The organism is Sporolactobacillus sp. Y61 (genome assembly GCF_040529185.1).
GTDB lineage: Bacteria > Bacillota > Bacilli > Bacillales > Sporolactobacillaceae > Sporolactobacillus.
Window position 1 is genome coordinate 1,211,100 of sequence record NZ_CP159510.1, and the last position, 115,343, is coordinate 1,326,442.

At 44.0% G+C, this 115,343-nt stretch carries 91 protein-coding genes, 18 pseudogenes and 1 riboswitch (2 of these 110 cut by a window edge); of the genes and pseudogenes, 64 read left to right on the plus strand and 45 right to left on the minus strand.

Annotated features, from left to right (window positions below):
• On the minus strand, nt 1–172 hold the beginning of the coding sequence (locus ABNN70_RS05915; RefSeq protein WP_353949081.1) for an extracellular solute-binding protein. Its footprint begins 1,196 nt before the window's first position; only the first 172 of its 1,368 coding nucleotides appear in the window; its start codon is at nt 170–172; the stop codon falls past the left edge of the window.
• Nucleotides 173–375: 203 nt separating this feature from the next.
• Here ABNN70_RS05915 and ABNN70_RS05920 point away from each other — a divergent pair, with 203 nt between their 5' ends.
• The 11 genes from ABNN70_RS05920 (at nt 376) to ABNN70_RS05970 (ending at nt 11,196) form a co-directional block, all read left to right on the plus strand.
• Nucleotides 376–1,500: a GntR family transcriptional regulator gene (locus ABNN70_RS05920; RefSeq protein WP_353949082.1), complete on the plus strand. Its 1,125-nt coding sequence runs from the start codon at nt 376–378 to the stop codon at nt 1,498–1,500.
• Between the two features lie 1,278 nt (nt 1,501–2,778).
• Nucleotides 2,779–3,306, plus strand: coding sequence for a hypothetical protein (locus tag ABNN70_RS05925; protein ID WP_353949083.1), 528 nt, complete (start codon nt 2,779–2,781; stop codon nt 3,304–3,306).
• A gap of 104 nt (nt 3,307–3,410) precedes the next feature.
• Nucleotides 3,411–3,592: riboswitch (cobalamin riboswitch) on the plus strand.
• Nucleotides 3,593–3,777: 185 nt separating this feature from the next.
• Nucleotides 3,778–4,737, plus strand: coding sequence for an ABC transporter substrate-binding protein (locus ABNN70_RS05930; RefSeq protein ID WP_353949084.1), 960 nt, complete (start codon nt 3,778–3,780; stop codon nt 4,735–4,737).
• Nucleotides 4,703–5,758: an iron ABC transporter permease gene (locus tag ABNN70_RS05935; protein WP_353949085.1), complete on the plus strand. Its 1,056-nt coding sequence runs from the start codon at nt 4,703–4,705 to the stop codon at nt 5,756–5,758. Before ABNN70_RS05930 ends, ABNN70_RS05935 begins: the two co-directional genes overlap by 35 nt.
• 3 nt (nt 5,759–5,761) lie before the next feature.
• Complete coding sequence (locus ABNN70_RS05940) at nt 5,762–7,195, plus strand: ATP-binding cassette domain-containing protein (RefSeq protein ID WP_353949086.1); 1,434 nt, start codon at nt 5,762–5,764, stop codon at nt 7,193–7,195.
• Nucleotides 7,192–7,776, plus strand: coding sequence for a bifunctional adenosylcobinamide kinase/adenosylcobinamide-phosphate guanylyltransferase (locus ABNN70_RS05945; protein WP_353949087.1), 585 nt, complete (start codon nt 7,192–7,194; stop codon nt 7,774–7,776). The genes ABNN70_RS05940 and ABNN70_RS05945 overlap by 4 nt, the downstream gene beginning before the upstream one ends.
• A 173-nt stretch (nt 7,777–7,949) precedes the next feature.
• A complete protein-coding gene (gene cobS, locus ABNN70_RS05950) occupies nt 7,950–8,741 on the plus strand; it encodes an adenosylcobinamide-GDP ribazoletransferase (RefSeq protein ID WP_353949088.1) in 792 nt (263 codons plus the stop codon).
• Entirely contained in the window at nt 8,699–9,322 is a 624-nt protein-coding gene (locus ABNN70_RS05955) for a histidine phosphatase family protein (protein WP_353949089.1), read from the plus strand. Before cobS ends, ABNN70_RS05955 begins: the two co-directional genes overlap by 43 nt.
• Nucleotides 9,274–9,714 carry a bifunctional adenosylcobinamide kinase/adenosylcobinamide-phosphate guanylyltransferase gene (locus ABNN70_RS05960; protein ID WP_353949090.1) on the plus strand — a complete coding sequence of 147 codons (441 nt, stop codon included), beginning with the start codon at nt 9,274–9,276 and terminating at the stop codon, nt 9,712–9,714. Before ABNN70_RS05955 ends, ABNN70_RS05960 begins: the two co-directional genes overlap by 49 nt.
• Before the next feature lie 277 nt (nt 9,715–9,991).
• The gene (locus ABNN70_RS05965) at nt 9,992–10,486 is read left to right on the plus strand and encodes an ECF transporter S component (RefSeq protein ID WP_353949091.1); all 495 of its coding nucleotides are present in this window, start codon (nt 9,992–9,994) and stop codon (nt 10,484–10,486) included.
• A 74-nt stretch (nt 10,487–10,560) separates the two neighbouring features.
• Entirely contained in the window at nt 10,561–11,196 is a 636-nt protein-coding gene (locus ABNN70_RS05970) for an ATP-binding protein (protein WP_353949092.1), read from the plus strand.
• Nucleotides 11,197–11,223: 27 nt separating this feature from the next.
• Here the strand turns inward: ABNN70_RS05970 and ABNN70_RS05975 are convergent, their stop codons facing one another.
• Nucleotides 11,224–11,454, minus strand: coding sequence for a hypothetical protein (locus tag ABNN70_RS05975; RefSeq protein WP_353949093.1), 231 nt, complete (start codon nt 11,452–11,454; stop codon nt 11,224–11,226).
• Nucleotides 11,455–11,821: 367 nt separating this feature from the next.
• On the opposite strand from ABNN70_RS05975, the pseudogene ABNN70_RS05980 reads away from it, so the two are divergent.
• Nucleotides 11,822–12,214 (plus strand): annotated as a pseudogene (locus ABNN70_RS05980) (MgtC/SapB family protein); the annotation flags it as partial.
• A gap of 320 nt (nt 12,215–12,534) precedes the next feature.
• On the opposite strand, the gene ABNN70_RS05985 reads toward ABNN70_RS05980, so the two are convergent.
• Entirely contained in the window at nt 12,535–12,801 is a 267-nt protein-coding gene (locus ABNN70_RS05985) for a hypothetical protein (protein WP_353949391.1), read from the minus strand.
• A gap of 408 nt (nt 12,802–13,209) precedes the next feature.
• Complete coding sequence (locus ABNN70_RS05990) at nt 13,210–13,404, minus strand: hypothetical protein (RefSeq protein ID WP_353949094.1); 195 nt, start codon at nt 13,402–13,404, stop codon at nt 13,210–13,212.
• A gap of 283 nt (nt 13,405–13,687) precedes the next feature.
• Here ABNN70_RS05990 and ABNN70_RS05995 point away from each other — a divergent pair, with 283 nt between their 5' ends.
• Nucleotides 13,688–14,107, plus strand: coding sequence for a hypothetical protein (locus tag ABNN70_RS05995; RefSeq protein WP_353949095.1), 420 nt, complete (start codon nt 13,688–13,690; stop codon nt 14,105–14,107).
• Nucleotides 14,108–14,428: 321 nt separating this feature from the next.
• On the opposite strand, the gene ABNN70_RS06000 is transcribed toward ABNN70_RS05995, so the two are convergent.
• From ABNN70_RS06000 to gabT, 7 genes and pseudogenes are all read right to left on the minus strand, one after another.
• A complete protein-coding gene (locus tag ABNN70_RS06000) occupies nt 14,429–14,836 on the minus strand; it encodes a hypothetical protein (RefSeq protein ID WP_353949096.1) in 408 nt (135 codons plus the stop codon).
• A gap of 433 nt (nt 14,837–15,269) precedes the next feature.
• Nucleotides 15,270–16,019 (minus strand): annotated as a pseudogene (locus ABNN70_RS06005) (SDR family oxidoreductase).
• A 40-nt stretch (nt 16,020–16,059) separates the two neighbouring features.
• Entirely contained in the window at nt 16,060–17,388 is a 1,329-nt protein-coding gene (locus ABNN70_RS06010; protein ID WP_353949097.1) for an aspartate aminotransferase family protein, read from the minus strand.
• Between the two features lie 42 nt (nt 17,389–17,430).
• Nucleotides 17,431–18,195 carry an amino acid ABC transporter ATP-binding protein gene (locus ABNN70_RS06015; RefSeq protein ID WP_353949392.1) on the minus strand — a complete coding sequence of 255 codons (765 nt, stop codon included), beginning with the start codon at nt 18,193–18,195 and terminating at the stop codon, nt 17,431–17,433.
• Nucleotides 18,196–18,199: 4 nt separating this feature from the next.
• On the minus strand, nt 18,200–18,907 hold the full coding sequence (locus ABNN70_RS06020) for an amino acid ABC transporter permease (RefSeq protein ID WP_353949098.1): 708 nt from the start codon (nt 18,905–18,907) through the stop codon (nt 18,200–18,202).
• A gap of 90 nt (nt 18,908–18,997) precedes the next feature.
• The gene (locus ABNN70_RS06025) at nt 18,998–19,858 is read right to left on the minus strand and encodes an ABC transporter substrate-binding protein (RefSeq protein ID WP_353949099.1); all 861 of its coding nucleotides are present in this window, start codon (nt 19,856–19,858) and stop codon (nt 18,998–19,000) included.
• A gap of 155 nt (nt 19,859–20,013) precedes the next feature.
• Nucleotides 20,014–21,336 (minus strand): 4-aminobutyrate--2-oxoglutarate transaminase, encoded by a 1,323-nt coding sequence (gene gabT, locus ABNN70_RS06030; RefSeq protein ID WP_353949100.1) that lies wholly within the window; start codon nt 21,334–21,336, stop codon nt 20,014–20,016.
• Between the two features lie 96 nt (nt 21,337–21,432).
• Between gabT and ABNN70_RS06035 the strand changes: the two genes are divergently transcribed.
• Nucleotides 21,433–22,845 (plus strand): PLP-dependent aminotransferase family protein, encoded by a 1,413-nt coding sequence (locus ABNN70_RS06035; RefSeq protein WP_353949101.1) that lies wholly within the window; start codon nt 21,433–21,435, stop codon nt 22,843–22,845.
• Between the two features lie 361 nt (nt 22,846–23,206).
• On the opposite strand, the gene ABNN70_RS06040 is transcribed toward ABNN70_RS06035, so the two are convergent.
• Nucleotides 23,207–23,434: a hypothetical protein gene (locus ABNN70_RS06040; RefSeq protein WP_353949102.1), complete on the minus strand. Its 228-nt coding sequence runs from the start codon at nt 23,432–23,434 to the stop codon at nt 23,207–23,209.
• Nucleotides 23,435–23,827: 393 nt separating this feature from the next.
• On the opposite strand from ABNN70_RS06040, the gene ABNN70_RS06045 reads away from it, so the two are divergent.
• The 5 genes from ABNN70_RS06045 to ascB all read left to right on the plus strand — a co-directional run bounded on the left by ABNN70_RS06045 (nt 23,828) and on the right by ascB (nt 30,249).
• Nucleotides 23,828–24,289, plus strand: coding sequence for a helix-turn-helix domain-containing protein (locus ABNN70_RS06045; RefSeq protein ID WP_353949103.1), 462 nt, complete (start codon nt 23,828–23,830; stop codon nt 24,287–24,289).
• A gap of 25 nt (nt 24,290–24,314) precedes the next feature.
• Entirely contained in the window at nt 24,315–24,917 is a 603-nt protein-coding gene (locus ABNN70_RS06050; protein WP_353949104.1) for a DUF4411 domain-containing protein, read from the plus strand.
• Nucleotides 24,918–25,903: 986 nt separating this feature from the next.
• The gene (licT, locus tag ABNN70_RS06055; protein WP_353949105.1) at nt 25,904–26,764 is read left to right on the plus strand and encodes a BglG family transcription antiterminator LicT; all 861 of its coding nucleotides are present in this window, start codon (nt 25,904–25,906) and stop codon (nt 26,762–26,764) included.
• 141 nt (nt 26,765–26,905) lie between these two features.
• Nucleotides 26,906–28,759, plus strand: a complete 1,854-nt coding sequence (locus ABNN70_RS06060) for a beta-glucoside-specific PTS transporter subunit IIABC (RefSeq protein ID WP_353949106.1) — start codon at nt 26,906–26,908, stop codon at nt 28,757–28,759.
• Nucleotides 28,760–28,785: 26 nt separating this feature from the next.
• A complete protein-coding gene (gene ascB / locus ABNN70_RS06065) occupies nt 28,786–30,249 on the plus strand; it encodes a 6-phospho-beta-glucosidase (RefSeq protein ID WP_353949107.1) in 1,464 nt (487 codons plus the stop codon).
• Nucleotides 30,250–30,726: 477 nt separating this feature from the next.
• Here ascB and ABNN70_RS06070 read toward each other — a convergent pair whose 3' ends face one another.
• Complete coding sequence (locus ABNN70_RS06070) at nt 30,727–31,938, minus strand: DUF3298 and DUF4163 domain-containing protein (protein ID WP_353949108.1); 1,212 nt, start codon at nt 31,936–31,938, stop codon at nt 30,727–30,729.
• 490 nt (nt 31,939–32,428) lie between these two features.
• Here ABNN70_RS06070 and ABNN70_RS06075 point away from each other — a divergent pair, with 490 nt between their 5' ends.
• The 7 genes from ABNN70_RS06075 to ABNN70_RS06105 all read left to right on the plus strand — a co-directional run bounded on the left by ABNN70_RS06075 (nt 32,429) and on the right by ABNN70_RS06105 (nt 43,066).
• Nucleotides 32,429–33,277, plus strand: coding sequence for a DUF1672 family protein (locus tag ABNN70_RS06075; protein WP_353949109.1), 849 nt, complete (start codon nt 32,429–32,431; stop codon nt 33,275–33,277).
• Between the two features lie 14 nt (nt 33,278–33,291).
• Entirely contained in the window at nt 33,292–33,573 is a 282-nt protein-coding gene (locus tag ABNN70_RS06080; RefSeq protein ID WP_353949110.1) for a hypothetical protein, read from the plus strand.
• A gap of 321 nt (nt 33,574–33,894) precedes the next feature.
• The gene (locus tag ABNN70_RS06085) at nt 33,895–34,752 is read left to right on the plus strand and encodes a DUF1672 family protein (RefSeq protein WP_165364320.1); all 858 of its coding nucleotides are present in this window, start codon (nt 33,895–33,897) and stop codon (nt 34,750–34,752) included.
• Between the two features lie 9 nt (nt 34,753–34,761).
• Nucleotides 34,762–36,819 carry an alpha/beta hydrolase gene (locus ABNN70_RS06090; protein WP_353949111.1) on the plus strand — a complete coding sequence of 686 codons (2,058 nt, stop codon included), beginning with the start codon at nt 34,762–34,764 and terminating at the stop codon, nt 36,817–36,819.
• 265 nt (nt 36,820–37,084) lie between these two features.
• A complete protein-coding gene (locus ABNN70_RS06095; RefSeq protein WP_353949112.1) occupies nt 37,085–39,814 on the plus strand; it encodes an MBL fold metallo-hydrolase in 2,730 nt (909 codons plus the stop codon).
• A gap of 178 nt (nt 39,815–39,992) precedes the next feature.
• Nucleotides 39,993–41,048, plus strand: a complete 1,056-nt coding sequence (locus tag ABNN70_RS06100) for a 3D domain-containing protein (protein ID WP_353949113.1) — start codon at nt 39,993–39,995, stop codon at nt 41,046–41,048.
• 353 nt (nt 41,049–41,401) lie between these two features.
• Nucleotides 41,402–43,066, plus strand: a complete 1,665-nt coding sequence (locus tag ABNN70_RS06105; protein ID WP_353949025.1) for an IS1634 family transposase — start codon at nt 41,402–41,404, stop codon at nt 43,064–43,066.
• 456 nt (nt 43,067–43,522) lie between these two features.
• Here the strand turns inward: ABNN70_RS06105 and ABNN70_RS06110 are convergent, their stop codons facing one another.
• Nucleotides 43,523–44,125 carry a glycosyltransferase family 2 protein gene (locus ABNN70_RS06110; protein WP_353949114.1) on the minus strand — a complete coding sequence of 201 codons (603 nt, stop codon included), beginning with the start codon at nt 44,123–44,125 and terminating at the stop codon, nt 43,523–43,525.
• Nucleotides 44,126–44,136: 11 nt separating this feature from the next.
• Nucleotides 44,137–44,433, minus strand: a complete 297-nt coding sequence (locus ABNN70_RS06115) for a glycosyltransferase (protein WP_353949115.1) — start codon at nt 44,431–44,433, stop codon at nt 44,137–44,139.
• Nucleotides 44,434–45,058: 625 nt separating this feature from the next.
• Between ABNN70_RS06115 and ABNN70_RS06120 the strand changes: the two genes are divergently transcribed.
• From ABNN70_RS06120 to ABNN70_RS06150, 7 genes and pseudogenes are all read left to right on the plus strand, one after another.
• The gene (locus ABNN70_RS06120; RefSeq protein WP_353949116.1) at nt 45,059–46,138 is read left to right on the plus strand and encodes a plasmid pRiA4b ORF-3 family protein; all 1,080 of its coding nucleotides are present in this window, start codon (nt 45,059–45,061) and stop codon (nt 46,136–46,138) included.
• 76 nt (nt 46,139–46,214) lie between these two features.
• Complete coding sequence (rbsK, locus tag ABNN70_RS06125) at nt 46,215–47,159, plus strand: ribokinase (RefSeq protein ID WP_353949117.1); 945 nt, start codon at nt 46,215–46,217, stop codon at nt 47,157–47,159.
• 66 nt (nt 47,160–47,225) lie between these two features.
• Nucleotides 47,226–47,879, plus strand: coding sequence for a ribulose-phosphate 3-epimerase (rpe, locus tag ABNN70_RS06130; RefSeq protein WP_353949118.1), 654 nt, complete (start codon nt 47,226–47,228; stop codon nt 47,877–47,879).
• 530 nt (nt 47,880–48,409) lie between these two features.
• Nucleotides 48,410–50,419 (plus strand): transketolase, encoded by a 2,010-nt coding sequence (tkt, locus tag ABNN70_RS06135; protein ID WP_353949119.1) that lies wholly within the window; start codon nt 48,410–48,412, stop codon nt 50,417–50,419.
• A 713-nt stretch (nt 50,420–51,132) separates the two neighbouring features.
• Nucleotides 51,133–51,309: pseudogene (locus ABNN70_RS06140) on the plus strand (helix-turn-helix domain-containing protein); the annotation flags it as partial.
• Nucleotides 51,310–51,696: a hypothetical protein gene (locus ABNN70_RS06145; protein ID WP_353949474.1), complete on the plus strand. Its 387-nt coding sequence runs from the start codon at nt 51,310–51,312 to the stop codon at nt 51,694–51,696.
• A 47-nt stretch (nt 51,697–51,743) separates the two neighbouring features.
• The gene (locus tag ABNN70_RS06150; RefSeq protein WP_353949393.1) at nt 51,744–52,175 is read left to right on the plus strand and encodes an IS30 family transposase; all 432 of its coding nucleotides are present in this window, start codon (nt 51,744–51,746) and stop codon (nt 52,173–52,175) included.
• Between the two features lie 106 nt (nt 52,176–52,281).
• On the opposite strand, the gene ABNN70_RS06155 is transcribed toward ABNN70_RS06150, so the two are convergent.
• The 10 genes and pseudogenes from ABNN70_RS06155 to ABNN70_RS06200 form a co-directional block, all read right to left on the minus strand.
• Nucleotides 52,282–52,524, minus strand: a complete 243-nt coding sequence (locus tag ABNN70_RS06155) for a hypothetical protein (protein ID WP_353949120.1) — start codon at nt 52,522–52,524, stop codon at nt 52,282–52,284.
• Nucleotides 52,525–52,687: 163 nt separating this feature from the next.
• Complete coding sequence (locus tag ABNN70_RS06160) at nt 52,688–54,097, minus strand: glycoside-pentoside-hexuronide (GPH):cation symporter (protein WP_353949121.1); 1,410 nt, start codon at nt 54,095–54,097, stop codon at nt 52,688–52,690.
• A 683-nt stretch (nt 54,098–54,780) separates the two neighbouring features.
• Nucleotides 54,781–54,942 (minus strand): annotated as a pseudogene (locus tag ABNN70_RS06165) (UDP-glucose 4-epimerase GalE); the annotation flags it as partial.
• A gap of 5 nt (nt 54,943–54,947) precedes the next feature.
• Nucleotides 54,948–56,117: a galactokinase gene (locus ABNN70_RS06170; protein ID WP_353949122.1), complete on the minus strand. Its 1,170-nt coding sequence runs from the start codon at nt 56,115–56,117 to the stop codon at nt 54,948–54,950.
• Nucleotides 56,118–56,337: 220 nt separating this feature from the next.
• Nucleotides 56,338–56,520 carry a glycoside hydrolase family 36 N-terminal domain-containing protein gene (locus ABNN70_RS06175; RefSeq protein WP_353949123.1) on the minus strand — a complete coding sequence of 61 codons (183 nt, stop codon included), beginning with the start codon at nt 56,518–56,520 and terminating at the stop codon, nt 56,338–56,340.
• A gap of 363 nt (nt 56,521–56,883) precedes the next feature.
• Complete coding sequence (locus tag ABNN70_RS06180) at nt 56,884–57,174, minus strand: SemiSWEET transporter (protein WP_353949124.1); 291 nt, start codon at nt 57,172–57,174, stop codon at nt 56,884–56,886.
• A gap of 513 nt (nt 57,175–57,687) precedes the next feature.
• Complete coding sequence (locus tag ABNN70_RS06185; RefSeq protein WP_353949125.1) at nt 57,688–58,221, minus strand: transposase; 534 nt, start codon at nt 58,219–58,221, stop codon at nt 57,688–57,690.
• 85 nt (nt 58,222–58,306) lie between these two features.
• On the minus strand, nt 58,307–58,972 hold the full coding sequence (locus tag ABNN70_RS06190) for a transposase (RefSeq protein ID WP_353949126.1): 666 nt from the start codon (nt 58,970–58,972) through the stop codon (nt 58,307–58,309).
• Between the two features lie 4 nt (nt 58,973–58,976).
• Nucleotides 58,977–59,493, minus strand: a pseudogene (locus tag ABNN70_RS06195) (isocitrate lyase); the annotation flags it as partial.
• A 112-nt stretch (nt 59,494–59,605) separates the two neighbouring features.
• Nucleotides 59,606–60,970 (minus strand): annotated as a pseudogene (locus ABNN70_RS06200) (malate synthase); the annotation flags it as partial.
• Between the two features lie 297 nt (nt 60,971–61,267).
• Here ABNN70_RS06200 and ABNN70_RS06205 point away from each other — a divergent pair.
• The 3 genes and pseudogenes from ABNN70_RS06205 to ABNN70_RS06215 all read left to right on the plus strand — a co-directional run bounded on the left by ABNN70_RS06205 (nt 61,268) and on the right by ABNN70_RS06215 (nt 63,565).
• Nucleotides 61,268–61,882 carry a sugar O-acetyltransferase gene (locus ABNN70_RS06205; RefSeq protein ID WP_353949127.1) on the plus strand — a complete coding sequence of 205 codons (615 nt, stop codon included), beginning with the start codon at nt 61,268–61,270 and terminating at the stop codon, nt 61,880–61,882.
• Between the two features lie 302 nt (nt 61,883–62,184).
• Nucleotides 62,185–62,445 (plus strand): UPF0236 family transposase-like protein, encoded by a 261-nt coding sequence (locus ABNN70_RS06210; RefSeq protein ID WP_353949128.1) that lies wholly within the window; start codon nt 62,185–62,187, stop codon nt 62,443–62,445.
• Nucleotides 62,342–63,565: pseudogene (locus ABNN70_RS06215) on the plus strand (UPF0236 family transposase-like protein). The gene ABNN70_RS06210 and the pseudogene ABNN70_RS06215 overlap by 104 nt, the downstream one beginning before the upstream one ends.
• Before the next feature lie 409 nt (nt 63,566–63,974).
• On the opposite strand, the pseudogene ABNN70_RS06220 reads toward ABNN70_RS06215, so the two are convergent.
• Nucleotides 63,975–64,225 (minus strand): annotated as a pseudogene (locus ABNN70_RS06220) (hypothetical protein); the annotation flags it as partial.
• Between the two features lie 128 nt (nt 64,226–64,353).
• Nucleotides 64,354–64,452, minus strand: a pseudogene (locus tag ABNN70_RS06225) (transposase); the annotation flags it as partial.
• 20 nt (nt 64,453–64,472) lie between these two features.
• On the opposite strand from ABNN70_RS06225, the pseudogene ABNN70_RS06230 reads away from it, so the two are divergent.
• Nucleotides 64,473–64,814 (plus strand): annotated as a pseudogene (locus ABNN70_RS06230) (transposase); the annotation flags it as partial.
• Here ABNN70_RS06230 and ABNN70_RS06235 read toward each other — a convergent pair.
• Nucleotides 64,779–65,172, minus strand: a pseudogene (locus tag ABNN70_RS06235) (transposase); the annotation flags it as partial. The pseudogenes ABNN70_RS06230 and ABNN70_RS06235 sit on opposite strands and share 36 nt — an antisense overlap.
• A gap of 28 nt (nt 65,173–65,200) precedes the next feature.
• Here ABNN70_RS06235 and ABNN70_RS06240 point away from each other — a divergent pair.
• Nucleotides 65,201–65,516 (plus strand): annotated as a pseudogene (locus ABNN70_RS06240) (transposase); the annotation flags it as partial.
• Here ABNN70_RS06240 and ABNN70_RS06245 read toward each other — a convergent pair.
• The 3 genes from ABNN70_RS06245 to pfkB all read right to left on the minus strand — a co-directional run bounded on the left by ABNN70_RS06245 (nt 65,509) and on the right by pfkB (nt 69,217).
• Nucleotides 65,509–67,122 carry an IS1634 family transposase gene (locus ABNN70_RS06245; protein ID WP_353949129.1) on the minus strand — a complete coding sequence of 538 codons (1,614 nt, stop codon included), beginning with the start codon at nt 67,120–67,122 and terminating at the stop codon, nt 65,509–65,511. The pseudogene ABNN70_RS06240 and the gene ABNN70_RS06245 sit on opposite strands and share 8 nt — an antisense overlap.
• A gap of 99 nt (nt 67,123–67,221) precedes the next feature.
• The gene (locus ABNN70_RS06250; protein ID WP_353949130.1) at nt 67,222–67,749 is read right to left on the minus strand and encodes a transposase; all 528 of its coding nucleotides are present in this window, start codon (nt 67,747–67,749) and stop codon (nt 67,222–67,224) included.
• A 544-nt stretch (nt 67,750–68,293) separates the two neighbouring features.
• Entirely contained in the window at nt 68,294–69,217 is a 924-nt protein-coding gene (gene pfkB / locus ABNN70_RS06255) for a 1-phosphofructokinase (protein ID WP_353949131.1), read from the minus strand.
• Nucleotides 69,218–69,381: 164 nt separating this feature from the next.
• On the opposite strand from pfkB, the gene ABNN70_RS06260 reads away from it, so the two are divergent.
• Together ABNN70_RS06260 and ABNN70_RS06265 are read left to right on the plus strand one after the other, a co-directional pair.
• Entirely contained in the window at nt 69,382–70,605 is a 1,224-nt protein-coding gene (locus tag ABNN70_RS06260) for an ISL3 family transposase (RefSeq protein WP_353949132.1), read from the plus strand.
• Between the two features lie 374 nt (nt 70,606–70,979).
• Nucleotides 70,980–72,262 (plus strand): annotated as a pseudogene (locus ABNN70_RS06265) (IS1380 family transposase).
• A gap of 448 nt (nt 72,263–72,710) precedes the next feature.
• Here ABNN70_RS06265 and ABNN70_RS06270 read toward each other — a convergent pair.
• A complete protein-coding gene (locus tag ABNN70_RS06270) occupies nt 72,711–73,460 on the minus strand; it encodes a DeoR/GlpR family DNA-binding transcription regulator (RefSeq protein ID WP_353949133.1) in 750 nt (249 codons plus the stop codon).
• A gap of 143 nt (nt 73,461–73,603) precedes the next feature.
• On the opposite strand from ABNN70_RS06270, the gene ABNN70_RS06275 reads away from it, so the two are divergent.
• Nucleotides 73,604–73,843, plus strand: a complete 240-nt coding sequence (locus ABNN70_RS06275; RefSeq protein WP_353949134.1) for a hypothetical protein — start codon at nt 73,604–73,606, stop codon at nt 73,841–73,843.
• Here the strand turns inward: ABNN70_RS06275 and ABNN70_RS06280 are convergent.
• Nucleotides 73,826–75,436 (minus strand): IS1634 family transposase, encoded by a 1,611-nt coding sequence (locus ABNN70_RS06280; protein WP_353949135.1) that lies wholly within the window; start codon nt 75,434–75,436, stop codon nt 73,826–73,828. The two genes, ABNN70_RS06275 and ABNN70_RS06280, sit on opposite strands and share 18 nt — an antisense overlap.
• A gap of 113 nt (nt 75,437–75,549) precedes the next feature.
• Here ABNN70_RS06280 and ABNN70_RS06285 point away from each other — a divergent pair, with 113 nt between their 5' ends.
• The 9 genes and pseudogenes from ABNN70_RS06285 (at nt 75,550) to ABNN70_RS06325 (ending at nt 86,961) form a co-directional block, all read left to right on the plus strand.
• Nucleotides 75,550–76,290, plus strand: coding sequence for a hexose kinase (locus ABNN70_RS06285; protein WP_353949136.1), 741 nt, complete (start codon nt 75,550–75,552; stop codon nt 76,288–76,290).
• Nucleotides 76,291–76,598: 308 nt separating this feature from the next.
• Complete coding sequence (locus tag ABNN70_RS06290; protein WP_353949137.1) at nt 76,599–77,051, plus strand: RpiB/LacA/LacB family sugar-phosphate isomerase; 453 nt, start codon at nt 76,599–76,601, stop codon at nt 77,049–77,051.
• A 32-nt stretch (nt 77,052–77,083) separates the two neighbouring features.
• The gene (lacB, locus tag ABNN70_RS06295) at nt 77,084–77,611 is read left to right on the plus strand and encodes a galactose-6-phosphate isomerase subunit LacB (RefSeq protein ID WP_353949138.1); all 528 of its coding nucleotides are present in this window, start codon (nt 77,084–77,086) and stop codon (nt 77,609–77,611) included.
• A 113-nt stretch (nt 77,612–77,724) separates the two neighbouring features.
• Complete coding sequence (locus ABNN70_RS06300) at nt 77,725–78,045, plus strand: PTS lactose/cellobiose transporter subunit IIA (RefSeq protein WP_353949139.1); 321 nt, start codon at nt 77,725–77,727, stop codon at nt 78,043–78,045.
• Nucleotides 78,046–78,075: 30 nt separating this feature from the next.
• On the plus strand, nt 78,076–79,728 hold the full coding sequence (locus tag ABNN70_RS06305; RefSeq protein ID WP_353949140.1) for a lactose-specific PTS transporter subunit EIIC: 1,653 nt from the start codon (nt 78,076–78,078) through the stop codon (nt 79,726–79,728).
• A 27-nt stretch (nt 79,729–79,755) separates the two neighbouring features.
• Nucleotides 79,756–81,161 (plus strand): annotated as a pseudogene (gene lacG / locus ABNN70_RS06310) (6-phospho-beta-galactosidase).
• 364 nt (nt 81,162–81,525) lie between these two features.
• A pseudogene (locus ABNN70_RS06315) lies at nt 81,526–83,191 on the plus strand (IS1634 family transposase).
• Between the two features lie 392 nt (nt 83,192–83,583).
• Nucleotides 83,584–84,742 (plus strand): annotated as a pseudogene (locus ABNN70_RS06320) (IS3 family transposase).
• A gap of 1,187 nt (nt 84,743–85,929) precedes the next feature.
• The gene (locus ABNN70_RS06325) at nt 85,930–86,961 is read left to right on the plus strand and encodes a lactonase family protein (RefSeq protein ID WP_353949141.1); all 1,032 of its coding nucleotides are present in this window, start codon (nt 85,930–85,932) and stop codon (nt 86,959–86,961) included.
• Nucleotides 86,962–87,036: 75 nt separating this feature from the next.
• Here the strand turns inward: ABNN70_RS06325 and ABNN70_RS06330 are convergent, their stop codons facing one another.
• From ABNN70_RS06330 to ABNN70_RS06350, 5 genes and pseudogenes are all read right to left on the minus strand, one after another.
• Nucleotides 87,037–87,891, minus strand: a complete 855-nt coding sequence (locus ABNN70_RS06330; protein ID WP_353949142.1) for a Cof-type HAD-IIB family hydrolase — start codon at nt 87,889–87,891, stop codon at nt 87,037–87,039.
• Nucleotides 87,892–87,934: 43 nt separating this feature from the next.
• Nucleotides 87,935–88,438, minus strand: coding sequence for a PTS glucose transporter subunit IIA (locus ABNN70_RS06335; RefSeq protein WP_353949143.1), 504 nt, complete (start codon nt 88,436–88,438; stop codon nt 87,935–87,937).
• 29 nt (nt 88,439–88,467) lie between these two features.
• Complete coding sequence (locus ABNN70_RS06340; protein ID WP_353949144.1) at nt 88,468–88,965, minus strand: hypothetical protein; 498 nt, start codon at nt 88,963–88,965, stop codon at nt 88,468–88,470.
• Entirely contained in the window at nt 88,962–89,504 is a 543-nt protein-coding gene (locus tag ABNN70_RS06345; RefSeq protein ID WP_353949145.1) for an SIS domain-containing protein, read from the minus strand. Before ABNN70_RS06345 ends, ABNN70_RS06340 begins: the two co-directional genes overlap by 4 nt.
• A gap of 33 nt (nt 89,505–89,537) precedes the next feature.
• Nucleotides 89,538–89,630 (minus strand): annotated as a pseudogene (locus tag ABNN70_RS06350) (hypothetical protein); the annotation flags it as partial.
• Between the two features lie 112 nt (nt 89,631–89,742).
• Here ABNN70_RS06350 and ABNN70_RS06355 point away from each other — a divergent pair.
• Nucleotides 89,743–91,356, plus strand: coding sequence for an IS1634 family transposase (locus ABNN70_RS06355; RefSeq protein WP_353948735.1), 1,614 nt, complete (start codon nt 89,743–89,745; stop codon nt 91,354–91,356).
• 347 nt (nt 91,357–91,703) lie between these two features.
• Here the strand turns inward: ABNN70_RS06355 and ABNN70_RS06360 are convergent, their stop codons facing one another.
• Complete coding sequence (locus tag ABNN70_RS06360; protein ID WP_353949146.1) at nt 91,704–93,059, minus strand: 6-phospho-alpha-glucosidase; 1,356 nt, start codon at nt 93,057–93,059, stop codon at nt 91,704–91,706.
• Nucleotides 93,060–93,853: 794 nt separating this feature from the next.
• Between ABNN70_RS06360 and ABNN70_RS06365 the strand changes: the two genes are divergently transcribed.
• Nucleotides 93,854–95,446 (plus strand): alpha-glucoside-specific PTS transporter subunit IIBC, encoded by a 1,593-nt coding sequence (locus ABNN70_RS06365; RefSeq protein WP_353949147.1) that lies wholly within the window; start codon nt 93,854–93,856, stop codon nt 95,444–95,446.
• A 299-nt stretch (nt 95,447–95,745) separates the two neighbouring features.
• Nucleotides 95,746–96,039 carry an acylphosphatase gene (locus ABNN70_RS06370; RefSeq protein ID WP_353949148.1) on the plus strand — a complete coding sequence of 98 codons (294 nt, stop codon included), beginning with the start codon at nt 95,746–95,748 and terminating at the stop codon, nt 96,037–96,039.
• A 254-nt stretch (nt 96,040–96,293) separates the two neighbouring features.
• On the opposite strand, the gene ABNN70_RS06375 is transcribed toward ABNN70_RS06370, so the two are convergent.
• Both ABNN70_RS06375 and ABNN70_RS06380 read right to left on the minus strand, forming a co-directional pair.
• Nucleotides 96,294–97,250, minus strand: a complete 957-nt coding sequence (locus ABNN70_RS06375; RefSeq protein ID WP_353949149.1) for a DUF1861 family protein — start codon at nt 97,248–97,250, stop codon at nt 96,294–96,296.
• Between the two features lie 267 nt (nt 97,251–97,517).
• Nucleotides 97,518–98,555 (minus strand): LacI family DNA-binding transcriptional regulator, encoded by a 1,038-nt coding sequence (locus ABNN70_RS06380; RefSeq protein ID WP_353949150.1) that lies wholly within the window; start codon nt 98,553–98,555, stop codon nt 97,518–97,520.
• Nucleotides 98,556–98,754: 199 nt separating this feature from the next.
• Between ABNN70_RS06380 and ABNN70_RS06385 the strand changes: the two are divergent.
• From ABNN70_RS06385 to ABNN70_RS06400, 4 genes and pseudogenes are all read left to right on the plus strand, one after another.
• Nucleotides 98,755–100,070, plus strand: a pseudogene (locus tag ABNN70_RS06385) (ABC transporter substrate-binding protein).
• A complete protein-coding gene (locus tag ABNN70_RS06390) occupies nt 100,067–100,942 on the plus strand; it encodes a sugar ABC transporter permease (RefSeq protein ID WP_353949151.1) in 876 nt (291 codons plus the stop codon). The pseudogene ABNN70_RS06385 and the gene ABNN70_RS06390 overlap by 4 nt, the downstream one beginning before the upstream one ends.
• A gap of 10 nt (nt 100,943–100,952) precedes the next feature.
• Complete coding sequence (locus tag ABNN70_RS06395; RefSeq protein WP_353949394.1) at nt 100,953–101,765, plus strand: carbohydrate ABC transporter permease; 813 nt, start codon at nt 100,953–100,955, stop codon at nt 101,763–101,765.
• A 50-nt stretch (nt 101,766–101,815) separates the two neighbouring features.
• Nucleotides 101,816–102,880 carry a glycoside hydrolase family 130 protein gene (locus ABNN70_RS06400; RefSeq protein ID WP_353949395.1) on the plus strand — a complete coding sequence of 355 codons (1,065 nt, stop codon included), beginning with the start codon at nt 101,816–101,818 and terminating at the stop codon, nt 102,878–102,880.
• Between the two features lie 229 nt (nt 102,881–103,109).
• Here ABNN70_RS06400 and ABNN70_RS06405 read toward each other — a convergent pair whose 3' ends face one another.
• From ABNN70_RS06405 to ABNN70_RS06420, 4 genes are read right to left on the minus strand one after another with little or no spacing between them, the layout of a single operon-like run.
• Nucleotides 103,110–104,288, minus strand: a complete 1,179-nt coding sequence (locus tag ABNN70_RS06405; RefSeq protein WP_353949152.1) for an MFS transporter — start codon at nt 104,286–104,288, stop codon at nt 103,110–103,112.
• Nucleotides 104,289–104,308: 20 nt separating this feature from the next.
• Nucleotides 104,309–104,524, minus strand: a complete 216-nt coding sequence (locus ABNN70_RS06410; protein WP_353949153.1) for a hypothetical protein — start codon at nt 104,522–104,524, stop codon at nt 104,309–104,311.
• Between the two features lie 58 nt (nt 104,525–104,582).
• Nucleotides 104,583–105,464, minus strand: a complete 882-nt coding sequence (locus tag ABNN70_RS06415) for an oxaloacetate decarboxylase (protein ID WP_129930367.1) — start codon at nt 105,462–105,464, stop codon at nt 104,583–104,585.
• A complete protein-coding gene (locus ABNN70_RS06420) occupies nt 105,461–106,309 on the minus strand; it encodes an isocitrate lyase/PEP mutase family protein (RefSeq protein ID WP_353949154.1) in 849 nt (282 codons plus the stop codon). The genes ABNN70_RS06415 and ABNN70_RS06420 overlap by 4 nt, the downstream gene beginning before the upstream one ends.
• An 804-nt stretch (nt 106,310–107,113) precedes the next feature.
• Here ABNN70_RS06420 and ABNN70_RS06425 point away from each other — a divergent pair.
• From ABNN70_RS06425 to ABNN70_RS06455, 7 genes are all read left to right on the plus strand, one after another.
• Nucleotides 107,114–107,386 carry a helix-turn-helix domain-containing protein gene (locus ABNN70_RS06425; protein WP_353949155.1) on the plus strand — a complete coding sequence of 91 codons (273 nt, stop codon included), beginning with the start codon at nt 107,114–107,116 and terminating at the stop codon, nt 107,384–107,386.
• Nucleotides 107,387–108,702: 1,316 nt separating this feature from the next.
• A complete protein-coding gene (locus ABNN70_RS06430) occupies nt 108,703–110,316 on the plus strand; it encodes a hypothetical protein (RefSeq protein WP_353949156.1) in 1,614 nt (537 codons plus the stop codon).
• A gap of 15 nt (nt 110,317–110,331) precedes the next feature.
• Nucleotides 110,332–111,006 carry an RAMP superfamily CRISPR-associated protein gene (locus tag ABNN70_RS06435; protein ID WP_353949157.1) on the plus strand — a complete coding sequence of 225 codons (675 nt, stop codon included), beginning with the start codon at nt 110,332–110,334 and terminating at the stop codon, nt 111,004–111,006.
• A complete protein-coding gene (locus ABNN70_RS06440; protein ID WP_353949158.1) occupies nt 111,003–112,637 on the plus strand; it encodes an RAMP superfamily CRISPR-associated protein in 1,635 nt (544 codons plus the stop codon). The genes ABNN70_RS06435 and ABNN70_RS06440 overlap by 4 nt, the downstream gene beginning before the upstream one ends.
• On the plus strand, nt 112,634–113,959 hold the full coding sequence (locus ABNN70_RS06445) for an RAMP superfamily CRISPR-associated protein (RefSeq protein ID WP_353949159.1): 1,326 nt from the start codon (nt 112,634–112,636) through the stop codon (nt 113,957–113,959). Before ABNN70_RS06440 ends, ABNN70_RS06445 begins: the two co-directional genes overlap by 4 nt.
• Nucleotides 113,946–114,341 (plus strand): hypothetical protein, encoded by a 396-nt coding sequence (locus tag ABNN70_RS06450; protein WP_353949160.1) that lies wholly within the window; start codon nt 113,946–113,948, stop codon nt 114,339–114,341. Before ABNN70_RS06445 ends, ABNN70_RS06450 begins: the two co-directional genes overlap by 14 nt.
• 27 nt (nt 114,342–114,368) lie before the next feature.
• A protein-coding gene (locus tag ABNN70_RS06455) for a TIGR03986 family CRISPR-associated RAMP protein (protein ID WP_353949161.1) crosses the window boundary here: on the plus strand, nt 114,369–115,343 show its beginning. 1,185 nt of this gene lie beyond the right edge of the window; 975 of the gene's 2,160 nt are visible here — the first part of the coding sequence; its start codon is at nt 114,369–114,371; its stop codon lies beyond the right edge, outside the window.

Here is a 115,343-nt window from a genome sequence, read left to right on the forward strand (position 1 = left end):
ATTTTTTGTTGTAGATTCGATACATACTATCATTCTTACCAAGTGCCCGCCAAGCGATCTTAATCGTTGTTGTGTCACCTGAATCATTGCTGGAACTGGAAGAGCCACAAGAACTCAACAGGAAGATGCTCGCAGCCGCTCCAACCAATAACAACCACTTCTTCAACTTCATATTTGTTCCCTCCGTTTCAATAAATGTTCGTCGATCCAATCTCTGTTAAATGACATAAAACCCATACCATTTATTACTTTTGCATTAAAATGTTGTTAGGTACCTGCCAACACTGTGTATAATATCAAATGTAGACATTAATGTCAGCGCTTACATTTAAATGACTTACATTTTATATCATTTATGGTAAGGGAGGAAGCGTCATGGATTTTGCTTCGCGAAAACCACTATATGAGCAAATTTACGAAAACCTGCGGGATAAAATCAACCGAGAAATGTATCCTATCGGCAGCAAATTGCCCACTGAGAAAGAACTGATACAGACTTATAAAGTCAGTCGAATTACAGTCCAAAAAGCAGTGAATTTATTAGCAGCTGAAGGTTTGGTGAGAAGACGCTCCGGTGTTGGCACAACAATCTTGAAAAGAGAAAAAAGCCTTCCAAGCAACACATTGCTTGGACTAGTTGTACCGGGAATCCTTAAGAGTTTTGGCACCAATCTTTTGATTGCAATGGCTACGGAAACCGCGCGATATGGGTACTCGCTAATTATCAAATTTTCTCAGGAAGACGAACAGTTGGAAACCAAATGCGTTCAAGAATTGTTGGATCTCCCCGTTCGAGGTATTTTCATCAATCCATTGCAACGTTCATTCTACGATCCGTTACTGATGCAATATATACTGGATGATTACCCTATTGTTGTCATGGACAAGGAATTTTTTGGAATTGATGAAATGTTTGTGGGTTCAAATCATCTGAATGGTGCACGCCTCCTGGCAAAGATGATTGAAAAACTGGGTCATACCAACTTAGGAGTGATTTCCTATAAAGACATCAGTAATTCAACTCTGCAAATCCGCCAAGACGCCTTTGTCCAAGTTTATGCACATACGGATACACCGCTCAAAGCCAACACATTTGCTAAAATCATTGAAACCAGTTATAGCCATCATGATGACGACGCAGCCTTGAACTTAGATATCGAACGCATTAAACAATTCATTCTAAGAAAGAAACCGACCTGTTTAGTGGTTCCGGACAGCTACATCGGCGCGCTAACTCGTGAAGCGATTAGCGAGTTGCACCTGAAAGTACCTGAGAATATTTGCCTGACGGGATTTGATATTAACAATGAACTCAATCAATCCATCCGCTACACGTATGTGAAGCAAAGCGAAGCCACTATTGCTAAATTAGCTGTAAAAATGATGGCAGATCGCTTGCAGGGAAAGTCGATTACTAAGCGTGTGCAAAAAATTCCGGGAGAAATCGTTGATTGTCAAACGGTGATCCAGAAACAACTCATGCATCCACTTGGCCAGTGAAATTCCATGACAATTCATACTATATTCACCGAAGAGTTGACAACGTCGTCGTGGCAAAGACGGTGTCCAGATTTGGTCGCTTGATCAAGAGCGGACGAAGTCGTCACGGGGCAACTTCGTCAGGCGGGAAGACTCGAACGGCTGTGGGAGGAAGGGAGAAAAAATCCATCTCAAACGATGATTCCAACTGCAGACTGCTGCTTTTCAACCAGCAATGATTTATCTACAGGAATTACTAAGGCTGATGCAGGAAAAAATTCTGTCGATCGACCATCGTTAGTGATTAAAATATCGCTCTGCACGTTAACTTGTGTAGAATCTACTCGCTTAATCGGCGGATAATCTGAAAAAATTTTTGATGCAGTAGACGGTTGAAGCGATTAAGGGAGATGGTCTAGGCGTTCAATGCACAAGATATGGACGAGTTGCTTGCACAACGGGATCATTCATCCAATTTTTGATATCTTTTTCAAGATTATAGATGTGATGGTGCGTTTGCTAATAGTCTATCTTGATAGTTGCTTGGTAAGGAATTAGTACATTTTTGTTTATTCGACAATAAATCAGCTTAAGCGCCGACCTGTACCAACATTTTCTGTTTGCAGTTTAGGGTAGAATAACAGGTAGTGCTTTAGTTGTGTCTTTCCGTATTTTCGACTTTATTTTATTGCTACTTATTAGGATGCAATACTCGTTTTTACTCATCTAGTAGTTTCAGCACTCTCTAGTGAATTAAGGTATCTAATTGTTTTAAGTATTCATTTTCAATCCGAGGAAGCTCATTTTCCAATTCAAGACATCATTAAACCGCTGCGCGTCAGACTGAAGCGGATTTTTGACCTTGTTTTCCAGCTAATCAATCAAGTTTCATAAAATGAAGCGCTCGGCAGACTGATAAAGTCTGAACTAGATCAGGTTCGCAGGAATTATCCGTTCAAGGGGGGTTAAACACACTTAAAAAAGCGAATTTGGAGGCAGAACTTACTCAATTAATTCCTTTTACTCTTTAGAATATGATGGAGATATTTGATCAGGTCAGGTATAGGCGATCAAAGAGACTGTTGGGCATTCAGAAGTGATGATGGTGGTATCTGCCGAAGCACTTATATGTTACAGTATACTCTTCGGAATATATTAATTCCCGGGTTCTATGAGTTAACCAGATGCAGCTCTGACAGTGACTCTGAACAGAAGATGAAAAAGATATATACGCACTTTCTCATTTAATATATAATGTGAGTAACTCAGAAATGATCCACGAAAAGAGTTGTGTACTGAATGAATGAAGAACTCGGGCTTATTCTCACAGAAATGAAAAAAGGATTTGCAGAGGTTAACCAGAGACTTGACGGCATGAATCAGAGACTTGACGGCATGAATCAGAGGCTCAACGGTATCGATCAAAGGTTTAAAGCAGTTGATCAGAAGTTAGATACAATTGATCAGAGGCTCAACGGTATCGATCAAAGGTTTAAAGCAGTTGATCAGAAGTTAGATACAATTGATCAGAGGCTCAACGGTATCGATCAAAGGTTTAAAGCGGTTGATCAGAGGTTAGATGCAATTGATCAAGGGTTTAAAGCAATTGATCAAAGGCTAGGCGGAATGAATGATCACCTGGATGGCATTGAGAGAGAAGTGGTAATCCAGAAACAAGCGGGTAAAAATTCAGAAAACATAAGCGAATTTAAAATGAAAATTGGAGAGCAAGCCCGGATGCTGACTACTCTTTCAGTCCGCTCGATCGTTCAGGAAGGCGAGTTAAGAACCCTTAAGGAAGCTCTATATTTTAAGCAATCTGTTTAAATAAATGTGCCGGTATGAAAGAAGAGATCGTAACCAAGTGGGCAGTACACAAAAAAAATGAGTAAGCCTGTGGCATTCACGGATAGTATGGCACAGCTTACCATTTCATACGTCATGATTCAGGTGTTTTCTTTTGGAAAACTTAATAGGGAAGTTGGTGAGAATCCAACGCGATCCCGTCACTGTAATTGGGAGCAATCTGCAACTTAAGCCACTGTAACCTATGGGAAGGCGCAGAGAGCGATGATCATAAGCCAGGAGACCTGCCTGATTCATTACACGAAAAACCTGCGAGGACAGGATGTGTCGATGATGCAATATGTTATGTTTGCTATTGTATAGACATTTCTGCACCTCCGGGTTATGGAGGTGTTTTTTTATTTGATCATTCATCTGATTCATTAGTACCGGCGGTGTTCTGCCGGCAGCAGAAATAAGTAGTATTCCATTGACTTTCAGGAGGATAAAAAAGTGAAAAAAAGGTATACATTATTCATTGTTATCATGATGATTTTGGGCGTTTTAGCAGGTTGCGGTCAGACCGATCAAACGAGCTCCAGTCAGAACAAGGCAGAGCAGGGGGAAAAAATAACCTATCCGGTAAAGATTAAAGATGCGGTAAATCAAGAGGTAGTCATTAAGAAAAAACCGAATAAAATCGTTTCGTTGATCCCAAGTAATACAGAAATTGCTTTTGCTTTAGGACTTGGTGATAAAATCGTCGGTGTTTCAGATTTTGATAATTATCCAAAAGATGCAATCCGAAAGCCAAAAGTAGGCGGAACGGATCTGAATGTTGAAAAAATCATTTCCCTTAAACCGGATCTCGTGTTAGCGCATGCGTCAGCTGCTCATGATTCAAAAGATGGCTTACAGCAGCTCAGAGATGCAGGGATCCCCGTTGTCGTCGTTAATGATGCGCAGAATTTCACGCAAGTTTATGATTCTATTGATATGATCGGGAAAGCAACGGGTGAAAGTGAAAAAGCGGACCATCTTATTCAGAATATGAAAAGCAGGATCGCGGCGATTAAGAAAAAAGCCGCGAAAATTAAGGCAGCCGATAAGAAAAAGGTATACGTTGAAATTTCGGGTGCGCCGGATATTTATACGGTTGGGAAAAATACATTTATGAATGAAATGTTGTCTGTAATTCATGCCGACAACATTGTGAAAGAGGAGGGCTGGGTGAAGGTTGATCCTGAGGAAATCATCAGACAAAATCCGGATGTCATCATTACAACTTATGGATATTATGTAAAAGATGCCGTCAAACACGTGTCAAACCGAAAAGGATGGCAGGAGATAAACGCCATTAAACATAAGCAGGTCATCGATGTGAACTCAGACGAAGTGACGCGTCCAGGTCCGAGAATCGTCAAAGGGGTAGAAGATCTTGCCAAAGCGGTTTATCCGGATCAATTTAAATAACAGGAAAGCAGCTTATGTGATCGCTGTTTCTTTTCTCATGGTATCCCTGTTTCTTGGCATTTCAATTGGCACGGTTTATATTCCTTTAAAGGATTTACTTCAAATCGGCCTTGGGATGCTTCACGTGATACCAGAAGACCATGTAGATCAGACGTTATCGACGATTGTCATCAGCATTCGTCTGCCGCGTGTGGTTCTTGCAGGACTGGTGGGCGCATCGCTTGCTGTTGCAGGAGCTGCTTTTCAGGGATTATTACGGAATCCACTCGCCGACCCCTATACGTTAGGCGTTTCATCCGGGGCATCCGTGGGGGCTGTGGTGACTTTATTTTTTCATTTTACCCTGCCTTTTTTCGGCCACTATACGCTGCCCATGATTAGCATTGTCTTTTCATGGCTGACGATTTTGCTCGTTTTATTATTTGCTCAAAAAGTGGACCGATCGATGCGGGTCGAGACCATTATTCTCACAGGCATTATTTTCAGTTCTTTTTTAAGTGCGATGATTTCTCTAATGATCGCCTTGACAGGTGAGGAGTTAAGGCAGATTATCGGCTGGCTCCTGGGTGGTGTTTCGATGCGCGGCTGGGCTTATGTGCAAATTATTTTTCCCTTCTTCATCATCGGCTCTTTGATGCTGATGCTGAATGCAAAGGAATTAAATGCCCTGACTTTTGGCGAAGAGAAGGCTTACCATTTGGGTGTCAATGTTCAAAAAAGGAAGATGCTTATTTTAACAGCAGGATCGATTTTGACCGGGGCAGCGGTGGCCGTTTCCGGGACAATTGGTTTTGCAGGATTAGTGATTCCACATGTCGTGCGCTTATTATGGGGATCCGATCATCGACATGTATTACCGCTGTCGCTATTAACCGGAAGTGGTTTTTTAATTTTAGCTGATTTGGTCGCTCGAACCATTATTTCACCCATTGAGCTCCCTATTGGCGTCATTACGGCTTTGATTGGGGCTCCCGTCTTCGCAATGATTTTATTGAACAGCCGAAAAGAAGGAAGAAGATAAAAAATGCTAAAGCTTGAGAATGTTTCAGGGGGGTATCCGGGAAATCCGGTGCTTAAGCATGTCTCCTTTGCTGTTCAAAAAGGGGAACTGTTTGGTATATTAGGCCCGAATGGAAGTGGCAAGACCACCTTATTAAAAATGCTGAGCGGCATACTCCCTTATCAAAAGGGTTCCATTCTGGTAAAGGACCGCTCTATTCGCCATTATACGGCGAAAGAACTGGCGCAGCTCATGGCCGTACTCCCTCAGATTTCACCGCAAAATTTTTCCTATACAGTAAAAGAAGTCGTTGCGCTTGGCCGTTATCCGCACCAAAAAGGCCTGTTACACGCCTGGGGGGAAGAGGATGAAGCGGTCATTCAAAGGGTGATGAAACAAACCCATGTGAAGGCATTTGAAAATCATTCGATCCGGGAGCTGTCCGGTGGAGAACAGCAGCGCGTCTATCTGGCACAGGCTCTTGCCCAGGAACCGGAACTCTTACTTTTAGATGAACCCACGAATCATTTAGATCTTTCTTATCAAAAAGGGCTGTTCGATTTGTTAAAGCAATGGACGGTTCAAAAGAAATTGACCGTGATCTCTATTTTTCATGATCTAAATCTGGCCGGGCTATATTGCGATCGCCTGCTTTTGCTGCAGAATGGAGAAGTACAGGTGGATGCCCGCCCAGATGAAGTACTTAAAGAAGCAAGGGTGAAAAATGTCTACCGGACAGAAGTGAAGAAAATGCCCCACCCAAAGGTGCCCGCTCCACAAATGCTTCTCTTACCTGAACGGGATTCATCAGAAGATCGTGTACTAGATGCGACTTTTTTAGACATTCAGGAGGAGTGGATCGCTTATCAGGCGCCCTTTCAGCTGCGCACCCTGTATTCAGGCGTTATGGGTGCAGGCACAGGGTGGTATCGGAGCTTTGTAAACCGCCATGTGAACCAGGATGAACCACGCGATGATTTGGAAAAGGTGATGGCCTTATTTTTACACAAAAATGGTTTTGAGCCGAGTGACACGGTCGGAGTGATGTCATCTGCTTTCCCTGAAGATGTTTCCTGTCATTTATATAAGAGGGATGGGTTTTCTTTATTTGTTGTTGTGACAGCAGCTGCGGGGAGTGCCGTGAAGGCATCCGGGGGAGAGGAGCACGCTCTTTCAGGGACGACATGGCTGTTTATACATGGTGAACTTTCGGAGGAAGCATTTATTCAGAGTATGATCACAGCGACTGAGACAAAAGTAAATGCGCTGCGGGACTCAGGTGTCATGGGAAAAACTGCTATAGAGGGGCGACCAGGCCATGTGCTTGTGGCCGCTACACAAAAAGGAAAGAAGATCGGCCTCACAGGTCCCGTCACCCCACTCGTGAAGCTTATTAGCCAGGGAGTCGAGGCATGCACAAGGGAAGCCCTGCAAAAAAGCAGGAGAAGGGAGGTATGAAGAGTATGATGCGGGCAGGAACGTTAATTTTTATCACAGGTGGTGTAAGGAGCGGCAAGAGCGCTTTTGCAGAATGCATGGCCATTCAATTCGCTGAAGCAACGTCCGGTTCCCTTCACTATATTGCAACGGGCAGAGCAACGGATCAAGAAATGGAAAGTCGTATTTTGCGCCATCAGGAGGAAAGAAAAAATGGTCCGTATCTCTGGAAAACATGGGAACAGCCGATGGATATCGGGCAGCTGGCTCCTTTTTTTCAAAAGTATGATGTTGTATTGCTTGATTGTTTAACGACGCTGTTAAGCAATGAACTTTTCCATGAAGGGAATCACCTGGAGGATGGGACCATTCCACAAAAAGTGAAAGATCACATAATGAACGGACTCATCGCCGTATCCCAGAACTGCAGGGTACTCATCGTTGTCAGTAATGAAGTGCTTTTTGAGCCGATCCATCAGAAGCTTGTCCTTTTATATGCCAGGCTCCTCGGCGAACTTCATGTGCAAATCGTAAAAATAGCTGAACGTGCGTATCAGATGGAAGCAGGGATTCCCCTGTTAATGAAAGGAGAACCACTTTGAAAGGGATATATTTTGAAGGCAGCATTCCTTGCGCCCATCTGTTGCTGAAGGCACAATAGCCGTGCCATTTGAGTCCACAATATGACCGGCGGCTTCTTATATGTCATTCGATAGAAAACGTTTTAGATGGATCACGTGGGAAAAACATCATTTTCGATTGGAAGACTCGGATCATGAAATGGATAAAAGGCATGATAATCAATTTACAACTTTTCACCTCTATTCCGATTCGCTGTGAGATTTCGATGGATAAAGACAACATCAATCATGCGATTAAGACCTTCCCCATTTTAGGTTTGGTACAAGGCCTTCTTTACGCATGCATCCTTTATCTTGCTTTGAACTGGACTCCTTTTTCTTCGCTGGCTGCTGCCTTTTTCGTGTGGGTGGCAATGATTGTGATCACGGGAGGGATTCATCTTGATGGGTGGATCGATGCAAGTGATGCCTATTTTGCCTATCAAAGTATAAAGAAACGACTGGAAATTATGAAGGATCCCCGGACAGGGGCCTTTGGCGTGCTTTCGGTGATCGTCCTTTTAGCGGCAAAATTTTTCTTTATCTATGAAACGGTTATACGGGAAAGTGCCACTACTTATCTTTTAATTGCCATGATTCCCCTCATCAGTAAAAGCATCATGGGCATGCTGCTCATTCATGTGAAAGGGGCAAAAGCTGACGGATTAGGCGCTTATTTTAAACAGGCTGCAGATAAAAAAACATTGGGTATTTATCCAATTTATTTTTTTATTATTCTCGTATTAGCGGGATCAGTAAATCAGCGAGCCTTCATTGGCGCATCTATCTTACTCGTCACCATGGTTGTGCTCTATTTTGGCCTATCTCATAAAGCCGTCAAGTGGTTTGGCGGCATTACAGGAGATGTCGTTGGCGCATCTGTAGAAGGGTCGGAGCTCGTGTTATGGATGATGGTCTGGTTATTACATTATTTCGTCACGGTTTAACAGAAGAAAATGAGCGTCATGCTTATATCGGCTGGACGGATTCGCCTTTAAGCAAGCAGGGAAGGGCAGAGTTATCAGGAAAAATGTTGACCCCCTGCCATTATGTTGCGACAAGTGATTTAAAACGCTGCCGGCAAACGGCGGAGCTTCTCTTTGAACATGTTTCACAAGAGGTCTATCCGGAATTCAGAGAAATGAATTTTGGAAACTGGGAAGGCAAAACGTATGAACAATTGAAAGATGCAGGGGTCTATCGCAGATGGTTAGAAGATCCCTTCCATGTTTCCCCTCCCCAGGGCGAATCCTTTCAGGCATTTGCGAAGCGTATAGATCAAGGCTGGAAGAAGTTAAAAGGGAAAATCATGATGGAACAGCTGAGTCGGGCCGTTTTGGTCACCCATGGGGGCGTGATACGTTATTTATTATCTTCTAATTCAAAAGAAAAGACAGATTTCCGGGATTGGAACGTGTCAAACGGGCATGGCTACGCGCTCATCTGGGAAAGTCGGGACATGTTCAGGAGGGGAGAAACATGCACTTCGTTACGGGAGGTGCCTTTAACGGAAAAACAGAGTGGGTGAAAAATTTCTATCATCACCCTGGTGAAAGTGACTTTGATGTTGTTTCTGCCTGCGCACTTACAGATCCGGCAGCGGGCCTGGATCTAAGCCAGTCTGAGAACTTAATGATAGTTGGGATGGAGCAGTGGGTAAGAAAAGAATTAACGAAGAACCATGCAGATCAGGTCAGATCCCTTTTTAATGAGAGACTGGAAAGCTGGAGCCAGTGGGAAAAGGAAGAAGCCAGCCGAATGCTCGTTATTATCGGGACAGACATAACGAAAGGCATTGTCCCTGTAGATAAGAATGATCGACTGTGGCGAGACGTTACCGGATGGGTCTTTCAGGATATTGCCAAACGGGCAGATCGTGTCGATGTGATCTGGTATGGGCTGAACCAAAGATTAAAATGAGGGAAACGTGCAGACACGAACAGGGGATGAGGAAAAAGCGTCTGATCTGAGGCCATGTGAAAGGATGAGATCCGTGTTGAAACTACGGTACAGTAGACGAACTAAAGCAACAGCCACCATCCATATCATGCAGTAACAAGAAGACTGGAGAGCTTCGTGCTTCAGATTTGGCTCGCAAATGACTTTTTAGCCTGGGGAAGTGTCGTCAACGATCGGGTAAATGGTAAAGACGTGAAGATACGAAGTGGGAAAGTCTTTCGAGGAGGGAGTAAGAAAGATGAGAAATCGAAACAAGGGGAATAAACTTGCGTGGATGAGCATCTTCATTGCCTTATCCGTCGTCGGTGCTTATATTAAAATCCCTGCTGTGCCTGGCAGTATTGCTTTAGACAGTTTTCCGAGTCTGGTTGCAGCAGCTGTACTTGGTGGTCCGACCGGCGCACTCACTGCTGCTTTCGGTCATCTTGTTTCTGCGTATTTAGGCGGCTTCCCGTTGGGCCCCTTCCATCTATTCATAGCCGCTGAAATGGCTTTACTTGTTTCAGGATTTGTCTGGCTTTATAACCATGTCAATCAGTTCATCGCAGGCGCTTTCTTTTTACTCGGAAACGCCATACTTGCGCCGTTACCTTTTTGGTTCATCATAAGCAAGGGTTTCTATCTCACTATTGTACCGCCTTTATTCATCGGTTCTTTATTAAATATCGGTATTGCTTTACTTACGATACCCCGAGTGTATGCTGCTTTTCAAGTGAGGTGGGGAAAACGATGAGAGATGTCTCCGTTATCCCTCTTACTGAAGATGAATCGATGATCGTCGCTGTAGATAATAGCGGAGCGGTTGGGATGAAGGCTCAGGATGAGGTCCAAGTGCCGTATGCTGTGGTGTCTTACTCTGCTTTTCGAACAGCGGTAATGGAATGTATTTCGGCAGGAGGCCATCCTTTTATTGTGATCATCCACAATTTTTGCGGGAACGATGCCTGGGCTGAACTTGTTACAGGGGTAAAAAAAGGGCTGAAAGAACTGAATTTCATGGATGTACAAATTACAGGCAGTACAGAAACCAACTTCCAACTGAAACAGTCAACGGTGGGTCTGACGGTATTGGGAAAAAAGGCAATGGGAGGGGTTGAAGTCCCACTAAATATCAAAAAGCAAAAGGTAGCTGTTATCGGCTCACCGCTTGTTGGCGAAGCGGTGCGGGACAGACCAGAAGAGATCGCTTCCCTCCATTTATTCGATTCAATAGCTCAGATCAGTGGTGTTACTCTTTTTCCTGTAGGCTCTAAAGGAATTTTATATGAATTGAATCAGGCATTCTCGGAAAATATGAATGATCGTCAAGTGCAGACAGATGTCGATATCATGAAATCTTCAGGACCGTCAACCTGCTTTATTGCTATTTATCCAAAAAATTTAGAAGACAGGATCCAGAGTGAAGCAGGTTCACTCTTTCATCCTGTGCAGTTTGAGGTTTAAAGAGAAGTAAGCGTAGGTATACGTTGTTCACTGACCATCTTTGCCAAAAATCTCGTTGTAAGAATACGTTTTGGCATTACCTTTTTCAGATTCTTTCAAAGCCTGTTCTTCTTCTTTAGTCAAGATCTCATCCTCGTAAGGAAGCAGTGATTTTTTATTTTCGTTCAATTGTTTACGCAATTCCTTAGCCTGTTCATCCGTCAAATTTAAAATATCTTGAATCAACAGTTCCTTTTCAATAGGTTGACGAACAGCCATTTTCAACACTCCCTTTTTCTCTTTAAAAAGCAGTTGACCGCTATCTGAAGAAAGTTCACCACCATCGTTTGATAGCTTGATTTTTCAATTGAAATCTTTGAAATCTAACGTGATTTGCGATAAAGTAGTCTTCATAAAGGATCCTCTCTGGCTGTTGTGGTGACTTAATTTCACCAGATTTGGATCCTTTTTGCGTGCACTTTTTTCATGCATAGAGTGTAATCGAACAGGGTGTAATCGAGAAAAGTGATCAGTTAAAGCATCTGAGCATCTTGGAGAAATTCTGAATAAACTAGGATTATGATGATTTATTTGACCGTTTTTGTGTTATTTCTTTTTATTATTTCAGAGGAGGTAACGTGATGAGATGAATTTGCAGTTTTCTATAAGATTGTTGGTCGCTGGAATCCTGGGAGCAGTCATTGGTTTAGATCGTGAGCTGCGCTCAAAAGAAGCAGGTATCCGTACCCATTTTCTTGTTTCTCTTGGAAGTGCCTTGATTATGATTGTGTCCCAGTATGGGTTTGCCCAGATTGCATCGGAAACTAAAATTTCTCTTGATCCAAGCCGTATTGCTGCCCAGGTAGTCAGCGGTATCGGTTTTATTGGAGCGGGAACTATTATCGTTCAGAAAAGATTTGTGCACGGACTGACAACAGCGGCCGGGGTTTGGACAACATCAGGTGTTGGTCTGGCGATCGGATCAGGGATGTTTCTGGTGGGAATCTGCGGAACGATTTTAACTCTCCTTGGGTTAGAATTACCGAGCATTTTTCTGAAATCAAGAAAAAACATGACCATTGCATTTAACTATTCATCAATCAACAAGACGTCATTGCACGCTGCTTTCAACCTGTTTGATCATGATGATGTTCTATCTTACTCGGTGAAAACGGGGAAGGACAAGGATAGCCGTAAAATATATTACGTCAGTCTTGTCGTTCGTTCAACAAAGACAGATTACAAAAAGCAGAAAATTAGTCAGTTGCAAAAATTAGATGAGGTCGTTATTAATCTGGTTGAGTAAAAAGCAGACTTCAGAAATAAAAATCATAATTGACATAGAAAGGGTGTCATTGATTAAACGGGATCCTGATCGGCATAAGTCGACGAAAGCAACTTCACTCCATTTTCCTTCAGTGCCTGCTGTATATCTGCAGGGCATTCACCATTGGTTATCAGCGTCGAGACTTCTTTCAGATGCGCAAAAGTCGTTACACCAATTTTACTGTGATCCGCCAGCACAATTGATTTCTCCGAACGCTGCATAAGTAGCCGGGACAGACTTGTCCCATTTAAGTCATAATCTGTGATACCGTCATCTTTAGATGTTCTGTCGGCGGGAATTGACTATCAGCGCAATATCTTCTAACCATTGCATCATGCAGGGCTTTTCGTCCAGACAGATTAATGGTTTTTTGTGGATCGTATGGGTGCGAATAGACGTCCAGTACGTCTTCTATGATAAGTTACGAATTCGGCGTCTTGTTTTTTGGGGATGGGCCCAGTATTCATCGTGGTGAGGATTAGGTTCTTTTTTTTAACATCCGACCGATCGCTTTTTTTCACGGGGAACAGGATCACTTTGCACTTCTGTTCCAATAGCCGTAATGATCAGTGTGAATAGCCTTCATGCTCCGGACCACAAGCCAGCTTAATCATTTTCGCTTCGGCTCCACCATCGATTTTTTGGTGCAAGTGAGTTGAGCCTCGCTTCATAAAGGCTGTTGTTCACAAAAAGTCGGGCCACGTTGGCTACGGTCGAGGGGCAACGTGATTATACCTTGCAATTTCTTTACGTTGATGTGTTTCTCCGTGATTGATATAGGCATCCGGTAAAATCAGGCTGCGTTTCTTGATGGTTTGATTGGTCTTTTTATCTTTCAGGATGTTCTTAAGCCGGGTCACTTCATCGTCAGTTAAAGCAACAATGTATTTTATTGGACGCATCATTTCACCTTTTTAAATAGATTCTATCAATAAAGGTAAAGTATTACAATTAATTTCAAAATCTTGGCTATGATGTACTAGCCTTGAAGAATTATCCAAAATGGCCAATAAAAACGAAATAGTTGTGATCCTGATTACTGGTATCCATGAAGACCGCCGGAGTGTGAGTAAAAAAATAACTGTTAATATCTACAATTCCCAAATTTTGTTCTTCATGGTGTAAACTATAAAAAGATACTTATCGGTTCAACAATTTGAACGGGAGATGGTATGATCGACATCGATGGAAAATGATATTTTACAAATGCTTAGAGATGGTGAGAGTGTAGAAAATGTTGACCGTAGCTCTGGAATTAATAGTAAAAGCTCTGAAATTAAGAACCAGAGCTCCGAAACTAAGGACCGGAGCTCCGAAACTAAGGATAATAAAAAACAATCATTACAGCAAGCAGACTTGTGGCAAATATCAGAAATAGCAAGAAAAAGAGAACGACTTCCGCGAGATCAAATGGAGGGACTTATTATAACGCTATGTACTTATAGGAATTTTACCATAAAAGAGCTAAGTTCTTACCTTAATCGTCAACCGGACTCTTTAAGGGTTAGCTATATAAGAAAATTGGTAAAAGAGGGCAGACTGGAACCTGTCTATAAGATGGCACCTACTCATCCGAAACAAGCGTATCAAGCAAAGGCGGAATAATTTATACGACAGAAACCCTGCTCCGTAATTTGCTGGAAATTTGGAAGGGTAAAGAAAACTTACTTGAGTTTGAAGAGGCAGTCACCCCCTATATACATGAATAGATGTGCCAGACAGTAGAGTGTGTCTTCACGCTTTTAGATCAGGTAGTTGCGCAGGAAGGATGGCGTGTAGACAACTATAAAGATCATCGGATGGTTCAGTTCATGCACGGTCCTCATACCCTGACTTTTGCAGCTAAATTGATTAAAAAACAGCCATGAGCCCCTATGGTTATGGGGTTCCTGGCTGTTTCTATTTGTCACAAAGTTGTTGTGTAATTTATCCTTTCTTTACCTTCCCCAAAATTTTTTTGATGGCTCCGAGGGACAGACATTTCTTCCCAAAGTCAATGCCAAAAGCCTTGCCTGTGTCGGCTAGCACTTCATCGTAATAATCGAACAGATAATAGTTTCCCTCGATATGACTGCAGGCTGCTTTTCTCAGGTTTTCCATCAGCACGGGAATCGAATATTTTCCCTTCAGGCGTCGCACTAAGAGCCGGGCAATGACAAGTGAAACAAAGCAGGTTAGAAAATGGGATTCGATGTGTTTATGAGTGGAAAGATAGACGGGTTGGGTCTCCAGGTCAACAGATTGGTCATGATGACATTGGACTTTTCGAGAGATCAGCTGATGTGGCGTCTGTTGCGTATTGGTACCAAAAAGAACCTCATCAGATTTTTTCACTCTTGTTACCGCGAAGAGACCGGATACCAGGATAATAGTTCATTTATAATTCCGGGCGCTGTTTTATCTTATGGTCGACAACTCGCTGATGTCTGTTTTGCCGAAGCGATCCGGTAACTGCTTGAACTGTTTCAAGAAACATTCGAAGATGAGCATGTTCTGTCTGAAAAAGCCATGGGTCTGATCATCCAGCAATTTCCACCCAAGCTGTCCGTTATCTGCCGCAAACAATTGGAAAAAGTAGCTGCTTGAGTAATTTATTCAGGAAAACTGCAGAAGTATCAAGATATTAAAGGATTTTTTGCCTTTAAAGTTTTTGATCCTTATGATAAAAATGATCCGTTTCCCATCTTTAAAGAGGGCAAAACGGATCATTTTAATAAAATATAACGAATCGATGACTTGTATTAAAAAAGAAATTCGCTCTTGTTTGTCAGTTCTGCTGAGCGGTGGGACGGACGATAACTTCGTTAATGGCTACTTCATCTGGTTGGCTTATCGCATAAGCCACTGCTTCTGCAATGGCTTCAGGTTTTATGCCACGGAGTTTCTCTTTTTCTTCGACTTGTTTTTTTATTGTCGGATCGGTTATTGTGCCTGGCAACTCCGTTTGCACTGCTCCTGGTGAAATATTGGTCACACGGATTCCGCTGTATGGAGATTCTTCGAGCCGCAGTCCTTCGGCAATAGCCCTGACGGCAAATTTTGTTGCGCTGTACACGGCCCATCCGCCTGGATTTACAGCATATCCCGCTACAGAGCCCGTATTGATAATATGACCTGACTTCTGCTGCCGCATAATCGGGAGTACACCTGCAATTCCATAAAGGACGCCTTTGATGTTCACATCAATCATACTTTCCCATTCATCGATTTATAAATCACGGAGCGGGGAAAGGGGCATCAGGCCGGCATTATTGTAGAGCACATCTACACGTTGATATTTTTTGAATGCCAGATTGATGAGAGCCTGCACATCCTCCTTTTTTGTTACATCCGTTTTTTGATAATCAGCTTTTCCTCCATCATTACGAATTTCAGCAACCAGGGTTTTGAGCTTCTCTGTCCTTCTTGCACCGAGAACGATTTTAGCACCTGCGTCAGCAAGTTTTCTGGCTGTCGCTTCTCCAATTCCGCTTGATGCACCGGTAATCACAATGACTTTATTCCTTATATTTTCCATTAATTCGTGCTCTCCCGTTCTATCGTCTATCTACCAGGTTTTAGCTTCTCATTTCATCATGATGAATTGTTGAAAATATATTTTCTATAACCATAAGTGTTGCTTGAATGTCCTGTTCAGAATGTCTTGTGCACAGATAAATTCTTCCTCGCTTCGGTGTGAATCTGATACCTTGTTCCAGAGATTCCCTGACAAAACGATCGTAGCGGTTGTTATCTAATTTAGTGAAACAATCCCTGAAATCTTCGATTGGATGATTGGTCCCAAATTCCAGAATACATACTGCCTCCAGGTTTGTGCAAAACAAGGGGATATCGTATTTCTTTCCCAAGAAGTTGATCCCATCAACAAGCAACTGACCAAGATTACGGAAATGAGTGTACGTATCTTTTTTATCGAGAACATTTAGTGTCGCCAGTGCAGCTGAGACAGAGATAGAATTACCGTTATATGTACCGGAAGCGTGTACGCCGCAATCCATGATTTCTTTTTTTCCTGCGACAAGGGATATAGGAAATCCGCCGGCAATTGCTTTGGCGAACACGGCAAGGTCAGGTGTAACATGAAAATAAGCCTGTGCACCTCCTGGAGCCAGTCTGAATCCAGTGATGACTTCATCGAAAATAAGCAGAATCTGATAGTCTTCAGTCAGCTTCCTTACCTCTTTCAAATAGCCTTTTTTCGGGAGAACAGGTCCTGAGTCAAGCATGACGGGTTCCATAATTACTGCGGCAATATCGCCACCATAGTTATTAAAAATAGACTTAAGAGCATCAATATCATTCCAGGGAGCAACGATGATATGATCGGCAGCAGAATTTAATTGGCCAAATGATTCCATCCTTTTCCAAGGGTGATTTCTTGGACCAAGCTCTTCGATGACCGTTGCATCTGTGCTGATCCTTTCTTCATCGGACCAGCCGTGATATTGACCCTCAAACTTTACAATTTTTGATTTTCCGGTAAATCCCCTGGCCAAACGGAACGCCAACATATTTGCTTCAGTTCCTGTATTTTGAAAAATAATTTTTTCAGCACAGGGAATCATTTCAACGAGTTTTTTCGACAGGGTCAGTAGGTCGTGAGTTGGTGAGGCAAATTGCGTGCCACTCTCCATTTGTTTTTGGACGGCCATGGTGATTTCATCCGGGCTATAGCCTAGAATGAGTGGCCCCATTCCACCCAAGTAATCAATATATTCATTTCCATCAACATCGTAGAGATGCGACCCTTTTCCGGATTGAAAACAAATGGGATAATTTTGATCTACGGGTTTGTGAAACGAGCTTGCTACTCCGTCTACCAAGTATTGACTAAGCTCTTGATATAACTTCTTTGATTTTTCAGTATTTTTATTTATGTTACTCACATACAGTCCCCCCCCCGGGGTGCAGATCATTAAGGGATCAGTTTATTTGACTTCCTCCAGATTTTCCGGATGCATAACCCGTTCAATGAAACTTTTTGTCCGTTCATGTTTCGGATGATAAAAGAGATTTTTTGGATGTTCTTCCTCGACGATAACCCCCTTGTCCATGAAAATAATGCGATCTCCAACTTCCTCAGCAAAGTGCATTTCATGAGTCACAAGTACCATAGTCATGCCTTCATCTGCCAGCTCGCGAATGACTTGTAGTACCTCGCCGACAAGCTCCGGATCAAGAGCGGATGTGGCTTCATCAAACAGCATCATTTTGGGTTCCATGGCAAGTGCCCGGGCAATGGCTACACGTTGTTTCTGTCCGCCTGATAACTGGCTTGGATAATGATTCATTCGTTCTCCGAGACCGACTTTCTTTAAATATAATTCCGCAGTTTTTCTGGCTGCTTCTTTTGATTTTCTGCGAATTTTTACTTGGGCTGCCATCACATTTTCTACAGCCGTCATCATCGGAAATAAATTGAAGCTCTGAAAAACCATTCCAATCTCTGTACGGAGTCTGGCGATTCGCTTCTCATTATATTTTCCATTGCTGTCTTTGAAGGTCTGCCCTTCAATTTTAATCGTACCTGATGTTGGCAATTCAAGACAGTTGAGACAACGGAGCAGCGTTGATTTTCCAGAACCGGAAGGACCGATAATGACTATTTTTTCACCTTGTTTAACTGAAAAATTGATACCTTTCAAAATTTCATTTTTCCCAAAACTTTTATGAACATTGGAAACTTCAATCATAGCTTTAGGCATGTTTTGACAACCTCTTTTCTGTCAGACGCACCACTTGTGAGAGTGGAAGACTGATAATGAGATACGCGATGGCCAAAATGGTGTAGGATTCTATTGTTAGAAAGGTTTGTGAAGCATACGCCTGAGTGCGAAGCAGCAATTCATTGACTGTAATAAATGCTAGCAGTGAGGTATCCTTGATCATCATGACCAGGTAATTTCCAAAAACAGGAATACTGTTTCTGACTGCCTGCGGTATGACAATGGACCATAGAGCCTGTCGATGTGTATAGCCCAGTGCCAGTGCAGCTTCAGTTTGACCTTTGCTTATCGAGAGAATGGCTGCCCGCACAACTTCAGACAGATAACATCCATAATTAATGCCAAGGCCCAAAATACCTGCAAGAGTAGGATCAATATGGTATTGATAACCCGGGATCCAGAATTGAAACAAAATGGATATGAGTAATGGGACAACATAAAACATGTAAACGAGTTGTACCAGAAGTGGTGTTCCTCGAATAAGCTCCAGAATAACAACCAAAATACTCTTAAGAATCTTTGATTTCGACAAGCGTCCTGCTGCAATCAAAATACCAAGAAGGACAGCAAGGAGAAATCCACCGATTGTAGATTGTACAGCAATCCAGCCACCCTGAAGCAGTTCCGGTGTAAGTTCATTAAATGCCGTTCTGAAATCCAGATTATTTAATATATCCATAGATAGAATGCACCTCATTAATAAGGTTGTTAAAAATCAGAGTTATTACCCGGTACGCGGGCAATAACTCTCAGAAAAAAATCACAACGATTATTTTTCGTCTTCAACAGGAACAAAATAATCTTCAGGCATGCCATACTTCTTTAGCACCTTTTCGATGAATCCGTTCTCCTTCAGAATATCAAGCTGCTGATTGATTGCATTGACTAGTTTTGTATCGCTTTTTCTCGCAGCAGCACCAATTTTTCCAGCAGCCTGAGGCGTGTACGGAGAAAGAAGCTTAAGTTTCAGTGAAGGATCTGTCTTTAAGCTATATGCTGCAACGGCTCCGTCGGTAATAACAGCATCAACTTTTCCTGTATTGGCTGCCATCAGAAGATCAGCTTGAGAACCAAACACACTCAATTTTTTGATGTTTCCATCTTTATACAGCTTGTCAGCCAATTCATAGAATCCCGTACCTTTTTGAGCACCTACAGTTCTGGTCTTCAAATCACTCAGAGATTTGATCGGTGAATTTGTTGGAACAATAATAGCTTCGCCCTCCTTATACCATATGTTCGTAAATTTAGCTATTTTCTGTCTTTTAGGATTGATATACATAGCATCAGTAACAAGATCAATATTTTTATTATTCAATTCCAGAAGCAGATTTTCAAACTTCGTCTGTTTCATTTCTACCTTTGGAATGCCCAGTCTTTTGGCTATTTCGGTAATAATTTCAGCATCAATACCGCTGAATTTATGTGTTTTCTGGTCGATATAGGCAAATGGGGCATCATTCGAAGAACCGACAACCAGTACACCTTTTTCTTTAGCAGCAGCCAGCGTATCCGTCGAATTGCCTTTGGAACTGCCTGATGAGCTCCCGGAACTGCTGCTTGAGTTACATCCTGCCAGAATGCCAGTGACTAAAATCAGTGCGAGAAAAGGTAGAAGTATTTTTTTCACATATATCAGCTCCTGAATTTTTTATGAAGTAGTATGAAGATGCAGAATGATTGCCAACTTTTTAAAATACTATCAGATTAGTTGCCCAAAGTAAATATAATAATCTGAATATTCGTTTTGCAAAAATTAACACGACCAAGATGTTCATTCAGAAATTATTTTACCTGAGTGATTCCTTCCTCAATAATATCCATACCCTTTTGCAGTTGTTCTGCCGTGATCGTCAGTGGTGACAGGAATCGGATGCAGTTTCCGTACATACCGGCATTTAGCAGGAGCAAGCCATGTTCATTTGCGTATTTAACAATTTTCCCCGTTCGGTCACTATCGGGTTCTTTTGTTTTCTTATCTTTAACGAATTCAATAGCGGCCATTGCACCAAGACGGCGTACGTCTCCGATAAAGGAATAGATACTGGCCCATTCTCTTGCTCTTTTTTCAAAAGCTGCTCCGATTTTTTCAGCCACATCTGTCAAATGCTCTTCATCAATAATCTTGATGACCTCCAGGGCGGCTGTACAGGATACCGGACTGCCGCAATAAGTACCACCCAGTGATCCCTTAATGTCGCAGGCATCTATTATTTCCGCTTTTCCGACTACGCCACTAAGCGGGAAACCAGCTGCAAGTGACTTGGAAACGGTCATTAAGTCCGGTGCCACATCGAAATGTTCGATCGCAAACAGTTTACCTGTACGGGCAAATCCGGCCTGAATCTCATCAGCAATAAATACGATGTCATGTTCGGTACAGAAATTACGGACAAATGTTACGAATCTCTTTGAAGGAATAATAAAACCGCCTTCTCCCTGAACGGGCTCCATAATGATGCAGGCTGTTGATTCCGGGGCGACGACGCTGACAAAGAAATTTTTGAACTTTTCAATGATTTTATCATCGTATTCAGCATCACTTAATCCTGCCGGTTTACGGTAATAGTAAGGAAAGGGCGCATGATAGGTTTCTGACGTGAAGGGGCCGAAGCCTAATTTATAAGGCTTGACCTTACTGGTCATGCTCATCGTAAGATTGGTCCGTCCATGGAAGGCTCGGTCAAATGATACGACGGCTTGACGGCCGGTATAACGGCGGGCTATTTTGACCGCATTTTCAACAGCTTCAGCTCCGGAGTTGAGTAACAACGCTTTTTTTGCAAAGGTTCCCGGAGTGATTTCGCACAATTTCTCGCACAATTCGATATAGGATGGATACATAATGACGTTAAAACCTGGATGGATGTAATCATCCAACTGCTTCTTAACCGCTGCTACAACTTTTGGATGACAGTGCCCTACGTTTTGAACACCGATAGCTCCTGCAAAATCGATAAATTCTCTGCCGTCAATATCTGTAATGATGGATCCTTTTGCTTTTGCTGCAATGTGACGGTTTCCGTTTCCAACTGCCCCAGCGACATAGCGCTCTCTCTTCGTTTGCCATTCCTCAGTCGAGATATCTTGAATTGTTCTAATTCCCATGAATCATCGCTCCTTTAATAGATATTTTGATTAATTTCTGGTATTATGTATAGTATCAAAATTCAAAAAACTTAGGTATCAGGAGCGAATGATGATTTGCTTAAAGTAACAGTTAATTCAAGAAATACACACAACTATATCTATCGACAGATTTATAAACAATTGAAGAAAGAGATTCTGATGCATCATTTTCTTCCGGATGAAAAATTACCATCAAAACGTGAGATGGCCGGGCGCTTGAATGTCAGCATAAACTCTGTAAATGGAGCTTATCAGCAACTGCTTGCAGAAGGATATATTTATTCTATTGAAAGAAGCGGATTTTATGTTGAGAAGCTGGACACCATCCCGTTGTCTGACAATACGTTGAACCCACTGGATCCAGATCTTACGGAAAAGGGTATACCGGATGAAGACTGGATTTCTTTCTCACATATGTCTGCGGATAAATCTCTTTTTCCGTATGACAGTTGGTTAAATTGTACACACAAAGCACTTAATTCCAGTAAAGCAGGACTGGTTGATAATTCCTCTCTTATATCGCAGGGGGTTTATTCAGTACGTCGTTCCATTTGCAGGCTGCTGTCGATTACTCGTGGGGTTAAATGTTACCCAGAACAAATTATTATCGGGGGTGGTACACAGTCTTTAATCCAGGTGCTTTGCCACATATTTCCGATAAATACGAAATATGCGATGGAAGAACCCGGATATAACAGGATCTATCAATTGTTGAAATTGATGCATCTTGACGTTTCAACTATCCAGCTTGATAACAAGGGCATTGATATCAGCAAAATCAAAAATAAAGATTTAAATGTTTTGTATATCACGCCCTCTCACCAGTTCCCGACGGGCATTATCATGCCGGTATCACGACGGATTCAGCTATTAAACTGGGCATCACAGGATGAAGATAGATATATTATTGAAGATGATTATGACAGTGAATTTAAGTATGAAACCAATGTCATTCCATCGCTCCAGGGTCTGGACACTTATGAAAAAGTTATTTATTTTGGTACGTTTTCAAAATCATTACTTCCCGGATTTAGGATCAGCTATATGATCCTGCCCCAAAAGCTGTTAAAAAAATACAGAAAGACACAAAACTTTTTACTGCAGACAAGCAGTGTTCTGACTCAAATGACTTTGAGACAATTTATTGATTCGGGAGAATATCAGAAACATATAAAGAAAATGAAACAAGTTTACTCAGAACGGAGGATCAAACTGATCAAGACATTAAACAAAAAATTTGGTGATAACATAAAAATACATGGAGAAAATGCCGGTCTCCATTTTCTGACTACCTTTGATACCAGAAAAACCATAGATGAAGTTATGAAAAGGGCACAGGAGGAGAAAATTGAATTATACAGCATTCGCCGGTGCCGTCTGAATCCGAAAATACCTGTTAAAAAACAGTTTATCATAGGATTTGCCGATCTGTCGGCAGAGAGAATCGAGGAAGGTGTTGAGCGTCTCTATCGGGCGATGATGGAATAGGTTCGACGAATGAGCAGGATCTTCTGAGGTGGGGATGAACACAGGTGCTTTCTGCTTTCAATGTATTAGCTGAAACAGTAAGTACAAGCCTCAGAAATGATATGATAGTAAACGAGCATCTGCCTGCAAAAAGAAGCCTGGTGAATCAGCGTGAATCAGCCATATTCAGAACTGTTCACGAGGCTTTGCTGTTTAATCAGATGTTTTCTCCGCACATGGCCTTTTAACTTTTTGACGTTAGCCATTTCATAAGAATTTTTACGTAAACTGTCAATGGCTTTCTTGGACTTTTACTTTGTCGGTTCACTTTCATGATAAGTTTATATGCTGGTTTTTCGATCTTAATGGTATACATTGTTCATTAATCATCTTTGCCGAAAATCTCGTCGTAAGAATACTTTTTAGCATTACCTTTTTCAGATTCTTTTAAAGCCTGTTCTTCCTCTTTAGTCAAGATCTCGTCCTCGTAAGGAAGCAGTGATTTTCTATATTCGTTCAATTGTTTACGAAATCCCTTAGCCTGTTCATCCGTCAAATCTAAAATATCTTGAATCAACATTTCCTTTTCAGTAGGTTGACGAATAGTCATTTCAACACTCTCTTTTTTCTTAGTGTACTTAACTCTATACGCCTTTTCAACATCAATTTCAATGGAGGAAAGCTAAGCTGCTTGTACTGTTCTGGGTAAGGAACTTTAGGCTGTGCCTGCGACTTATCCATCGGAAAGTTTTTCCTTTCAGTCATTCTGTCCGGATGTGTAGAGGATGTTCTGGCCGTTGTTATATATGAATTCGGAATTGTTTAAAATGGTGCTGTTCTTCAAGTGAATGATCTCATGAATCAGTTGCCGGACGTAGCCATTACAATGAATGTAAGGAATAAAAATAGAATAAAGTGTATAAAATATTGTAGTTTCACTTGTTTCCATTGTTTCTTTAGTTTCTGATATGATAAAATGGAAGTGAAGAGAGGGGTGACAAATATGGCGAAAGAAATCAGTGCAGTACTTGATCGTGTTATAAATTCTTCTGCAGAAGACAGGGAGAATCTTTATTCTTCTCAGCCCGTACATGATTATATGAAACTTTGTAAGATCATTAGAGAGCTGGATACCCTAAAAAGACAGTATTTCAATAGGCTTTCTGATGTTGAAAAAGATGAAGTATTTAATAAACAGCTGGCTGATGAAAACATTCCCAGATTCCTTCCTGTCAGAGATGTTGCTATGATGCTGGATATTTCTCCTCAAATGGTCAGAAGATATTGCGCTGATGGTCATATTAAAGCTCACCAAAGATTCAAAAATCATGGTAATTGGCTGATCGAAGCCTCACAATTTGCAGGACATCCAAACTGGAATAGATATGTTACACAGAGAAAAGTTGACAATGAAAAAAATATAAAAATGGCTGAAGTAATGCTTGACGGGCTGGAAGAGAAGTAAGCTGAGCAGGATGGACGGGCCACAGATGAGTGAAGTGAAATTATACACCCTGGATACCGATGTATTTAGGCATATGGCAAGTAGAAATTCTGCTCAGCAATATAAAAGGGCCAACAGGCGATTTTGGTGGCTGATTTTATCAGAAGTTAAAGATTATCGGGCCAATCTCCTCACACCAAAACAAGTTAGATATGAGTTAGAAGTTCAATTCTATAATTTGCCTAATCGTGAAACAGAAATGATTAGACGTTTGTTGAAAAATACTGTTACTTCTGTAGATAAATGTAACAGAGAAATAGAACATACCATTAGATTGATGGAATCCTTTGTTAAAGCACATTATAGTGAGGATATTAGCACTGAACTCCCTCAATACAAAATTGAATATGGAGGGATTAACGATGCCAATATTCTATATTCCGCCTGGCGTGAAGATAGTATTCTCGTCACCGCAAATATTAAGGACTTTCTTTTTTATGTGTTCCTATTTGAATACGATGAAGATAGATTATATGATCTACTAAGAGGAGAATTTGTCCACATATCCAATACGTTAATACATAAAATATTAAATGATGAAGAATTTAAACACTTATATTCAAATTTTAAATACTTAGCCAAAGATTAGTAATATAAAAACAGTATTTTTTCACGGCCCGCCAATATGGGCGCTTTTTTATGTTGGAAAAGGGACTACAGCCGAGTTTCCCAGTATATTTTTAAATGAGAGGAATTAGGCTTTTACTCCGGTCACTATGAAGATAGAACCTGAATTCCTGTGCTTTTATACCAAGGTTCTGATAATCCCTGATATTAAGGCATCTTTGGCAAATAGTAACCAGCATAATTATACCAATGGGAAAAAGACCATTGTATTAGAAATCCTTTTCTGATGCGCTTTTTGTACTTCCTGGTATAATTTTCCGGGAATGCAGGATAGAAGTGAAAATAAGAAAGATCAATTCCAGCAATTTCTCATTTATTATACCGTTCTTAAACTTTATCAAATATAATCTGAATAACTCAAGAGTATCTATAATAAAAAAGAGATGAGGTATCCAGTTAATCATTTAATTCCCAGGGGTATTTGGGCGGGCAGGTTATCCGGACGTGATTAATCAACCTGACTGTTCGGATGATCGACAATGCTTTTGGTACGCCAGTGTTCACGGTTTCCGCGTTGATGTGCATTCATACGGATGCCCTTGCATAGAGTTGCAAAGCAGCCAGAAAAAGCTTTATACGCCGCAATCTTTCAGTTTTCATTTGCGCGCTGGATAATCGGTGACGCTTGACAAATTTGTTGCCGTGACAATGAGCAGGGATTACGACGTACCACGACTGCTGCCTATATCAAGAGAACTACTCAAACAGGAACGGATCAGTCAGTGGATACGAAGAATTGAGGAAAGAGCATATGTTTAAAAATTGTTGCAAACGCTTTCCACCTATGATATACTCAAATTGTTGAATAAATAGGATTGTTACTGTGTTTTGCGAGACACAGGCAAAACCTGAAGAGATACCTGATTCACTCGCTATGTATAGCGAGACTATGGTATAGCTTTGGGTTATTTTTATAGGTGCTGATCAGAAAAAAGGCGGAGATCACAGATGCGAATCAAAAAAATTTATAATAACAACGTTCTTCTCGCTGAAAATGATAAGCATGTTGAAAAAGTTGTGATGGGAAGAGGGATCGCTTTTAAGAAAAGAGCGGACGAGGAGGTAGATACATCTAAAATTGAAAAAACTTTTATTCTGGAAAAGAATGAATGGTCTCGTACCTTTGAGCAACTTCTAAATGAGATCCCCGCCGGGTATTTTGAAATTGCTGATGAGATCATTCGATATGCGCAATCCGCTCTTGGCGCGCAGTTTAGTAAGTATATCTATCTGACGTTGACTGATCATATCAGTTTTGCATTGAGACGACACAGGGAACATATTGACATGAGAAATGCTCTGATCTGGGAAATTAAGAAATTCTATAAAGATGAATTTGCAGCAGGAGTTACTGCACTGGATATTATTAAGCGTCGGACGGGAGAACAGCTACCTGAAGATGAGGCGGGATTCATTGCTCTGCACTTTGTCAATGCACAGATCGAAGGGCAGAGGATGCAGCAAACAATGGAAATGACTGGCATCACCAATGATATTTTAAACATTGTCAAATATTATTTTCATACAGAGTTAGATGAAAATAGTTTAAATTACGAGCGCTTTGTAACGCATCTTCGTTTTTTTAATCAGCGACTGTTTCATAGAGAACAGATTCAATCAGACGGTGATGATTTTCTGCATGAACAGGTTAAAAAGAAGTATCCGGATGCATATAGTTGCACGAATCGCATAAAAGCCTATTTTAAAAGGTCATTTGATTTTGATATCTCCATTGATGAACAGATCTATTTAACCATTCATATTCATCGAGTAACAGACAGGAGAAAACGATTGGAATCAAAAACATAATGTCCTTCTATAAAAGAATGAATTTTGGGATTGTTACTGGTAAGGCAGGCAAAACCCGGGTTATTTGCAGACCATGAATCTGCATTAATCTGGGTTTTTCTTTTTTCTATAGATGAAATGATCAACAAGGGAGGCATAACAATGGACTTTAGAAAAACAGGGGAAGAAATTCTTCAAGCTGTTGGTGGTGAAAAAAATGTCAAATCGCTCATCCATTGTGCAACGAGACTTCGCTTCAAACTAAAAAATACATCTAAGGTAAAGAAAGATGAGGTTGAGCAAATTGAAGGCGTGATCACCGTTGTTGAAAGCGGCGGACAGTTTCAAGTTGTTATCGGTAACTCAGTAGGAAAAGTTTTTGATGCTATTATGGAGAATTCACATTTGGGTGATGAATCTACCGGTCATGAATTGAGTGAAAACGATGACAAAGAAAATATTTTTGGAAAAGCAATAGACATTATTTCTGGGATATTTACTCCGTTCCTCGGTGCACTGGCTGGTGCTGGTATTCTGAAAGGACTGCTTGCGTTGTTTGTTGCGGTCGGCTGGATGTCTTCCACAAGCGGAACCTATCAAATCTGGTATGCAGCGAGTGACAGTGTTTTCTACTTTCTGCCAATTCTTCTTGCATTTACTTCGGCTAAACAGTTCAAAGCTAATCAATTTGTAGCCGTTGTCATGGCAGGTGCACTGATTTATCCAAATCTGGTTGCACTGGCAGGAAAAGGTGAAGGGCTGACCTTCTTCGGTATTCCGGTTGTTTTGATGAATTATGCATCAACGGTTATTCCGATTATTCTGGCCGTCTGGATCCTGTCACTATTGGAGCCCTTACTGAATCGATTGATTCATGAAAGCCTGAGAAATATTCTGACTCCGATGTTTTCGTTGATGATAATGGTGCCTCTTACTTTGATTGTTGTTGGTCCACTTGGAACATATGCCAGTGATGGATTGGCACTCGGCTATTCCTGGCTTTATGAATTAGCCCCGCTTGTAGCCGGATTAATCATGGGCGCACTGTGGCAGGTATTCGTAATCTTCGGCGTTCACTGGGGCTTTGTCCCACTTATGATGAATGATCTGGCAAAAATAGGACATGATACACTTCTTCCTTTACTGGCTCCTGCAGTTCTGTCTCAGGCAGGTGCAGCCCTGGGTATTTTCCTGAAGACAAGGGACATGAAGCTAAAATCCCTCTCTGGATCTGCCTCTCTTACTGCACTTTTTGGTATAACGGAACCGGCAATTTACGGTGTTACCCTGAAATACAAACGGCCTTTCATCTGTGCTGTGATATCCGGTGGTATTGGTGGCGCTATCGCAGGAGCGGCTCATGCACGAGCTATGTCCTTTACGATGCCCGGTCTGCTTGCACTGCCAACGTATCTGGGATCAGGCTTTACAGGCATATTAATCGGTGTTCTGATTTCCTTTATTCTTGCTGCCGTTCTGACATACTTTGTTGGTTTTAAGGATCATTCAGTTGATTCAAGGATAACGGACATACAACGTGGTGACGGCGAAACGTTGATTAAGAAAGAAGTAGTTGGCAGTCCGCTGAAGGGTAAAGCTATACCATTGAATGAAGTGAACGATCGTGCTTTTGCATCTGGTGCACTGGGAAAAGGAATTGCTGTCGTACCTGACGAAGGTGTACTTGAGGCTCCTGTTTCGGGTATTGTCAGTGCTGTTTATCCGACCGGACATGCGATTGGTCTGACGTCAGATGGAGGCGCTGAAATTCTGATTCATATCGGTATAGATACGGTTCGCTTAAATGGCAAGTATTTTACCGTAAAAGTCAAACAGGGGGATCATGTTGACTTGGGACAGGTGCTCGTGACCTTTGATCTTGGGAAAATCCAACAAGAAGGTTATGATGTCACCACTTCTGTCATAGTGACAAATAGTAAAGATTATCTGGATGTGATCGGTGCGGACAAAGCATCCGTTATCCAAAAAGAACCGTTAATGACATTGGTTATTTGATGCACTTATAAAGGAGGAAAACATTCATGTCTGATTACAGAAATTTAATACCAAAAGACTTTCTATGGGGAGGTGCAATTGCAGCTAACCAGGTAGAAGGCGCTTTTGATACAGGAGGAAAAGGACTCTCAGTAGATGACGTTGTTGCTTATATAAAACCGGATCAACAGGCCAAAATGAAAATGAAGAGCCCAAATCATGCTCAGATTGAAGCAGCAAAGGCGGGGATATCTGAGGATCGTTATCCAAAGCGCTGGGGAATTGATTTTTATAATCGCTATAAGGAAGATATCCAACTATTTGATGAAATGGGTTTTAAGGTGCTCAGGGTCTCTATCGCTTGGAGCAGAATTTTCCCTCAGGGGGATGAACAGCAGCCAAATGAGGAAGGCCTGCAATTCTATGATCGCTTGTTTGCTGAACTGCATGCTCACGGTATAGAGCCTGTGGTCACTCTTTCGCATTATGAAATCCCGCTGGGACTTGCGGAAAAATATAACGGCTGGACTGATCGGCGTGTGATTGACTGCTTTGTTCGCTATGCCCGTACCGTTTTCCAAAGATATAAAAACAAAGTCAGATACTGGATAACTTTTAACGAAATAAATGGCATTTTGATGGGACCTTTCATAGCAGGTGGAATTATTGTAGATAAACAGACAAATGACGAATTGCTGCAGGAAACCTATCAGGCGGCCCACCATCAATTTGTGGCCAGTGCTCTGGCTGTGAAAGCCTGTCATGAACTGTGTCCTGATGCCAAAATTGGCTGCATGATCGCCGGAGTATCTGTTTATCCGAAAACGTGCCGACCGGATGATGTACTTGCAGCACTGAACGAGGAACGACGAACTTTATTCTTTACAGACGTTCAGGCACGTGGTTATTATCCTGCTTATATAAAAAGGTACTTTTCAGAACATCAGATTCATATTCAGAAAGAGAAGGAAGATGACCGGATACTAAAAGAGAACATTGTTGATTTTGTCTCATTTAGCTACTATATGTCCTCAATTGCCCAGGCCAGCCAAGGAGAACTGCCACCTGGTAAGCTGTTCAGTGAAATAAAGAACCCCTATTTAGAAGCATCTGACTGGGGCTGGCAGATTGATCCGAAAGGCCTGCGCTATCTGTTGAATATTCTGTACGATCGATATCAGAAACCATTATTCATTGTTGAAAATGGTCTGGGTGCAAAGGATGAAGTTGAATCGGATGGCAGCATTAATGATGATTATCGTATTGATTATCTCCGTGCACACATCCAGCAATTCAAAGAAGCTATTGCTGATGGGGTCGACCTGATGGGCTATACGACCTGGGGACCGATTGATCTGATTAGTGCGACTACCTCCGAAATGTCAAAACGCTATGGATTTATCTATGTTGATCAGGACAATATGGGTAATGGAACGCTCCGGCGTCTCCGTAAAAAGAGTTTCTACTGGTATAAGAAGGTTATTGCCAGCAATGGCGAAGAACTGGATTAATCAATGACATTCAAGCTTTCGAATGATGATAGTAAAAAGAAAGACTCGAGAACTGATTTAAACAGATCTCGAGTCTTTCTTTACTTTCTTCTTATCTTATGAGCTATCATTTTGCCTAACATAACTGCAATGTGAGTGTTAGGGTAATATATTTCCTGTTGCCAGACCCAGAACCATCTAATCCATGGTAATTTCCAGTTTTGGCCAGATTTCACCTGTATTCAGTTCCGCCAGCCTGATGAGAAGCAGAGCCAGCCGGTTCAGCAAAACGTGCGTCATAATCCGACCCTTGATCCGATGGGATACGTATTTATGTTAGCCTTATAATACACCTTTTATGGGATATCCCTTTTTCTCTAAAGAGGATCATACACGTGACGATATTGGCAGGACTGGCTGAATAAATCACCTCCTCCGGTCGAGTCCTCTTTATGAAACAGTATCGCAGCGTATGCTCTTTTTCAATGGATTGAAACATTAATAGATAATGTCCTGAGTTTCTGCACTTTTCTTTTCCAGATGATAGGTGCCCGCCTTCAGTTTTCCGTCTTCCCCGCCGGCAGGATAGCTGACGGTTACGGTAATGGTATCGTTATTCAGCGTGATGACGGCTTTTCCATTTTTGGGTTCACCGATCGCATCCATCGCCGCCGTATAACTTTTTGAGGTAAAGTCTGCTTTCGCTTTCCCGTTTTTATCGAATAGAACGTACATGTCACCGGTCGTTGTGGCCTCGTCTCCGAACATGGCGTTAATATTGACCGTTGCAGGCATCCCTTCCGAAAAGGTGAGGTTCACTGCAACCTGCTCCACGGGACCAACAGACTGTGCCCAGTTTCCCTGATAACTGCTGAAGGATGGCTGAGCTGCGATCAGCTTCTGTTTATTATTTACCTCGTCAAGACTCCGGTAATCAGGACTGTCCATCAGGTAGTCTGGTATGGGCAGGGAGACGAATCCCGCTGCATAAGGAGCGACTGCATAAGGTGGAAACAGAAAGTCCATGCCTTCTTTTGTCCAGTAGTAGCTGGTAATATCGTCCGGACCGAAAGATTTTGAATCGTACAGGCGATACTTGTCCGGGTGAGCTGCTAAATAGCTGATGGCAAAATGTCTGGCCTGACTGAGATATTTCTCTGATGAAAAATTATCTTCAAGCGGGACTTCTTTTCCCGTCTTGACGTTGAAATTAAACACGGTTCCCTGGGGATTTCCGTGGACACCACCGGTACCGATATCATTGATCAAGAGGAGACTGATTTTCTCCGAAGATAAATATTTTACTTCATAGTTCAGTGTCGAATAATACGGAGGCAATTCTGCACCGGCGTCTGGTTCAAATTCTTTCTTATCTTTTTCATATTGAGAAAGAATTTTGATCCGGTCAGAGTAGACTTTTCTTACATAAGTCTGGAGTTTCTGATTCATTTTCTCCTGGGCATTTCTGTTGACCATTCCGTCAATCTGCGGATATTCGAGGTCCTTTGTCCGATAATGATGTTTCTCAATACGCGGGTTTTCCTGTATGTCTTTCGGACCTGGTTTTTGATTCTGCTTCTGTTCGTAATCCTGCTCCTGCTTCTGTTCCTGAATGTGGTTCACACTCTCTCCGGACCAGTTCGTCCGGGCACAGCCTGCCACAGCGAGACTCAGTGCGAGTGTTAAAGCGATGAAAAGCTGCCTTTTCATAAACTGCCTCCGTGTACAAATGAATGGCTGAGAATGGGTCATCCAAGAAATGATAAGCTATGTATCTCATCTATTAATCCAGTAAAAGGTCGCTATCCATCATAGCATCATTTTAATTTCCTGTGCAAGTCGGCCAGGAGATGCCCTACTCGAATCATTCTTTGCACATTGTTTTGAAGGGGTCAAAGCAGTTAAAGTCCCCTGAATTTTTGAAAACTTAATAACTGGTTTTAGACCTTTAGTCACCGAAAGTACGGTCTGTTTCCGGTAAATCATGCAGATTTAATTTCATTTCTGTCGAAAGCGCATTCATCATTGGGCCTTTATACCAATTTCATTATTCTGTGAAGTTGGTAAAATGGAAATACAGAACTGAAAAACAGCTAAATACGGCTTTTTGAACATTGGAGCGTGGATTATGCACAGGAGACGGTTTTTAGCCATTGCTTTTATCCTGATATCAGGCTTAACGCTGGGAGGCTGCGGATTAATGATAAACAGCACGGATCATCCAGATACATCACAGCAGAAGGAGGAAGCAAGCAGTTCACCATATATGCCTGTCCAGGATTACATCGGACAAGGTTACTCATTCAAAAACGGTGAAGAAGAAGATGCCTTTGCGAAAACGCATAAAAATGAAATTGTGGAACAGGTGGATCGGTTTTTCAAAGAGAAATATCAGCTCGAAGTGACGACACATCATCTGGTAGGGGCGAAAAATGCAGTTGTAGCCTTTGTCGAATCGAGAGGTGAGCCGCACTTTCATACTTCAGTAATTGTTCCCGTGGATCTTGAGCATCAACAAGTAACAAGTGACGTTTGGGCGTATGAAGGAAAAGTAGAAGGGGCGATTATGACTGGTCTTTATGTGATGGCTTATGAGAAAGAGTTTAAAAGGCTGGATCAATTTGTCCAGTCCGTTGCGGAAAAATATCCGGTTACGGGCATGCGGGAAGAAGCTGTGACTTTTAAAGATTCGGGATATTCGACTCCATATTATTATATGAGTGCTTTTCATGATGCTTTTCTAGAGGCATATGAAGCTTACATGAACGATCATCAAATATCGAATGAATCTCTGCGAAAGTTAATAAAAAAAGTACCTTTTAATCCTGACAATTTAGGTATTGGTTTAACATTTTATATGGGAAAAAAACAGGTATCTGATAAACAAATGGCTGATAAAATTATTGACGCATTTAAGAAGTTTAAGGGAGTCGCACCGGCTAGTTATGCCATATTCATAAATAGCAATGAAATTCGGAAAACAACAGGTATGGCACGAAATAAAGTGGGAACGATTGTTGGGAAAACCGATATTATTAAAAAGCCATAGGGGTGAACTAAATCATGGGTGGTGTAAATGTAAAAGTTTCTGCAACGAGTGATCAGGACTTAGTACAACTCAGTGGTTATATTGTTTACCGACATCGTGATGATCTTTCAAGAGTTACATTCAATGGGAATCGTTACAAGATTCTGAATGCCGAATACGACGACCCCGCCCGCCACGGTCTTGATGCCATCACAGTCAAGGATTTGCAGACCGGCGACGTTTCCATCATTTACGAAGGCACGCAGTCTGAACAGAGCGACCTCGACCTTAAGACAGATATCGATCTTGTGAAATGACATTATGACAAACAGGACTATTAAGAAATGATAAAAAGCCTGGTATCGAAAGTGGTCGGCCGTAGTCCCTTAGTCACCAAAAGAACGTTCTGTTTCCGGTAAATCATGCAGATTTAATTTCATCTTTGTCGAAAGCGCATTCATAATTGGGCCTTTATACCAATTTCATTATTCTGTGAAGTTGATAAAATGGAAATACAGAACTGAAAAACAGCTAAATAAGGCTTTGTGAACATTGGAGCGTGGATTATGCACAGGAGACGGTTTTTAGTCACTGCTTTTATCCTGATATCAGGCTTAACGCTGGGAGGCTGCGGATTAATGATAAACAGCACGGATCATCCAGATACATCACAGCAGAAGGAAGAAGCAAGCAGTTCACCATATATGCCTGTCCAGGACTATATCGGACAAGGTTACTCGTTCAACAACGGCGAAGAAGAAGATGCCTTTGCGAAAACGCATAAAAATGAGATTGTGGAACAGGTGGATCGGTTTTTCAAAGAGAAATACCAGCTCGAAGTGACGACACATCATCTGGTAGGGGCGAAAAATGCAGTTGTAGCCTTTGTCGAATCGAAGGGTGAGCCGCACTTTCATACTTCAGTGATCGTTCCCGTGGATCTTGAGAATCAGCAGGTTACCGGTGACGTTTGGGCGTATGAAGGAGAAGTCGAAGGGGCGATTATGGCTGGGCTTTATGTGATGGCCTATGAAGAAGAGTTTAAACGTTTGGATCAATTTGTCCAGTCAATTACAGTAAAACATCCGGTAATAGGTAAACGGCAGAATGCAGTAAATAATACAGGCTCTGGCTATGTAACTTCCAATTATTATGTTAGTACTATGGACATTAATTTTCCCGAAGCGTATAAAGCATACATGAGTAATCAGCACATTTCAAAAGAAAATTTACGTCAGTTAATCGAGCAACAATCGTTTGATCCAAATGGAGTGTTGATTAGTTTAACTTTTTTTATGAAAGAAAAGCATGCCGCTCCTGATAAGAAAATTGCTGATTCCGTTATTGAACAATTCAAATCTATAAAAGGAATAGCTCCAGGAAATTATGGCGTATTTATAAATAGTAATGACATTCTGAAAAGGACGGGGACGGCAAAAAGTGAGGAAGGGACAACTCCTGCCATTGATGACATTATTATAAGGCCAGAGAAATGAGGTGAGATAATGGTTGTAAATACTCAAATTAAGATAACTAATGATCAAGATTTAGTGTATTTAAGCGGATTTACTGTATATCAGCATCCGGAAGTTAGAAAGGAACTAAAAGTTAACGGAAATCGTTACTATGTTGTCAATAGAACCTACGACGACCCCGCCCGCCACGGTCTTGATGCCATCACAGTCAAGGATTTGCAGACCGGCGACGTTTCCATCATTTACGAAGGCACGCAGTCTGAACAGGGCAACCTCGACCTTAAGACAGATATCGATTTAGCATTAAATGATTCTGTGACCGAGCAGTTCAAACAGGCTGAAGTCTACTACAAAGAAATGGAAGCGATTTATGGAGACATCGATCATGTTGCCGGCAATTCGCTTGGTGGCGGACTGGCCAATTATGTTGCGGTCAGGCAGGATGTCCATTCAGTCACACTGGATCCGGCCATGCTGCCTGAGGATGTGGCGGATAAATATGCAGTGGGAAAAACAAATAGCCATATCACCAACTATTATGGCAACTATGATCCGCTGACACTGGCACAGCAGGCCGGCGGGTATGATGATCGTGTGCCGGGTGAGAAGGTGACGATCGATTTTGGTGTCAGCTGGCTGCGCTATCTGGCGAACAATCACACCGGCTATGTTTCTGATAAGAACGGCAGAATGAATCAGACGATTACGGTCGGTATTGAAGGAACGCCCTCTTATGGTCAGATTCATTTCATGGCTGACCGGCAGATTGTATCAGATATCTGGTCCGGCAAAACACTGACAGGATCCACGGCCGGATCGGGGCCAAAAATTAAATTGGACAAATCGAGTATGAGCAAACTGGTTCATGCGCTGGATCAGGTCATTTTGGCAGATTTTCAGCAATCGGCCCGTTATCTGGATCATTCAGTTCAGACGATAGATTATGAGGGAGCCCGCCTCGATGATCGGCAGACAGAAATGAAGAACGGCTTTGAACGGATCATGCGTCAGACGGCAGCTCCAATCTTCGAAGAGGCTGATCGGATCACCCGGATGCATGCCATTGTGGTCACTACTCGAGATGAAGCCCGCTGGATTCAAGGATCATGGGTGACGGACATGGCTTTTGCCGGCGTCTGGTCTCTATTGGGCAGGCTGGCGGATCAATTATATGGAGTCGATCATCCTTTGACTCAGGTCGCCCTGTATCGGAATGATCTTGTTCGGACGATCATTGAGGCAAAGTACCACAAGACACCGGAATTACTGCGTGGCGGGACAGATGAGTTTCTTGATGGCGTCGTCGAGGAACTGAAAGCACATTATCACATCGTCAGCAAAAATGTAAAAAGAGTAGAGCAGCAGATAACCGGCTTTCGGAATCAGGTCGAACAAACCTTACAGGCCATGGATCAGGCTGATCAGTCGATCGCCCAGGCGCTCAGTCAGGGCAGCCCTCTGAAAGCATCGGCACATGTGGAAAAGACGGTAAGCGGGAATCTGGAGTCGTCACACTATCTCAAACAGGGAATGGCCATCCGTCGGGAGATCCTGGAACAGAACTATCAGGCATTCGCTCAGTCAGTAAACGCACGGGTTGGGTCACTTTTGGCTGGATTAGGCTTTGCCGTTCAATTTATTTGCGGCGCGATTCGGGCTGCAATACATGAGATCAGGCGATGTGAAGGCATCGCCGCTTTTGTCCATATACCGTTCACGGATCTGGATCATAGAATCCGCAGATTTTTGGATAACAGCGGAGATGACATGCAGAGACTGCTTCACCGAACCGAAAATCTCCAGGAAGTACTTCACTATACTCAGAAAAATCTTCCGGAAATCTTGCATGCGTTCAAGCCCTATATTGAAGCCGCCTTATTTGGCGGCACGCAATATCAGGCTGTTATTGCCTATAATCACGTTGCACTCGGCATACTTCAGAATATTAGACTGCAATTTAAAGAAGTCGCCTGGCAGTTAAACCAAAACGAGTCACAGGCGATCACTACCCTCAGCCTCAACGCGCAATCCATCGAACATGATTTAGACACTCTGGTTGAACAAGTCCGGAGAGGGACATGGATTTGACCTGGCATGGCCGTCAACAAAGGCAATGGCTCCCGCACTGAAGATCCTTCGATTATATGAATCAAGCTTCCGAATTACTGCATATCGATTTTTTAACTCGATGTTACGGCAAGTTCAGCACTGCCTCTGAATCTACGATACTTCTGCCTTCTTCCTGCCCGTATCTTTGACAGGATACTTTATCCCCGTCATGGGAAACAACTGATCATGCTGTGTTATGATAAAAAAAAGAACAGCGATCTCACAAACAAAGGAGTTTAAAGAATTGAAAATAAGTGTGCTTGGCGGGGGCAGCGAAATTGGTGCCTCCTGTCTTCATATTCAAATAGGCGCGACCAGTCTGATCGTTGATGCCGGGATGCGGGTTCATGGTGAGGAACTGATGCCGGCGATCGGGATGCTGGATCATCTGAATAAGCCGGATGCGATTTTGGTGACGCATGCCCATGCTGATCATATTGGTGCGCTTCCTGTTATACATCGGATTTATCCGGATGTTCCGATTTTTGCGACGCCGCCGACGGCCGATCTGATGCAAATCATGATGCGCGACTCTTTTAAAATCATGACGCAGCGGTGCATGGAGGCGCGGATGCTGATTCCGTATACAAAGGAACAGATGGAAGAAACACTGCGCGCGGTCCGGCTTTTTCCGGCAAGTGGTCAGATCGCTTTCGGAGAGACGAAAGTGACGCTCCACCGGGCCGGTCATATCCTCGGTGCGGTGATGTTCAGTATCGAGGGCGACGGAGAAAAACTGCTGGTCAGCGGAGATCTGAGCTTCAAAGCGGGACGCACCATACCGGGTGCAGAAGTCCCCGTCGCAAGCCGGCCGGATGCGCTGATTATTGAATCGACATACGGAAACCGGGAACATTCGGACCGGAACACGGAAGAGAAAAGGCTTGCCGACAATGTCGCTGAAGTGATTGCAGGTGGCGGTTTTGCCTTAATTCCGGCCTTTGCTCTCGGGAGGGCGCAGGAAGTCCTGCTGATTCTGCAGGACTACATGGATCGCGGACTGATCCCCCGGTTCCCGATTTATGTCGACGGTCTGGTGACGCCGATCAGTAAGATATACCGCCGATACCCGCAGTATCTGAAAGGACCGGTTGCACATCGGATCCGCGTGCACGGTGATGCTTTTTTAACTGAGGGGCGCTGCATTGCGGTCAAGCCGAAAGATCGTGAGCAGGTACTGAAGGGAAAGCCGGCATGTATCGTTGCTTCATCCGGGATGCTGATTGGCGGGGCCAGTGTCTGGTACGCCGAACGCCTGGTCAATCACGAAAAAAATGCGATTTTTATTACCGGTTATCAGGATGAGGAAAGTCCGGGGCGGAAACTGCTCAGTCTGGCAGAAGGGGAGAGCCGGGAACTGGAGCTGAATGGAACCGTCCATCAGGTGAGATGTCGTGTGGGTAAGTACGGCCTTTCTGCCCATGGGGATGCCGGAGAGCTGCTCCGCTTTATCAGCATGGTCCGTCCGGCAAAGACGCTGATCGTCCACGGTGACGATGACGCGCGCCTTGCCTTAAATGAGCGGATCGAACCGCGTCATCATCCGGTGCTGACTGAGAATGGTGAGCTATATACCGTATCAGCCCGGGCAAAGGCGACAGGTTCATTTTCTCCGGGCAAAAATAGCCGTCATCAGCCGCTTAAGGAAAAAGTCGGCCAACTGCTTCTCTATAAAAAAGAGGCGGATCATGCGCTTCAGCTGGCGCTCTGCACCGGCTTTTATCCAAAGACGCAATCACTGACCTGCCGGACACCAAAAGGGGAGGCGGTTCGCCTGTCACTCGAACAGGTTTGTGAGACGATCGGTCCCTGGAACCGTTCGTTTGATCTGCTGCAGGAAGAAGCAGATGCAGTGTTTACTTTTTCACGTCCTTTTCTGCAAACGATTAACTGGGCGAACGGTAAAGACGGCCGCTATCCTTTTGAGTCAATCGCTGCACAGGTTCTGCCTGAAGATGACCTGAAACCGCGTCTGGCGCTCGCACTGGCCCTGCAGAGTCTGCCTGAAGACAGTCGAAAAGTCGATGAAGGAAAAACCATCTATACCCTGACACGTGAGTACCTGAACAGGCTGGCACACCTCGATCTGCCCATTCAGGCGATCAAAATGAACGCGACGAAAGCAATGGACTATATTCGGAATATGCTCAGTGATGATCCTCATTTTATCCGCTGCGGGGCTGACGCACTGGGGACAGCTGATGAGCATCTGACGCTGTACTTTGATTTTCCGGCCATCATCGATTCTGCAAAGCGGGCGGATCTGAGTCATCGTATAAAAGAGGGAACCGGCTGGTCTATTCACTTTTCGGATTCTGTGCGGGTGGACCGCCTTCAGAAAAAAATCCATGACCTGTTCGGTACCAGCGGCTCAGCCTCGGTTTATCTGGATCAGCGGACGGCCAGCCTGCCGGTCAAGCGGCCTCATGACGCGGATTCACGGTTGCAGCAGTTAAAGGATGAAACCGGGTTTTCACTGATTTTTAAAGGAGAACAGAATCATGCGACTGTTCCGGGTCAGGCGGATAACCAGACTGATTTCTACCGGTCAAAGACCCCTTCGCCCAGGCTGGAAAATAATCAAGCGATCCACGAAGCCGGCGTCTGGGCTAAAGAACGCAGCATTACCCTGTATAAGGCGAGTATGAAACAATCCCAGGGTAAACCGTATATGGAAGTCCATTTTGTTACCCCGGAAATAGCCCGCCGGCACGAGACGGATATGGAGGAACTTTCCTGGCGTACCGGCCTGCCGGTTACTTATGCCAAAAATCCGAAACAAAATGAAATCATTCGCATGGTGTCCGAGCATATCCCGGATGGATGGGGGATGAAGAAAAATCCATCCTTACATATTGCTCAGACCGAAGTGATGGTTAAACTTTCGGTCCAGCCTCCGGAAGATGAACTGCAGCACGTCTGCGACAAAATTGACCAGCTGACCGGATACCGCCTGATTGTGGAAGTTCGATAGCGCGATTCACGACGAATCGACAGGTTGTTTGTTACAGATGAAATATGAACCATTGATTCGTATTGCTTTTGTAAACCGGCTTCAATCATTCTGTGACATAAGCCTCCTATAATAAACAGTGTTGAAAGAAACAGCGGTGTTATTCATCGCATGACACGGATTTCAGGAGGTTTGATTCATGCGAAGAAACAGAATGAAGAAAATGGCTGCCATAATGCTGGCCACAGGACTTGTTCTTCCTGTGACCGCCGGATCCACTCCGGCCCATGCTGAGCAGCCTGCCGAAAAGAGTAATCCAGTCGTCCCTGATGAACATAAAAGTTATGACAGTGGTGCCTTGAGTGAAGAAGTGAATGGGCTCTGGAAAGAAAAGGCAACGCGCTGGGAGCAATATAATGCGAAGAGAGCGGCTGCAGCCAGAGCGGAAGAAAAGAAGGCAGAGGAACAGAAAGCGCAGCAAACGGTTCATAAAGCCGAACCTGCTCAGCAGGTCCGGGTAAATGAATCCAAGCCAAAAGTGAATAAATCACAGTCACAGGTAAATAAACCTGCAGCCAGACCGGCCGCGCAGCCTGCTCAAAAGAAACAAGTTGCACAGCCAGTTCAGAAGAAACCAGTTGCTCAGCCAGTTCAGAAGAAACCGGCCGCACAGCCTGCTCAGAAGAAACCAGTTGCTCAGCCAGTTCAGAAGAAACCAGCCGCACAGCCTGCTCAAAAGGAACAAGCTGCACAGCCAGTTCAGAAAAAACCGGTTGTGCACCAGGAAGCAACCCAACCGCAGGCAACTGCGCAAACGTCTCAGGATAAAACGAAGCAGACAAAGGCAGCCCCAAGCCAGCCGGCTGTCAAAAAGGCTCCTCAGTCATCGAAGCCTGCTACCCGGCCGGTGCAAAAGCAAACACAACCCGCCGCGCGCCAGGTTCAGCAACCCCAGCCGACAAAGCAGCCTGTTCAGCGTGGTCAGTCCGGATCATTTGAAGTGACCGGCTACGCTTTGAACGGGACAACGGCAACCGGGATTAATCTGAAAGAAAATCCAAATGCCAGGGTGGTTGCCGTTGATCCATCAGTCATTCCTCTCGGATCAAAAGTGACGATATCCGGTCTCGGTACGTACACTGCAGCTGATACCGGTGGTGCAATAAAAGGTAATCGGCTTGATGTCCATTTTGCCACGAATCAGCAGGCAATAAACTTTGGACGTCAGACGCGGAACGTGACCGTGGAGCATTAAATAAATAAAATGGAATAAATTAAAGTGCCCTCTTGAAGCCGAATGAAAAAATTCAGCCTCAAGAGGGTTTTTTATTCTCCTGAATGGCTGGATTGATCTGATCCGTGCAACCGCTCCGGATATGTCCACATGCTCCATATTTTGCAGGTTATACATTTTTCTCAACTATTTTCAATCGACTTCGACAGTTGTAGGCACAATCTTTCAAGTGAGCGATTAAAAGAATCCCTTGTTCTAGGGATTTATTTAAATTATCCACATGTGCATAATAGGTCATCCAAAAGTTATCCATAGGCACACATCTGTGGATAACTATGCTTGATGTTGAAACTCACCTGTAATATAATATAGGCATGTACTTACGAAGGGTTTCTCGAAAAAATAAAGATGGTCGTACAGTAGCCTATCTGCAGCTGGCTCAAAATGAGTGGGATTCCAAGGCCAAATATGCCAAAGCAAGGGTGATTTATTCGTTCGGTCGCGAGGATCAACTGGATGTTGACGCGCTCCGTCGGCTGGTGGAAAGCATTTCAAGGTATCTCTCTCCTGAAGAAGCCCTGCGGGCTCAGTCTGAGATTGGTCAGGCGGCTGATTTTGCTTTCAAAGCATCCAAAAGGCTGGGTGGAGTCTGGACACTGGATCAGCTCTGGAAAATGCTGAGCATGGACCAGATCATTCATGAATTATTGGCGGGTCGTAAACATGATATCGACGTCGAACGACTCATCTTCGCTATGGTAGCCAATCGAGCTCTGGATCCAACAAGCAAGCTGGGGCTTGAGGAGTGGATACAGGATGAAGTGGCACTGCCCGGACTCAATGAGGCACATGTCCATCAGTTTTACCGTGCCATGGATTTACTCCTGGAAATGCGCAGCCAGCTGGAGGAACAGGTTTATTTTTCGACAGCGAATCTACTGAATCTTGAAGTCGACCTGATCTATTTTGATACAACCTCGTCCTACTTTGAGGTTGAGCCCCAGGAAGCTCCGGAAAAGGAAAATCTGCGAAAGCTGGGCTATTCCAAAGACAAACGTCCGGATCTGCTGCAGGTGGTCATCGGCATGGCCGTTACGAAGGAAGGCTTGCCCATCCGATGCTGGGTCTGGCCAGGTAACACGGCGGATAAAACAGTCGTTGAAGAGGCCAAAAAGGATTTAGTTGGCTGGAAGCTGGGACGGGTGATCAGTGTGATGGACCGTGGCTTTTCCACGGAGGACAATCTAACGACGCTGCAGCGTGCCGGAGGGCATTATATTGTTGGTGAGCCCATGCGTTCCGGTAAGAAAATTGTGGATGAAGCGATGTCCCGCAAGGGACGTTATCAAAAGGTTCGCAACCATCTTGAGGTTAAGGAGATTGTCGTCGGGGACGGAGAAAAGCGGCAGCGTTTTATCCTCGCCTACAACTCAAAAGAAGCAGAGAAAGATAAGAAACAGCGGGAACGACTGGTTCGTGATTTGGAGATGGCTCTGGAAGACTTACATCAGTTGCCTGAAAAGAAGCATACCAAAGCGGCCTGTGCCCTGCGGTCACATAAGCTTTATGGTCGTTATCTTCGCCAGCTGAAGGACGGGCAGCTGAGAATTAATCGGCAGGCGCTTCGAGATGCGGCGCGTTATGACGGGAAATACCTGATTCGAACATCGGATGATACCCTGTCCGCAGAAGAAGTGGCGCTGGGATACAAGAACCTGATGGCTGTAGAAAATGGATTCCGAACCTTAAAGTCTACACTCTGTCTTCGACCGATGTACCATCGGATCGAGGATCGGATTAAGACGCACGTTTTACTGAACTGGCTGGCTCTGCTTCTTATTCGGCTGGCGGAACTGAAGACCGGTGAAACCTGGCCAAAACTGAAACATACCATGGATCAGATGGTTCTGGGCAAATTTTCTTCAAAAAAAGGAGACTTCTATCAAAGGACGGAAATCACCGCAAAACAGCATGAAATCATTAAGGCTCTTGGGATAAAGGTCCCTCGAAAGATATGTCGAATCGACCTTAAATCCTAGATACACACATATAAAAATTAAAAGTCCGAAAACAGGCTACCTGTCGCCTGTTTTCGGACTTTTGTGTACCTAGAAACTGTCGAAGTCGAGTTTCAATCAATACAATAATAAATAGAGGGAAATCTATTGCGAGGTATTATAGAGGGAGGCGGGGGGCACGTCGTCTGACCCGATCATATGCTCTGCCACGAAACAGTTTCTGCCGGTTCACGGCAAACCTGTGATTTATCCCATATTAACGGGCAGTCACCATGAAGAAAAATTAGAAACAGCTATTCGCCAATGGAGTAAGTGTTATTTAATGAATCCAGAATCAAAAAAAGAACTCTGTCGTCAGAGTCCGGTTTAATACCAGATTTCAACTGCCAGGCAAGCACTTTAAGAACCCGGCTTTAGGAGTTCACATCAACACGATACTTTTTTGTGCCTGTCTCCTGACCCCATCTGTTTCACAAATCAGAATGTGGTCACCGCCTTAAGTATATATTTTATCCGTTCTAATTTACGGTCCTGGTGTCCCTGAAAAATAATTTTCGTTTTCAGGAAGGCCTTATATAAGCGATAGAAATAGGCAACCAGCGTACGAAACAGGTTCTGCGTATGCTTGATCATCCAGTATTCATTTCGCAAATCGTAATACGCCACATAGGGGTCCGGATTCTGCTCGCCTCCGGTAGCCGTCGACACCTTATGATAAATTCGCGATTTTGGTTGGTAGACAACTTTAAATCCTGCCTGTCTGGCCCGGATATTCCACTCTGTCTCTTCATAATAAAGGAAGTAGAATTCCCGCATCAGACCGATTCTGTCAATCAATGCTCTTCGGAACAGGAGACTGCATCCGGTGATGAATTCAACCGGTCGCTGCTGATCATACTGGCCGTGATCCTCTTCACCGTACCCGATGTGATGTGTCTGGCCGGTCCAGGAACTGACCCGACCGCCGGCAAACCAGATTTTGTTGGAATTGTAGTAATACATTTTCGATCCGACAATCCCAATTTTTTGATCACTTTTTATGGTTTTGACCAGTTCCGTCAGAGCATCAGGCGTGACCACCGCGTCGTTATTTACGAGCCAGAAATAGTCATAACCTGCTTCATAAGCTTTTTTAATGGCCAGATTGTTTCCCCCGCAAAGCCGAGATTAGATTCAGTTTGCAGAAAGCTGATGTCATAAGTAAGTTTATGGCGACGATGGTCTTCCCTTAACTTTTCATATGAATGATCACTGGAATGATTATCTACCAGATAGACGTGAAAATTCGGATAATTAAGCCGTTCGAGTGATTTCAGGCATTCGGCGGTATCCTCATAATCATTCCAGTTTAAAACAATAATCGCTACACGCTGACCTTTTTTAATCATTAAATCCTCTCCTTCATTGATCGGCCAAGGAGATCTGTCTGTCAATCCCCGAAAGTATGTTGCTGTGAATCCGTTCACATATAATTGGATTAGAATACTCCGCGTATCTTCAGTCAAATGAATATCTTTAATTTGTTTTGATCCTGAACGAATGGACGCTGAACGCCCCGTTGATAAAGGAAAGAACGAATTCAGGACATCCGCCCGTGGAGACACGGTGCAGATGCTTGCAGGATAAGTTGTGAAAGTCTTGGAGGGGGAAATCGTCCGACAGAAAAAGGCGCATCAGCTGACCGATGCACTTCCTTGCTTCTACATCTAATTATACCACCGGATGGATAATCTTGTTAAAAGTATGTGAAAAATTCAACACATTTCATGCTGGTGGTTGAATGAACAAGTCAATCAGAAATTGCGGGCGGGCTCAGGCTCGTCCTTTTTTTATTTTGGGATCAAATGTATACTGTGAAGTAGCCCCTGTTATGTCTGAGACGAAAACAGACAATCCGGGAGTTACCAAATAGACAGATAAGCCTGTTTGTTAAGGGAAGATAATCATGGCATGCTCTGTTAACAACAAACGAGGCCCGGCAATTAACTGATCTTATTGAAGGGATAACTGATTATGCTAATTCAGTGCACCAAAAAATTACTGGACACATTGAAGAAACGACCGGATCATGTTGAAAATGTTCCTCCGCTTTATTCATGGCACGCCAATTTGCTGACGATAAACAGGCGGAAGACGGTTGTGCTGATGAACGATGTCAGCCGTTATACAGTTGTTCTCTATGGGCTGAAGGCGGCAGATTTCCGTAAACTCGATGGGCTGATTGCTGATGCCATTCGCAGGACGTTATCTGATGCAAGTGTGAACCCTGAGATCATTGAACGGTATCTCAGCGCTTCACCGGGCTGCGTTTATGCAAAGACGAAAAACCGGGCAATGGTCGCACGGCTGAATAAAGCCTGTGAGAATGTTCAGTTTAGAGGGGAAGTCCTGGATCCGAATGATCTGATCCAGAGTGCAGCCGGCAGGGGTACAAGCAAAATTCTGGTGGGTAACAGCAGCGGTGACTATATCATACCGGATGAGGTGATGTACAAAGAATTGGCAAAACTTACGGATCAGCCTGTTATTCAATGCAGGGCAGCTGTAATCAAAGCAACTCTTGTACTTGAAAATCATGACGTCTGGCGCAGAGTGGTTGTTCCACTTGACATCACTTTTCGACAGCTTCACCGGATCCTGCAGGTACTCTTTCAATGGACAGACAGTCATCTCCATGAATTTACCGTATACAAAGGCGGGAAACCATCGGCTCGGCTGGTATGTGATAAAGAAGCTCTCGATTTCCCGGGAAATATCCCGATGTTCATGGAAAACGATCGTCTGTTGTCGGAATTTGCGCGCAAAGGGATATGTATCATCTATGCCTACGATTTTGGTGATGGGTGGAATCATGTATTGAAAGTCGAATCCATTGATGAGAACAGTACAAAAAATGTTCCAGTCTGTCTCGAAGGAAAAGAAAACACGCCGCCTGAGGATGTCGGCGGAGAGTGGGGATACGAGGATTATTTAAAAATTATGAACGATCCCACTCACCCGGAGCATGATGAACGGGTTGAATGGAGTGGTGATCAGTCAGATCAGATTTTTGACCTTGACGATGTGAATTTCAGGCTGGAAACGATGCTTTAATACAGGATCAACAACACGGACACAACGAATAAACCAGTCATCTGACGGATCAAAAGGGAGTTGAAAGGAGACGCTAATGAATCGCGTGATGGTGCTGGGAAGTATAAATGTAGATACAACCCTTCATCTGGACCACCTGCCCCATCCTGGTGAAACAATTTTCGCCCGCCAAAAGACGTGGGCAGGAGGCGGGAAGGGGGCCAACCAGGCGATTGCTGCATCCCGTCTCGGTGCTCAGATCTCTTTCATGGGCAAAGTGGGAGAGGACTCCCATGGCAAAGCTATGATTGAAGCCCTGAATAAAGAGGGGATTGATACCTCTCGAATCCGCATTTCTGAACAGGGAACGGGCGAGGCCTGTATTTTACTGGACCCTGCGGGACAAAACAGCATTATTGTCCATCCCGGGGCGAATCAGGACATCCGTTCTGAGGATATCGACAGACTTTTATCCGGAATGGCAGACTATGATCTATTGATGACGCAATTTGAGACACCGGTTGCAGCTGCAGTCCGGGCCTTCCGTATGGCTAAAGAACGGCATGTGCTGACCGTCCTGAATCCGGCGCCTGCCCTGGAATCAGTCGATCCGGAGCTATATCAGCTGACCGATCTGATTATTCCTAATGAGACAGAGAGTGAGGCGCTCACAGGAATAAAAATTACCAATGAAGCCTCGATGAAAAGGTCCACAGCGTTTTTTACTGAAAAAGGAGTCGGCGCTGCAGTCATCACGCTTGGAGCGGAAGGGGCCTATTATGACTTGCCTGAAAAGGGCTCAGGCATCATTCCGGCTCATAAAGTCCGTGTGGTTGATACGACAGCTGCAGGGGATACCTTTATCGGTGCATTGAGCACCAGACTGAACCGGAATCTCAGCAATCTGGCGGAGGCGGTCGCCTATGCCAATGTTGCCGCATCGCTGACTGTACAGCAATTAGGCGCGCAGCCCTCCATTCCTGCGCGAAAAGCTGTGGAAGCCGTGGAACAATCAGGAACAAATGGATATCGATATCATTGAATCGAACGGGCAGCAGGACATATTTTTGCCGAAGTAAACGCTTTACTGATTGAAAGGAAGTCGTGAGTGATGAAGATTATACCGTCCATACTATCTGCAGATTTTTCCAGACTGTCAGAAGAAGTCCGTGACGTTGAAAGGGATGTGGATCTGATCCATGTTGACGTGATGGATGGTCATTTTGTGCCCAACCTTTCGATGGGGGCAAATGTTGTAAGCGCACTAAAAAAATCGAATGCAGTTAAAATGGATGTCCATCTGATGGTAGAGGAACCGGCTGCACTCATTCCCTCATTTATCGAAGCCGGAGCGGATATGATTTCTGTTCATGTTGAAGCCTGCCGTCATTTACATCGTGTGATCCGGATGATCAAAGAGGGCGGAATAGCGGCGGGTGTCGCACTGAATCCGGCGACGCCTGTTGATTGGGTGCGTCCAATCCTTGACGAGCTGGACTATCTGCTGATTATGACCGTTGATCCCGGCTTTGGCGGTCAATCGTTTATTCCCTCCATGCCTGATAAAATCCGTGAGGCGGCTCAGATGATTGACACGCGTAAACAGCATGTCGCGATCGAGGTGGATGGCGGAATCAATACGGAAACACTGCCGCTGTGCAGACAGGCGGGGGCATCCCTTTTTGTCGCCGGCTCGGCCATATTCGGGCAACAAGACCGTCATCAGGCAATTCAGGGTTTGATGAAATCATATGAGTGTTAGATTAATTCACGTTCGTATTTTTCCTGGCGCTTCCACATCGCTGGCGAGTTGCGTCACTGAGGTGTAGCTGGCAACCGGGAATGCGGATGGTACCGTGTCTACTGATAAGACGGACGTTTATCTTGCAAAATTAGTAAACGGTTACATTGACAGTCCCGGTTTGTTGAGACGGGCTGGAGTGACTGATTATATCGCTTTATACATAGAATTTGTTGAATAAATTCCCGATCTTCCAATTCCGTTCGAATGGGAAATGATATTCTTAAGAATCACAGTACTGGGGGAAAATATGTATGACAAAATACCAATTCAGAATACAAAAGGTGAAAGTTCCATAGCATTACTAAGATCGGTCTAAATATTAAGTCTGCCGTTTCAAAGGCGGAACAGACGGTTCATACCTTTATTCCGGGTACGGGCAGGAAATATCGAGAAACGGCTTGAGGATATCTTGCCGGGTACGATCAGGGGATTAATGAGGATATTTCTCTGTTTTGCAAGTGACGCTAAAACGACTGGAGGGATAAAATATGGAGAAACAGATCGATCAGCTGACTGTTGACGCCATCCGTACATTGTCCATTGATATGATCAATAAGGCCAATTCAGGGCACCCGGGTCTTCCAATGGGGGCGGCTCCAATGGCTTACACTCTGTGGTCCCGTGTTATGGTTCATCATCCGAAAGATCCGAATTGGTTTAACCGGGATCGTTTCGTTCTTTCGGCAGGTCACGGATCTGCCCTGTTATATAGTCTGCTCCATCTTTTCGGGTATGGGCTGACCATCGATGATTTGAAGCAGTTCAGACAATTTGGCAGTAAAACACCGGGACATCCGGAATATGGCCATACACCCGGGGTTGAAGCCACCACCGGTCCGCTGGGACAGGGGTTCGCCATGGCTGCAGGGATGGCTATGGCTGAGGCACATCTGGCCGGCACATATAATCGGCCGGCATACCCGGTTGTGGATCATTATACTTATGTGCTCAGCAGTGATGGCGATCTGATGGAAGGCGTGACAGCGGAGTCTGCTTCGCTTGCCGGACATTTGAAACTGGGGAAACTCATTGTCTTATATGATTCTAACCGGATTTCTCTTGATGGTGGCACCAATATGTCTTTTACAGAAAATGTTCAGAAAAGATTTCAATCTTATGGCTGGCAGACATTAACGGTCGAGGACGGGAATAATCTGAATGCCATTGAACAGGCTCTGAATCAGGCGAAAGCGGATATTCATCATCCTTCACTGATCGAAGTACGGACGGTGATTGGCTACGGTGCACCGGATATCGCCGGTAAGCATCAGGCTCACGGCTCCCCACTTGGCGATCAGGAAGCTGCACTGGCGAAAAAGGGATACGGATGGACATTTGATCCTTTCGACGTTCCTGAAGAAGTTTACCGGCATTGTGCAGAGAACATCCAGAATGGAGTTGCCGCCGAAGAAAACTGGAAAAGACTGCTCACGGAGTATACAAAAGTCTACCCGGATGAAGGCAGGGAACTTCTCTCTGTTATCAATGGTGATCTTCCCAAAAATTATGACGCGGAACTTCCAGATTATCAGGCCGGAACAGAAGGGGCCACACGCAGTCTTTCCGGAGAAGTCATGCAGGCGCTGAACAAAAGAATTCCAGATCTGTTCGGAGGCGCAGCGGATCTTTTTTCCTCCGTCAAAACCTATCTGAAAGACAGTGGCGATTTTCAGCCGGGAAATTATGCGGGGAAAAATATCTGGTTCGGTGTCCGTGAATTTGCCATGGCAGGCATGGTAAACGGGATGACCCTTCACGGCGGAGTGCAGGCTTATGGTTCAACATTCTTCAGTTTCTCTGATTATCTAAAACCGGCTATTCGCCTGGCCGCGTTAATGAAGGTTCCGTCTATTTTTGTCTTTACCCATGACAGTATTGCGGTGGGCGAGGACGGTCCGTCACACGAGCCAATTGAACAGCTGGCCGGGCTTCGCTCCATTCCGAATCTGAACGTGATCCGACCGGCGGACGCGGTAGAAACAAGGGAAGCCTGGAAACAGGCTGTTGAAAGCAGGGATGAACCGACTGTTCTTGTTCTGACGCGACAAAGTATAAAAACTTATCAGGGTGAAGTGGAGCAGGCACCGGAAGGCGTCAAAAGAGGAGGGTATGTCGTTTCTCCTGCGGATACAACGAAAGAGGAGGACGGTATACTCATTGCAACCGGATCGGAAGTCGGTCTGGCAATTGAGGCTCAGCAACTCCTGCTCCGTGAGCACGTTAATGTCCGGGTAGTCAGTCTGCCTTCATTTGAAAGGTTTGATGCCCAGAGTAAGGCTTACAGAGATCAGGTACTTCCGCCGAAACTCAAGAAGCGGATCGGTATAGAAATGGCCTCCTCATTCGGATGGGACCGCTACGTCGGTTCTGCGGGGACATACCTGACGGTCGAGCGTTTTGGTGCTTCGGGGAAGGGCAAGGATGTAACGGCAGCCTATGGCTTTACGCCGGAACATGTGGCCAGGCTCTTTACTGAATACCTTACCCGTGAGAAATAGTAAGACTGAAAAGATGAATGGATAAATAGTATGAATTCTCGTGATTTGAGAAATAACGCCTTTTTAACAAAATTGATTGTGATGGGATAATGCCTTATAAATGTTCCGTTATCCCATTCCATAGGGACTCATTGTAATTAGAGATTTGTACAAGAACCATCAAGCCTAACTATGAGTTTTTTTTACATCTTGAATTTGCAGAAAATAAAAAGACTCATCGCTGAGCTTTCCCTGTACAATAGGATTTGAGGAAACTATCGAAAGCAGGTGAACAGCGATGAATCACTATTGACGGTGGCCACGTCATCGGCCCCCTTTTGCCAAAAAATAGGCCACCTAATGCCAAGAATTAGTCCACCTTCTGCCATAATTTGATCCATAGGTATTGAATAATGCCTTTTGTCCACGCCCAGTGAACAGGCCGCTATTTCGAAGATTTCGATCATGATGATTGGCGGTGGAAAAATTAGAGAAAAATCCTAGTAAGATTCATCAATAGATGGCCGGTTCTGGCCCTTCCCTATCTAACTACTACGACCATTTTCTTTGAGGTTCTGACAAGGGCGACCGTAGGGAGGGCGGAGCCTTTACCCTTGCCAGGTTCTCAGAGAAAGTGGATACTCTCTCAAGATAGGGAAAGGGAACAGCGCAGAAACTGACGGGGCTCACCATCTGCCTCCTGGTCTATTTACTTGCAGAAGGTGGCTCATGTTGTGGCAGAACATGGCCTACTTTTTGGCACGAGTGGCCTATTTCGATGGCCGCCTTCACACTATCACCAACTTAATCCATTTGAACGAGAAAGCATACTGGAAAATGTCATTTTAGGCAAATCCATACGCGCAATCGCAACCTTGCCGGGCCGATCACCAGCTACGATCAGCCGTGGGGTGAAACGTAATCAGCAGCGTGATGGCACGTACTCGTCGGTCCATGCTGAAGCCAGCTACCGTACCCGACGGAAGGGCTGTCATCCGCAGTCCCTGCTCGCCAATCAGGCACTTCATGACCGGGTACAGCGGTTGATTCTCGATCATCAATGGTCTCCTGAGCAAATTGACCAGCGGATGAAACAGGAGCATAGTCTTTGGAAGATTAGCTATATAACCATTTATCGCGGTATTAAACGGAACCTTCTCGATATACCGGATCGCCAGCCGGGTCAACGCGGGCTTGCGCGTCACCTGCGTCATCACGGAAAATCCCGACATGGCAAAGGGTATGAAGAACGCCGGGGTAAGATTGATTTTCACCCGGCTCTTGACCAGCGCCCTTAGACGCTCAGGAACGCCGAACAATTGGCAACTGGGAAGTCGATTAGGTTATTGGAAAACTCGGATCTGACTGTCTGGTAACCCTGGTGGATCGTCGCACCCGAGTTTTAATGGCCGCCAAGACCACCCGTAAAACCGCGCAATTCGTGACAGAGCAATTGATCAAACTCCTTGGTTCTTTGCCGGAGTGCCAGAGTGTTACACCAGATCGGGGCAAGGAATTCGTCTGGTATGCCCGGATCACCGAAAAATTAAGCGTGCCCTTTTATTTCCCGGCGCCACAAGCGCCCTGGCAACGTGGTAGTACTGAAAATACGAACGGGCTGTTACGCGAATACTTTCCCAAGGGGCATGACCTGAAGCAGGATTCCGATAACGACGTCCAACGCAACGTTGATGAACTGAACCACCGTCCGCGCAAATGTCTGGGATGGCGAACGCCCTTTGAGGCTTTTTATCATCAGGTGTTGCACCTAGTTTGACAATTCAAGAGTAAAAAAATCCCCATCTGATTTCCGGAGTCAGGTGGGAATATCCAACGTTTTCAAGCTACGGACGAAAAAATATCTATCTTTCTACGCTCACCGGTCAACTGTAACGATGTTCAATGATTTTGTTTAATATTTCATTCCGTTTTTTACTCTTTGACATATCGAACTGTGTTTCTTCCAGATCGTTAAAGTCCTGTGCCAGCAAAAGCGCTTCCAGATAAAGAACCAGCTGCTTCTTCAGATAGCCTTTATTCTCTTCGCTTTCTTTTTTGGAATTTCCCGCAAGAACAGCCAATGCAAACTGATCAGGATCGATAACTACTTTCTTATCCCTGTTCATAAATCCAGCCTCCTTACTTATTTTTTTTCATGTGAAAGTTTAATGCATCTCATCAATAATCTCCGCTGTTTTTCAGCTTGCCGACCTGTCGTCCTTTCAGCAGACCGGCAGTATTGATTGAAAGGAATCCTTCGTTGCAATTGTTTTTCCTTCTGAATCAGAATTAGCCCTGCTTGCCACCCAGCTTGTGATTCAGCTCATTGACGATTTCATCATGTTTGGCTTCCGTCAGTTTCACCTTAGTCGTATAAATCAAGGCCGCGAGAGCGATAAGGATCATCGGTCCGAAAAAAATGAAGAATTTGAACGTCCATAAACCGCTCGTCGAAATATCGCTTGGCAGCGCATTGCCTGTCATACCTGTGGCTATGGCTGCAATGCCGACAACGCCGTTGGCAAGCGCTCCGCCGAGTTTATCAAGCAGAGGACGGACGGCCAGCGTAACCGATTCATTTCGGTTGCCGTTCTTCAACTGCCCGTATTCCACACTGTCGGTGATCGTCATCAGAGCGGCGAGGAAGATCATCGGATACGGGAAGAACCAGAAGGAAATCCCAATCAGAACAAGAACAAGATTATTCCCCGCGAAGAGGAAAATCAGATAACCGATTAACATAAACAGAATTCCGAACGTATAAATAGCCTTACGTTTAATGATCCGAACAAGTGCCGGAAAGATCGCGACTGAAACAATCCCTAAAATCGCCGTAATGATCCCAACCAGATAAAATTCGTTCGCTCTGCCCAGAACGTATTTAAAATAGTATAACAAAAGGTTATTTGTCACGACATAGCCGAACGCCAAAAGAAAATAGGAAAAGGCAAGCCACATGAGCTGGTCGTTCTTGCCAATAATTTTGAATACTTCGCGCAGGTGAATCTTCTTTGCAGCTTTACGAATGACGTTTTGTTGTTCTTTCGTCCCCCAACATGTCGCCATGGCGCCAAGAAAAGAGACTAATGCGATGACGATCGCAAAACCGAGCCAGCCAGCACGGGTTTCCGTGTTGCCCGTCGTTCCTGAAAACATTTGCGAGAAAAGCACAACGAGTGGAACGACGGCGATCATGACGCCCTGGGAACCCAGTGTCGAGCCAAAGCGGGCAACCGTACCGATTTTAGCCCGCTTGTCCGAATCAATGCTTAACGCCGGCAGCATCGACCAAAAAGAAATATCTTTAAAAGAATAAAAAATGTCTACAATGGCAAAAACAATGCCGAAAAGAATCAGATAAAGAATCGGGTTGCTCAGATTCAGTCCCCAGAAGTTGCTAAAAAGCAAGATTAACCCTAAAGAACCGATGGTTGCTCCGGCAAACAGCCATGGCTTGAATTTACCCCAACGTGTCTGCGTATTGTCGATCATCCCACCGATAAATGGATCAAAGGCAATTTCAGCGAGACGGATGACGACGACCAGTGTCGTCAGGATACCAATCATTTTTGCATTAAAACCGGCATCGTTGCTGGTAAAAAGTTGGCTGGTGATAAAAATCATGAAATAAGTGCCAAACGCGGCAAAAAACGCATCGTGCCCGAAAGCCCCAAATGCATAGGAAAGATATTGTTTCATTTTTTAGATCCTCCTCGATCTTTTTAGAAAATAGGTCGGTTAACTTTTCCATACTGATGACGGAATCATTGCGATATCCGTCAGTGATCCGAATAAGTCCATCGAAATTTATCGCCTTCTTTCATGATTTTCTTTCTACTTTTCCGTTTACCTACATGAAGTAATTAAAATTCATTTTAAACCGCTTTCATTTTTGAAAAATCACCAATCCTTTCCCTAAGGCATTAATAAAATTCTTTGCTTCCGGGTAGCCTATTACGGATAACCTATTTACTGAACCTGACAAAACCCAGGATTTTCAGGAGTTGGAAAAATATAAAGCGCTATCAAGCATTATAATACACTACGATTTTACTGATGACAAGATAAAAATTACTAAAAGTCAAGGTTTACATTAACTTATAATATTTCCCGGACAACAAATGTATTTATTTGAAAACATTCAATAGTCCCTTGCATTTAACACTTTTTTGTTTTATGCCAGCATGCAGAAGTTCTTGTTCCTGTTCACATGACAAAATCGTTTTGTCACCATCCATTCACTGCATAAATAAACTTACTAAAATATATTTAGAGATAATTATTATTTTTGTTTCCTTAGAGCTACGAAAAATACAGCGATTAAATGGCATAGTACATATATATATGTTTCGCTTAATTTGTTTGAGCCGCTTCATACGCGTATCTCGAATGTCTCTTTTATAAAAAGCGGCTTGGAGATGAATCGCGGCACGATGCCCGGTCACCAGATTATTGACCACAACGACCGAATATCCTCTTTCAATCAGACGATCTGCCGTATGCGATACGATATAATCGGCACCGCCTACAGAAATAAAACAAATCCCTCCTAGTCGGTTATTTTTTTCGCACCGTCGACAATTTTGGCGATATAGAACGACGGCGCATAGCCGATTTCTTTTTCATAAACTTCTCCGACATGCTTCGTAAATGCGTCGACATGTGATTTTTCAACAATCGCGATGGCGCATCCGCCAAAACCGGCACCTGTCATGCGCGCACCGAGTACCCCTTCTTCTTGCCATGCCGTCTCAGCCAGTGTGTCTAGTTCTTTTCCTGTTACTTCGTAATCATATTTCAAGGACACATGCGATGCATTGATTAATTTGCCGAACGTTTTGAGATCGTTGCTCGTCAACGCTTCCCGTGCTTTCAGCGTTCGCTGATTTTCAAACACGGCATGGCGGGCGCGTTTGAGCAGATTTTCTTTTTTGATTAAATACGCATTCTGATCGAACGTATCGTTATCCAGATCGCCAAGCGTCTTAATATCCAGCTCGGTCTGCAACTCGGCCAGCGCCTCTTCACATTCACTGCGTCGTTCATTGTACTTGGAGTCGGCCAGTTCGCGCCGCTTGTTCGTATTCATGATAATAATCACATGATTCTCCAGTTTCACCGGCACAAGATCGTACTTCAGCGTATTGGTATCGAGCAGAATGGCGTGATCGGCCTTGCCCATTCCGACCGCGAACTGATCCATAATGCCCGAATTGACGCCAATAAATTCGTTTTCATCCTGTTTACCGATTTTGATGAGTTCGATGCGGTCGCAATTCAGATCGAACAGATCATCCGCGATTACCCCGGAGAGCATTTCAATCGATGCAGACGAAGAAAGTCCTGCACGGTTTGGAATGTTGCCGTAGAAATAAATATTCATCCCACGGTCAATCGGATAACCTTTTTCTTTGAGGAAATGAAACATCCCCTTCGGATAGTTTGCCCAATCATCTTTCTTATCATAGAACAAATCGTTGATATCAGCAGAAATGATGCCCAGTTTCTTGAAATTTTCGGAGAACATTTGGATTTTAGTATCGTCTCTTTTCTGAGCAACGCCGTATGTTCCGAGTGAAATCGCACAAGGAAAAACGTTCCCGCCGTTATAATCGGTGTGCTCGCCGATCAAATTGATACGTCCGGGAGCAAAGTAAACCGACGGATGATCGTCGCCAAAAAGTTTGATGTAGGCTTGTTTTAATTCACTTATTTTCATATGAATAACCACCTTTTTTTACTAAAATTTACTCTTAAATAATAATTCATAGTTAGTAAAGATGCAAGCCCTTACACTGCAAGCCGTCTTATGAACCTATAACAACAAGTGGCTGCATGTTGAACGCTCGTTCACGGATGAGACTCCCGGAAAAGCGAAACATTTCATAGCCCTTATCCTAAAAGGCAGGTAAGCACTCATTATCCGCTTAATGGATAGATCACCTTTTCCAATTTATTATGAGTTCAGCATGGCGGGCAATTACTGATACATCCTTGAAAAGTGTGTAACTCAGGATTAATTCGGCTTTTAAATATTTATCTTCCAAAATGACTTCAAGGGTTTCTGCCTCTGCACCATCATAAGTTGCAGGCAGTCCCTTTAATGCCGGTTTTTCCTTCATGATAGTCCTTGAAGGTGAAATTAATTAAGCGAATACCATCTTTCTGCTCAATGTCAATGGTTGGCTCAATCCCTGTCTTAAGGTATCGACAGAGAAAGCTGGATCGTCCTTCTAGAGATAAGAGGTATAATTCATCTTGAAAAATGAAACTTGTTCTTTTGCTTGTTAATATAGATCATTTACTAGTACGCTTTGTCGCGTCGAGTCAGCTCTGGTTCTGACCATGCTAGGGAACTACAAATTTGTATATATATGATGTTTTGCCTTCATTAATAGTCTTCACTGTTCTAAACTTGCTATTGTTTTTTTACAAAAATATCCGTGTCCCTTGCCTTTTTCATTCCATTAGACTCTGTGTAAACCTTACCGAATTTTCGTACGCTGCATTTTCTTCGTGCTTTTTGTTTTGATGACGTATTGAATTTTAAGGATCAGTATAATACTGGCCGGAATCAGTGTCACCACGTTACAAATAAAAATTGATGTCAAGTGAAGCATCAATCCATAGACAATCCAAATCGTAACACCTGCGACAAAAACAATGTACATTGACAGAGATATATCCATGAGTTGCCTGGTTCTAATAACCCTGACCGCCTGTGGAAAAAAAGAGACACTCGTGAGCGCAGCTGCAACTAATCCAATCCACTCCATAACCAAAGTTCACCTGCTTTTCATGTTTGTCATCAAAAAGAAGTGACTTACTGCGCAGTAATTATCTTTTTGTGAGAAAACAACTTGAATCAGCACCGTCCTAAGTCAGCCAATCAGAACAATGTATTTACATTTTGTATTGTAAGCGCATACTCAATGAGTGTCAATAAATTTTTAGTTAAATAAATATAATATTACTAAATCCCCCAAAAATCCCTTGAACCAGGGCATAACAGCATGATGGACATGTTCGGATTTGACTTTCCAGACCGTTTATCACCTTTAAAGATTGTACCCCTTGTTAGCAGATTCGGTGATCTGTATAAATTTTATTAAATAGAAGCTTAATCCTTCTTTCTTGTACATTGCGGATACATCTTAAATCAACTCGGCATTATTTTGATCTGGTTAAGTTTGATTTTATAACTAAAATTTGAAAGATAGAAAAGTGTCCCTATCCCTTGCTGGTTCTATGTTTTTTACTGGATAAATTGGCTCAACTCGCTACTTTTTTCAACTGTTTCTGATAGCTGGTTTTCTGATAGCAGGGTGGCAGTTTTCCCAGAAAACTTTTTGTCGGATCGCTTCGGTAAAGGTAATATAGGCGAGTTCATCGACCATGAGGTAGAAGAGCTCGCCCAGGGTCCGGTCGTCCTCCTGTTCGCGGTGCTTCACCGCAAGCAGGGAATAGCCGATAGCTACGCAGGCCGTATGGGCAAAGATGCCATCGTACGATAAGCCTTGATACTTCGCCAGACGGAGATACTGTTTACACATTTTGAAGTACACTTCAATCGACCAGCGTTTCCCGTAAAGCCGGATGATTTCATCTTCAGAAAGCTGCGTATCTGTCGATGCCAGGACAAGAAAATCCTTGTGTTTTCGGCGATTGCGGACGTAAACCAGCTTTACAGGGATACTCTCCTCTCCCTCGGTGACGGCTTCAACGAGGACCGAAAGTAGATAGCGCGAACGACCGCGACGTTTCTTCTGCGACTTAAAGATTGCTTTGACATCCATCATTTGACCGTTAAACTGGTAATACACCTTTTTGGACCTCTTGACCATGGCAACGGCATGAAGCTTGAGCTAACGCAACTGATGAAATATCTTCGGGCTTGAGAACTAAGAGTCAAACAAGACGTAAGAAGCCCAGACCCCCCTGACTCAGAGAGGACACGAGGAGTTCCCGAACGACTTCGGGCGCTTTGCGCTGGGCCTGAAGCTTTCGCTTCCCGGAATGCGTCCGGACATCGGCTTTCGCGCCACATACCTGATTGTGACCGGAAAGCAAGGAAAAAGTGACCGGCAGGAACGTGTTTCCATCGCTCCAGCCCAGTTGAAGAAAACGAAAGCCGCGTGTATGCCGATGCCTGCATGATCGAACTGAACGCTGCCATTCCACGTGTTTGGCATGAGCCCGCTCGTACATGGAATCGTCCACAATGAACACGTTCTGACGTACCGAATCTGTCAACGGTTCGATGAACCGGATGATCCGACAACACAGCAGAACCAGGAACTTTTGCCAGTTGATCCGTCTGTTGTTGAGCAGGTTTCGGAACGTTTTATCCGATAAATTCAATTGATCCTGATGCTTCAGATCATCACGATACATCGACTTGTTTGAAAAAATCGTGCTGATCAGATAGCAGAACAAGACACGGAAAGGCACCCCTTTTGTCTTGGTGGCATGGGCTGCCTGTGCGATTTTTGCCAAATGAAATCGGCTAAAAAAGTTTAGGACGGAAGCTAAAATACCCGCTGATGGACGATCAATACGTGTTATACTTTTCATAGCATGAATCCGCCTCGATTAATTGGTAGTCGTTTCATGATTTCAAAAACATTCAGCTTCCCGTCAAATCCGGACTCCGCGTCGGCGATAATCGGTGCGAACCAGTCTTTCGAATGATTGCCTTCGACCGAATCGATCTGATCAGCGCGCTGAAGCGCCTGATTGATCCGCCTGACAACATCTGGGACGCTGTTCGACGGATAAAGGCTCTGATCGGGGTACATCTGCCCGGCCAAATTGGCATCGGCGGCGACCTGCCAGCCACTAAGATATATCGCCTTCAGGCCGGTTTTCAGCTGCTGCACCGCCTGATTGCCGGCCAGCACGCCGAGCGCGTTCACATACTTTTCGTTGCTCAGGAGCGTCCACAGCTTTTCCGCACCGCGGCGCGCAAGTGTGTATTCAAGTTCAATCGACCCGCGAAGCTTGATCACATCCTCCGCGAAGTATGGACGTTTAATGCCTTCCCACCGTTTGCTTTTCCACGATTCTTCCAGTTTTTTCACTCTGGCATCAGCCATAGGTCATTCCTCTACTTAAAAATAATTTTTTATAAAACGTGTAATAAAACCTGTCAGGCAACGCTTTCATTTTATGCTTTATTGCTTTCAAAAGACAGCGTGAACCGCGGGATCACAAATACTTGTAGCCGGGCAGTGTCAGAAAATCAGCGAACTCATCCGACAAGGTCAGTTCGTCGAACAGTTCGGCCGCCTCCTCGAATTTACCTGATTCATAATTTTCTTCGCCGACCTGTTGCCGGATTTTTTGAATCTCTTCCGTTTTTAACTCCTTATAAAGATGCACGGTGACTTTTCGACCGTCGTCCATGATCCCTTTTGGATGGCGAATCTACTGCCACAGCTGTGCCCGGAGAATTTCGACCGTCGCCGCGTCTTCCATCAGATGATTGATCGGTGCGGCGTCGTTTCCTCTGAGCCAGGAGGCAATGTACTGGAAGCCAACACTGATGTTTTCGCGGACGCCTGCCTCAGTGATCTTCCAATTTGGAACCTCCAGAATTACATCCAGATCATCCAACGTTTTTTCCCCAATCTGATTCGCCTCGCGCCGCTTGTCGGCTTCGACTTTTTCGAACGCTTCGCGGTTCAGCGCCTCATTGCCTTTGACCGGGATCTGAGCAGCCATCCCGCCGATCGCCGGCGCGCCTCTGTGGTGGCACGTTTTGATTGCCAGCAGAGAATACGCCCTCATGAACGGTACGATCATCGTCACTGTCGACCGGTCGGGCAGAATGACGTGCTCCTGATTTCTGAATTTCTTGATGTAGCTGAAGATGTAATCCCAACGGCCGTAGTTTAATTCTGCCGAATGTTCGTGCAGCTCGAGAGGATTTCATCCATTTTGAATGCGGCCGGGATTGTCTTCAGAAGTACGGTTGCCCGGATCGTGCCGTGCGGCAGTCCGTTATAGTCTTCCGAATAAGTAAAGACATCGTTCCAGAGCCTTGCTTCCAGATGACTCTCCATCTTCGGCAGATAAAAATACGGTCCCGTGCCGTTGTCAATCAGAACCTGCGCATTATGCAGGAAACAAAGGCGGAAATCGAACAGCCCGGCGGATATCGGTTTATCGTCAACGAGCACATGTTTCTCGATCATGTGCCAGCCGCGCGGCCGGACCATCAGCACGGCAACCTCATCCTTCAGTTCGTAGTGTTTGCCTGCCACATTGTCAAAGGTGATTTTTTTACGAATGGCATCGAAAAGATTGATCTGACCTTGAATAACATCGTCCTACGACGGAGACATCGTATCCTCTAGGTCGGCCATGAAACATTCTGCACCCGAGTTGAGGGCATTGATCACCATCTTACGATCAGATGCCGGACCGGTAATCTCTACACGGCGATACTGAAGATCGCTTCGGGAGCGATGCAATTTTCCAGTTCCCTTCCCTGATTTTTCGGGCTTCAGGTAAAAAGTCCGGTTTCGCTCCTTCGTTAAATGCTTTTTGCCTCGCCCGGCGCTTTTCCAGCTCACCGTTTGCTGCGGAGATCGTCGGAGTGTGGCGGGTACAGGTCACGTGAAGCAACAATAAATCAAAAAGTATTTTTTTAAGTGGCGGAAATATTTCTTTTCTCCGCGCTTTCAATGGTTAACAACAGGTCACCACTGACGATTTCATCGCACACTGCCGGCAAGTACCGGCGATTCATACCAAACACAGACTTTAAATATTCATCCTTTTACGATATATTTTTATAAGGGGCTGTTTTCAAATTGACTTAAACAGGTAATTTAATAGAATGATCGGCCCATGGAGGTGGCGGTATTGACTGCCAGAGAAAAGATACTGAGCGGTGCGCTGTATGATCCGACTGAAAGCGATTTAGTAAAAGAACAGCAAAAATGGAATGAGTTGCTCTACGATTATAACCAGACAAGGCCGTCTGAGACTGACAGGCGCAAAAAAATACTTAAAGCGCTTTTGGCAGAATGCGGAGAGAATTGTTATGTGGAGCCGCCGTTACGGGTAAATTGGGGATCGAACACGCATTTCGGTAACGGGGTTTATGCCAACTTCAATCTGACGCTTGTGGACGACGGACCCGTGTACGTGGGGAGCAACGTCATGTTCGGACCAAACGTGACGATCGCAACTGCCGGCCACCCCATTCATCCTTACCTGCGAAAAAAAAGTCTGCAATTTAATTTAGCGATAACGATCGGCGACAATGTATGGATCGGAGCCAATGCCAGCGTACTGCCAGGGATAACAATCGGAGAAAACTCAGTGATCGGTGCGGGCAGCGTTGTCACAAAGGACATCCCCGCCAATGTTGTCGCCGTCGGCAATCCTTGTAAGATTCTCAGGACAATTGGCGAACGGGACAGAACCTATTATTATAAGAATCGAAAAGTCGACGACGAATGGTTCGACCAATGACGGAGCGGAATGATTTTAGCGACCTTTTATCATGAAAAGGAACATCTGCTCCGCAAGGATCATAAAAATTTCTAACAGATCACTTTTTCAGCAACGAAGCGCACACTTTTCATCGAGAGAAAGGTGTGAGGCAAGTAAAATAAATGTGGGTGGCAGAAAAAATGTGAGGAAGGGCCGCCGGGCCCGGAGGCCTTTCCTCATCTCAAATTTTTCTGATCTTTTAATGCTTTTCACAAAAAGGAGAGCCCCCCTTTTGAGTACAATAGAGTTGTCTAAATCTATTGAAAGGGAAGGGACTCTCCATGGATCAGTATAATGAAAATCATGCTTCTTTAAAAGACATTGAGCAGATTTTATTTCGTGCCCTGCAACAGACATTCAGCCGGATCCTCTATCAACTTTTGGTGAACCTGGATCAACACTTGGCAGAAAGCAGGGATAAACGACGTTTTGAACTTTATGATAAGCGAAAGATCTCCCTGGAAACCACTCTCGGAAACGTCTCGTTCGTCCGGAACTATTATTGGGATCGGAAAAGCCAGGGAGCATGTTTTCCTGCTTGACCGCTTCCTGTCCTTTTCCGGGCCAAAGCATTTCAGTCCGGCTTTCGAACAGTGGACCTTGGAGGAAGCGGTGGAAAGAGCATCCTATCGGAAGGCGGCCGATCAGATTGAGCAGTTCCTTGGCTACCGGGCCATCAGCCATGAAGCCATCCGTCAGCAGGTGCTGGAGACAAAGATTCTTCCTCCGGAAACGCAACTGCCGGCTCCTAAAGTGCTGTTTCTGGAGACGGATGGTTTGTTCATCATCCGGCGAGGCCTAAAGGTGCCACGAAGCCGAGGGCGGCGAAGGAGGCTAAAATGGTTTGCGTTCATTCCGGATGGAAAAACCATTCCCACTCCGGTGAGTCGCGGTTGATCCAACCCCGAATTTATTATCATAAGGGGAACAAAGACTTTTGGGAGGGGGGTTCAGGACTTCCTCGAACAGAATTATGACCTGGACTACGGGCAAACCGATTTTGTGATTAGCGGAGATGGCGCGGCATGGATCACTGCCGGTGAAGAGGCGCTGGGGCCGAGACACAACCTCTACCATTACGATACGTTTCACATCACACGCGACTTCAGGAAGGTGATGAAGCGCCATCCTCGTTACCCGATGATGGCACAGGCGCTGAAACAGGGGCAGCCAGATCAGCTACTGTTGGAGTTGAACAGTGCCGTAGGCACGATGGCAACCGAGAAGCAGGAGACACAACTTGCGGAACTGATCCAACGTATCACGCGGCAGAAAACCGCCTTCATGAACTTCAAGACCTGGCTTCAGAAACATGGCCATGATACAAAGAACATGGCCTCCCTGGGCGCCACTGAGTCGGTGATGAGCCTCATGGCAAGACGAATGAAGTATCATCGGAGTTGGAGCGACGAAGGGTATGATCACCTGCAAGAGCTGGTCATCGCGAAAATCAATGGTTTAAAGGTGGTGCTGCCCGGAGATCCACGGGTGTTCTGTCTGAAACAGACTGAGGCGCAGGCCCCACTGTCTGCTTCCCAGGTTTTGCCGAAAACAATGTATGAAAGGGCCGCAGCGGATACGCTGCATGAAAACCTGCCCTATCTTAAACAGTCCGCCGCGACGCCCATTAGCCAGGCCCTGAAAGCTTTAGCCGGCTACTGATTTTGATTTTGTTTGGAAGGATAAGGGACGTTTGCGCTTAAATCGCTGAAAGGTATCCTTGATCAAGTCAAGCGCATGAGAGAAACGAAAGAAGCTACAATAAAACGAAAAAACATACATCATTCTTTTGTATCCAGGGGGACACCCACAATCACTTGACTTACCCTCAGGGGGAATGTCATTCGTTTTGTGTAAATGATTATTTCTTGGGAATGTCATTTGTTTTGTGTAAATGATTAATTTTCTTGGTTAGGTTCACACTGATAAAGCTCTTACCTGACAGGGGGATAGAGCGCTGCTGGAGAGCAACTCGAGCACCTGTCAGGGTTCAGCTAAAAAAGGGGAGAGGATCACTCTCTTCTTTTATTCTTCCCTTTTTTAGGAGAACTTAAAGCGTTAAACTCAAACGTCATAAGTCTTTGTCTGGGAGACTGGACGTGAAGCGGTCCCCAAAAATGATCCGGAGTTGCGCCTGCATTCAAACCATCCTGGAATGGCTAACGTCCACTTTTTTGTGATGTCCATCGTAGCCAGATAGATAATCTTTCGCAACGCATCATCGGTCGGGTAAGCATTCTTTGACTTGGTCACTTTTCTGAGTTGACGGTGGAACCCTTCAACCTGAATTCCCGTGCTTTTATACCAAGGTTCTGATAATTCCTGATATTAAGGCATCTTTGGCAAATAGCAACCAGCATAATTATACCAATGGGAAAAAGACCATTGTATTAAAAATCCTTTTCTGATGCGCCTTTTTGGACTCCTTGGTATAATTTTCCGGGAATGCAGGCTTCAACGGTGTTGGTTGTGTAGATTATCTTTCTGATTTCAGTTGGATACTCAAAATAAGCCGTGAGTTCTAACCAGTTGGTCTCCCAGGATGCAATAACTCTTTACGGAAGGAATTAAAGATATTCTTGGGCTCTGGATTGGTGAAAATGAGAGTGCCAGTTTCTGGTTCAGCGTCTGCAATGATTTGAAAAGCCGAGGTGTCGAAGACATCCTCATTGCCTGTAAAGACGGGCTTTCCGGCTTCTCCGAAGCCATCAATGTGGCCTTTCCAAAGACACGCATTCAGCTCTGTGTGATTCACCAGTTGCGCAACAGTATCAAGTATATATCGACTAAAAATCGCCAGCCTTTTCTCAACGATATTAAAAAAGTCTATAAAGCCTTTACTATTGAACAGGCAGAATTAGCCTTTGAGGAGGTCAAGAAAAATTGGGCGGATAAATATCCAGAGATCGTGCATATGATCTTCAATATCGCGGGTAGACATCCCTTTAGCATACAACCCAATAATTTGATGATCTAAACCGTTCAGGGCGGTCTCATGTTTCTTAATAATTTGAGGTTTCAAACGCCCCATTTCGATCTCTTGGAATGTCCATAGTCATGTTTCCATACTTGGATTTGATCTTCTTCTTACTGTAACCATTGCGGCTGTTTCCAGAATTATTTCCTTCAAAAGCGTGCTTCTCATAACCCAGATGATGGTCCATTTCAGCTTTAAAAATAACTTGAAGGGTCTCTTTGAATAAATCACGAATCATTGTTTGGACATCGTCGGCACTTTCACATTGGCTGGCAAGTTCACGAATTATCATGTTACCGTAATTGCGATAATTTTGCATAAAACAGCGGGAACGGCTGGTTCGTGATTTGGAGATGGCGCTGGAAGACTTACATCAGTTGCCTGAAAAGAAACATACCAAAGCAGCCTGTGCCCTGCGGTCACATAAGCTTTATGGTCGTTATCTTCGCCAGCTGAAAGACGGGCAACTGAGAATTAATCGGCAGGCGCTTCGAGATGCGGCGCGTTATGACGGGAAATACCTGATTCGAACATCGGATGACACCCTGTCTGCAGAAGAAGTGGGTATACAAGAACCTGATGGCTGTAGAAAATGGATTTCGAACCTTAAACCTGAATTCCCGTGAAATTATACCAAGGCCGGCGAATCCACACCAAGGTATTGATAAAGATTCGTCTGTTTCTTTGTCAACTCACCCAAATGGGTGTGACCACCGGGTTGACTGTACTGTTCGATCACGTCCAGTTCATCCAGAAGTTCCTGAATGGTGTACTGTTTGAACAGATGATGATCGCTCATGGCCTTTTTTATGTACGAAAGATAGAACAGGGCAATGAACTGGACGAAAAGTTTGCCTTCCAGATTCTCCTCGGAGGAAACAGAAGTCCGACGCAGATTCAGCCGTTCCTTTAAATTGCCGAAGGCTTTCTCGATCAGATCCTTTGTTCGATAAACTTCCAGTGCCTCGATGGGATCTTTGATTCCATTATAAATCAGTGCGAAATAACCAAAGTCCTTTTCTGCTTTAGCTATAGCTTCGTTTTTTGGCGTCAGGGAGAGCCCCCTTACGGGCGTTTTCTTCCATTCGTAGTAACGCGAATATAGCTTTTTATGTTCAGGTTCTCTCTTGCCGGACTGCAGCTCTTCTTCCAGACGATCCAACAGTTTATTGAATGCCATCTTATCGTCGGTTGCTCTTTGGTCATTATAGAAAAGATGAAGGTACAGCCTTTTCTTGCCAGTGATGATTTGCCCGGATCGCTTTTTGACCTCGGTATCGTCCCAGTCGGTCAGGAAAGATTGATAATAGAGATTGCAGCCAGAAGCATAATGGGCACGGGTAATCATGTTCTGACGGACATCGTTTAACTTTTTACGGACGAACTTCAGTGACACTCGGACACCCATCAAGAATTTGACATGATCCTGATAAAAAGCATTAATATTTTTCTCACTGTAAAAGCCACGGTCCATGACCGCTTTCACTTTCTTCTGCTTGAGAAAGTTCACATCAGCGAGCAGTGTCCGTATGGTTTTGACATCAGAAATATTCCCCGGCAGTTTACGATAAGCCACCGGCAGGCCGGAGGTCTCTCCATAAAGGAGCGCCAGGTTAATCTGCGGCACCGGATCATGGTCCTTATTCTTACCGTAGCGGACTTGCTTCAGTGCTTTGGAATAGGATGAAACGGAGGTGGTGTCATAAGCCAGATACTCTTCATGGATAGGCCGTTTGCTCTGGAGAATAAAGAAATGGTGTTTGGCATTTTCCGTGATCGAACCAAACAGTTCACTGCTTCTCTGGGAGGGCAGATTCTTACCATAGGGATGCACATGGGTTTTCGCCCAACGGGGAAAACGACTCATCGGATTGTGATCTTCCAGCACCAGATAATAAGCCAGTGAAAGAATCTGCTGATAGGATTTTGGAAAGCATCGCGCCAGATCTTCTGTGATTCCAAGTTTGGCGCCGATGGCGTCAAACAGATAAGTTGCCCCGTAGAAACGGCGCTGATGAGTAACAGACGGAACCGGACCCCGTTTCTTCTTTTTCTGGTTCAGAAGATCTTTCAGACCTTCGGTATACTTTTTAGATGGAATCAGTTTCCCAGTTTTCAGATCCAGTTTACCGATACATTTCCGATGATTTCGTGTCTGTTTTTTCTCCTTGTCCCAATATCCAACGGATTCATATACATAGGTCACACCATTCTTCTTGTTTTTCAAATGAACCAATGACATCTTCATCCCTCCAAAACATGGTATATTTATACCATGTTTTGGTAAAAAAACAAGCACAAAATAGCCTGAATCCCTTGATTTATAAGGAATCAGACTTGATCACTGGTATAAATTTCCGGGAATGCAGGTTACAGGGGTGCTCGCCTCTCCCTCGACAACGGCTTTAACGAGGACCGAGAGTAGATAGCGTGAACGACCACGACGTTTCTTTTGCGCCTTAAAGATCGCTTTGACATCCATCATTTGGCCGTTAAACCGGTAATACACTTTTTTGGACCGCTTGACCATGGCAACGGCCTGAAGCTTGAGCCGACGCAGCTGACGAAACATCTTCGGGCTTGAGAACCACAAGTTAAACAAGACGTAAGAAGCCTGGACCCCCTGACTCAGAGAGGACACGAGGAGTTCCCGAACGACTTCGGGCGCTTTGCGCTGGGCCTGAAGCTTTCGCTTCCCGGAATGCGTCCGGGCATCGGCTTTCGCGCCACATACCTGATTCTGACCAGAAAGCAAAGAAAAAGTGACCGGCAGGAACGTGTTACCGTCGCTCCAGCCCAGCTGAAGAAAGCGAAAACCGCGTGTATGCCGATGCCTGGCGTGGTCAAATTGAAAAGCGGCCAGTTCCACGTGTTTAGCATGGGCCCAGCATGGGCCCGTCCGTACATCGAGTCATCCAAATGAACACGTTCTGACGTCCCAAATCCGTCAACGGTTCGATGAACCGGATGATCCGTTGACAGAGCAGAATCAGGAATTTTTGCCAGTTGATCCGGCCGTAGTTGAGCAGGTTGCGGAACGTTTTATCCGAGAAATTCAACTGATCCTGATGCCTCAGATAATCACGATATGTCGACTTGTTTGAAAAAATCGTGCTGATCAGATAGCAGAACAAGACGCGAAAGGGCACCCCTTTTGTCTTGGTGGCATGAGAAGCCCGTGCGACTTGCGCCAAATGAAATCGACTAAAAAGGTTTGAACGGAAGCTAAAATACCCGCTGATGGATGATCATTACGTGTTATACTTTTCATAGCATGAATCCGCCTCGATTAATTGGTAGTTGGTCCTTCAATTATACCGAGTGCTCGGTATTCATGCTTTTTTTGCACTTCCCCTTTATCTGACAGCCATGAAGGAAGTTTTGGGTGTTTCAAGTTTTAGTTATCTATATATTTACAAACTGACCACTTCTGTTTTATCCATGAATTTCTGGATACGATTTACATCAATATATCCCGTTTCCGATTCCAGTGCATTTAGTGCCCCAAAGCAACTACCCAGAGCCAACAATTTCTTAGCGTTATAGCCGCGTGCAATACCAAGAGCAAGTCCGGCTACCATAGAATCTCCGGAACCAACCGCACTTACTACATGAATCTTAGTTGTGCGGACTCGATACAATACATTGTTTAAGATAGCAATAGCACCCTTATCTCCAAGTGATATAACGACATTTTTGGGACCTTTTTGTGCAAGTCTCCGAACCGCATTAATGAGTTCTTCCTCTGATTCTATTTTTACCCTAAGAAGCAATTCTATCTCATGTAAATTAGGCTTAATCAAAAACGGATGAGCCTTTATCCCCTCTTTTAGTGCATCTCCACTCGTATCAAGAATAAACTTTCTCCCCTTTTTGTTAGCTAAACTGATTAATCGCTGATAAAAAGCGGTTCCAGGCCCTGCCGGAATACTACCAGATGCTACTACCACGTTACACAGATCAAGAAATTTTTTATAGTTCTCAATAAACAATTCACTCTCGTCCATTGATATTTCTGGTCCACTTTCCAGCACTTCCGTTTGATTTCCTTCATGCATCAGCGCTAGGCAATGCCGAGTGTTTTGTCGTATTTTTATAAAATTATGCTTGATCCCTTGACGTTCTAGTTTTTGGGAAATATAGGTACCTGTCATTCCACCGAGAAAACCTGTGGCCATGACCGGTTCATCATTCTGATGGATTACTCGAGTTACGTTTAATCCCTTACCTCCAGCTGTCATAACTGGATTTCCGGTTCTATTGACTTGATTAATTTCTAGTTTATCAATGTGATAATTCATGTCGATTGACGGATTTAAAGTGATGGTTAAAATCATTAATCTTTCTCCTATCTGTTTTAATTTGTTTTATTATGTTCTATAATGTAAATAATATTACTGAATAATTAAATGTCAATAACATAACACTTCTTCGCTGATTAAATTGAATGAACCTGGAAATACTGGAAACTACCTAATTAAAAACGACAGGTGGTTTTCAAATGTTAGTAGAATTCAATGACCTGGAAAACTTATTCCATATTACAGAACCCTGGTACGTTCATGACTGTATCTTCAACGAAAGCCAAAAAAAGTTGGATGTTTATTTAAAAGTCTACAAAGAAGCGCTGTTATCGTGTCCAAACTGTGGTGCCAGACACCAGCCGATCTATGATATTGCTGATTACGATCGTACGTGGAGGCATCTGAACTTTTTAGAATACCCCTGCTACATCCACGCGGAACATCCGAGGACAGATTGTAAAAAGTGTGGTAAAAAACAGCGGGTGAAAATTCCATGGGCCATCAAGCCCCGTGCGGGTTTTACCAAACTTTTTGATGCCTGGATTATGAAATTGGTTAAAGATATGCCGATGAACGCGGTCAGCCGTCTGGTCGGTGAACATGATACCCGACTATGGCGGATTCTGCATCATTATGTAGATCACGCTTTAGCTGTTCAGGACTTGTCCCAGGTGACAAAGATTAATACCGACGAGACCTCCTCAAAGCGCGGGCACAATTATATTACGATCTTTGTGGATTCCGAAAAGAAAAATGTCATCCACGTCGCCAAAGGGAAAGATGCCGAGACCTGGAGAGCCTGTAAAGAAAAACTCGAAGCCCATGGGGGGCGTGTCCAAAACGTCACAGGAGTCTGTATGGATATGTCTCCAGCCTTTATTAAAGGGGCTTCCGACTACTTTCCGGACGCGTCGATTACCTTTGACAAGTTCCATGTGATTCAGGAAGTCAACCGGGCGGTCGATGCCGTACGCCGGAACGAACGGAATCGTTGTGCCGATTTAAAGAATACGCGCTATATCTGGCTGAAGAACGAGAAGAACCTGACGAAAAAGCAGAAAGAAACCCTCGATAAGTTGAAGGACTGCGAACTGGATACAGCCAAGACCTACCGCATGCGCCTATGCCTTCAGGAGATCTACAAATATCCGGCTCAAATTGCACCGGCGGTGCTTGAAGACTGGTTCCAATGGGGTCTGCGCTGCCGGATTGCCCCCATGGTGGATCTCGCAAAGACACTGAAAAAGCATTACGGCGGTGTGGTCAGGTGGTTCCAATCCCAACTCAACAATGGGATATTGGAAGGCCTCAACAGCCTATTCCAGGCCGCGAAGCGGAAAGCAAGAGGCTACTGCTCTGATAAGAATATCATCGCCATGGTCTATCTGCTTGCCGGGAAATTAGACTTCTCACAAAAATAAAAGAACAGGCATCAGTACGGAGCCACGTATCGCTCACAACCGAACCCGTTCCCTTGTCCGATTTTCATAAATTATTTGGAAACTACTTTACCAAACTCTGTCCTATTTCACGGATTTTAGCGAAGAGCCGGTTTTTTATATGTAAAAGTAGGATTATATTTATCCTAGAATATTCATGGCCCGCGGTATGAACTTTACTTGTCGTTGAGCCACCAAGGTTTACAGCGATTTTCATTTTTCACCTGAAAAGTGAAAAAAGGAAATGAAAAAGGAGCTCATTCCTTGTATGATTAAGTTAAGCGAAACCAAACATACAGGGGGCTCCTCATATGTGCAGTGTAAAGGAATCAACGTTCCACTTCAATGAAAAGATTATGGCCAGTTTCTCAGGCGGCGTGCTTTCTTCCGATTCCGGCTTATCACTTTATCGAGAATTCGATGAAAAGACCGGCTTCAGTGAGTTGATCCAGGAAAAACTGTACGTGAACGATCCTGTCGCTCATGCCAGGCACACCAACCCAAAGGTGGTGATTCAGAAAATCTATCAGCACCTGGCTGGCTATCACACCGACGACCAGGCCGATGAGTTGGGAACAGATCCCATATTTACGACCCTGCTTGAGAAGAAGCACCTGGCTTCCCAACCGCGGCTGTCCCGCTTTAATCAACGCGTGGATGCCGACACCGTTCAATCGCTGGAAGCCGTCAATCAAGCTTACCTGGATCGACTCTATGCCCTCAGGCCCAGTCAGCAGGTAGTGCTTGACGTGGATTCAGCCAATTTTGAGACCGCCGGGCATCAGGAAGGGACGGCCTACAATGCCCATTACCAGGACACCGGCTACCATCCGCTTCTCCTGTTTGACTCGCTGACCGGCTACTGCCTGAAAGCCGAACTACGTTCCGGCAATGTCTACACCTCCCGTGGTGTCGTCGATTTTATCCGTCCGGTGCTGGCACACTATCGCTCGCTCAATCCCGGACAGGATCTGGCCGTCCGGGAGACAGTGGCTTCGCCGTTCCCGGGCTGTACAGCTTGTGTGAGGAAAAAGAGGTTTTTTACGCCATCCGTTTGAAGGCCAACCCCCGGTTGGCTGAAAAAGCACAGCGGCTTGTGGAAGCCCGTCAGAAAAAGCACGCCATGCCAGTCGGTTCTTCAGTCGTGTTTTATCGTGAATTTCAGTACCAGGCGGCTTCCTGGGATCAGGCCCGGCGAGTTGTTGTGAAACTGGAGCGCCCGGAAGGTGAGCTCTTTTTCCAGCCGACCTTTATTGTCACGAATATGAGCCTTCCCGCTAAACGCGTCATTAAATTCTATCAAAACCGGGGCACGATGGAAAACCTGATCAAGGAAGGCAAGAACGGTTTTGCCTTTGATCAGCTGAGCAGCACCCGTTTTGAAGCCAACGCGGTGAAACTGCAGATTCGTATGCTGGCAAGCAATATTGAAGCCGGGTTTCGCCTGCTCTGTCTGCCGAAATCCGCTAAAAAGAAGCGGCTTTGTATGGATACTGTGCGCCTTCGCCTGATCAAGATTGCCGGCAGGCTCGTTCATTCCGGCCGTTCGCTCATTTTCCAACTCTGCAGTCACTGTCTTTACCAAAAGGCCTTCCGGCAGACGCTGGATCAAATCCATCGGTTGCCGGCATTGGCATAGTGTCCAGACCATCAATCTTAAAAAATTCAGAATTTCTGTTGGAAACGACGGGATTCGTCTGCCCTGAAAACGAGAAAATGGCTTTCCGCATGTTCCATGCGGGCCAACAGGCATTCAAAATCATCGTTTAGTTGTTCACTTAGTAAAAATCTGTAAAATCCCTTGCGAAATCACCACTTAAACTATAGAAAATAAGCTGCTATGAATAATTCAGGTTTATATTATAATGACTACTACACAAAATGTGGGAAACTATAGGCTTTTCATCTGATTCTCGTAAAAGTTACCTCGGGCCAAGCTTCCTTACTCCGGAAAAAGCCGTGGCAGAGCATCTTATTATTTCCCATACCCGGAATAAACTGTACTCAAAGAAGATTATTGACCTGGTACTGTTAATAATTAAGATGCTAATACTAGTAAATGCACCATATCTAGTCATGAATTTTACTTACAGTACCTTAGTAAAATGTTCATAGTATTGTTTCTGGGCCTCTGTGATTTTACTATCTGTTATCAAAGCATTAATGTTTTTTAAACTATAGAATGTGTAAAGTGCACTGATTTCAAGTTTTGAAAAATCGGAAACAATATAGCGCTGTTCAGCGTTATCCAGAATTAATTGATTACCCTGACCTTCATCTTCGTATGTGGTGGTCACATTAATCCCCGTGATACCATTTGTCCCAATAAAAGCTTTAGCAACCCTGAACTGCCGTATCATATCGTTGGCAAAAACACCGTAAAAAGTATCGGTGCTGTGTCGATATCGACCACCGATAAGGATTGTTGATTGAAAATTGCGTTCCTGCAGCCGGTTAAAAATAGAAAGTGAGTTGGTAATCAAAGTCATATCAACAGTGGGCAACAAATCTACTATATACCCAATGGTTGTCCCGCTCCCAAGAAAAACAATATCATGTTCATCTAGTAGATTTACACATTTTTGAGCAATTTCTTTTTTTTCTTCAATATGAATTTGTGCTTTCTTTTCATGACTGATTACTGAATATGATGAAAAACCAGCTTTTCTTGCACCTCCGTGCATACGTACAAGTTGCCCCTTGTCTTCCAGCTCTTTTAGATCCCGACGAATAGTCATTTCTGTCACCTGTAAATCTTTGGATAATTGTGCTACTTCAACACTTTTATTTGTATTAAGGATGGAAAGAATGGCTTCCTGTCTTCTTACTTTAAGCATGCATGCTCACTCCGTCTGAATGATATATTTGACAAAGGAAAACTTAATAAATGGGATATAGTTATTGACATTTTATTATACAGTTATACTATTTACATTATAGAACATAAAAAAACAAAATAAAACAGATAGGAGAAAGATTAATGATTTTAACCATTACTTTAAATCCGTCAATCGACATGAATTATCACATTGATAAACTAAAAATTAATCAAGTCAATAGAACCGGAAATCCAATTATGACAGCTGGAGGTAAGGGATTAAACGTTACTCGGGTAATCCATCAGAATGATGAACCAGTTATGGCCACAGGTTTTCTCGGTGGAATAACCGGTACCTATATTGCCCAACAACCTGGATTCCCATTACACATCACTAGGTAACGGGATGTCCAGAGCTTTATAAATATACTTCTGATCATTCAAAATTTCGCCAACTCTCAGCGCGCTGCCCGGAGATTCAAAGGCCTCGATCACATCCAATTTATCGAGTAGGGATTGGAGAGTGTAATCTTTGAAAAGCTTTTGCGCCTGCATTTTTGTCTTGATGTGTGCAAGCAGGATCAATCCAACAAAACCCACAAAAAGCTTTCCGTCTAAAGTGGCTTCTGATGAAACCAGCATGCGACGCAAGTTCATCCGTTCTTTTATGTCCCCAAAGCACTTTTCAATGGGGTCTTTCCCCCGATAGATCTCCAGTGCCTGGATCGCATCCATTTTTTCATTGGAAAGCAATGAGAAATACCCGTAATAGCGCTTGGCTTTCTCGACTGCCTGATGATTCACTGTAATCTGCACGCCTCGCTTAGGTGTTGATTTAACCGTGAAATACTTTTTGTAAAACGCTTCATGTTCCGGAACGCGCTTACCGGTTTTCAGCTCTTGATGATGGCGCATCAGCTTGCGATCGAATTTTTTTTGATCTTCGGCCGCCTGATCGACATTATAGTAAAGATGCAGATAGACCCGGCGCTTCGCTTTGATGCGATCTCCTTTATACGGCCGATCCTGTGTATAGTTCCAGTTTGTTCTCACCGTCAAGGCGTAAAGATCGTACTGCTCATTCAAATTTTCGAAGGTGTCCAGCCCATCATAGACTTTATCCAGTTCTTTACGCACCCAGGATAATGAGGTACGGACAGAAATCAAAAACTTCAGATGTTTCTTCATCAAGGCATTGATATTTGCCTCACTGTAAAAGCCTCGATCCATCACCAGTTTGATCTTTTCAAAGCCGAGGGCTTTGAAATCACCTAAAAGATTCAGGACCGTCTTGACATCGGGAATATTTCCAGCCAATTTCCGATAATAAAAAGGCAGCCCGCTTGTTTCACCAAAGATCAGGGCTAAGTTGATTTGAGGAAGGCGATCATCTTCCTTGTTCTTGCCATAGGCGACCTGTTTCAGCACCTCTGAATAGCTGGAGATACTGGTCGTGTCATAAGCCCAATATTCATTCTCCTGGCAACGCTTCTTGCAACATGAGAAAAACCGGTTCCTGCCTTCTTCAGAGAGGGATGAAAAAACAGTACTGCTTCGCTGAGAAGTCACGTTTTTCCCGTACGGATGCTTATGTAAATGATCCCATTTCTCAAAGCGACTCAGAGGACTTGGGTGTTCCAGAATCATATAATAGGCAATCGACAGAATCTGTTGATAGTGTCTCGGGAAACAGTGCTTGAGATCCTCTGTGAGGCCCAACTGTTCACCGATTTGATCCAGCAGATAGGTGGCTCCATAGAAAACACGCCTCGCTTTGGTGGCAGGAACAGGCCCACGTTTTTGCTTTTTTTCAGAGGTTTGCTTTCGACGTTTCCCACGACCGTCAGTCGGAACGATTTTACCGGTCTTTTCATCGACACGACCAATGAGTTTGCGCCGCGAACGCGGTTGTTTCTTCTCCTTATCCCAGTAAGATTCTGACTTATAGGCATAGGTGAGGCCGCTGCGTTTGTCCTTTTGTTTGATGATCACCATCTTGGTCAACTCCTAGTGATGTAATTATAATACATCACTAGGTATAAGTAAAATGAAAGGGATCACAAGCACCTGTGCAATCGGCTTTATGATACCTTTAGGCAAATCATAGTGTGGAGATACGGGAATCTAGGCAACAACTAGATCGTCAAGGGATCAAGCATAGTTTTATAAAAATACGGCAAAACACTCGGCACTGTCTGGCGCTGATGCATGAAGGAAATCAAACGGAAGTGCTGGAAAGTGGACCAGAGATATCGATGGACGAGAGTGAATTGTTTATTGAGAACTATAAAAAATTACTTAATCTGTGTAACGTGGTAGTAGCATCAGGTAGCATTCCGGCAGGGCCTGGGACTGCCTTTTATCGGCGATTAATTAGTTTAGCCAACAAAAAGGGGAGAAAGTTTATTCTTGATACAAGTGGGGATGCACTAAAAGAGGGGATAAAAGCTCATCCTTTTTTGATTAAGCCTAATCTGCATGAGATAGAATTGCTTCTTAAGGTAAAAATAGAAACAGAGGAAGAACTAATTAATGCGGTTCAGAGACTTGCACAAAAAGGTCCCGAAAATGTCGTTATATCACTTGGAGATAAGGGTGCTATTGGTATATTAAACAATGTATTGTACCGGATCCGCGCGGCTAAAATTCATGCAGTAAGTGCGGTTGGTTCCGGAGATTCTATGGTAGCTGGGCTTGCTCTTGGTATTGCACGCGGATATAACGCTAAGAAATTGCTGGCTCTGGGTAGTTGCTTTGGGGCACTAAATGCACTGGAATCGGAAACGGGATATATTGACGTAAATCGTATCCGGGAATTCATGGATAAAACAGAAGTGACCAGTTTGTAAATATATAGATAATTAAAAAATTGAAAAAAGTAAATGGCCGTGATTAAACAAATTATTCCATTGATATTGTTCTAATATGTTTTTTAATGTTATATGGTCATCCAATATTAATCATTTTTCATAAATTATGTGATGTATCACGGGTGGATTGGTCTGATTATTAATATGAAAACTTTTACTTAAGGCTAAAAACAATACGATGTAAGCGTTGACAAATGAATTAATCGATGTTACATTATCTATGAAAACAAAAACAAACAAATTGAAACATATTAACACTGATATTCTTTGTATGGGAGGTAAGTTTGATGAGGGTTATTATAGGTGCAGACAAAGATGGTGCACATGCTAAAAATGAGTTGATCAAGTTACTAAAAGAAAAGGGATACGACATCTTCGATGTTTCCAGCGAGAAGCAGGATGGTGTTGATTTAGCAGTAACTGTGGCAAGAGAGACGCTTGCAGAAACCGACAATGGGAAGGACAAGAGTGAGAACGCCTCTAGAGGTATTGTAATCACAAAATGGGGAATCGATGCATTTATGGCGGCAAATAAGTTGAAATACGTCATCGCAGCAAATGTTTCGGATGAGCATTCGGCACGAATGACACGTCGGCACAACGGAGCGTTGATGATTACATTAGGTACTGCAGTTGTTGGATCGGAACTGTTGAAGAACTGTGTTAAAGCGTATCTTGAAGCTCCCTTTGATGCTGGTCGCCACATGGTACGGATTGATATGGTTAATAAAATGGCGTGATTTTTAGAAATAAGAAGGAGGAGCAAACGATTATGGAAAAAACAGTTATTTCAGTTGGTAATGATCATATTGTAACGGGAACGAAAGAGCGATTAACAGAGCATTTGAAACAAAAAGGTTATGAAGTGATAGATAACGGGACATATGATAAATTGCGTACTCATTACCCGATTTTTGGCAAGAAAGCAGCAGAAAAAGTGGTAAGTGGTGAAGCAAAATTTGGAGTTGTTCTTTGTGGAACGGGTGTTGGTATTAGTTCTTCAGCATCCAAAGTACCAGGTGCTCGTGTTGCTCTGGTCAGTGACATTTCGGAGGCGGTTTATGCACGGAAAGCACTTAATGCAAACATCATAGCAGTTGGAGGGCATATTACAGGAATTGATCTAATTAAAGCAATTGTTGATAAATTTATAACGACTGAATATGAGAGAACACCTGAACATGATACATTAATCAAAAAAATTGACGCGCTGGAAGACCAAAAACCCGAACAAACTGGAAACGAACATTTCTTTGATGAATTTGAGAAGAAATGGGAAGAAGGTTATTATCACGATTAATGGCAAAGTTACATTTTGTGTTAGCACTCATTATTTCGATTTCTAGGACATTATCCTATAACTGCATGGCAATCTTTGGTGTAGTATTCCAACAAGATAAGGAGTGATTAGAAATGAATAGAGAAGATAATGCAATGGTAGGCTTTACAATTGTTGCTTATGCAGGGGATGCAAAGACTTTTCTTTTAAAAGCACTGGATAGGGCAAAAAATGGGGAGTATGAAGATGCAGAAAAATTATTGAAACAGGCAGATGAATCGATTAAAGAAGCACATCAGGAACAGACAAAAGTGCTAGCCAATGAAGCTGGTGGATCAGATGACCAGATCAGTTTTATTATGATTCATGGTCAGGACACATTGATGACAACGATGATGCTTCGCGATATGGCAAAATATTTTATTGATCTATATAAAAAAGTAAATAAGGCATGAATAATAGAACAGTGATTGGAGAAATGGAAAATGAAATGGCTAATTAATCAAATATCAAGAATGAAACCATTTTTTGAAAAGGTAGCCGCTAACCCGTATCTTTCTGCAATTCGTGATGGATTTATCGCTAACATGCCGATCATTCTGTTTTCTAGTTTATTCCTCCTCGTAGCGTATGTTCCAAATATCTGGGGATTTTACTGGAGCTCGCAAATTGAAGGTATTTTAATGAAGGCTTACAATTTCTCAATGGGTCTGCTATCCGTATTTGTAGCTGCTACAACTTCAAAAGCTTTGACTGATAGCAAAAATCTGAAATTACCAAAAACAAACCAAATTAATACAGTGTCAACAATGGTAGCGGCAGAAGTAGGATTTTTTCTTGTAGCTGTTGATCCGCTTAAAATGGGCATAGATATGAGCTATATGGGAACAAAGGGCCTCATTTGTGCTTTTCTGGTCGGTTTCATAGTCCCTAATATCTACTATGTATGCATAAAAAACAATGTAACTATTAAAATGCCGCCACAAGTACCACAAAATATTTCTCAAGTATTTAAAGATTTAATACCATTTGCTTTCTCAACCGTATTCTTTTGGCTCTTTGATATTGTATTTAGGGCACTGGCTAACGGAAATCTTGCTGAGTGGATTATTAATGTTCTGGCACCGTTATTTAGGGCTGCGGACGGGTATTTGGGTCTTGCGATTATTTATGGAGCGATGGCGTTTTTCTGGTATATCGGTATTCATGGTCCTTCAATTGTTGAGCCCGCAGTAACTGCTATTTATCTGGCAAATGTTGAAGCAAACCTCCATCTATTCCAGCAGGGCGAGCACGCAGGTAATGTGTTGGCGCAAGGTACACAGTACTTTGTAGCTACGTTAGGCGGTACCGGTGCCACTTTAATGATTACTGTTCTGTTTGCATTCTTTGCTAAGTCAGTTCAACTGAAGGCAGTAGGTCGTGCAGCTATAGTACCAGTGTCATTTGGTGTTAATGAACCTGTTCTATTTGGTGGTCCGTTAATTTTGAATCCTGTGTTTTTTATTCCATTTATCCTTACTCCAATTTTAAATGTGTTCCTTTTTAAAGGTTTTGTAGACATGTTCGATATGAATGGCTTTATCTACAATCTTCCATGGACTACTCCGGGACCTCTTGGATTAATTCTTGGAACGGGGTTTGCAGGATGGGCGTTCATTTTAGCCCCGGCATTGCTTTTGTTAGATGCTATTATCTACTGGCCCTTCTTTAAAGTTTATGACTCTGAAAAAGTGGCAGAAGAAGCGAAGAATGCAGATAAAGAAGATGATGATTCCAATTTGACTATTAATAAAGCTATTCACCTAAATAAGGAAGTTAATGTATTGGTTCTTTGTGCCGGCGGTGGGACCAGTGGTATTCTTGCAAATGCACTAAACAAAGTTGCAAAAGAAGAAAATGTACCAATTAGCGCAACAGCAAGAGCATATGGAGCTCATATGGATCTAATACCTGACATGGATCTTGTCATCCTCGCACCTCAGATGGAAAGTATGAAATCAAATCTGCAGGAAGTTTGTGACAAGTACGGGATAAAGCTCATATCCACCACGGGGAAACAGTATATAGACCTTACAAGAAATGCAACAAAATCAATAAATTTTGTTCTGGAGAACGTCAAAAAACAAGATGCATAATCGATGATTTTAGAATGGAGTGATTTTATGATAGACTTACCGAAAGGTTTTATATTGGGCGGTGCGACAGCAGCTTATCAGTGTGAAGGAGCGACCAGAATAGATGGTAAAGGAAAAACGTTTGGGATGATTATTTAAAAGAAAAGGGTATGTATGATCCCGATCCGGCGAGCGATTTTTATCATAAATATGCTGAAGATATAAAGTTAGCACATGATTTTGGCTTAAATGCAATCCGTATTTCTATATCTTGGACACGGATTTTTCCCAAGGGATATGGCAAAATAGAACAACGGGGAGTGGATTATTACCACCAATTAATTGATACTTGCCTGAAATTTGGTGTGGAACCCTTCGTAACCTTACATCATTTTGACTCCCCATATGAATTGTATAAAACAGGAGATTGGCTAAATCGAAAAAATATAGATTATTTCGTAGAGTATGCCAAATTCTGTTTTAAGGAATTCAGTAGTAAGGTGAAAAAATGGATCACAATTAATGAACCTATTTCATTAACGAATGGACAATATGTAACTGGAGTATTCCCTCCTTGTGAGAAATATAATATTGAAAAGGCTATTCAATGTGAACATAACCTAATATTGGCACATGCAAAAGTAGTTAACGAGTTCAAGACAATGAACATACCTGGAGAAATAGGAATCGTGCACGTTCTAGAACCTGTTTATCCAATCGTTAACTCTGCAAAAGATCAGTATGCAGCGGATCTTCAAAATGCGTTTAACTTGTACTTTCTGCTGGATGGTACATTTAAGGGTCACTATGGTAAAGACACAATGACACTTATTCAGGAGATACTGGATAAGAATAATGCTTCGCTTTATTTTCAAGATGGTGATCAGGAGCAAATATCACGTGCTGCGGAGCAAATTGATTTTCTGGGGATGAACTATTATCAAAGCAGATTCACAAAGGCTTATGATGGAGAGAGTAAAATATTTCATAATGGTACAGGCAGTAAAGGAACCTCTGTTTTCCGACTGAAGGGTATTGGAGAAAATGTTAGTAACAAAGATATCCCAACTACTGACTGGGATTGGAACATATATCCTCAGGGTCTGTATGATATGTTAATAAAGATTAAGGAACGCTATCCAAATTATAATAAAATTTACATTACCGAAAATGGTATGGGATACAAGGATCAGTTCATAGATGAGCATACGCCAATAGATGATCAACCTAGAATAGATTATATCAAACAACATCTGGAAAAAATAAAACAGGCGATTGATGACGGAGTTAACGTAAACGGATACTTTGTTTGGTCACTGCAGGACATGTTTTCCTGGGCAAATGGTTATAATAAAAGATATGGTCTGTTTTATGTTGACTTTGAATCTCAAAAAAGATATCCGAAGAAGAGTGCTTACTGGTTTCATAAATTATCGAAAACCATTTATGAATAACCAATGAACACATGATGTACCCCTCTTTTAATAAAATTTATAATTCATAAATTGAATGAAAAGTGAGATAATTATTGATTAATTCTCAATAAATTATAATCATATATTACTTTTTTACTCGGTGGGTGAAATCTGATAAATTATTGGACTTCGACTTCCGGGCCTTTTTAAATGCTTTCCTTTTTCTCGACTTCGACAGTTGTAGGCACAATCTTTTAAGTGATCGATTTAGGGAATCCCGTGTCCTAGGAATTTTTTTAAATTATCCACATGTGTATAATAGGTCATCTAAAAGTTATCCATAGGCACACATCTGTGGATAACCATGCTTGATGTTGAAACTCACCTGTAATATAATATAGGCATGTACTTACGAAGGGTTTCTCGAAAAAATAAAGATGGTCGTACAGTAGCCTATCTGCAGCTGGCTCAAAATGAGTGGGATTCCAAGGCCAAATATGCCAAAGCAAGGGTGATTTATTCGTTCGGTCGCGAGGATCAACTGGATGTTGACGCGCTCCGTCGGCTGGTGGAAAGCATTTCAAGGTATCTCTCTCCTGAAGAAGCCCTGCGGGCTCAGTCTGAGATTGGTCAGGCGGCTGATTTTGCTTTCAAAGCATCCAAAAGGCTGGGTGGAGTCTGGACACTGGATCAGCTCTGGAAAATGCTGAGCATGGACCAGATCATTCATGAATTATTGGCGGGTCGTAAACATGATATCGACGTCGAACGACTCATCTTCGCTACGGTAGCCAATCGAGCTCTGGATCCAATCAAGCAAGCTGGGGCTTGAGGAGTGGATACAGGATGAAGTGGCACTGCCTGGACTCAATGAGGCACATGTCCATCAGTTTTACCGTGCCATGGATTTACTTCTGGAAATGCGCAGCCAGCTGGAGGAACAGGTTTATTTTTCGACAGCGAATCTACTGAATCTTGAAGTCGACCTGATCTATTTTGATACAACCTCGTCCTACTTTGAGGTTGAGCCCCAGAAAGCTCCGGAAAAGGAAAATCTGCGAAAGCTGGGCTATTCCAAAGACAAACGTCCGGATCTGCTGCAGGTGGTCATCGGCATGGCCGTTACGAAGGAAGGCTTGCCCATCCGATGCTGGGTCTGGCCAGGTAACACGGCGGATAAAACAGTCGTTGAAGAGGCCAAAAAGGATTTAGTTGGCTGGAAGCTGGGACGGGTGATCAGTGTGATGGACCGTGGCTTTTCCACGGAGGACAATCTAACGACGCTGCAGCGTGCCGGAGGGCATTATATTGTTGGTGAGCCCATGCGTTCCGGTAAGAAAATTGTGGATGAAGCGATGTCCCGCAAGGGACGTTATCAAAAGGTTCGCAACCATCTTGAGGTTAAGGAGATTGTCGTCGGGGACGGAGAAAAGCGGCAGCGTTTTATCCTCGCCTACAACTCAAAAGAAGCAGAGAAAGATAAGAAACAGCGGGAACGACTGGTTCGTGATTTGGAGATGGCTCTGGAAGACTTACATCAGTTGCCTGAAAAGAAGCATACCAAAGCGGCCTGTGCCCTGCGGTCACATAAGCTTTATGGTCGTTATCTTCGCCAGCTGAAGGACGGGCAGCTGAGAATTAATCGGCAGGCGCTTCGAGATGCGGCGCGTTATGACGGGAAATACCTGATTCGAACATCGGATGATACCCTGTCCGCAGAAGAAGTGGCGCTGGGATACAAGAACCTGATGGCTGTAGAAAATGGATTCCGAACCTTAAAGTCTACACTCTGTCTTCGACCGATGTACCATCGGATCGAGGATCGGATTAAGACGCACGTTTTACTGAACTGGCTGGCTCTGCTTCTTATTCGGCTGGCGGAACTGAAGACCGGTGAAACCTGGCCAAAACTGAAACATACCATGGATCAGATGGTTCTGGGCAAATTTTCTTCAAAAAAAGGAGACTTCTATCAAAGGACGGAAATCACCGCAAAACAGCATGAAATCATTAAGGCTCTTGGGATAAAGGTCCCTCGAAAGATATGTCGAATCGACCTTAAATCCTAGATACACACATATAAAAATTAAAAGTCCGAAAACAGGCTATCTGTCGCCTTTTTTCGGACTTTTGTGTACCTAAAAACTGTCGAAGTCGAGTTTTTAATCTATCAACTTTCGCAGTCTGAAAATCCAGTAAATGCGGAGAATGACGGGCTTCACAGGTTGTAACTTAGGGGGACCTGACGCAATAGAAAGACACCTTGCTTTTTGATATAGTGAAAATGTCACCACACATTACCAAATAGAAAAGGTGTCCTTTACTTGATAGCAAATTCCATGTCAAAGAATCAATTTCCTAAAGAAATTAAAGCAGTATGCCTTTAAACATCTTGATGTTAGGATAGTCTTACGGACACATTTTAAGTTAAACTAAGAATTAACGAAAGGGTGTGTCCCGTATGGACAGCGGAAAGACGGCCAAAAAATTCAATAAAGAATTTCGGCAGATGATTGTGGAGCTCTACCAGGCAGGCACTCCGGTCAAAGATCTCAGCAGCGAATATGGCGTATCGGAAACGACGATTTATAAATGGATTAAGAAACTGAATCCCATTCCTTTAGAAGATGGGAAATCCTTCACTCCTGAGGATTACCTGAAGCTTCAGAAAGAGATACGACGCGACGCATTCAGGAGGAAAATGAAATATTAAAAAAAGCTATGGCCATATTCGCAAAAAAGTAACTTCAGCTGAGATGTGTGTGTTGATTGATCGCCTGCAACAAAAACATCCTATAAAAACGGTACGCCAAGTGCTGGACATGCCGCGAAGTACTTATTATCAGGCTAAAAGTGCCTGTGAGTCCAGCCTGGCCCGTGAGAATCGAGAGTTGATGCAGCGCATTCAGGCCCTTTATACAGAAAGCAAACGAATATACGGAGCTCCCAAGATTCAGAAACGCTTGAGAAAAGAAGGCTTCAGGGTCAGCCTCAAACGCGTGCAGCGGCTGATGAGACGAGCCAATCTGCGTTCCATCATTGTGAAAAAGTATCGTCCGCAATCGAACCAGGGACCAGTTGAGAACAGAAAAAATGTACTGGCTCAAAATTTTACAGCCACAAAAATCAACCAAAAACGGGTGGTTGATATCACTTATATTCACACGATCAAAGAGGGCTGGTGCTACCTGGCCTCAGTCATGGACTTGTGTACACGAAAAATTGTTGGTTATTCTTTTTCACGGAGCATGACCACGGAGCTCGCCCTGCGGGCTTTAGATAACGCTTGCGTCAATCAAAATCCTGAACCGGGTCTGATCCTGCATACGGATCTTGGCTCCCAGTATACAAGTCATGAATTTGAGAAAGCGATTCAAGAGAAACAAATCGTCCATTCCTCCAGTAAAAAAGGCTGCCCGTACGATAACGCTTGCATTGAATCTTTTCATGCGACCTTGAAGAAAGAGGAAATTCATCAGACGACCTATAAAGATTTCGATGAAGCAAGACGTGCTCTCTTTCAATACATTGAAGGCTGGTACAACAGGGCTAGAATACATAGCTCTCTCGATTATCTGACGCCTCAGGAAGCAGAAGACAAGTTTTTGAAGACGGCCTGATCAACATGCCGCACGAGCACCGCTTGACATGGAGAGGCGAGCGATGTAGGCTATCTCGCCAGGCGAAAGAGATTTACCCTTTCGCCCTTCGCCAAAAAACATCGCCCGTAGAGGCTCCATGTCAAGCGATTCAGATCAAGCTCAAAATGACGCAACAAGCTCTCAATCTAAACTTTTTTGTGTCCAATATATTGACTTACATCCATCTTCATCAGGCAGGCATCGTTAAGTCTTTTGGCTTTTAGCTTTTCCTGCGACTCTCTCTTCCAACTTGTTTTCGTCTGATTTTTACTCAGAAAAACTAATTCCACCTGCTGAAGAGCCATAAGGCAGCAGATTTGCTAGGCAAAGATACGGTCTATCGCTTTTTAAATTATCCGAAGTTTGACTGGCGTAGGTTTCTGCTGGCAATCAGCGTCTTCACCATCGCTAAAGTCAGTCACTTACACACGTCAATCACACCCGAGTGCTGGTCGTAGATAATTCGTCCTTTTACCGTGATCGCAGTAAAAAGGTCGAGCATCTGGTTCATTACTTTGATCATGCGAAGAAGGGGCACTATAAAGCTTTTCGGATGTTGCCCCTAGGGTTGTCTGATGGAACCACCTTTATTTCGATTAACTTTTCGTTACTGAGTTCCAGCAAAGAGAAAGTTGAATTAATGATCAATGCAACGATTGACAAACGTTGTCCCGACTATAACAGATGAATGGAAGCCTTACAAACAGTACAGAACTAAACTAAATTCCCGAGATGGTTAAACGGGCTCTGCGTGGCGGCTCTACGTCCTGATGGACAGCTGGTTTACTCAGCAGCCACTGATTTGATCGCTGACCGATTAGAGGGCATTGATGTGCTTGGCATGGTAAAGCCGACCAAGAATCGAAGACATTTGCTAGTTAATTTTGCCGTTGATTGGCAGGTCGCGGGAAAGTGTTATCTGAGAAATATGTGTTATCCTGTTGCATTAGGTAACCGCAATCCATTGACTTGATTGAACAGATTTACTTTATACTCTATAAAGTGAATGACTTAATGACCGTCTCTGTACTTGGGAATATTTTCATTCGTTGAAAACTCTTTCAAAAATCAGGATGATTCCCTATATCGTTAAACAGTATTGTATATTTGCTTCTGCCTTGTACCATGAAAAGAGAAGACTTTACAGGTCAGAAGGAGTGAGTGTCATGACACTGGGTTATATTGGAACGTATACAAATGGAGACAGCAAAGGGATCTACTCATTTTCACTGGATAAATCAGAAAAGAAACTGGATTGTGCTACGCTTGCCGCACATATAGAAAATCCGACTTATCTCGCCATCAACCAGGAACAGACACGATTATACTCGGTGATCAAAGAAGAAAACCAGGGGGGCATCTGTGCTTTTTCAATTCAGGGCGGGATGTTGAAAAGAACAGATCAAATCCTGACAGATGGCGCGCCGCCATGTTATGTGACTGTTAACCGTTCAGATACAATGGTTCTTGCCGCAAATTATCATAAAGGGTCAGCTTCCGCTTATCAGTGGAAGGGCAATCAATTGATTGATCTTGCGACGGTTGTTCATCTGGGGCATGGACGTGATCCGGAACGTCAGGAGAAGGCACATGTTCATTATGCCGACTTTACTCCGGATCAGCGCTTTATTGTAACTGTTGACCTGGGGACCGATCAGCTGACAACGTATCAACTGCTGGATGGACAATTTCAACAATGCCATGTCTGTTCGTTTGCTTCCGGTACCGGGCCAAGGCATCTTGTCTTTCATCCAGATAAGCCCTTTGCCTATGTATTGTCCGAAGTAAGTTCAGAAATCTTTGTGTTTCAGTTGGATCCGGAAGAAGGGCGTTTTTCGCTTATACAAACGATCAGGTCCCTTCCGGATCATTACAATGGCCACAATCAGGGAGGAGCAATCAAGATTTCAGCAGACGGGCACTTTATTTATGTGTCCAATCGCGGTCATAACAGTATCGGCATTTATCGGGTCGATGACGGAAAAGGAAAACTTCAGGCTGTTGATTTCTGTTCTTCAGAAGGCGAATGGCCAAGGGATTTTGAACTTGATCCGTCAGGTGAATTTCTGGTTGTCGCAAATCAAAATTCAAGTAATCTTGTACTCTTCAAACGCAACGGAGAAACGGGATTATTATCTGAGCCTCAGAGTTCTTTATCTGTGCCAAATCCGGTCTGTGTAAAATTTTTGTTTCAATGAAAAAAGACAGTCGGTAAACAATAAGGGAAAGCGACCATTCACGGAGTCCGCGAGTGGTCGCTTTTTTCTATTGGATTAAAATAATGCCAGCTGATTTTTCAGGGCATATGCGACACCGCTGTGATTACAGTCGAGCGTGACACAGGAGCTGATTTCTTTAATCGAAGAGATGGCATTGCCCATAGCTACGCATATTGCGGCGGCGCGAAACATGGGTAAATCGTTTTGACTGTCACCGATCACAATGGTGTCTTTCTGACTCACACCATAGTGACTGGCTAACTGGAGAATAGCCTTTCCCTTGTCGACTTTACTCGAATTGAATTCCATCGTATATCCAATCGAAGGGGTACAGGTCAGATCCTCATAGTTCGCAAATTGTTCTTTCATATCAGTAAGAACATGCTTATTGAAGGAAAAAATGAGTAATTTGTATACGGCATAACCGCGTCTGATCAGCCTGCTTATCTCTGAGCGGGGCTGCCAGCCAGCCTGGGTAAATTGAACTTCCGCCTGAGCCCATGCCTTTTCTTTCCCTTCTTTTGTCAGACGTTTTCCGACTCGGTCAAGTTCTTCCCGGAGGATCTGTATTCCATAACTGGGGGTAAGTAAATCATGTGCCAATGTCGCTTCATAATAGAGATGACGGTTCTCCGCATACGTAATCAATTGAGTGGCGGTTTCCTGAGAAAGGGGTGTCTCACTTAGCGGCTTCCCCTTTTGGTCGAAAATTGTTGCTCCGTTTGAAGCGATCACAGGCAGGTGCGTGTGCTCTCCAAGCAAGACCCGGGCATCCATAATGGACCGTCCTGTTGCTATTGCAACAATATGCTGTCTGGATGCCGCAGAAAGTGCATTCATATTTTCATCACTGATTGTATGATTCTGGTTTAATAAAGTTCCGTCCAAATCAATGGCTGCCAGTTTCATTCTACCCCTCCTTATGATTATCCTGCAGCAGGGTTGGAGGCTTCTATTTAAGTCTTGACGTAAAAAGGACTGATTTTCCGGCTGTGACCTGGGCTAATTCCGACCATTTAAAAGAAAATTTATCTTCAGCTGTATTTGTGATGACAATCGGAACCACGATGCCCTTCCCCTGTTTGTTAATAAAATCGAAATCTACTTTCATAACAGGCTGGCCGACCCTGACTTTATCTCCTGTCTTGACCAGATTTTCAAATCCTTCGCCTTTGAGCTCTACGGTGTCCAGACCGATATGCACAAGAATTTCTTCACCTAGCTTCGAGCGAATGCCGAATGCATGCTTGGTAGACGCGAGCTGGATGATTTCCCCGTCAACAGGCGCAACAACTGTATGTGTGCGAATGTCTGGAGTTACTGCCATCCCTTCGCCCATCATTTTTTCAGAGAATACTGGATCCGGAACATCGGTTACCATCTGTGATTGACCTGAGATCGGTGCATAAATCTTTTCTTCTTTAACCGCTTGTTTTTGAAATAGTTTACCAAACATTTGAATCGCTCCTTTTCATTTTCATCATGTTAAGCAAAGAATGTCAGTCGTATCACGGCAAAACTGCACAACAGGGAAAGAAGTATCAGTCCGGCTGCAGATGCAGAATAAAGGCGGTATTGCACCAGACTGCGAAGTCTGAAACCATCTCTCAGGCGCGCCTCAGTATGCATCATGACAAAGGCTGCCATGATAGCGATTGCAATATTTCCTACCAAAAGCTGGCTGATTAAAAAGAGAGCCAGAAAGGCGTACGTATAATTTCTGCCTTCTGAATGGTCAAACTCTTGTTTCAGCCGGAACAGAAGGTATCCCCATAATATGTTCAGCATGACCGCCAAAAACATCACTGAATAGAGCGGATGAGCAAGTAACAGTGTGTGAAAATCGGTTTTTTCCCGTAACATGGTCAGAAAAAGATAGGCAATGTAAAGGAAAGGGAGAATTAAGGTGAAGGCAGTCAGGAAACCATACAGCTTTTTAAAAGACAGGTGAATCATCAGCAAGCCACGGATTCTCTGTTTCATTTTTTATCACTACTCCTGGTCGAGATTTGTCTGACGTAATCAAAGAAGAATGCTTCACATAGAACGTGCAAGGCCGAAAGAGACGTTGGATCTTCTGAAACCTGCATGGTCTTATGAATCGGGTACTCGGTGGCCAGAAAATATAGATTATACGGAACGAGATTGGCCAACTCATTATGATCAAACTGCGTATTGGTGATTGAGAGAATCGGGACATGTTTCATACTGAGAAATCGAATGATATCGATAATATCAGAGATGTCGCCACTCAGTGAAATAATGATTAAGAGGTCCTCTTCGCTGAGATAGGGAACAATCATATCCAGTTCTCGTTTGGCTGCAATGTTATCAATGATTTTGCCACTGTTAAGAAAGTTGCGTTTCAGTTCAGAGATCGCATTCTGCTGCGCCCAACCAGTTCCATAAGCAAAAATCTTGTTTGCGGATTTAATTTTTTCATAAATCGGCACTAAATCATTTTTTTTGAACAGGTCCATAGTCTTACGTATATTTGTGAGCGTCTGCTCAATGTAATCCATAGAATCATGTCCCATGTCCGGTTCCAGATCATTCTTTAAGGAATATTTAAATTCGCTGAATCCGGAAAAGCCCAGTTTCTGGGTCGTCCGCAGAATAGAAGATTTAGAACCTACATTCCCGGAGATTTATACCAATAATCAAGCCTGATTCCTTATAAATCAAGGGAATCAGGCTTTTTTGCGCTTGCTTTTTTTACCAAAACATGGTATAATTATACCATGTTTTGGAGGGATGAAGATGTCGCTGGTTCATTTGAAAAACAAGAAGAATGGTGTGACCTATGTATATGAATCCGTTGGATATTGGGACAAGGAGAAAAAACAGACACGAAACCATCGGAAATGTATTGGTAAACTGGATCCGAAAACTGGGAAACTGATTCCATCTAAAAAGTATACCGAAGGTCTGAAAGACCTTCTGAACCAGAAAAAGAAGAAACGGGGACCGGTTCCGTCAGTTACTTATCAGCGTCGTTTCTACGGGGCAACTTACCTGTTTGACGCCATCGGCGCCAAGCTTGGAATCACAGAAGATCTGGCGCGATGCTTTCCAAAGTCCTATCAGCAGATTCTTTCGCTGGCTTATTATCTGGTGCTGGAAGATCGCAATCCGATGAGTCGTTTTCCCCGCTGGGCGAAAACCCATGTGCATCCCTATGGTAAAAATATGCCCTCTCAGAGGAGCAGTGAACTGTTTGGCTCAATCACGGAAAATGCCAAACACCATTTCTTTATTCTCCAGAGCAAACGGCGTATCCATGAAGAGTATCTGGCTTATGACACCACCTCCGTTTCATCCTATTCCAAAGCACTGAAGCAAGTCCGCTACGGTAAGAATAAGGATCATGATCCGCTGCCGCAGATTAACCTGGCGCTCCTTTATGGAGAGACCTCCGGTCTGCCGGTGGCTTATCGTAAACTGCCGGGGAATATTTCTGATGTCAAAACCATACGGACACTGCTCGCTGATGTGGACTTTCTCAAACAGAAGAAAGTGAAAGTGGTCATGGACCGTGGCTTTTACAGTGAGAAGAATATTAATGCTTTTTATCAGGATCATGTCAAATTCTTGATGGGTGTCCGAGTGTCACTGAAATTCGTTCGTCAAAAGTTAAACGCTGTCCGTCAGAGCATGATTACCCGTGCTCATTATGCTTCCGACTGCAATCTCTATTATCAATCTTTCCTGACCGACTGGGACTATACCGAGGTCAAAAAGCGATCCGGGCAAATCATCACTGGCAAGAAAAGGCTGTACCTTCATCTTTTCTATAATGACCAAAAGGCAACCGACGATAAGATGGCGTTCAATAAACTGTTGGACCGTCTGGAAGAAGAGCTGCAGTCCGGCAGGAGAGAACCTGAACATGAAAAGCTATATTCACGTTACTACGAATGGAAGGAAACGCCCGTAAGGGGGCTCTCCCTGACGCCAAAAAACGAAGCCATAGCTAAAGCAGAAAGGGACTTTGGTTATTTCGCACTGATTTCTAATGGAATCAAAGATCCCATTGAGGCACTGGAAGTTTATCGAACAAAGGATCTGATCGAGAAAGCCTTCGGTAATTTAAAGGAACGACTGAACCTGCGTCGGACTTCTGTTTCCTCTGAGGAAAATCTGGAAGGCAAACTTTTCGTCCAGTTCATTGCCCTGTTCTATCTTTCGTACATAAAAAAGGCCATGAGCGATCATCATCTGTTCAAACAGTACACCATTCAGGAACTTCTGGATGAACTGGACGTAATCGAACAGTACAGTCAACCCGGTGGTCACACCCATTTGGGTGAGTTGACAAAGAAACAGACGAATCTTTATCAATACCTTGATGTGGATTCGCCTGCCTTGGTATAATTTCACGGGAATTCAGGTTAGAAATCTTACAACTTTTTGCAAGCTCCGTGATGCTCTGAGCTGCACATTCTTTTTTATGATCAATGATGTAATGCAGGGTAGACAAATCGGTTTCGTTTAATTGGTCGTAATTCTTATTGATCAGCATCTCAAGCTTCATGTTATGATCTTGGCTCCTCGAACTCCTGATTTTTAGTGCCAGGGCACTAGTAATGAGCAGGGGATCCAAGTAATAAACATGTTATCTGAAACTTCATAAAAAGAGAAAGTACATGCACGACCTTTATACTCGAATACCCTGCTACTAAAAAATCATAGCAGGGTATTTGAAAAATGGCAATGATCGGTCAGTTTAAACTAAGTTCCATTTCTTTGACTTTCTCATCTTTTTTCAATTCCGGCCAGAAATCTTTGTTAGCTTCGATCAGATCGTCCAGAATCTTCTTGGCGACCGCGGCGTCCGGAACAGTATGCGACAAAGTCAGTGCCTGCCACAATTTCAGATAGGAATGTTCAACCCAGGCGTCTACGGCGAGTTTTTCAACAGCGACTTGTTGTTCCAGAAGACCTTTTTGAAAACGCGGAATGTCGCCCATTGCCAGACGTTCCGGACCATTTGAGCCAACGATGCAAGGGACTTCAACCATTGCTGTTGGTTCAAAGTTGGCAACCGCTCCGTTGTTTTCAACAATGACAAGCATCCGTTCATGTGTGTTGTAAGCAATCGCCCGCGATAGATCAACGATGTAATTTGAATGATCATCCGGCTCGAATTTAAGGCCCTCAATGGATTGATTTTTGGCGATTCTGCGACATTCACTGAAAACAAATTTTTCACGGCCTGCACGTACTTCATCAGTACGTGTATGATGCGGATCCATGTGTTCCGCTTCGTACTTCGTATACAAATAATATTGAAGGTACGTATTCGGGAACCGTTCCGGGTCAAGAGCAAAGGTGTTTTTCGCCATACCGAAAGTGGCTTTCCAGCTGGCTTCTTCGTTGGTCCCCGGAAGCAGATAGCCATGTTCAGCAACATAGTCACGGATTTTCGGCATCAAATCGTTACCTTGTTTGTCACGGACTGCCGTCCACCAGCCAAAGTGATTCAAACCGAAATAGCGTACCTCCAGATCGTTATAATAGTTTAAGCCGACAATTTTAGCCATCCGTTCCTGAATGCCAACTGGCATGTCACAGATGTTGAGAATCTTCGCGTTCGGTCTCAAACGGCGAGTAGCCTCGGCAACGATCGATGCCGGATTTGAGTAGTTAAGCATCCAGGCATCTGGCGAATATTTTTCCATATAATCAGCGATTTCCAGTACGCCGCCAATGGAACGAAGTCCGTATGCAATACCGCCGGGTCCGCAGGTTTCCTGACCAATAACGCCGTATTTTAACGGTATCTTTTCATCTTTGTCGCGCATCGCGTATTTACCGACACGGATTTGCGCCATGACGAAATCAACATCGGTAAAGCCTTCTTCCGGATCTGTTGTGGCGACAAAGTTAATTTCCGGAGCTTTTTCCCGAAGGATAACTTTGCAGGCATCGGCGATGACTTTCTGACGTGCGCCGTCGTTGTCGTAAAGTTTTAACTGACGGATCGGGAAACGATCCAGGTGTTTGAGCAGTGTCATGACAATTCCGGGGGTGTAGGTGCTTCCTCCACCCGCAATGACGATTGAAAACTTTTTCATGGTAATCCCTCCAGTTAAATTTCCTTACTGAATTTTGTTTCTCTTTCGTTTACACCTCTCATGTTACTCAATAATGAAACGGTTACAATACATTTTGAAAGATTAGGGAAAGCGCTTTTTTTCTGGATAAAGTCACACTGACTGGGAATTTTCTCACCAGGTTCACGGATTATACTAAAATGCATTGATTCGGATAAAGAATGCAACTTGCACAGTTGAATTGAGGAAGATCATCTTGGAGAAGGATAATCAGTGATGAGGTTATGAAGTGCGTCGGTTGATTCACTGGCTGACTCTTTGGCTGATCACTTGATCACTGAAAGGAACAGCAGCGGAAAGCGTCGTTGGTTCACAAAGCGACAGACAGCATCCTTATCTGACTGATCACCTGACGTATTTTTGCAAATGATCATGGAACTCTGCCGGTCAGGAGTGTCAGTCAAAGATCCTGGCAGGAAGCATGGTGTATCTGAAACCATGAAGTTTAATTGGAGTAAACAACTTATTTCCATTTCGTTAATAATTATAGGTTAATAACTACAGTGTGAGAATTTTACCCAATCGACAGACTTAAATACATGGGCCATTGAGACACTTATCTTTGCAGACCCATCAATAATGTAAGGCGATCTGTGAAAATTCCCAGTGCCTGGACACTTTCTCTTTAGTGATGATTTGTTCCCCGTTTAATGAAATTAGATTGAAAACGATTACATTTAAACTATGATTAAATTGTCACCGGTTGAATTACAGGATTTTATATCATTATATTGATTAATCAGGAGGCGGTTCAAATGATGCAGAAAATTCAACGCTTTGGTGGGGCCATGTTTACGCCCGTTTTGCTGTTTGCTTTTTCAGGATTAATCCTGGCCATATCTATTATGCTGACAAATCCACTGATTGTTGGCGGTATTGCGGATACCAGTACATTCTGGTACAAATTTTGGATGGTTATTCAGAATGGTGGATGGACCGTATTTAATCAAATGGAACTGCTGTTTGTTGTCGGATTGCCGATTGGTCTGGCAAAAGAAGCCAACGGCAGGGCAGCAATGGAGTCCCTGGTCATTTATCTGACCTTCAATTATTTTGTCAGTACCATTCTCGGATTCTGGGGTAAGACGTTTGGCGTCAATTTTAATGTTGATTCAACCCAGTTACAGGGGACCGGCCTGAAGATGATTGCAGGTATCAAAACATTAGACACCAGCGTTCTGGGTGCGATTGTTCTATCAGCCATTGTTGTTTGGCTGCATAACCGGTACTTTAACACAAAACTTCCGGAATGGCTCGGTGTTTTTCAGGGCTCCTCATTTGTAGTGATTCTTGGGTTTGTCGTTATGCTTCCTGTTGCTTTACTGGCTTGCTGGCTGTGGCCGATGGTACAGAGCGGGATTGCGTCGTTACAAGTATTCATGGCTTCATCCGGAGTGATCGGCGTTTTTATCTACAGTTTTCTTGAACGGGTGCTGATTCCCACAGGACTTCATCATTTTATTTACATTCCGTTCATGTTTGGACCTGCAGTGACTCCGGATGGTATTGTGAAGGCTTGGCTTGCCAATATACAAAATTTCTCTGAATCAGCGAAACCGTTAAAAGAGTTATTCCCGGAAGGCGGTTTTGCCTTGTTTGGCAATGATAAAATCTGGCCGCCGATCGGCATCGCTGCTGCATTCTATGTTACTGCGAAACCGGAGAAAAGGAAAAAAGTGCTCGCTCTGCTTATTCCGGCCGTGCTTACAGCGGTTATGGCAGGTATTACCGAACCCTTTGAATTTACATTCCTGTTCGCGGCACCGGTATTGTTTGTGATTCACGCACTGCTGTGCGGCATTATGGATGCCACGATGTATTTCTTTGGTGTGGTTGGCAGTATGGACAGCGGCATCATTGATATGGCAACCAAAAACTGGATTCCATTGTTTGCCAATCATTGGACAACTTATGTCGCACAATGGATTATCGCATTGATTTTCATGGTTATTTATTTCTTCCTTTTCCGTTTCCTCATTCTGAAATTCAACTTTGCGACACCAGGTCGTGAAGCCGACGATGAAGAAACAAAGCTCCATACGAAAGCGGATTATAAGAATAAGAAAGCAGGCGGACAGATATCTGGTGCAAATGAATATACAGAATCTGCTGCTGTCTATCTTGACGCATTGGGCGGCTTCGACAACATTCAGGATGTCACGAACTGTGCCACTCGTCTTCGTGTCACTGTCAAGGATGAGACCCTTGTTCAGCCGGACGCAGCATTCAAGGCAGGTGGCGCACACGGCGTTGTTCGACACGGAAAGGCCTTTCAGGTCATAGTCGGGCTTTCTGTTCCCCAGGTACGTGAGGAATTTGAAAAGCTGCTGAAAAAAGGGATTAAGTAACGAATCGGATGCAAGAAAAAAATTTACGTTTATTCTTTGCTAGCCACCTTTCCATAATCACAGGGCAGGGTGGCTTTATTTTACTCAGGTTCAGAATCACTTTGCAGCTGGCCGCACATTTTCCTGTTCTGAATGAGTCAAAGTCAAGATGTGATTAAATGAAATGATAATTAAGCTGGAAAAGCTGCGGGGAGATCCGAAAGTGTTTCAATTGATGAATGTATTTGTCAGCAATGAATTGATGGTTTAAAGAGAAATTTTGCATGGATGGCTTAGATTAATGAAAGAAGGCAGATCAGATGGAAGCAGATGAACCGATAAAAAGTGTGCAAATTATGGTGTCCGGCCGAGTGCAAGGCACAGGTTTTCGCTATTTTTCAAAGCAAGTGGCGGCTCAGTGCCACATAAATGGGTGGATCAGAAACAGAGATGACGGACGTGTAGAAATAGCTGCTGAAGGATCACCCGAACAGGTTTATTCATTTGTTCGAAAAATCAGACGTGGAACCTTTTTAGCCCGGGTTAAAGATATGGACATTCACGACTGTATGCCTCAGGGTTACACGGAGTTTGAGATAAAAGCGACGATGTGAAATGGCGGCCGGCGGAGTGAGAAATGCTTCCTGATTTATGAGGGAGCCAGGGATGGACAGTCATGATTCCTGCTTAAATCAAAGACAAAGCCCTTACAGGGAGGGGCTCTGTCTTTTTTTAATGATTATATCATGAGGTAATAAAAATAATGAGAGAGAAGCAAATTTCTCCCACACTATTCAATTTGATTTATGCCTCTTCTGGATATTTAATTATATTAAAGCCGTGTCAGGGTAAAAGCGTTGTACTATGATTAGAGATCATTTTGTTCATAAACCCTAAAGGGATCCTTCATGGTTATTTTCTGGGCTTCTGCATCGCTCGTACCTGCAAAGAAGGTAGCGGTTCCATTTCCCTCCCGAATCAATCCGCCGCTGAATACAACATCATTCAGATCAGGTCTTTTTGATGGTCCCTTTAAAAAGTTTGATCGCGTCGCAATGATTGATATATCAGATATCTCCAAAGTATCGGGATTAAGGACAAAGACCATTGGATAGTAATGGCGATTTCCCTCATGATCGAAATGAGCGATATGACCGAGAATACCTAACAAACCATTGGGAAAAAGGTGTGCTTCGTTTGCTCCGCCCCACTCTTCATCAGTGAATTGCTTAGCCAGCAGTGGGGCTGAATCAATCACTTCCGGCGTCAGTTCGTCCAGAGTTCTGATTTTGGTAAATCCGATTTTGCCTAATCCACCCTTGTGCCCCTGATGCCTTGTCAGAACACCGACAGAACCGTCTTTCAGTTCAGTGAGTCGGATATCTTTCATCCCAACCGGTCCTTCCGCAAACTTTTTCAGACTTGCGATGTTTTTCCCTTTATAGAAGATCGTCTTCCAGATAAATTTGTGTTTGGCATCGGGGTGTGGATGTGGACTGATTTCGACACCGCCAAGTACCAGTAATCCGTTTATTCTCGCAATAAACGGATCTTGAAGTTCAAAAACAGGTGCACCCGGTTTAGGGACCCAGAAACCGTCTTTATTTATGAAAAAATAAATCTGAGAGTGCTCATCATTTCTGAGCTCTGCCCTTCCGGCAATAACTGTATCATTCCCATCTTTAAAAGGGGCTGTTATATTGTAGACATCCATATTCCCTAAACTTTTGAACACAATTTTTTCAGCAATATAAGGTTGTTCCCTGTGCTGAAACTCTCTGAGCAGTTCGGTGCATGTTTTTGCTACGCCCTTTTTTAATCGCATCATGATCGCCTCTTGACATGTATTGTAGCAAGAATAATTAATTTCAATATCTCAGTTGTTACCGCTTTCAAAAATATACCGTTATGAAGAAAATCTATTCCTCCTTTATGACTGTGATTACAAAAATAGATTACAAGATGATACATGAATTATGTCATTGTTTATAATACATGACATAGATGCTTAGTCAAGCCTTTAGAATGAAAATTTTCACCGGCAGATGTCTTTACTTACTGATACGTGCCCTGACAAAGAGCAGGCGAAAAATTACTTGCCTGACAGGGAAACAGCGCTGGTTGATTCGCGTTCAATCAAATGGGCCGGTAATCTGATTTCTAAATGGGAGTGGCTTGGATGATCCAGCCGCCACTCAAGAAGCTGAACGGCTTTTCTTCCCATATCCCGAAGATCAATAGCCATAGTTGTAATTTGTGGATTTGAAAGAACAGTGAACTCGGTGTTATCAAAACAGCACACAGATATATCCTCAGGAATCCTGTAACCGATCGACTGGAAATATGAAATCAGGATGAATCCCATTCCTGAGTTGGCACACAGCCAGGCAGTCGGTAAGTCCGAAACTTTGTTTGCCAGTGCTTCAAGTTCCTTATAGAGGACTGATCGTTTTTCCTGGATCCCGGTAATCATCAGCGCTTTTTCCACAGGAAGTTGATTATCTCGCAGCGCTTTCATATAACCTTCCCATCGCTCTTCATAACTGGGTGACCAGTCAATGTCGCCCAGAAAACCAATCTTCTTATGCCCCTGGTTAATAAGAAATTCAGTTGCCAGATAACCGCCGGTTTTGTTTTGGCAGAGTACACAATCAGTATCCAAATGGGGATCGTGATGATCGATCATAACTGTCGGAAGCTGAAGATCAAGCAGCAACTGAATGAATGGGCGGTTAATGTGTGACAGGATAAATAATCCCTGATAAGCAGATTTGCTGAAAGCTGCGGGTAATGAGTTACTGGAAATATTTTCAGGAGAAACCCGGAATATGCATAACTCATTTCCGTATTTCTTCATCTCTTTTTCTATATAACGTATTATTTCACCAAAAAAACTTTTATGTGAAAGAGCGAAATCCGTCGCAAACAGGGCAAAGGTGTTTTTATGATGTGGCGTATTCTGCTTGAAGGTGGCCCGTTTTCGATAGTCGTAACCCATTTCTTCTGCAGTTTTTCGGACCCTCATTTTTGTCTGTTCACTAACGCCGCCTTTATCGCCTAATGCCTGTGATACTGAATTTTTTGAAATATGAAGTTTATCTGCAATGTCCTGCATGCTTATCTTTTTCATGATTCATCCTCCGATTTAATTAGAATATAGCATGAGATCCATTTGTTTATCTCATATAATTACTAATATACCATGAATTAATATTTTTGTAATGTTAAATGTACATTATGTAATGTTGACAAAATAGCATTACAGTATGATAATATAAATATTAAAGCGTTTACATAAAACGCTTACAACAAAAAAGAGGGTGTGTTTCATGTCTATAAAAAAACTGGTTGCAGGTTTTTCGGCGATTTTAATGGTGACAGGATTACTTGCCGGATGCGGGTCGGCCGGAAGCTCCGGAAAGGATGGAAAGACAGAAATCACGTTCTGGTCAGCTCCTAACCCGCCCCAAACCCATTTTTGGAGAAAAATGGCGAGTGAGTTTGAAAAAGAGAATCCAAAGATCTCGGTTAAAGTCACTCAGATGAAAGAAAGCCCATCATCAGAGGCAACGATTCAGTCCGCAGTGGCGTCAAAAACAGCACCGACAATGTCGGAAAACATCACCAGAAGCTTTGGTGCACAGCTTGCCAGCAGCAAAGCGATAGTTCCCTTAAATAAACTTACAGGTTTTTCAAATGTCGTTCAGGCGCGTAATATGGATAAAACTATCAAAAGCTGGTCCTTTTCCGACGAAAATCAGTATGTTCTGCCTGTTTATTCGAATCCAATTCTTTTTGCCTGGCGTCTTGATACATTGAAGAAACTGGGCTACTCTGAGCCTCCAAAAACTTACAGCGAATTACTGGAAGTCGGTAAAAAGCTGAAGGCTGAAAATCCTGATATGTACTTGTGGGCTAAGCCGGCACTTGCTGATCCGACTTCCTGGCAACGTTGGTTTGATTTCTTCCTGCTCTATCATGCGGCGTCAAATGGGAATCCGTTTATTTCCGGGAAAAAATTTGTTGCTGATGAAAAAGCAGGGAAGGCAGTACTTAACTTTATGGATCAATTACATGCAAAAAAACTGTTGCTGACCAAACAGGTAACGGATCCTTTTGAAACAGGCACGTCACTCATGGCTGATAATGGTCCATGGTCTTTCCCTAATTGGGCAAACAAGTATCCAAAACTTAAATACGGTGAAACATACACGCTTGCAGCACCCCGGTTCCTGATTCTATGAAAGATGTGGAACACCCTTACACTTATGCGGATTCCAAGGGAATTGTTATTTATGCATCTGCTACTGAGGCTCAGCAGAAAGCAGCCGTGAAGTTTATGAAATTTGTCTTCAGTGACCCGAAGAATGACCTGACGTTCCTGAAGACAACGAACCTTATTCCTGCGCGTGATAACGCGGCTGGAAATGAGAGCTTTGCTGATTTCTTCAGTAAACACCCGGGTCTGAAAGCTTATGCTGAAAATGTCGGCTATGGTATCCCTTCAATGGACAATAAAAATTATAATGATTTGATGCAGGCCATTGGTGTCGAGGCGTTTAATCCGGTTGTACGCGGGCAGAAGAACCCTGACAAGGCATGGAATGATCTGGTGAAGACTGAGAAAGAGGTACTTCGGCAATGAAACAAAATAATAAACTGGGCTGGATTTTTTCTAGCCCTTATTTGATTTATACACTCATTTTTTTCCTGATTCCGCTGATATGGTCAGCCTGGCTGGCTGTCACCAACTGGGATATGATGTCGCCGACGATACGCTTTGTCGGCCTGGATAATTTTATTCAAGCTGTTCAAAGCCCGGCAGTTAAAGCAGCTTTCTTTGTCACCTTCAAATTTTTAATCATCTTTGTTCCTATGGCCGTTATTTTATCTTTGATGATTGCAACATTGGTTAACGGACTGCCCAAATTTAAAGGGCTGTTTCTCGTAGCGTTTTTCCTGCCCTATCTGTCTTCAGGTGTTGTAACGTCGTTAATTGTAAAAGGCTTTCTTTCATACAACGGACCGGTGAATGTATTTCTGCGTCAACACTTTCATCTGGATATCAATTGGCTTGGGACGCCGATGAGTGCACTCTTTGTTATTTCGTTTATGATTGCATGGAGGATGTCCGGATATTATGCTTTGATTTTCGTATCCGGTCTGGCAAGTATTAATGATGATCTTTATGAGGCGGCGGCAATGGACGGTGCCGGGAGATGGCGTTGCTTTTGGCAGATCACAATTCCGATGCTGTATCCGGCGCTTTACACCGTTCTTGTTCTTGCAGTGGGAACGAGTTTCGGTATTTTCACCGAAGTCTACCAGTTGACAGGTGGCGGACCAAATTATGGAACCAATACCTGGCAAATGGAAATTTATAATCAGGCTTTTGTTAATCTGAAGTCAGGTTATGCTTCAGCGATTGCCCTGATCTCTGCTGTTGTGACATTCGCATCAATCGGCATCTTCAGAAAAATTATGGAAAAGTGGGGTGCGCGTAATGGTTGGACATAAAAAAAGAAAAATGAGCGTGGCAATCCGTTATATTGTCACCACACTTGTGATGCTGGTTATGATTTATCCCTTTGTTTATCTGGTACTCAATTCATTTGCTAAATGGGATCAGGTGGACAAAAAGCTTTTTCCGACCGCTTTTACGCTGCGTTCATGGGACTGGCTGCTGCATCCGTCAGCAACTTCTGCGCCGGCGCCCTGGATTCACTCGTTTATCAATACAATCATTGTCTCTGTGATCTCAGTAGGATTGATGCTTTTGTTTGCCATCATGGTTGCCTATGCTCTGGCAAAGTTGAATTTCAGAGGGAAACGTTTGTTGGATAATACCATTCTTTTTCAAATGTTTTTTCCCGCGATCATCTTGCTGATCCCACAGTTCCTATTAGTCACAAATGTCGGATTGCTCGATACGTATTTAGGTATGATTTTACCGACGGCACTCAGCCTGTGGGCTATCTTCATGTACACGAATTTCTTTAAAGCAATTCCGGATACGCTGATCGAAGCGGCACGCCTGGATGGGGCGGGTGACATGAAGATACTGTTCAGTATTGTGTTACCTATGTCCAGATCAATTACAACGGTTATTTTTCTGTTTCTTTTTACCGATCGGTGGACGCTACTGCTCTGGGATATGGTTGTTGCCAAGAGTGATCAGATGGTTACATTGAATGTGCTGATATCACAAATGTTCGGCCCCTATGCTACCTATCCTGGTCCGATGTATGCGGCATCAGTTATTCTGACTATTCCGCTGATTGTTTTGTTCCTGTTCTTCTCTAAGAACTTTAAAGAAGGCATGCAGTTCACACTAAAATAAGTAAAGGTATTCAATTTATCTAAATGAAGTGAGGATGGAAAATAAAGATGATACATGTTCATCGCTATATAGAAAATCCGCTGATTCAGCCGGAAGATGTGAAACCGGTACACCCGGGATTTGAAGTCATAGGAGCGTTTAATGCCGGCATTGCGAGTTTTCATGGGGAAACTCTGCTATTATTACGTGTGGCTGAACGTCCTGTTAGAGAAGATCCATCTAAAGTTCCATCGCCTTACTATGACGTCGTGAAGCGAAAAGTTGTCGTCAAAAACTATGATCTTCAGGATCCTGAACTGAATTTTGAAGATAGTCGGACAATCAGGTTGAGAAAAAATACGGATCGCTTTGTCGGTTTAACCTCCCTGTCCTATCTCCGACTTGCCCGGAGCAGGGATGGTCATCACTTTACTGTTGATGATCAGCCATTTATTTATCCATGTAATCGTTACCAGACATTTGGCATAGAAGACCCCAGAATCACACAAATTGGTGACACCTATGCGGTTTACTTCAGTGCCATATCGGCGTATGGTATCGGCGTCGGACTTGTGACGACAAAAGACTTCAAACATTATGATGATCGGGGGCTGATCTTCTTACCTGAATGTAAAGATGTCGTCATTTTTCCGGAGAAGATCAAGGGTAAATACTATGCACTCAATCGTCCTTCACCAAAGAGTGTGGGCAGTCTTGATATATGGCTATCTGAATCTGATAATCTTCAATGCTGGGGCAATCATCGCCATCTCATGGGGACCCGGGCGAATAAATGGGATGCCGCCAGAATCGGGAGTGGGGCTGTACCGATTCTCACTCAGGATGGCTGGCTGGAAATTTACCATGGGATGTCGCCAGACGGCAGATATTGTCTTGGCGGGGTGCTTCTTGACAGAGATGATCCTTCGAAGATTCTTGCCCGTTCAGAGCATCCCATACTTGAGCCGGAAGCGAACTATGAACGAAACGGTTTCTTCGGCGACGTCGTGTTTACGTGCGGAGGGATCACCGAGGGGGATACGCTGCACCTTTATTATGGTGTGGCAGACCGATCAATGGCAGCTGCCGATCTCAGTATTCATGAAATACTGTCCGACCTTGAAAAAATCTGTTGAATAAAGGCAAAACTGAATGAAGATGGAAGAGAGCGCTCACGGCCGTCTTAATATTTATGCCGGTGTATTGAGCGCTCTCTTTGTGTTTAGAATGGCTTCAAAATTTCTCTGTTTCAATAAAATAGCTGTGACGAAATGCTATGTCTCCCATCTCCGCAGACAAAACACAACCCGGTGAAACGTAATCATACCTTTCACCGGGTTGCCTGATTTCAATCATTTACTCTCGTTATTTAAGGATCTGTTTCTTTGTTTCCGGCCCCCAGAAGATGGTCAGTACTGCAGTAACAGCCATAAAGATGCCGATCATGATGAAAATACTGATCGGTCCCTGGGTGCTGAGCAGACCGGCTACTGCGTAAGGTGTGATAATGGTAAAGAAACGGCCGACAGCCTGTGCTGTTCCGTTACCACGCATTCGCAGCCGTGTCGGGAACAGTTCGGGAACGTAGATGGAAAGCGCGACAGCCATCAGAATATAGATGCAGACGGTCATCAGGAAGCCGAGTGACATGATCGCTGCCGGGTTTGTCTGAAAGGCATAGCCATAACCGAAAACGGCAGTCATGACAAAGGCGCCAACAATCATCCATTTCCGGCCAATACGATCGACCGTGGATCTGCCGATAAAGGCACCAACCGGCGCACCGAGCATCATCAATGCGCTATAACCGAGTGACTTGGAAACGGTGATACCGCTATTAACAAGGAGAGTTGGCGCCCAGGTGACAAAGGTAAAGGCAGCCGTGTTGATGGCAGCGAGGATGACGCAGGCAAGTATCGTTTTCCTGATTTCGTTACTGCTGAACAGTTCACTGAACCGGCTTTTACGTGTGTCGATCTGATCAAATTGTTGCTGATCGTTCAGATTGACACCAGGATGCCGGGTTCCATATTTTTTCTCTGCTTCCTGTTCAAACTGCCTGACCACTTTCTCAGCATCGCTGTACCTGCCCTGTGAAAAATACCATCTGGGCGATTCCGGAAGACTCCGGCGGAAGTACCAGACGATTAATGAGGCGATGCCGACAATCACGAACATCCAGCGCCAGCCGATGGACGGGATAATCAGAAAACCAATGAATGTAGCAATCGGCGCTGAACAGTTGGCAAGTACGGAAAGACTGCCGACCCATTTACCCCGTGATCCGGCAGGGACAAATTCACCGAGCAGGGCAAAACCGGTAACAATTTCTGCACCGAGTCCGAATCCGGCGATCCCACGGAGAATGATCAGCGTGATCATGTTCGGAGCAAAGAAGCTGGCGAGTGAGGCCAGACCGAAAATCAGCAGATTGATCTGGTAGGCAAATTGTCTGCCTTTTAAATCCCCGATGACACCGGAGGCGATTGAGCCGAGAAAAAGTCCGATAAATGTCGTGGAAATGAATGCGGCATTCAGAAACATGGTGGACCAGCCGCTCTGAATCAGACTGCTGAGTACGCCCCGGCTAAATAGACGTCAAAACCGTCGAGTACCATACCGAGTGTGATCAGTGTGAATACTTTGTACATCGTCCGTGTGGCCGGCAGATTATTGATGCGGGCCTCGAGGAGATGCCGCTCCGGCAGTGAATACTGTTTCTCATGAACTTCATCGGTTGTTCGGATACGACCGATACCGAGTGTCCTTTCTGTTTCCATATATCCTTCTCTCCCTTATATTTACCGCGTTTTTTTTTATCTCTGGCGGTTTTTTTCTTTATGATTGACGGGTGTAACGTTTTTCCAGTGCATTGACTTCATCCAGTCCGATAAAATGATTGAACTGATCAAAGGGAACAAGTCTGTCGATCACGCCTGCTGTGGTTTGCTTTTCGTGCAGTTCCTGTAACACCTCCTGTTCGGCAAAAGTCTGTGCATAGGCGAGCAGGGTCGGATGGACCACGATGCGGAAACCGAGCTTCTGCAGTTCACCCGCGGTTAGCAGTGGCGTTTTTCCGTGTTCGATCATATTCGCCATCAGCGGGATGTCCGGAAAGGCGGCTGCTATTTTTTTCAACTCGCCCGTGCTTTGCGGGGCTTCGATAAAGATCATGTCCGCGCCGGCCTGCCGGCAGGCCTGGCTGCGCCGGATCGCTTCTTCCAGCCCGTATACGGCCCGGGCGTCTGTTCGTGACATGATCAGAAAATCGCGATGCCGACGGGCGGACGCCGCAACCCGTATTTTTTCGACCATTTCTTCCATCGGGATGACGGATTTCCCATCCATATGGCCACATCGCTTGGGCCATATCTGGTCTTCCAGAAACAGTCCGGCAACGCCGATGGCTTCATAGCATCGGACTGTCCGGACCACATTCTTCAGATTTCCATAGCCGGTATCCGCATCGGCAAAAACAGGAATATCTACACAGTTGACGATTTCTCTGGCCCGGTTAACCATCATTCCGAAGTCGGCAATTCCGCGGTCGGGCATGGCCAGTTCAGAAGCAGATGTGGTGTACCCCGCCTGAAAAATAGCTTTAAATCCGATTTTTTCAGCAATTTTTGCCGAGAGACTGTCCGGGCAGGCGACCATGCTGATAATCTCCGGCTGATGTACGAGCTGATTGAATCGGGCGCGCATGCGATCGGCTTTCATGGGGACACCTTCTTTCCAGGTTGAAAATGATTTTCAGACAGACGGTTTAAAATGTCTGATCCCGACTGACCGGAGTAGCCGTTTTTTTTCAGCAGTTGCAGTGCTTTTTCCTCGGCTTCAGCAGCCGCGAATAAAGTAACGGCTGGGTAAAAGATTAGGCGAAATCCAAGTTCAAAAAGTTCCTGAGATGTGAAGGTGTTATTTTGGTTTTCCATGATGGTGACGCCCATCGGCAACCGGTTGCATGACTCCGCTGCCCGGGCCACTGCCGTCTGGTCAGTCAGGCCACCGACGAGGACCAGATCGGCTCCGGCATTCCGGTATAGTTCGACCCTTCTGATCGCCTCATCCCATCCTCTTTCTGAAAGACAATCGGTTCGGGCAATCAGCAGAGCATCCGGGTGATCCAGTGCGTCTTTTACTGCATGGATCTTCCCGATCATTTCCCCCGCTTCAATCACGGTTAAATCTTGAAAAAATTCTGATGAGGCCGGTACGGACTGATCGTTCAGTATCAATCCCGCCGCTCCGGATCGCTCTAATTCTTTTGCAGCGTAGAAGGTGTTCAGCGCATTTCCATAGCCGGATTCCGCATCGACAAACAGCGGAAATTCAACCGTCTGACGAATGTAACGTAATTGCCTGGCCTGCTCAGACAGGGATAAAAGTCCGTAGTCGTCTGAAGCGAGCAACGTGGCTGATGCTCCGATCCCGGAAATCAATGCGGCGGGGTATCCTGCTTCTTCAGCCAGTCTTGCGGAGATACCATCAAAAACACCTGGTACGAGCAAGGATTTGCCGGTTTGAATATTTTCTTTTAGCCCGGCAGACAAATTGTCGTCCACTTCACCACAACCTTTCTTTTTGTTGTTCTTTTACTGCCATGTGTTCAAACTGTCTGTCAAAAACGCTGTTTCTGTTTACATCACCTCCTTAAATAATCTGCTGATTGACAGGATCCTGACGCCGCCAGAGGCACAGCTTTTCTGACCCTTTTCCCACAAAATTTTATATTTTCTTAAAAATATAAAAAGCCCCATTCATGATCATGAATGGGACTTGAATTTAGATAAAATGCTGACATGACCATAAACAGGACACGCACAGATTTTGTCGTTTGTTTCAGCGATACGTGCCCGCTACTGAATTAAATTGAACAGGGCCAAACTGTCCTGGCCTTGCACTCGTTCAGATAGCAGGTTTTGCAATCGCCGACTGATGTTCACTAAGATAACGACCTTTCGTAATTGAGTGAATTCAGGATACATCACGTGACCTGGGTTGTCAACACAATATCGGAAAATTGTATAAAATGTGTATTTTTAAAGTCTCAGTCATTTTGTCTGTCATTTCTACACATAAGTTTCGGTTGATGTTTTAAGTGAATAGATGATAATGATATAGAAATCAAGATATTGGGAGTCAAATTGTAATTTTCTTATTAATTTTGCCAAAAATTGGTCAAACCTTTTTTCTGTGTAAATTCATCTCAGCCGGAACAAGGTGTTACTTTGGGAAATATAGAAGTTATTTTTCAAACATTTCAAACCTTGGACTTTTAATCTATAATGAAACCGTTACTATTTACGGTAGGAGTTGAACCCAATTAACCGATTATGACTTTAAGGTCATGAGTTTAATTGAAAATTATGTCTGAAACGAAACCATACGGAACAGTCTTAATACGTGCCAAACAAATACTTGATTACTTGGAGCAAAATGATCAACCGGTTAATTTGCAAACGATCTGTACTGCATTAAAAACGAGTAAGCCAACGGTACTGAAAATCTTAAACACACTTTGTTTGATTGGTTTTGTGAAATGTGAGGAGGAAACGAAGATATATTCGTTGGGTATCACGCTCATTAGATATGGCGAAGCCGCGAAAACGTCATTTTACGGCATTTATCCTTGTATATAACTTCGTCAAATAGTTTCGACAAAAACGCTTAAAAGTCCTGCTATATCAACATTTATTTATGTTCAGCAAACCCTACTCAGTCCATTTATCAACATAATTTTTGCTATTTTCTCTTTATTTTCTTCGCTTTCCGAGTTATAGTTAAATTATACCATGTCATTGGTCAGTAGGTGCCTTCATTATTCCAGGACGGGAACGAGGACTACTACATCATTCCAGAAATTACTCCCCCCGTTCTCCACTTTTTGGGGAGACCATTGAACAGGCGAAAGTTAAAGATTTATACTGACATTTGATGAGAAAAACGGATTGATCCAGGTATTACAGATAGAATCACCAGTGATGATGACTCAATCGACAAAGGAAAAATAACACACTGGCTAAACGGAGTTAAAACCGAATCGTGCCTCAGGTTCTGATCATCCATTATCTGGAAATGCTGCAGTAAACGGCGAACTGTCAACGAGATATTACCGCTGTACACCGCGCTGCCCCAACCCGGCCGCCCAGCGCGAAGGGATAGTGAATACCTTTACCCACACCAACGCAGTTGCTGATTGTCATCTTCCCTATTGTGGACGGGCAAGTCAAACTCCATGTCGCCGAACACGCATCGTGGCGGATCTGCTGGCATTTATGAACTATTTGGCCGATCGCTATGCGTCGTCGAAGCAGATCATTGTGGTTTTGACCAATCTCAATATCCATTACAATGGACCGTCCGGACCGGGCGCATGGCAATAGATTTGTGTTCACCCCGATCCGCGCCTCATGGGTTAATCAAATTGAGCTTTTTTTTCTCCATTTTGTGTAAGCGTTACCTCAAAAACACCAGCTTTCGGTCGGCGGGAGAACTCAGGCAGCGTCTTCTGGCGTTCATCCGGGTTGGAACGAGCGGGACCGGCATCTCCCCTTCACTGGACTTTTCAAGGCTATCTGCTGCAGAACAAGGAGACATATACGGTATTTGATGCTGCCGGCGACAGTATCAAAGGTGGACTGAACTGAGAGCACAGTGCTATGATTATTTGCACCCACGGATCTAAGGACGAGACTTGATCATCTACTCCGAGTTTCAAGGTGGAAAAGAAAACCAGGCTCGCTTTACCGCCCTGGGATTCCCAGTTTCGGCTGAATACGAATAACTATCGCGGCCGGTGGGGAGAGAACCCGTACATGGGTTGCTTCAGGAACTGCTGCCTCGACTGATAAAAAATTTTGGCTATGTCCTTATTCAATATTGAGGGAAGGACTTGTGAAACATTGTACTACCATGGTTAAGTGACGAAACTTATAATTGATGGAGGACAGATGATGTGAAAACGCTGGATATTATTGAAGTTGGAAAGAAGCAAAAATATATATTTCAAAGCAATCGTTTAAAAGAAATCGTCGGTGCATCAATGATCATCAGATATATCAGCGAAAAACTGCCTAAGGAGATTATGGACAAACATGAGTGTGACGTAGGGAAACCAACTGCCGTGATTGAGGGCGGGGGGCACAGCATCTACTCATTTGATTCAGAAGATGAAGCACGTAAATTCAATCATATTCTTTCAAAATATGTAGTGATACATTTTCCTGGTCTCGAACTGAATTGCCGATTGCTGTCCTATAATGATGAAAATGAAAGTATCAGAGATGCCATCGACCAGCTTTTTAAAGAACTGGCTGTAAAAAAGAGCAAGGGCAGTGCCAGTCTCAGTCAGATTTCCTTTGGCATCGAAAGACTATGTGAGTCCTCTCAGCTTCCCGCGGACAAAGATTATACAGTGATTGACGGGGAAGAGAGACGTGCCCTGTCTCCGGAAATCAAGTGTAAACTGGATTTTGTCCGTAAATATAAACCATCGGATTATTTCTCTGATCTGATTCCCGAAACCCCTTATCATATGTTCCGTATCCATGTCGATATGGATAAACTTGCCGGGAATGAGAAGAGTAAAATAGCAGTCATTCATATTGATGGCAATGGAATGGGGAAGAAACTGAATCGGTTTAAAGATATGAATCAGAAGGCGCCTGGTGAGTCCGTCTCCGATTTTAATAACCGATATCAGAAATCCTTCCGGGACTTCAGTAAGGGCATAGACAGTAAATATAAGCAGGCTTTTAATACGATGCTTGTGCGTCTGGAGAAAAGAATTGTCCAGGCAGAGGAACATTCGTCTCTTAAAATCTATCAGAATGACAAGGTTAATATTCGACCGTTGATTTTTGCTGGTGATGATATTTCGTTCATTGTTCCCGGTAATCTCGGGGTTGAAGCAGCGCGGATGATGCTGGAAGAAATTCAGAGGGAACCGCTTGTCATTCATGGGTCGAGGGGTCAGGAGGAAAATGTGACAATGCATGCATCGGCCGGTGTTGCCATTGTCAAATCTGGTTACCCGTTTTCAGTGGCTCACGATCTGGCTGAACAGTTGTGTGGCAATGCTAAATCCAGGCTGGCATCGGATGTGGCGGCCGGCATCGTGGCGGGTGATGACGCTTCAGTTCTTGATTTCCATGTGTTGAATGGTACATGGAATGTATCCCTGTCCCGTTACAGACAGAATAACTACAACAGAAAAGTGAATGGAAGGTCGTTCCGGCTGTCGATGAAACCATTATATGTTTTTTTGAACCAGCGTGTCCGTAATGAATCGGACGTCTGGGATTTTTCATTATTTACAGAAGCCTTGAAGCGAATTACCGATAACAAGATGGCAAGAAATAAAATCAAACGGCTGAGGGAGCATCTCCTTCTTGGACCCGGTGAGACGACCAGGTATATCAGGCTTGCGGGGCTGAGTGATCCGTTGACAAAATCATTTCCCCCACTTCCGGAAGGCACTCTTTTTGCTGCTTCTCCCGATCATGTACCAGTCTGTCTGTATTTTGATGCAATTGAATCTATGGATGATGTGATTCTGATGGATGAATGAGGGGAAGTGAGAGACATGAACTGGATCATACACATTGAATTGAAGTCGGAAGCTATATTTGGAAACGGACAGTCGGTTCCGGGAGAAGTTGATCAGGATATTGTTCATGATATATACGGTTTTCCTTTTTATGGTGCGAAAGCGCTTAAAGGTCACTTGAGAGAACAGACGGAGTTCGCCGCGAAAGCACTCAGCCAGGGGGTGAAAGACAAGAAAAAAACAAATCTGATGGAACAAACTGTGAATAGAATTTTTGGACAGCCCGGTTTGCTGGAAAAATCCGGCGGTGCAGTGAAGATAACGGATGCAACAGTACCGATGACGATACGAGCGCCATTCATTCAGGCTGTCGAGAACGGGGAGATCAGGAGGGAAGAAATATTTAACGCGCTGACATCAATACGCTCGTTTACATCCATTGACCCAAGGACAGGAACTGCAGAAGATCACAGTCTGAGAAAGTTCAGGATCATACGCAAGGGCCTGTGTCTTGAAGCGGAACTGACCGGTCTGGATTCATTTGAAGAACATGAGCTCGGGCTGCTTGCTGCCGGCATTGCAGGAGTCCGGACGATTGGTATGATGAAAACCAGGGGCAAAGGATATGTTGACTGCTCAATAAGAGAAGGAGAACTGGACGTTACACAGCGTTATCTGGATAGATTACGAGAGTGGGTGAACCTAAAATGACTGATTATTATCTCTATTCAATTGATACACTCCAGCCGGTGAAGATGGGAGGTACCGGCTCTCAGTCAGATAATGAGAATGCTCTCGATTATATCGCTGGCTCAACATTGAGAGGCGCTTTTATCGGAAAATATCTGCAATACCATCTGGGACTCCAGCTTCATGAAAACAGTCTGGAGAGACATCGATGGCTGGCGGGTGGTATCCGATTTCTAAACGGATATCTGAATATAGATGGAAGAAGAGGGCTACCTTTTCCAGCCTGCTTCTATTCCGATAAAGATGAATTAAGGCGGTACAGTGAGACTGGAGAGATTAAGGACCTTGTCAACAGTATGGAGGAAGAGCCAGGTGATGCCAGGAAGCGTCTGTCTCCAAAAGGATTTGTGCTGTTTGATCGTCAGGGAGGGCTGGTATGGGCTGAAACTGAAAAGAGTAGCAAGATACATATTAATTTAACCGGAGAAAAGACGCAGATTTACCGCTATGAAACCATTGCAGTCGATCAACAGTTTGTGAGCGCTGTTGCGGTTGATCAGAATGATGAATCACTCGATGCATTTTTCAAATCATTCGACGGGAAAATCATGCACCTGGGCGGATCAAAAAGCAGTGGATACGGCAAATGCCGAATGCACTTGCTAAGCGTCTCCAGTCAAAATCCTGAAGTGATTCAGAAGAACACAGATGTTCATGAATCCTTTTTTGTTTATTGTTTGTCTGATGTCATTCTTCGTGATCCTCTCGGGCGGTACACGACACAAATTGCTGACTATCTGAGTCACAGACTGGGTGATACAGTGACATGTACCGGGGTTTCCGTGCAGACAGCTTCGATATCCGGCTTCAATAACAGGTGGGGAAGCAGGACACCTCATGTTCAGGGAATTCAGAAGGGGAGTGTTTATCGTTTTCACTGCAGCGGTACGCTCGATCAATCGGTGATCAGCAGAATACAGAATCAGGGGATTGGGGAGCGTACGTCAGATGGATATGGGCGAGTTTTGTTTCTTTCGGATTTTAGTCCAGTGAAAATAATAAATTTTGAAAAGAGAAAAACGCGCACAGATACTGGGAAATCAGAACATCCGTTAACCCCGGCAAATCCAGATCATGACAGCATTCGAGCGCTGGCCAGAACCATCGTGCTTCACCGGATTGAGGATGCACAAAGGGATCTTCTACTTGAATGGGAGCTGGGTTCGAAAGATCGTGACATATCCCGCTCTATGCTGGCTCAATGGATGAATAAGTGTAACCAGATCAGACAGGAATCTCCGGCTGACGGGAAAAGAATCATACAACAGTATATCCATCATCTGAAGTACAGGGATCCTGATCCGGAACAGGGGTCAGTACAGGAACGGTTAAACGACACTGCGTATCGATCGCTGAAGCATTCTGAATTGAATGGGCAGCCATGGCTGGAATTCATCAGAAATTATGTAGATACTTCGGATGATGTCAGCATTCTGCTGGCACGGCTGAATATAAAACTACCGTCTGTTCATGGTATCGATAAAAAAACGTTACTTACGCCTGAGGATGCCTACCATTTAAATATGATGATGCTTTTTAACTATTTCCGGGAGCACAGGAGGCAACAAGTGAGAGCGGGTGAGAAAGTATGAGTATGAAAAGGTTTATGGCGATATATCGTTTTCTGTTAATCAGTACCGGCCCACTTCATATCGGTGACGATGATGGTGAACTGCTGATTGAAGAGAACAGTGGCAGAGCAGTCTTGCCGGGGACATCTTTTATCGGGGTTTTGAAAGCATATGCAAAGAAAAATGAAGAAGAACAACTGGTCAGTGAACTGTTTGGCAGTGACCGGCCAGCTGATCAGAAAATAGCCTCCAGCCTGCAGATTAGAGATATGGTCAGCAAAGAACAGGCAGCAATCGAATACAGGCCCTCCGTGCGGATAGATGGCAGGTTTGGCTCAGCAGATGACCAAGGCAAATTTGAGCATGTGTTTGTTGCTGCCGGAACGCGTTTTCAGGGAGAATTTTATGTATCCGCTGAAACTGAAAAGCAAAGTGAGCAATTCCACCAGATCGCCTGCAACTGCATAGCCGCGATTAATCATGGATTTATTCGATTCGGTGCCTATAAGGGGATCGGCGGAGGATTAATGAAGGCGGAGAATTTCCGTTACAGCATCTATGATTTATTTAAAATTGACGACTTTTTTCTGCTTTTCTCACGCAAAGATGAGCAGGAGAAAATGAGTCGGTTCGAAGATATCAATCTGCCAGAAGCAGCGGGAAAACAAGAATACAAATTCTCGCTGAGTGTCCGTTTTGACGCACCAATGCTCATACGAAGTGATACCTCAGTTGAGCAGAGTCTTGATGATACGGCGTCAAAACATCTGGATGCTGCTCCCATCAGAAGTTCGGACGGGAAATATATTATTCCCGGATCAAGCTGGAGAGGTGTGCTTCGTCATCAAATGGAAAGAATACTCGGATACTACGGACAGACTTCACTTCTTGATGATATATTTGGTAATAGTGGCGATAAGAATCCATCATCGGGAAAAATCTACGTATCTGATGCGTTGATCACCTCCGATCGCTCAGCTGATTATTACGGCATTCACATTGATAAGCTGACCGGTGGTGTGATGAAAGGTGCTTTGAGACAGGAACGCACAGTGTGGGGACGGGCATTGTTTCAGCTAAATCTGGCCGAGGAGAGGCAGGAAAAAGCAGAAAAAGCAGCTGGAGCCATATTACTTGGCCTGAGAGATATAGCCGAGGGATCTGTAAATCTCGGCAGTCACTCATCTGGGGGATTCGGTTATCTTCGAGGCGAATCGTTGACGGTTCGCTCTCCGGAAGGTGCCGTTTCTGTTGACTTCAGAAGACAATCCGTTGAAAACAAAGCGTTGGTCGATCGCTGGCTGGCGCGGTTACAGGGAGGAAAAGCAAATGAGGCCGTCTGACATCACGGATCGTACGAAATTGACTTCTGACTTTTTGAGAGAATATGACCTTAATCAGGCGCTTCTGTACTTTTATGATCATATTGGGGTTTGGCACGAAACGCCTGTTGCTCCGTCGAATTTGGATGAGGAGCAACTGATGGAAGGGTACTGGTTCGGCCGTGATCACTTTTTACATGCCTTTCGGGGCGATGATCATTCGGAAATGCGTTATCTGTTCTGCAGTGACGATGATGACACCTCCGGATTCACCAAAGACAGAGGTTTTATGATTCGGAATTCTCGTTTTGGGAAAACACTTCATACCCGTTACTACTATGAGGCTGATAACGATGGGCAATACACAGTCGTTTATGCCCGGCCATTACGGATCGACAAATGAGTCCATATACCAGAGGAGGTTTCATTGATGGCACAAGGATACACGAATGCTCCTTATAACTTTATCGACTTTCCTGACAAGTGGGTGGAAAGGTATGCTGATATCAGTGAACTTCCACATCATAATCGATATGTTCAAGGCACGCTGAGCGGAAAGGTTGAATTCGCCTTTAAAGCACAGACACCGGTCTGCTCCGGGGGCGAAAGAAAAAATAATGAAGTATACCCATTTAAGAACCAGTTGGGGTACGCCATACCCGGACGTTCCATTCGCGGGCTGATCCGCAGCCATGTTCAGATCCTGGGGATGAGCAATATTCGTGACGACATCGAGAATGAAACTTTTCTTTATCGAAATGTGGCCAGTACAAACAGTCATCTCAAGAAACAATACGATGCGGCGATCGGCGTCGGAACAGGCAGGGAAAAAACGCATCAGCAGGCCGAAAGAGGTGCTCTTCCGGATAAACTGAAGGCAGGCTATATCGAATGGATGCCCGATAGCAAACGTTATCGAATTATCCCGGCTGAAGAAGACAGGAATGGCAGGCAGTTTTACCGCATCTCAGAAAAGAAACTGCGCCAGATGGATTTGAAACAGGTAAAAGAGATTAACTATATGTATAGACCTGAAGTGTGGTCACAGTTACGCGGGTTCAGCTATAAAAAGGACCGGAATAAGATAAACAGAATTCTGGGAGATTATGAAAACAGGAATAACTATCATCCATATTATACCCCGGTTCGATTTGCTCTTGATGTGGACGGTATTCATGTAAGTAAGGTGGTGCCAAAATCAACTCCACTGGAGAAGGGACTGGAAGACGGCTTACTTCTGTCCTCAGGATTTATCAAGGGGAAGAAAAACCACTACATAATCAGACACCCTTCAGACGTGGGTCCGGACGGCGGCAAGATCATTGATCCGAGATCCATTGACGACTATGAACAGGATTTAAAACGAAAAAAAATGTCTGGCGAAAGTAAAAAAAAGGACAGAAAC

Excerpts from the sequence above, each read along its gene's own strand:
- ABNN70_RS05920 (WP_353949082.1), top strand. The coding sequence starts at position 376 with ATGGATTTTGCTTCGCGAAAACCACTATATGAGCAAATTTACGAAAAC.
- ABNN70_RS05925 (WP_353949083.1), top strand. The coding sequence starts at position 2,779 with ATGAATGAAGAACTCGGGCTTATTCTCACAGAAATGAAAAAAGGATTT.
- ABNN70_RS05940 (WP_353949086.1), top strand. The coding sequence starts at position 5,762 with ATGCTAAAGCTTGAGAATGTTTCAGGGGGGTATCCGGGAAATCCGGTG.
- ABNN70_RS05945 (WP_353949087.1), top strand. The coding sequence starts at position 7,192 with ATGAAGAGTATGATGCGGGCAGGAACGTTAATTTTTATCACAGGTGGT.
- cobS (WP_353949088.1), top strand. The coding sequence starts at position 7,950 with ATGAAATGGATAAAAGGCATGATAATCAATTTACAACTTTTCACCTCT.
- ABNN70_RS05955 (WP_353949089.1), top strand. The coding sequence starts at position 8,699 with ATGGATGATGGTCTGGTTATTACATTATTTCGTCACGGTTTAACAGAA.
- ABNN70_RS05960 (WP_353949090.1), top strand. The coding sequence starts at position 9,274 with ATGCACTTCGTTACGGGAGGTGCCTTTAACGGAAAAACAGAGTGGGTG.
- ABNN70_RS05965 (WP_353949091.1), top strand. The coding sequence starts at position 9,992 with ATGAGAAATCGAAACAAGGGGAATAAACTTGCGTGGATGAGCATCTTC.
- ABNN70_RS05970 (WP_353949092.1), top strand. The coding sequence starts at position 10,561 with ATGAAGGCTCAGGATGAGGTCCAAGTGCCGTATGCTGTGGTGTCTTAC.
- ABNN70_RS05975 (WP_353949093.1), bottom strand. The coding sequence starts at position 11,454 with ATGGCTGTTCGTCAACCTATTGAAAAGGAACTGTTGATTCAAGATATT.
- ABNN70_RS05990 (WP_353949094.1), bottom strand. The coding sequence starts at position 13,404 with ATGCGTCCAATAAAATACATTGTTGCTTTAACTGACGATGAAGTGACC.
- ABNN70_RS05995 (WP_353949095.1), top strand. The coding sequence starts at position 13,688 with ATGGAAAATGATATTTTACAAATGCTTAGAGATGGTGAGAGTGTAGAA.
- ABNN70_RS06015 (WP_353949392.1), bottom strand. The coding sequence starts at position 18,195 with ATGATTGAAGTTTCCAATGTTCATAAAAGTTTTGGGAAAAATGAAATT.
- ABNN70_RS06020 (WP_353949098.1), bottom strand. The coding sequence starts at position 18,907 with ATGGATATATTAAATAATCTGGATTTCAGAACGGCATTTAATGAACTT.
- gabT (WP_353949100.1), bottom strand. The coding sequence starts at position 21,336 with ATGGGAATTAGAACAATTCAAGATATCTCGACTGAGGAATGGCAAACG.
- ABNN70_RS06040 (WP_353949102.1), bottom strand. The coding sequence starts at position 23,434 with ATGACTATTCGTCAACCTACTGAAAAGGAAATGTTGATTCAAGATATT.
- ABNN70_RS06045 (WP_353949103.1), top strand. The coding sequence starts at position 23,828 with ATGGCGAAAGAAATCAGTGCAGTACTTGATCGTGTTATAAATTCTTCT.
- ABNN70_RS06050 (WP_353949104.1), top strand. The coding sequence starts at position 24,315 with ATGAGTGAAGTGAAATTATACACCCTGGATACCGATGTATTTAGGCAT.
- licT (WP_353949105.1), top strand. The coding sequence starts at position 25,904 with ATGCGAATCAAAAAAATTTATAATAACAACGTTCTTCTCGCTGAAAAT.
- ABNN70_RS06060 (WP_353949106.1), top strand. The coding sequence starts at position 26,906 with ATGGACTTTAGAAAAACAGGGGAAGAAATTCTTCAAGCTGTTGGTGGT.
- ascB (WP_353949107.1), top strand. The coding sequence starts at position 28,786 with ATGTCTGATTACAGAAATTTAATACCAAAAGACTTTCTATGGGGAGGT.
- ABNN70_RS06070 (WP_353949108.1), bottom strand. The coding sequence starts at position 31,938 with ATGAAAAGGCAGCTTTTCATCGCTTTAACACTCGCACTGAGTCTCGCT.
- ABNN70_RS06075 (WP_353949109.1), top strand. The coding sequence starts at position 32,429 with ATGATAAACAGCACGGATCATCCAGATACATCACAGCAGAAGGAGGAA.
- ABNN70_RS06080 (WP_353949110.1), top strand. The coding sequence starts at position 33,292 with ATGGGTGGTGTAAATGTAAAAGTTTCTGCAACGAGTGATCAGGACTTA.
- ABNN70_RS06085 (WP_165364320.1), top strand. The coding sequence starts at position 33,895 with ATGATAAACAGCACGGATCATCCAGATACATCACAGCAGAAGGAAGAA.
- ABNN70_RS06090 (WP_353949111.1), top strand. The coding sequence starts at position 34,762 with ATGGTTGTAAATACTCAAATTAAGATAACTAATGATCAAGATTTAGTG.
- ABNN70_RS06100 (WP_353949113.1), top strand. The coding sequence starts at position 39,993 with ATGCGAAGAAACAGAATGAAGAAAATGGCTGCCATAATGCTGGCCACA.
- ABNN70_RS06105 (WP_353949025.1), top strand. The coding sequence starts at position 41,402 with ATGTACTTACGAAGGGTTTCTCGAAAAAATAAAGATGGTCGTACAGTA.
- ABNN70_RS06115 (WP_353949115.1), bottom strand. The coding sequence starts at position 44,433 with ATGATTAAAAAAGGTCAGCGTGTAGCGATTATTGTTTTAAACTGGAAT.
- ABNN70_RS06120 (WP_353949116.1), top strand. The coding sequence starts at position 45,059 with ATGCTAATTCAGTGCACCAAAAAATTACTGGACACATTGAAGAAACGA.
- rbsK (WP_353949117.1), top strand. The coding sequence starts at position 46,215 with ATGAATCGCGTGATGGTGCTGGGAAGTATAAATGTAGATACAACCCTT.
- tkt (WP_353949119.1), top strand. The coding sequence starts at position 48,410 with ATGGAGAAACAGATCGATCAGCTGACTGTTGACGCCATCCGTACATTG.
- ABNN70_RS06155 (WP_353949120.1), bottom strand. The coding sequence starts at position 52,524 with ATGAACAGGGATAAGAAAGTAGTTATCGATCCTGATCAGTTTGCATTG.
- ABNN70_RS06160 (WP_353949121.1), bottom strand. The coding sequence starts at position 54,097 with ATGAAACAATATCTTTCCTATGCATTTGGGGCTTTCGGGCACGATGCG.
- ABNN70_RS06170 (WP_353949122.1), bottom strand. The coding sequence starts at position 56,117 with ATGAAAATAAGTGAATTAAAACAAGCCTACATCAAACTTTTTGGCGAC.
- ABNN70_RS06175 (WP_353949123.1), bottom strand. The coding sequence starts at position 56,520 with ATGAAGGAAAAACCGGCATTAAAGGGACTGCCTGCAACTTATGATGGT.
- ABNN70_RS06180 (WP_353949124.1), bottom strand. The coding sequence starts at position 57,174 with ATGGAGTGGATTGGATTAGTTGCAGCTGCGCTCACGAGTGTCTCTTTT.
- ABNN70_RS06190 (WP_353949126.1), bottom strand. The coding sequence starts at position 58,972 with ATGAAAAGTATAACACGTATTGATCGTCCATCAGCGGGTATTTTAGCT.
- ABNN70_RS06210 (WP_353949128.1), top strand. The coding sequence starts at position 62,185 with ATGGATCAGTATAATGAAAATCATGCTTCTTTAAAAGACATTGAGCAG.
- ABNN70_RS06245 (WP_353949129.1), bottom strand. The coding sequence starts at position 67,122 with ATGTCATTGGTTCATTTGAAAAACAAGAAGAATGGTGTGACCTATGTA.
- pfkB (WP_353949131.1), bottom strand. The coding sequence starts at position 69,217 with ATGATTTTAACCATCACTTTAAATCCGTCAATCGACATGAATTATCAC.
- ABNN70_RS06260 (WP_353949132.1), top strand. The coding sequence starts at position 69,382 with ATGTTAGTAGAATTCAATGACCTGGAAAACTTATTCCATATTACAGAA.
- ABNN70_RS06270 (WP_353949133.1), bottom strand. The coding sequence starts at position 73,460 with ATGCTTAAAGTAAGAAGACAGGAAGCCATTCTTTCCATCCTTAATACA.
- ABNN70_RS06275 (WP_353949134.1), top strand. The coding sequence starts at position 73,604 with ATGATTTTAACCATTACTTTAAATCCGTCAATCGACATGAATTATCAC.
- ABNN70_RS06280 (WP_353949135.1), bottom strand. The coding sequence starts at position 75,436 with ATGGTGATCATCAAACAAAAGGACAAACGCAGCGGCCTCACCTATGCC.
- ABNN70_RS06290 (WP_353949137.1), top strand. The coding sequence starts at position 76,599 with ATGAGGGTTATTATAGGTGCAGACAAAGATGGTGCACATGCTAAAAAT.
- lacB (WP_353949138.1), top strand. The coding sequence starts at position 77,084 with ATGGAAAAAACAGTTATTTCAGTTGGTAATGATCATATTGTAACGGGA.
- ABNN70_RS06300 (WP_353949139.1), top strand. The coding sequence starts at position 77,725 with ATGAATAGAGAAGATAATGCAATGGTAGGCTTTACAATTGTTGCTTAT.
- ABNN70_RS06305 (WP_353949140.1), top strand. The coding sequence starts at position 78,076 with ATGAAATGGCTAATTAATCAAATATCAAGAATGAAACCATTTTTTGAA.
- ABNN70_RS06325 (WP_353949141.1), top strand. The coding sequence starts at position 85,930 with ATGACACTGGGTTATATTGGAACGTATACAAATGGAGACAGCAAAGGG.
- ABNN70_RS06330 (WP_353949142.1), bottom strand. The coding sequence starts at position 87,891 with ATGAAACTGGCAGCCATTGATTTGGACGGAACTTTATTAAACCAGAAT.
- ABNN70_RS06335 (WP_353949143.1), bottom strand. The coding sequence starts at position 88,438 with ATGTTTGGTAAACTATTTCAAAAACAAGCGGTTAAAGAAGAAAAGATT.
- ABNN70_RS06340 (WP_353949144.1), bottom strand. The coding sequence starts at position 88,965 with ATGAAACAGAGAATCCGTGGCTTGCTGATGATTCACCTGTCTTTTAAA.
- ABNN70_RS06345 (WP_353949145.1), bottom strand. The coding sequence starts at position 89,504 with ATGGATTACATTGAGCAGACGCTCACAAATATACGTAAGACTATGGAC.
- ABNN70_RS06355 (WP_353948735.1), top strand. The coding sequence starts at position 89,743 with ATGTCGCTGGTTCATTTGAAAAACAAGAAGAATGGTGTGACCTATGTA.
- ABNN70_RS06360 (WP_353949146.1), bottom strand. The coding sequence starts at position 93,059 with ATGAAAAAGTTTTCAATCGTCATTGCGGGTGGAGGAAGCACCTACACC.
- ABNN70_RS06365 (WP_353949147.1), top strand. The coding sequence starts at position 93,854 with ATGATGCAGAAAATTCAACGCTTTGGTGGGGCCATGTTTACGCCCGTT.
- ABNN70_RS06370 (WP_353949148.1), top strand. The coding sequence starts at position 95,746 with ATGGAAGCAGATGAACCGATAAAAAGTGTGCAAATTATGGTGTCCGGC.
- ABNN70_RS06375 (WP_353949149.1), bottom strand. The coding sequence starts at position 97,250 with ATGCGATTAAAAAAGGGCGTAGCAAAAACATGCACCGAACTGCTCAGA.
- ABNN70_RS06380 (WP_353949150.1), bottom strand. The coding sequence starts at position 98,555 with ATGAAAAAGATAAGCATGCAGGACATTGCAGATAAACTTCATATTTCA.
- ABNN70_RS06390 (WP_353949151.1), top strand. The coding sequence starts at position 100,067 with ATGAAACAAAATAATAAACTGGGCTGGATTTTTTCTAGCCCTTATTTG.
- ABNN70_RS06395 (WP_353949394.1), top strand. The coding sequence starts at position 100,953 with ATGAGCGTGGCAATCCGTTATATTGTCACCACACTTGTGATGCTGGTT.
- ABNN70_RS06405 (WP_353949152.1), bottom strand. The coding sequence starts at position 104,288 with ATGTTTCTGAATGCCGCATTCATTTCCACGACATTTATCGGACTTTTT.
- ABNN70_RS06410 (WP_353949153.1), bottom strand. The coding sequence starts at position 104,524 with ATGGAAACAGAAAGGACACTCGGTATCGGTCGTATCCGAACAACCGAT.
- ABNN70_RS06415 (WP_129930367.1), bottom strand. The coding sequence starts at position 105,464 with ATGAAAGCCGATCGCATGCGCGCCCGATTCAATCAGCTCGTACATCAG.
- ABNN70_RS06425 (WP_353949155.1), top strand. The coding sequence starts at position 107,114 with ATGTCTGAAACGAAACCATACGGAACAGTCTTAATACGTGCCAAACAA.
- ABNN70_RS06435 (WP_353949157.1), top strand. The coding sequence starts at position 110,332 with ATGAACTGGATCATACACATTGAATTGAAGTCGGAAGCTATATTTGGA.
- ABNN70_RS06440 (WP_353949158.1), top strand. The coding sequence starts at position 111,003 with ATGACTGATTATTATCTCTATTCAATTGATACACTCCAGCCGGTGAAG.
- ABNN70_RS06445 (WP_353949159.1), top strand. The coding sequence starts at position 112,634 with ATGAGTATGAAAAGGTTTATGGCGATATATCGTTTTCTGTTAATCAGT.
- ABNN70_RS06450 (WP_353949160.1), top strand. The coding sequence starts at position 113,946 with ATGAGGCCGTCTGACATCACGGATCGTACGAAATTGACTTCTGACTTT.